The 113,879-nt window shown below is 72.5% G+C and carries 100 protein-coding genes, 5 tRNA genes, 3 pseudogenes and 1 riboswitch (2 of these 109 running past the window's edge); of the genes and pseudogenes, 32 read left to right on the top strand and 76 right to left on the bottom strand.

The features are described 5' to 3' along the window. Both ACIQVT_RS27045 and ACIQVT_RS27040 read right to left on the bottom strand, forming a co-directional pair. On the bottom strand, positions 1-31 hold the 5' end (the start) of the coding sequence (locus ACIQVT_RS27045) for a spermidine/putrescine ABC transporter substrate-binding protein (RefSeq protein ID WP_403759255.1). 1,217 nt of this gene lie to the left of the window's left edge; 31 of the gene's 1,248 nt are visible here — the first part of the coding sequence; the start codon lies at positions 29-31; its stop codon lies beyond the left edge, outside the window. Between the two features lie 52 nt (positions 32-83). After that, positions 84-1,637 (bottom strand): gamma-aminobutyraldehyde dehydrogenase, encoded by a 1,554-nt coding sequence (locus ACIQVT_RS27040; protein ID WP_403759252.1) that lies wholly within the window; start codon positions 1,635-1,637, stop codon positions 84-86. Positions 1,638-1,847: 210 nt separating this feature from the next. Between ACIQVT_RS27040 and ACIQVT_RS27035 the strand changes: the two genes are divergently transcribed. Then, positions 1,848-2,411, top strand: a complete 564-nt coding sequence (locus tag ACIQVT_RS27035; RefSeq protein WP_403759249.1) for an NADAR family protein — start codon at positions 1,848-1,850, stop codon at positions 2,409-2,411. A gap of 29 nt (positions 2,412-2,440) precedes the next feature. On the opposite strand, the gene ACIQVT_RS27030 is transcribed toward ACIQVT_RS27035, so the two are convergent. After that, complete coding sequence (locus ACIQVT_RS27030; protein WP_403759478.1) at positions 2,441-3,376, bottom strand: DUF4190 domain-containing protein; 936 nt, start codon at positions 3,374-3,376, stop codon at positions 2,441-2,443. Between the two features lie 18 nt (positions 3,377-3,394). On the opposite strand from ACIQVT_RS27030, the gene ACIQVT_RS27025 reads away from it, so the two are divergent. The 3 genes and pseudogenes from ACIQVT_RS27025 to ACIQVT_RS27015 all read left to right on the top strand — a co-directional run. Then, positions 3,395-4,627, top strand: a complete 1,233-nt coding sequence (locus tag ACIQVT_RS27025) for an adenosine deaminase (RefSeq protein ID WP_403759475.1) — start codon at positions 3,395-3,397, stop codon at positions 4,625-4,627. A 19-nt stretch (positions 4,628-4,646) separates the two neighbouring features. After that, on the top strand, positions 4,647-5,336 hold the full coding sequence (locus ACIQVT_RS27020) for a glycerophosphodiester phosphodiesterase (protein WP_403759246.1): 690 nt from the start codon (positions 4,647-4,649) through the stop codon (positions 5,334-5,336). Positions 5,337-5,433: 97 nt separating this feature from the next. Then, positions 5,434-6,258: pseudogene (locus tag ACIQVT_RS27015) on the top strand (serine hydrolase domain-containing protein); the annotation flags it as partial. 120 nt (positions 6,259-6,378) lie between these two features. On the opposite strand, the gene ACIQVT_RS27010 reads toward ACIQVT_RS27015, so the two are convergent. Next, complete coding sequence (locus tag ACIQVT_RS27010) at positions 6,379-7,572, bottom strand: PotD/PotF family extracellular solute-binding protein (RefSeq protein WP_403759243.1); 1,194 nt, start codon at positions 7,570-7,572, stop codon at positions 6,379-6,381. 251 nt (positions 7,573-7,823) lie between these two features. Further along, positions 7,824-9,260, bottom strand: coding sequence for a gamma-aminobutyraldehyde dehydrogenase (locus tag ACIQVT_RS27005; protein ID WP_403759240.1), 1,437 nt, complete (start codon positions 9,258-9,260; stop codon positions 7,824-7,826). A 169-nt stretch (positions 9,261-9,429) separates the two neighbouring features. On the opposite strand from ACIQVT_RS27005, the gene ACIQVT_RS27000 reads away from it, so the two are divergent. The 7 genes from ACIQVT_RS27000 to ACIQVT_RS26970 all read left to right on the top strand — a co-directional run bounded on the left by ACIQVT_RS27000 (position 9,430) and on the right by ACIQVT_RS26970 (position 16,202). Further along, the gene (locus ACIQVT_RS27000; protein WP_403759237.1) at positions 9,430-9,948 is read left to right on the top strand and encodes an Lrp/AsnC family transcriptional regulator; all 519 of its coding nucleotides are present in this window, start codon (positions 9,430-9,432) and stop codon (positions 9,946-9,948) included. A gap of 19 nt (positions 9,949-9,967) precedes the next feature. Continuing rightward, positions 9,968-11,332, top strand: a complete 1,365-nt coding sequence (locus tag ACIQVT_RS26995) for an aspartate aminotransferase family protein (RefSeq protein ID WP_403759234.1) — start codon at positions 9,968-9,970, stop codon at positions 11,330-11,332. 195 nt (positions 11,333-11,527) lie between these two features. Further along, positions 11,528-12,268 carry an ABC transporter ATP-binding protein gene (locus tag ACIQVT_RS26990; RefSeq protein ID WP_403759231.1) on the top strand — a complete coding sequence of 247 codons (741 nt, stop codon included), beginning with the start codon at positions 11,528-11,530 and terminating at the stop codon, positions 12,266-12,268. Beyond that, a complete protein-coding gene (locus tag ACIQVT_RS26985) occupies positions 12,250-13,638 on the top strand; it encodes a hypothetical protein (protein ID WP_403759228.1) in 1,389 nt (462 codons plus the stop codon). The genes ACIQVT_RS26990 and ACIQVT_RS26985 overlap by 19 nt, the downstream gene beginning before the upstream one ends. Positions 13,639-13,747: 109 nt before the next feature. Beyond that, a complete protein-coding gene (locus ACIQVT_RS26980) occupies positions 13,748-14,155 on the top strand; it encodes a VOC family protein (RefSeq protein ID WP_403759225.1) in 408 nt (135 codons plus the stop codon). Between the two features lie 37 nt (positions 14,156-14,192). Next, complete coding sequence (locus ACIQVT_RS26975; RefSeq protein WP_403759222.1) at positions 14,193-15,317, top strand: LOG family protein; 1,125 nt, start codon at positions 14,193-14,195, stop codon at positions 15,315-15,317. A gap of 165 nt (positions 15,318-15,482) precedes the next feature. After that, entirely contained in the window at positions 15,483-16,202 is a 720-nt protein-coding gene (locus ACIQVT_RS26970; protein ID WP_403759220.1) for an LAETG motif-containing sortase-dependent surface protein, read from the top strand. A gap of 141 nt (positions 16,203-16,343) precedes the next feature. Here ACIQVT_RS26970 and ACIQVT_RS26965 read toward each other — a convergent pair whose 3' ends face one another. The 11 genes from ACIQVT_RS26965 to rpsB form a co-directional block, all read right to left on the bottom strand. Continuing rightward, on the bottom strand, positions 16,344-17,363 hold the full coding sequence (locus tag ACIQVT_RS26965) for an ABC transporter ATP-binding protein (RefSeq protein WP_403759217.1): 1,020 nt from the start codon (positions 17,361-17,363) through the stop codon (positions 16,344-16,346). Further along, a complete protein-coding gene (locus ACIQVT_RS26960) occupies positions 17,363-18,964 on the bottom strand; it encodes an ABC transporter permease (protein ID WP_403759214.1) in 1,602 nt (533 codons plus the stop codon). The genes ACIQVT_RS26965 and ACIQVT_RS26960 overlap by 1 nt, the downstream gene beginning before the upstream one ends. Before the next feature lie 38 nt (positions 18,965-19,002). Continuing rightward, on the bottom strand, positions 19,003-20,085 hold the full coding sequence (locus ACIQVT_RS26955; protein ID WP_403759211.1) for a thiamine ABC transporter substrate binding subunit: 1,083 nt from the start codon (positions 20,083-20,085) through the stop codon (positions 19,003-19,005). 81 nt (positions 20,086-20,166) lie between these two features. After that, a riboswitch (TPP riboswitch) is annotated at positions 20,167-20,274 on the bottom strand. 23 nt (positions 20,275-20,297) lie between these two features. Further along, a complete protein-coding gene (gene rlmN, locus ACIQVT_RS26950) occupies positions 20,298-21,404 on the bottom strand; it encodes a 23S rRNA (adenine(2503)-C(2))-methyltransferase RlmN (protein WP_403759208.1) in 1,107 nt (368 codons plus the stop codon). An 81-nt stretch (positions 21,405-21,485) separates the two neighbouring features. Continuing rightward, positions 21,486-22,112: a hypothetical protein gene (locus ACIQVT_RS26945; protein WP_403759205.1), complete on the bottom strand. Its 627-nt coding sequence runs from the start codon at positions 22,110-22,112 to the stop codon at positions 21,486-21,488. A 269-nt stretch (positions 22,113-22,381) separates the two neighbouring features. Then, positions 22,382-23,620 carry a cytochrome P450 gene (locus ACIQVT_RS26940; protein ID WP_403759202.1) on the bottom strand — a complete coding sequence of 413 codons (1,239 nt, stop codon included), beginning with the start codon at positions 23,618-23,620 and terminating at the stop codon, positions 22,382-22,384. Positions 23,621-23,837: 217 nt separating this feature from the next. Then, on the bottom strand, positions 23,838-25,118 hold the full coding sequence (locus tag ACIQVT_RS26935) for a phosphatidate cytidylyltransferase (protein ID WP_403759199.1): 1,281 nt from the start codon (positions 25,116-25,118) through the stop codon (positions 23,838-23,840). Then, positions 25,118-25,675 carry a ribosome recycling factor gene (gene frr, locus ACIQVT_RS26930; RefSeq protein ID WP_403759196.1) on the bottom strand — a complete coding sequence of 186 codons (558 nt, stop codon included), beginning with the start codon at positions 25,673-25,675 and terminating at the stop codon, positions 25,118-25,120. Before frr ends, ACIQVT_RS26935 begins: the two co-directional genes overlap by 1 nt. Positions 25,676-25,858: 183 nt before the next feature. Continuing rightward, a complete protein-coding gene (gene pyrH / locus ACIQVT_RS26925) occupies positions 25,859-26,617 on the bottom strand; it encodes a UMP kinase (RefSeq protein WP_403759193.1) in 759 nt (252 codons plus the stop codon). Between the two features lie 228 nt (positions 26,618-26,845). Beyond that, the gene (tsf, locus tag ACIQVT_RS26920) at positions 26,846-27,682 is read right to left on the bottom strand and encodes a translation elongation factor Ts (RefSeq protein WP_403759189.1); all 837 of its coding nucleotides are present in this window, start codon (positions 27,680-27,682) and stop codon (positions 26,846-26,848) included. Positions 27,683-27,869: 187 nt separating this feature from the next. Then, positions 27,870-28,817, bottom strand: a complete 948-nt coding sequence (gene rpsB, locus ACIQVT_RS26915; protein ID WP_403759186.1) for a 30S ribosomal protein S2 — start codon at positions 28,815-28,817, stop codon at positions 27,870-27,872. 284 nt (positions 28,818-29,101) lie between these two features. On the opposite strand from rpsB, the gene ACIQVT_RS26910 reads away from it, so the two are divergent. Then, complete coding sequence (locus ACIQVT_RS26910; RefSeq protein WP_403759472.1) at positions 29,102-29,668, top strand: peptidoglycan DD-metalloendopeptidase family protein; 567 nt, start codon at positions 29,102-29,104, stop codon at positions 29,666-29,668. A gap of 909 nt (positions 29,669-30,577) precedes the next feature. Here ACIQVT_RS26910 and ACIQVT_RS26905 read toward each other — a convergent pair. The 5 genes and pseudogenes from ACIQVT_RS26905 to ACIQVT_RS26885 all read right to left on the bottom strand — a co-directional run. Continuing rightward, on the bottom strand, positions 30,578-31,135 hold the full coding sequence (locus ACIQVT_RS26905) for a TetR/AcrR family transcriptional regulator (protein ID WP_403759470.1): 558 nt from the start codon (positions 31,133-31,135) through the stop codon (positions 30,578-30,580). Between the two features lie 65 nt (positions 31,136-31,200). Then, on the bottom strand, positions 31,201-32,043 hold the full coding sequence (gene whiG / locus ACIQVT_RS26900) for an RNA polymerase sigma factor WhiG (RefSeq protein WP_403759183.1): 843 nt from the start codon (positions 32,041-32,043) through the stop codon (positions 31,201-31,203). Positions 32,044-32,354: 311 nt separating this feature from the next. Then, positions 32,355-33,515 (bottom strand): DNA-processing protein DprA, encoded by a 1,161-nt coding sequence (gene dprA, locus ACIQVT_RS26895; RefSeq protein ID WP_403759180.1) that lies wholly within the window; start codon positions 33,513-33,515, stop codon positions 32,355-32,357. Further along, a complete protein-coding gene (locus tag ACIQVT_RS26890; protein ID WP_403759177.1) occupies positions 33,512-35,137 on the bottom strand; it encodes a YifB family Mg chelatase-like AAA ATPase in 1,626 nt (541 codons plus the stop codon). Before ACIQVT_RS26890 ends, dprA begins: the two co-directional genes overlap by 4 nt. Next, positions 35,138-35,365 (bottom strand): annotated as a pseudogene (locus tag ACIQVT_RS26885) (YraN family protein); the annotation flags it as partial. 110 nt (positions 35,366-35,475) lie between these two features. On the opposite strand from ACIQVT_RS26885, the gene ACIQVT_RS26880 reads away from it, so the two are divergent. Then, positions 35,476-36,324: a hypothetical protein gene (locus ACIQVT_RS26880; protein WP_403759174.1), complete on the top strand. Its 849-nt coding sequence runs from the start codon at positions 35,476-35,478 to the stop codon at positions 36,322-36,324. On the opposite strand, the gene ACIQVT_RS26875 is transcribed toward ACIQVT_RS26880, so the two are convergent. From ACIQVT_RS26875 to ACIQVT_RS26800, 16 genes and pseudogenes are all read right to left on the bottom strand, one after another. Next, positions 36,311-38,608 (bottom strand): XRE family transcriptional regulator, encoded by a 2,298-nt coding sequence (locus ACIQVT_RS26875; RefSeq protein WP_403759171.1) that lies wholly within the window; start codon positions 38,606-38,608, stop codon positions 36,311-36,313. The genes ACIQVT_RS26880 and ACIQVT_RS26875 overlap by 14 nt on opposite strands. Then, positions 38,605-38,931 carry a helix-turn-helix domain-containing protein gene (locus ACIQVT_RS26870; RefSeq protein WP_389598114.1) on the bottom strand — a complete coding sequence of 109 codons (327 nt, stop codon included), beginning with the start codon at positions 38,929-38,931 and terminating at the stop codon, positions 38,605-38,607. The genes ACIQVT_RS26875 and ACIQVT_RS26870 overlap by 4 nt, the downstream gene beginning before the upstream one ends. Next, a complete protein-coding gene (locus tag ACIQVT_RS26865) occupies positions 38,928-39,956 on the bottom strand; it encodes a tyrosine-type recombinase/integrase (RefSeq protein WP_403759167.1) in 1,029 nt (342 codons plus the stop codon). The genes ACIQVT_RS26870 and ACIQVT_RS26865 overlap by 4 nt, the downstream gene beginning before the upstream one ends. 251 nt (positions 39,957-40,207) lie before the next feature. Then, positions 40,208-40,342, bottom strand: a pseudogene (locus ACIQVT_RS26860) (YraN family protein); the annotation flags it as partial. A gap of 126 nt (positions 40,343-40,468) precedes the next feature. Continuing rightward, entirely contained in the window at positions 40,469-40,777 is a 309-nt protein-coding gene (locus ACIQVT_RS26855) for a DUF2469 domain-containing protein (RefSeq protein WP_003965949.1), read from the bottom strand. 57 nt (positions 40,778-40,834) lie between these two features. Then, a complete protein-coding gene (locus tag ACIQVT_RS26850; RefSeq protein ID WP_403759164.1) occupies positions 40,835-41,362 on the bottom strand; it encodes an NUDIX hydrolase in 528 nt (175 codons plus the stop codon). Further along, complete coding sequence (lepB, locus tag ACIQVT_RS26845; RefSeq protein ID WP_403759161.1) at positions 41,355-42,137, bottom strand: signal peptidase I; 783 nt, start codon at positions 42,135-42,137, stop codon at positions 41,355-41,357. The genes ACIQVT_RS26850 and lepB (ACIQVT_RS26845) overlap by 8 nt, the downstream gene beginning before the upstream one ends. 56 nt (positions 42,138-42,193) lie before the next feature. Further along, positions 42,194-43,207 (bottom strand): signal peptidase I, encoded by a 1,014-nt coding sequence (gene lepB, locus ACIQVT_RS26840; RefSeq protein ID WP_403759158.1) that lies wholly within the window; start codon positions 43,205-43,207, stop codon positions 42,194-42,196. Then, complete coding sequence (gene lepB, locus ACIQVT_RS26835; RefSeq protein WP_403759155.1) at positions 43,095-44,189, bottom strand: signal peptidase I; 1,095 nt, start codon at positions 44,187-44,189, stop codon at positions 43,095-43,097. The genes lepB (ACIQVT_RS26840) and lepB (ACIQVT_RS26835) overlap by 113 nt, the downstream gene beginning before the upstream one ends. Beyond that, positions 44,182-44,877 carry a signal peptidase I gene (gene lepB, locus ACIQVT_RS26830; RefSeq protein ID WP_403759152.1) on the bottom strand — a complete coding sequence of 232 codons (696 nt, stop codon included), beginning with the start codon at positions 44,875-44,877 and terminating at the stop codon, positions 44,182-44,184. Before lepB (ACIQVT_RS26830) ends, lepB (ACIQVT_RS26835) begins: the two co-directional genes overlap by 8 nt. Positions 44,878-44,922: 45 nt before the next feature. After that, positions 44,923-45,273, bottom strand: a complete 351-nt coding sequence (gene rplS, locus ACIQVT_RS26825) for a 50S ribosomal protein L19 (RefSeq protein ID WP_121786682.1) — start codon at positions 45,271-45,273, stop codon at positions 44,923-44,925. A 133-nt stretch (positions 45,274-45,406) separates the two neighbouring features. Beyond that, positions 45,407-46,240 (bottom strand): tRNA (guanosine(37)-N1)-methyltransferase TrmD, encoded by an 834-nt coding sequence (gene trmD, locus ACIQVT_RS26820; RefSeq protein ID WP_403759148.1) that lies wholly within the window; start codon positions 46,238-46,240, stop codon positions 45,407-45,409. Continuing rightward, the gene (gene rimM, locus ACIQVT_RS26815) at positions 46,237-46,782 is read right to left on the bottom strand and encodes a ribosome maturation factor RimM (RefSeq protein ID WP_403759145.1); all 546 of its coding nucleotides are present in this window, start codon (positions 46,780-46,782) and stop codon (positions 46,237-46,239) included. Before rimM ends, trmD begins: the two co-directional genes overlap by 4 nt. Before the next feature lie 93 nt (positions 46,783-46,875). After that, entirely contained in the window at positions 46,876-47,115 is a 240-nt protein-coding gene (locus ACIQVT_RS26810) for an RNA-binding protein (protein WP_005479813.1), read from the bottom strand. Between the two features lie 5 nt (positions 47,116-47,120). After that, entirely contained in the window at positions 47,121-47,543 is a 423-nt protein-coding gene (gene rpsP / locus ACIQVT_RS26805) for a 30S ribosomal protein S16 (RefSeq protein ID WP_403759142.1), read from the bottom strand. 385 nt (positions 47,544-47,928) lie between these two features. Next, the gene (locus ACIQVT_RS26800) at positions 47,929-48,525 is read right to left on the bottom strand and encodes a hypothetical protein (RefSeq protein ID WP_356944679.1); all 597 of its coding nucleotides are present in this window, start codon (positions 48,523-48,525) and stop codon (positions 47,929-47,931) included. A gap of 524 nt (positions 48,526-49,049) precedes the next feature. Between ACIQVT_RS26800 and ACIQVT_RS26795 the strand changes: the two genes are divergently transcribed. Continuing rightward, positions 49,050-49,931: an SAM-dependent methyltransferase gene (locus ACIQVT_RS26795; RefSeq protein WP_403759138.1), complete on the top strand. Its 882-nt coding sequence runs from the start codon at positions 49,050-49,052 to the stop codon at positions 49,929-49,931. Between the two features lie 108 nt (positions 49,932-50,039). Here the strand turns inward: ACIQVT_RS26795 and ffh are convergent, their stop codons facing one another. The 5 genes from ffh to ACIQVT_RS26770 all read right to left on the bottom strand — a co-directional run bounded on the left by ffh (position 50,040) and on the right by ACIQVT_RS26770 (position 57,690). Further along, positions 50,040-51,593 carry a signal recognition particle protein gene (gene ffh / locus ACIQVT_RS26790; protein WP_403759135.1) on the bottom strand — a complete coding sequence of 518 codons (1,554 nt, stop codon included), beginning with the start codon at positions 51,591-51,593 and terminating at the stop codon, positions 50,040-50,042. Positions 51,594-51,678: 85 nt separating this feature from the next. Beyond that, positions 51,679-54,171, bottom strand: coding sequence for a [protein-PII] uridylyltransferase (locus ACIQVT_RS26785; RefSeq protein WP_403759132.1), 2,493 nt, complete (start codon positions 54,169-54,171; stop codon positions 51,679-51,681). Positions 54,172-54,211: 40 nt separating this feature from the next. Continuing rightward, positions 54,212-54,550, bottom strand: a complete 339-nt coding sequence (locus tag ACIQVT_RS26780; RefSeq protein WP_403759129.1) for a P-II family nitrogen regulator — start codon at positions 54,548-54,550, stop codon at positions 54,212-54,214. Continuing rightward, positions 54,547-55,881 (bottom strand): ammonium transporter, encoded by a 1,335-nt coding sequence (locus ACIQVT_RS26775; protein WP_403759126.1) that lies wholly within the window; start codon positions 55,879-55,881, stop codon positions 54,547-54,549. Before ACIQVT_RS26775 ends, ACIQVT_RS26780 begins: the two co-directional genes overlap by 4 nt. Positions 55,882-56,211: 330 nt before the next feature. Next, complete coding sequence (locus tag ACIQVT_RS26770; RefSeq protein ID WP_403759123.1) at positions 56,212-57,690, bottom strand: tetratricopeptide repeat protein; 1,479 nt, start codon at positions 57,688-57,690, stop codon at positions 56,212-56,214. Positions 57,691-58,146: 456 nt separating this feature from the next. Between ACIQVT_RS26770 and ACIQVT_RS26765 the strand changes: the two genes are divergently transcribed. Continuing rightward, positions 58,147-58,803: a bifunctional DNA primase/polymerase gene (locus ACIQVT_RS26765; RefSeq protein WP_403759120.1), complete on the top strand. Its 657-nt coding sequence runs from the start codon at positions 58,147-58,149 to the stop codon at positions 58,801-58,803. Between the two features lie 201 nt (positions 58,804-59,004). On the opposite strand, the gene ftsY is transcribed toward ACIQVT_RS26765, so the two are convergent. Next, positions 59,005-60,210, bottom strand: a complete 1,206-nt coding sequence (gene ftsY / locus ACIQVT_RS26760) for a signal recognition particle-docking protein FtsY (protein WP_403759117.1) — start codon at positions 60,208-60,210, stop codon at positions 59,005-59,007. Between the two features lie 170 nt (positions 60,211-60,380). Here ftsY and ACIQVT_RS26755 point away from each other — a divergent pair, with 170 nt between their 5' ends. Continuing rightward, positions 60,381-61,829, top strand: a complete 1,449-nt coding sequence (locus tag ACIQVT_RS26755; protein WP_403759114.1) for a cytosine permease — start codon at positions 60,381-60,383, stop codon at positions 61,827-61,829. Positions 61,830-62,694: 865 nt separating this feature from the next. Here ACIQVT_RS26755 and ACIQVT_RS26750 read toward each other — a convergent pair. The 4 genes from ACIQVT_RS26750 to ACIQVT_RS26735 form a co-directional block, all read right to left on the bottom strand. After that, entirely contained in the window at positions 62,695-64,113 is a 1,419-nt protein-coding gene (locus ACIQVT_RS26750; protein ID WP_403759111.1) for a sugar porter family MFS transporter, read from the bottom strand. 228 nt (positions 64,114-64,341) lie between these two features. After that, positions 64,342-67,974, bottom strand: coding sequence for a chromosome segregation protein SMC (gene smc / locus ACIQVT_RS26745; protein WP_403759108.1), 3,633 nt, complete (start codon positions 67,972-67,974; stop codon positions 64,342-64,344). Between the two features lie 255 nt (positions 67,975-68,229). Further along, positions 68,230-68,433 carry a hypothetical protein gene (locus tag ACIQVT_RS26740; RefSeq protein WP_031167290.1) on the bottom strand — a complete coding sequence of 68 codons (204 nt, stop codon included), beginning with the start codon at positions 68,431-68,433 and terminating at the stop codon, positions 68,230-68,232. 381 nt (positions 68,434-68,814) lie between these two features. Beyond that, positions 68,815-69,096, bottom strand: a complete 282-nt coding sequence (locus ACIQVT_RS26735; RefSeq protein WP_403759105.1) for an acylphosphatase — start codon at positions 69,094-69,096, stop codon at positions 68,815-68,817. A gap of 212 nt (positions 69,097-69,308) precedes the next feature. Here ACIQVT_RS26735 and ACIQVT_RS26730 point away from each other — a divergent pair, with 212 nt between their 5' ends. The 3 genes from ACIQVT_RS26730 (at position 69,309) to ACIQVT_RS26720 (ending at position 71,675) form a co-directional block, all read left to right on the top strand. Next, positions 69,309-70,532: a CAP domain-containing protein gene (locus tag ACIQVT_RS26730; RefSeq protein WP_403759102.1), complete on the top strand. Its 1,224-nt coding sequence runs from the start codon at positions 69,309-69,311 to the stop codon at positions 70,530-70,532. Positions 70,533-70,772: 240 nt separating this feature from the next. Then, positions 70,773-71,219 carry a hypothetical protein gene (locus ACIQVT_RS26725; RefSeq protein ID WP_403759099.1) on the top strand — a complete coding sequence of 149 codons (447 nt, stop codon included), beginning with the start codon at positions 70,773-70,775 and terminating at the stop codon, positions 71,217-71,219. Between the two features lie 42 nt (positions 71,220-71,261). Further along, positions 71,262-71,675 carry a winged helix-turn-helix transcriptional regulator gene (locus tag ACIQVT_RS26720; RefSeq protein WP_403759096.1) on the top strand — a complete coding sequence of 138 codons (414 nt, stop codon included), beginning with the start codon at positions 71,262-71,264 and terminating at the stop codon, positions 71,673-71,675. Between the two features lie 21 nt (positions 71,676-71,696). On the opposite strand, the gene mutM is transcribed toward ACIQVT_RS26720, so the two are convergent. From mutM to recG, 8 genes are all read right to left on the bottom strand, one after another. Further along, the gene (gene mutM, locus ACIQVT_RS26715; protein WP_403759093.1) at positions 71,697-72,569 is read right to left on the bottom strand and encodes a bifunctional DNA-formamidopyrimidine glycosylase/DNA-(apurinic or apyrimidinic site) lyase; all 873 of its coding nucleotides are present in this window, start codon (positions 72,567-72,569) and stop codon (positions 71,697-71,699) included. Positions 72,570-72,666: 97 nt separating this feature from the next. Then, positions 72,667-73,500 carry a ribonuclease III gene (gene rnc, locus ACIQVT_RS26710; RefSeq protein ID WP_403759090.1) on the bottom strand — a complete coding sequence of 278 codons (834 nt, stop codon included), beginning with the start codon at positions 73,498-73,500 and terminating at the stop codon, positions 72,667-72,669. A gap of 8 nt (positions 73,501-73,508) precedes the next feature. Then, a complete protein-coding gene (gene rpmF / locus ACIQVT_RS26705; RefSeq protein WP_003951102.1) occupies positions 73,509-73,682 on the bottom strand; it encodes a 50S ribosomal protein L32 in 174 nt (57 codons plus the stop codon). Between the two features lie 2 nt (positions 73,683-73,684). After that, on the bottom strand, positions 73,685-74,338 hold the full coding sequence (locus ACIQVT_RS26700) for a YceD family protein (protein ID WP_403759087.1): 654 nt from the start codon (positions 74,336-74,338) through the stop codon (positions 73,685-73,687). Positions 74,339-74,467: 129 nt separating this feature from the next. Further along, positions 74,468-75,589 (bottom strand): ATP synthase F0 subunit B, encoded by a 1,122-nt coding sequence (locus ACIQVT_RS26695; RefSeq protein ID WP_403759084.1) that lies wholly within the window; start codon positions 75,587-75,589, stop codon positions 74,468-74,470. 57 nt (positions 75,590-75,646) lie between these two features. Beyond that, positions 75,647-76,126, bottom strand: coding sequence for a pantetheine-phosphate adenylyltransferase (coaD, locus tag ACIQVT_RS26690; RefSeq protein ID WP_403759467.1), 480 nt, complete (start codon positions 76,124-76,126; stop codon positions 75,647-75,649). Between the two features lie 26 nt (positions 76,127-76,152). After that, a complete protein-coding gene (rsmD, locus tag ACIQVT_RS26685) occupies positions 76,153-76,740 on the bottom strand; it encodes a 16S rRNA (guanine(966)-N(2))-methyltransferase RsmD (protein WP_403759081.1) in 588 nt (195 codons plus the stop codon). 735 nt (positions 76,741-77,475) lie between these two features. Further along, positions 77,476-79,707, bottom strand: coding sequence for an ATP-dependent DNA helicase RecG (recG, locus tag ACIQVT_RS26680; RefSeq protein ID WP_403759078.1), 2,232 nt, complete (start codon positions 79,705-79,707; stop codon positions 77,476-77,478). 199 nt (positions 79,708-79,906) lie between these two features. On the opposite strand from recG, the gene ACIQVT_RS26675 reads away from it, so the two are divergent. Together ACIQVT_RS26675 and ACIQVT_RS26670 are read left to right on the top strand one after the other, a co-directional pair. Beyond that, positions 79,907-81,745: an HSP90 family protein gene (locus ACIQVT_RS26675; RefSeq protein WP_403759075.1), complete on the top strand. Its 1,839-nt coding sequence runs from the start codon at positions 79,907-79,909 to the stop codon at positions 81,743-81,745. Next, the gene (locus ACIQVT_RS26670; RefSeq protein ID WP_403759072.1) at positions 81,742-84,765 is read left to right on the top strand and encodes a tetratricopeptide repeat protein; all 3,024 of its coding nucleotides are present in this window, start codon (positions 81,742-81,744) and stop codon (positions 84,763-84,765) included. The genes ACIQVT_RS26675 and ACIQVT_RS26670 overlap by 4 nt, the downstream gene beginning before the upstream one ends. A gap of 1 nt (position 84,766) precedes the next feature. Here ACIQVT_RS26670 and ACIQVT_RS26665 read toward each other — a convergent pair whose 3' ends face one another. Beyond that, entirely contained in the window at positions 84,767-86,443 is a 1,677-nt protein-coding gene (locus tag ACIQVT_RS26665; protein ID WP_403759069.1) for a DAK2 domain-containing protein, read from the bottom strand. 257 nt (positions 86,444-86,700) lie between these two features. On the opposite strand from ACIQVT_RS26665, the gene rpmB reads away from it, so the two are divergent. Further along, on the top strand, positions 86,701-86,886 hold the full coding sequence (gene rpmB / locus ACIQVT_RS26660; protein WP_004924906.1) for a 50S ribosomal protein L28: 186 nt from the start codon (positions 86,701-86,703) through the stop codon (positions 86,884-86,886). Between the two features lie 132 nt (positions 86,887-87,018). Here the strand turns inward: rpmB and thiD are convergent, their stop codons facing one another. Then, on the bottom strand, positions 87,019-87,819 hold the full coding sequence (gene thiD, locus ACIQVT_RS26655) for a bifunctional hydroxymethylpyrimidine kinase/phosphomethylpyrimidine kinase (protein ID WP_403759066.1): 801 nt from the start codon (positions 87,817-87,819) through the stop codon (positions 87,019-87,021). Next, positions 87,816-88,781, bottom strand: coding sequence for a thiamine-phosphate kinase (locus tag ACIQVT_RS26650; protein WP_403759062.1), 966 nt, complete (start codon positions 88,779-88,781; stop codon positions 87,816-87,818). The genes thiD and ACIQVT_RS26650 overlap by 4 nt, the downstream gene beginning before the upstream one ends. Positions 88,782-89,051: 270 nt before the next feature. On the opposite strand from ACIQVT_RS26650, the gene ACIQVT_RS26645 reads away from it, so the two are divergent. Both ACIQVT_RS26645 and ACIQVT_RS26640 read left to right on the top strand, forming a co-directional pair. Next, complete coding sequence (locus ACIQVT_RS26645; protein WP_121786712.1) at positions 89,052-89,285, top strand: Lrp/AsnC family transcriptional regulator; 234 nt, start codon at positions 89,052-89,054, stop codon at positions 89,283-89,285. A 20-nt stretch (positions 89,286-89,305) separates the two neighbouring features. Next, positions 89,306-89,824, top strand: coding sequence for a DUF3515 domain-containing protein (locus ACIQVT_RS26640; RefSeq protein ID WP_403759058.1), 519 nt, complete (start codon positions 89,306-89,308; stop codon positions 89,822-89,824). A 10-nt stretch (positions 89,825-89,834) separates the two neighbouring features. On the opposite strand, the gene ACIQVT_RS26635 is transcribed toward ACIQVT_RS26640, so the two are convergent. The 3 genes from ACIQVT_RS26635 to ACIQVT_RS26625 form a co-directional block, all read right to left on the bottom strand. Next, positions 89,835-90,992, bottom strand: a complete 1,158-nt coding sequence (locus ACIQVT_RS26635; RefSeq protein ID WP_403759055.1) for a D-alanine--D-alanine ligase family protein — start codon at positions 90,990-90,992, stop codon at positions 89,835-89,837. A gap of 127 nt (positions 90,993-91,119) precedes the next feature. Further along, positions 91,120-92,130, bottom strand: coding sequence for an NAD(P)H-dependent glycerol-3-phosphate dehydrogenase (locus ACIQVT_RS26630; RefSeq protein ID WP_403759052.1), 1,011 nt, complete (start codon positions 92,128-92,130; stop codon positions 91,120-91,122). Beyond that, positions 92,127-92,957: a lysophospholipid acyltransferase family protein gene (locus ACIQVT_RS26625; protein WP_403759049.1), complete on the bottom strand. Its 831-nt coding sequence runs from the start codon at positions 92,955-92,957 to the stop codon at positions 92,127-92,129. Before ACIQVT_RS26625 ends, ACIQVT_RS26630 begins: the two co-directional genes overlap by 4 nt. A gap of 154 nt (positions 92,958-93,111) precedes the next feature. On the opposite strand from ACIQVT_RS26625, the gene cofC reads away from it, so the two are divergent. Both cofC and ACIQVT_RS26615 read left to right on the top strand, forming a co-directional pair. Beyond that, positions 93,112-93,750, top strand: coding sequence for a 2-phospho-L-lactate guanylyltransferase (gene cofC, locus ACIQVT_RS26620; protein ID WP_403759046.1), 639 nt, complete (start codon positions 93,112-93,114; stop codon positions 93,748-93,750). A gap of 65 nt (positions 93,751-93,815) precedes the next feature. Then, complete coding sequence (locus ACIQVT_RS26615) at positions 93,816-94,019, top strand: hypothetical protein (RefSeq protein ID WP_205614107.1); 204 nt, start codon at positions 93,816-93,818, stop codon at positions 94,017-94,019. 83 nt (positions 94,020-94,102) lie between these two features. Here the strand turns inward: ACIQVT_RS26615 and ACIQVT_RS26610 are convergent, their stop codons facing one another. From ACIQVT_RS26610 to leuC, 4 genes are all read right to left on the bottom strand, one after another. After that, positions 94,103-94,762, bottom strand: a complete 660-nt coding sequence (locus ACIQVT_RS26610; protein WP_403759043.1) for an HU family DNA-binding protein — start codon at positions 94,760-94,762, stop codon at positions 94,103-94,105. Positions 94,763-94,898: 136 nt separating this feature from the next. Continuing rightward, complete coding sequence (locus ACIQVT_RS26605; RefSeq protein WP_403759041.1) at positions 94,899-95,129, bottom strand: hypothetical protein; 231 nt, start codon at positions 95,127-95,129, stop codon at positions 94,899-94,901. A 274-nt stretch (positions 95,130-95,403) separates the two neighbouring features. After that, positions 95,404-95,997 carry a 3-isopropylmalate dehydratase small subunit gene (gene leuD / locus ACIQVT_RS26600; RefSeq protein ID WP_403759038.1) on the bottom strand — a complete coding sequence of 198 codons (594 nt, stop codon included), beginning with the start codon at positions 95,995-95,997 and terminating at the stop codon, positions 95,404-95,406. Between the two features lie 2 nt (positions 95,998-95,999). After that, on the bottom strand, positions 96,000-97,427 hold the full coding sequence (gene leuC / locus ACIQVT_RS26595) for a 3-isopropylmalate dehydratase large subunit (protein ID WP_403759035.1): 1,428 nt from the start codon (positions 97,425-97,427) through the stop codon (positions 96,000-96,002). Positions 97,428-97,633: 206 nt separating this feature from the next. Between leuC and ndgR the strand changes: the two genes are divergently transcribed. Further along, complete coding sequence (ndgR, locus tag ACIQVT_RS26590; RefSeq protein ID WP_121786721.1) at positions 97,634-98,350, top strand: IclR family transcriptional regulator NdgR; 717 nt, start codon at positions 97,634-97,636, stop codon at positions 98,348-98,350. A gap of 94 nt (positions 98,351-98,444) precedes the next feature. Here ndgR and ACIQVT_RS26585 read toward each other — a convergent pair whose 3' ends face one another. The 11 genes from ACIQVT_RS26585 to ACIQVT_RS26535 all read right to left on the bottom strand — a co-directional run bounded on the left by ACIQVT_RS26585 (position 98,445) and on the right by ACIQVT_RS26535 (position 105,383). Next, positions 98,445-98,795, bottom strand: coding sequence for an ANTAR domain-containing protein (locus ACIQVT_RS26585; RefSeq protein WP_403759031.1), 351 nt, complete (start codon positions 98,793-98,795; stop codon positions 98,445-98,447). Between the two features lie 261 nt (positions 98,796-99,056). Further along, a complete protein-coding gene (locus tag ACIQVT_RS26580) occupies positions 99,057-99,839 on the bottom strand; it encodes a GAF and ANTAR domain-containing protein (protein WP_403759028.1) in 783 nt (260 codons plus the stop codon). After that, the gene (locus tag ACIQVT_RS26575; protein WP_403759025.1) at positions 99,832-100,596 is read right to left on the bottom strand and encodes a GAF and ANTAR domain-containing protein; all 765 of its coding nucleotides are present in this window, start codon (positions 100,594-100,596) and stop codon (positions 99,832-99,834) included. Before ACIQVT_RS26575 ends, ACIQVT_RS26580 begins: the two co-directional genes overlap by 8 nt. Before the next feature lie 199 nt (positions 100,597-100,795). Continuing rightward, positions 100,796-100,868, bottom strand: a tRNA-Glu gene (locus tag ACIQVT_RS26570). A gap of 28 nt (positions 100,869-100,896) precedes the next feature. Then, positions 100,897-100,968: transfer RNA gene (locus ACIQVT_RS26565), tRNA-Gln, on the bottom strand. 20 nt (positions 100,969-100,988) lie between these two features. Continuing rightward, a tRNA-Glu gene (locus ACIQVT_RS26560) sits at positions 100,989-101,061 on the bottom strand. Positions 101,062-101,090: 29 nt separating this feature from the next. Beyond that, positions 101,091-101,163 (bottom strand) — tRNA-Glu (locus ACIQVT_RS26555). A 21-nt stretch (positions 101,164-101,184) separates the two neighbouring features. Continuing rightward, positions 101,185-101,256: transfer RNA gene (locus tag ACIQVT_RS26550), tRNA-Gln, on the bottom strand. 241 nt (positions 101,257-101,497) lie between these two features. Beyond that, entirely contained in the window at positions 101,498-102,979 is a 1,482-nt protein-coding gene (gltX, locus tag ACIQVT_RS26545) for a glutamate--tRNA ligase (protein WP_403759023.1), read from the bottom strand. Then, entirely contained in the window at positions 102,972-103,757 is a 786-nt protein-coding gene (locus tag ACIQVT_RS26540; RefSeq protein ID WP_403759020.1) for a fumarylacetoacetate hydrolase family protein, read from the bottom strand. The genes gltX and ACIQVT_RS26540 overlap by 8 nt, the downstream gene beginning before the upstream one ends. Before the next feature lie 1,431 nt (positions 103,758-105,188). Then, positions 105,189-105,383: a hypothetical protein gene (locus ACIQVT_RS26535; protein ID WP_403759017.1), complete on the bottom strand. Its 195-nt coding sequence runs from the start codon at positions 105,381-105,383 to the stop codon at positions 105,189-105,191. Positions 105,384-105,940: 557 nt separating this feature from the next. Here ACIQVT_RS26535 and ACIQVT_RS26530 point away from each other — a divergent pair. From ACIQVT_RS26530 to ACIQVT_RS26510, 5 genes are all read left to right on the top strand, one after another. Then, positions 105,941-109,693, top strand: coding sequence for a nitrate- and nitrite sensing domain-containing protein (locus ACIQVT_RS26530; RefSeq protein ID WP_403759014.1), 3,753 nt, complete (start codon positions 105,941-105,943; stop codon positions 109,691-109,693). Positions 109,694-109,702: 9 nt separating this feature from the next. Next, the gene (locus tag ACIQVT_RS26525) at positions 109,703-110,116 is read left to right on the top strand and encodes a roadblock/LC7 domain-containing protein (RefSeq protein ID WP_023546525.1); all 414 of its coding nucleotides are present in this window, start codon (positions 109,703-109,705) and stop codon (positions 110,114-110,116) included. A gap of 111 nt (positions 110,117-110,227) precedes the next feature. Beyond that, on the top strand, positions 110,228-110,626 hold the full coding sequence (locus ACIQVT_RS26520) for a DUF742 domain-containing protein (protein ID WP_019058642.1): 399 nt from the start codon (positions 110,228-110,230) through the stop codon (positions 110,624-110,626). Then, complete coding sequence (locus ACIQVT_RS26515; protein WP_362225364.1) at positions 110,607-111,182, top strand: ATP/GTP-binding protein; 576 nt, start codon at positions 110,607-110,609, stop codon at positions 111,180-111,182. Before ACIQVT_RS26520 ends, ACIQVT_RS26515 begins: the two co-directional genes overlap by 20 nt. 388 nt (positions 111,183-111,570) lie before the next feature. Then, positions 111,571-113,879 carry the 5' portion of a nitrate- and nitrite sensing domain-containing protein gene (locus ACIQVT_RS26510; RefSeq protein WP_403759009.1) on the top strand. 1,033 nt of this gene lie beyond the right edge of the window, so the window shows 2,309 of its 3,342 coding nt (coding positions 1-2,309); the start codon lies at positions 111,571-111,573; its stop codon lies off the right edge, out of view.

Here is a 113,879-nt window from a genome sequence, read left to right as displayed (position 1 = left end):
GGGTCAGGCGGTCCGGCTCGTACTGCTCCATGCGCGTGGTGCCCTTTCGGGAGGGATCGGCCCGGTCACTGGCCTCGTCGTCGCTAGCGGTCCCCGAAGATCGTGCGGTGCCAGTCCTTCCGCGCCACCGCCGTGTTGTCGAACATTACGTGCTTGACCTGCGTGTACTCCTCGAACGAGTACGTCGACATGTCCTTGCCGAAGCCGGAGGCCTTGTACCCTCCGTGCGGCATCTCGCTGATGATCGGGATGTGGTCGTTGATCCACACACAGCCCGCCCGGATCTCGCGGGTGGCACGGTTCGCGCGGTAGACGTCGCGGGTCCACGCGGAGGCGGCGAGGCCGTAGGGGGTGTCGTTGGCCAGCCGGACGCCCTCATCATCACCGTCGAACGGCAGGACGACCAGAACCGGGCCGAAGATCTCGGCCTGCACGGCCTCGCTGTCCTGCGGGGCGCCGGCGATCAGCGTGGGCCGGTAGTAGGCGCCCTTCGCGAGGTCTCCGCCGGGGGCCTCGCCGCCGGTCACCACGCTCGCGTAGGTACGCGCCCGGTCCACGAACGCGGCGACGCGGTCGCGGTGGACGTGCGAGATCAGCGGCCCTAGGTCGGTACCGGGCGCGAACGGGTCCCCGAGCCGCACGGTCTCCATCAGCGCGGCCGTCCGCTCGACGAACGCCTCGTACAGCGGGCGCTGGACGTAGGCGCGCGTGGCGGCCGTGCAGTCCTGGCCGGTGTTGATGAGCGCGCCGGCGACCGCGCCGTGCACGGCGGCCTCCAGGTCGGCGTCGTCGAAGACTACGAAGGGCGCCTTGCCGCCCAGCTCCAGGTGGAGCCGCTTGACGGTGGTGGTGGCGATCTCGGCGACCCGCTTGCCGACGGCGGTGGAGCCGGTGAAGGAGGTCATGGCCACGTCCGGGTGGCCGACCAGGTGCTCCCCGGCCTCCCGCCCGGTGCCGGTGACGATGTTGATCACTCCGTCCGGGATCCCCGCGTCGGTGGCCGCCCGGGCGAAGAGCAGTGAGGTCAGCGGGGTCAGCTCGGCGGGCTTCAGCACGACGGTGTTGCCCGCGGCGACCGCCGGGAGGATCTTCCACGCGGCCATCTGGAGCGGGTAGTTCCAGGGGGCGATCGACCCGACGACACCGATGGGCTCGCGCCGCACGTAGGAGGTGTGGTCGCCGGAGTACTCGCCGGCGGACTGCCCCTGGAGGTGCCGGGCGGCGCCCGCGAAGAACGCGGTGTTGTCGAGGGTGCCCGGCACGTCGAACTCGCGGGTGAGCTTGAGCGGCTTGCCGCACTGGAGGGACTCGGCACGGGCGAGGTCCTCGGCGCGGTCGGCGAGCACGGCGGCGAACCGGTGCAGGGCGTCCGAGCGCTCGCCCGGTGTCGCGGCGGCCCAGCCCGGGAAGGCGGCGCGCGCGGCGGCGACGGCCGCGTCGACGTCGTCGGCACCGGCCAGTTCGTACGTGTACACCCCCTCGCCGCTCGCGGGGTCGACCACGGTGTGGGTGTGTCCCGAGGTGCCCCGGGCGGGCCAGCCGGCGATGAACTGCGCGCCGGCCGCGAAGCGGTCCTGCGCGGGGAAACGCTCCTCCGTACAGGGCCCTTCCGGGGTGGCGTTGCCCGGATTGTGCATGTCGCTCTCCTCCGCCGTTCACCCCGTCCCGGATGGGTGGGTGGCGTGGCTCAAGCTCGAATTGAGTGCCGATCCTGACAGAGGGAGTGGTCGTCAACAAGTGATTCCGTTGTTGCCTTTTGGTTACGCGACGGAATCTGTCGACCAGGTGTCGAGTCGGAAGGGAAAAGGGCGGACGGAGTGTCAGTGGTGCGTGCCACACTCGCGTGCATGGGGAAGATCGACGGGCTGGAAGCCCTGATCAGAGAGGTCCGGGCAGGGTCCCGGATCAAGTACCTGCACTTCTGGGGGCACCGGCCGCGGCCCGACGGCCGGATAGGCGCCGGCTGTCTCAGCCAGTGGTGGCCGTCACCGTTCGTGGTCGACGGTGTGGAGTACGCGACGGCCGAGCACTGGATGATGGCCGGCAAGGCCCGGTTGTTCGGGGACGCGGAGGCGGAGCGGCGGGTGCTGGCCGCGGAGCATCCCGCCGAGGCGAAGAAGGCCGGCCGGCTGGTGCGGGGCTTCGACGACACGGCCTGGGAGCGGGAGCGCTTCCGGATCGTGGTCGAGGGCAGCCTGCACAAGTTCGCGGCCGACGGGAACCTGCTCCAGTACCTCCTCGGCACCGGCGACCGGGTCCTGGTGGAGGCCAGCCCCGTCGACCGGGTGTGGGGCATAGGCCTGGCGGCGGACGACGACGCGGCGGGCGACCCGGAGCGCTGGCGCGGACGGAACCTGCTCGGCTTCGCCCTCATGGAGGCCCGGGAGAGACTGGCGGGCGCCGGGGCCTGAGCGGGTCCGGGGCCGCCGGGGTGGGTCCGTCAGGTGTACGTCGCGAAGGCGAGCACCAGCACGCCCGCCGCCAGCACGAACCCGGCGGCACCGCAGATGATGCCGGCCAGGGCCACCCCCGGGTTGGTCGCCTCGCCGTGCCGGGCCTTGGACCTGCCCACCGCGCCGAAGATCACCGCGAGGACCCCGAGGATCAGGGCCACCGGCCACAACAGGAAGCCGGCCGCCGCGATGATGCCCAGCACCAGCGAGGCCGTCCCCATGCCGTTGCCCGGCTCCGGCTGCGTGCCGGGCCAGGGCTGACCGGCGCCGTACGGGGCGGACGGGTGGCCCGGGTAGCCGTACGCCGGCCCCGTCCCCGGGTAGCCGTACGCCGGCCCCGTCCCCGGGTAGCCGTACGGCACCTGTCCCGGCCCACCGGGCGCGATGGGCGGCGGCGGCACGTTCTCCACCGCCCCGGGCCGGGCGTCGGGAGACCCGTGCGGGGCGTAGGGGTACGGCTGCGGAGGGAAGGGCGCGGGCGCCGGCAGCGTGAAGGGGCCACCGTGCGGGGCGGGGGCCGGGGCGGGCGGCGCGAAGGGGTTCGGCTGGGGGGCCGGGGAGTTGGACCGCGGCGCGGCCGTGTCGCCCTGCGGGGCCGGGGCCGGCGGCGCGAACGGGTCGCCCTGGGGGGCGGCGTTCGGGGACAGCGGGGTGAGTGGGTTCGGCTCGGGCGTCGGGGGCGTCGGGGGCGTCGGTGCGGAGGGGGCATTCGTAGGGGCCGGGCTCGCCCACGGCGTGGGGGCGGGGGCCGAGGCCCGCGTCCGGCGGTCCTGGCCGGAAGCCCGTTCCGGGCCGGCGACGGGAGCGGGGAGAGGCGCTCCCTCCGTGTCCGGCGCCGCCTGCGCCGCGCCCTTGTCCAGGCTGACCCGGGGCTTCCCGGCGGACCGCTCCCCCGCCGCGGACCGCGGCACCTCGTCGGACATGGTGGAAGGGCCCCTTCGCTGGACGTCCCGTCATGCTACGGGCACACCGGGAGGCCGCCGCCCGGGGCCTACGATGATCCCGCGTCACCGATCAGCCGATCACCGCGCCCGGACCACGGACGACCAGCGTCGCCCGCGGGCGCCCGTTCCGGGGAGGACCCCTTGACCGACAGCTCCGTACCCGCCGCCGGCACCACCGTCGACACCACCGGCACCGCCGCCGGCGATCTGCACGCCTTCATCGCCGGCCTGCCCAAGGCCGAGCTGCATGTGCACCACGTCGGCTCCGCGTCCCCCCGGATCGTCGCGGAACTGGCCGCCCGCCACCCCGACTCGAAGGTCCCCACCGACCCCGAGGCCCTGGTCGACTACTTCACCTTCACCGACTTCGGGCACTTCATCGAGGTGTACCTGTCGGTCGTGGACCTCATCCGCACCCCGGAGGACGTCCGGCTGCTCACCTACGAGGTGGCCCGGGACCTGGCCCGGCAGCAGGTGCGGTACGCCGAGCTGACCATCACCCCGTTCTCCTCCGTCCGCCGGGGGATCGAGGAGCGGTCGTTCATGGCCGCGATCGAGGACGCCCGCAAGGCGGCGGAGGCGGAGTTCGGGACCGTACTGCGCTGGTGCTTCGACATACCCGGCGAGGCGGGACTCGAGGCGGCCGAGGAGACCACGCGGCTGGCCACCGACGACGGCGTCCGCCCGGAGGGCCTGGTGTCGTTCGGGCTCGGCGGACCCGAGATCGGCGTGCCCCGGCCGCAGTTCAAGCCGTACTTCGACCGGGCCATCGCCGCCGGGCTGCACTCCGTCCCGCACGCCGGTGAGACGACCGGCCCGCAGACGGTGTGGGACGCGCTGACCGAGCTGCGCGCCGAGCGGATCGGGCACGGCACCAGCTCCGCGCGCGATCCCCGGCTGCTCGCCCACCTCGCCGAGCACCGCATCCCGCTGGAGGTGTGCCCGACCTCGAACATCGCCACCCGCGCGGTCCGCACCCTGGAGGAGCACCCGTTGGCGGAGTTCGTGCGCGCCGGGGTGCTGGTCACGATCAACTCGGACGACCCGCCGATGTTCGGTACCGACCTGAACAACGAGTACGCGGTGGCCGCCCGCCTCCTCGGCCTGGACGAGCGTGGTCTCGCCGCGCTGGCGAAGAACGCCGTGGAGTCCTCGTTCCTGGACGCGGAGGGCAAGGCGCGCATCGTCGCGGAGATCGACACCTACACCGCGGGCAGGCTCGCCTCCTGACGCCCACCACAATGGGGCCATGCAGACCGTGACCGCCGTGGCCCACCGCGGCGACCCCTACCGTTTCCGCGAGAACACCACCGACTCGCTCCGTTCCGCGCTCGACCGGGGCGCGGACGCCGTCGAGATCGACGTACGGCTCACCCGGGACGGCGTGCCCGTGCTGCTGCACGACGACACGCTCCAGCGACTGTGGTCGGTGGAGCGGCCCCTGCGCTCGCTCTCCGCCGAGGAGGTGCGCGGTCTCACGGCGGGCGGTGTGCCGACGCTGGCGGAGGCGCTGGCCGCGACGGGCGAGGCCCGGGTGATGCTGGACCTGTGCGGGCGGCCCGACCGGCGGACGGCACAGCGGGTCGTGGACGTGGTCCGGGAGCACGGTGCCGGGGATCGCGTCCACTACTGCGCGGGCGCCGAGGCGATGCTCGCCGTCCGGGCCGCCGATCCGGCCGCCGAGATCGCCCTGACGTGGACGTCGCCGGCGCCGCCGCGGCCCACGCTGCTCGCGGCGGTGCGACCCCGGTGGCTCAACTACCGCTTCCCGCTGGTCGACCGGGAGCTGGCCGCCCGGGTCCACCGTGACGGCTACCTGCTGTCGGTGTGGACCCCGGACACCCGCCGCGCCATGCGCCGGCTGCTGGACCTGGGCGTCGACTCGATCACGACGAACCGGATCGACGTCCTGCACGCCCTGCGCTCCACCCTCCGGTGAGCCCGGTGACTCCGGCGGGACACGGGCTCCCGTAGGGGCGAACCCTGGCAACTCCCGGCAGGAAAGGGGAGGTTGCTCCGGGACGGGCGGGGGTCGCATGACCTCCTCGGTGACGATCCGTCCTCCGCTCCCGGCGCCGGAGGATGATCCCGCGTCCTCTTCCCGATCTCCCCAAGGAGTCCCGCATGCGCCGGAACAGCCACTCCCTCCTCCTGGCCGCCGGTCTCGTCGCCGCGCTGGCCGCCGGCCCGCTGTCCGTGCCGGCGTCCGCGGCCCCGGCGGCGCGGGCCTCCGCCCGCGCCTCGGCGAGGGCCCGGACACCGAGGCCCTCGCCGCCGCCGTCGCCGGGCTCCCCGACCAGGAGGCCACCGCCGCGCTGCTGCGCGTCGGCGGGGACGGGAGCTGGCGTGGGACGGCCGGCGTGCGGGACATCCGGACCGGGGCCCCGGCGCTGGAGAACGGGCGGTTCCGGGCCGGGTCGGTGACGAAGGTGGTCACCGCGTCGATCGTGCTCCAGCTGGCCGCGGAGGGCCGGATCGACCTGGACGGCACCGTGCAGCGGTACCTGCCGGGCCTGCTCACGGACGCGTTCGCGCCCATCACCGGGCGGCAGCTGCTCGACTACACCAGCGGTCTGCGTCCGGGAGCGTCCCTCGGCGACACCGTCGAGGACGGCTACCCGCACCGCTTCGAGACGCTGACGCCCCGGCAGGTGGTGGCGGCCTCCGTCGCGCAGGGCCCGGCACACGCCCCGGGCACCCGGCAGGAGTACGGCAACATCCACTACACGGTGCTCGGCATGCTCATCGAGAAGGTGACCGGGGACACGTACGCGCACCAGGCCGCGGTGCGGATCTTCCGGCCGCGCGCGCAGCGCGCCGTCGGTCCGGCGCAACTCGTGCACCAGGGGGAACGCGGTGGCCCCGCTCAGCACGAGGCACACGACGAAGAGGACCGACCAGACGCGGATGCCCGTGAGCAGGGCGGCTCTGTCGCTCATACCCGCAGCCCACGCCCGGACCGAACGCGTTCAAAACCGTTCCTACAGCCCCGCGATCCGGTTCCACCGCCGGGCGTACTCGGCGCGTTCCGTGGACGTGATGTCGCGGGCGACGGCGAGGCGGCGGCGCATGCCGGAGTCCGGGAAGATCAGCGGGTTGTCGGCCAGGGCGGCGGTGTCCTTGTCCTTGGAGTCGGCCAGCACGTCGCGGGCGGCCGGGACGGGGCAGACGTAGTTGACCCAGGCGGCGAGCCGCGCGGCGGGCTCCGGGGCGTAGTAGTAGTCGATCAGGCGCTCGGCGTTGGCCTTGTGGCGGGCCAGGTCGGGGATCATCAGGGAGTCCGACCACAGCTCGGCGCCCTCCTCGGGGACGACGAAGCGGATGCCGGGATTGTCGGCCTGAAGCTGGATGACGTCGCCGGAGTAGGCCTGGCAGGCGAGCACGTCGCCGCTGATCAGGTCCTTGGTGTAGTCGTTGCCGGTGAAGCGGCGGATCTGGCCCCGCCGGACCTGCCGCTCCACCTGGTCGCACATCCGGTGGAAGTCGTCCGCGGTCCACCGTGTGATGTCCACGCCGTCGCCCTGCATGAGCAGCGCGAACGCCTCGTCCAGGCCGGACAGGAGGGTGACGCGGCCCTTGAGGTCGTCCGCCCACAGGTCGGAGACGTGCCGGATCTCACGGCCGAGCCTGCGGTGGTCGTAGGCGATGCCGGTGATGCCCGACTGCCAGGGCACGGTGAAGCGGCGGCCCGGGTCGAAGGCGGGCGAGCGGAGCAGCGGGTCGAGGTTCCTCGCCACGTTGGGCTGGCGGGCGCGGTCCATCGCCTGGACCCAGCCCAGCCGGACGTAGCGGGCGCACATCCAGTCGCTGATGACGATCAGGTCGCGGCCGGTCGGCCGGTGGCTCATCAGCGCGGGGCTGATCTTGCCGAAGAACTCGTCGTTGTCGTTGATCTCCTCCACGTAGTCGACGGAGATCCCGGTGCGCCGCTCGAACGCCTCCAGCGTGGGCCGGCGGTTGCGGTCGGCGTCGTCGGTGTCGATGTAGAGGGGCCAGTTCGCCCAGGTCAGCTTCCGGTCGGACGCCGACCTGTCGGTCGCGGACCGGTCGCCGGGCCGGACATAGGCGGCGGGGACACCGCAGCCGGCCAGGGCACCGAACGCGGCGGTGCCGCCGAGGGCGGCGAGGAAGGAACGCCGGGTCGGCGCGGACGTACGGGAGGGAGTCTGGGGCACCCCGGAAGCATGCCGTCCCGGCCCGCGGCCGGACAATCGACGCTGCGTCGAGTGGGACGGCGCCGGGCCGACACCTTGTCGATCACGGACCGGCGCGACGGCCGGCCGGCCCGGTCCGGCCCTCGGCGCGCGGGGCACGGGACCGGGGAGCGCGCACGCGAGGGGCGCCGGTCCGGCGGGAACGACGCGGCGCGGCCCGCGGACGGGGAGGTGACCCGTCCGAGGCCGCGCCGCCGATGCCGTCCGGACCATCAGTCCAGCGAGGTCATCACGTGCTTGATGCGCGTGTAGTCCTCGAAGCCGTAGCCCGAGAGGTCCTTGCCGTAGCCGGACTTCTTGAAGCCGCCGTGCGGCATCTCCGCGACCAGCGGGATGTGCGTGTTGATCCACACGCAACCGAAGTCCAGCTTCTTCGACATGCGCATCGCGCGGCCGTGGTCCTTGGTCCACACCGAGGAGGCCAGGGCGTACTCGACGCCGTTGGCGTAATTGACGGCCTGCTCCTCGTCGGTGAAGGACTGGACGGTGATGACCGGGCCGAACACCTCGTTCTGCACGATCTCGTCGTCCTGCTTCAGGCCGGAGACGACGGTCGGGGCGAAGAAGTAGCCCTTGTCACCGACCCGCTCGCCGCCCGCCTCGACCTTGGCGTGCGCCGGGAGGCGGTCGATGAAGCCGGCGACCTGCTCCAGCTGGTTGGAGTTGTTGAGCGGGCCGAACAGGACGTCCTCGTCGTCGGGCTGCCCGGTCTTCGTCTCGGCCGCGGCCTTGGCGAGCGCGGCCACGAACTCGTCGTGGATGGACTCCTGCACGAGGACGCGCGTCGCGGCCGTACAGTCCTGGCCGGCGTTGAAGAAGCCCGCGACGGAGATGTCCTCGACGGCCTTGGGGATGTCGGTGTCCTCGAAGACCACGACCGGGGCCTTGCCGCCCAGCTCCAGGTGGACGCGCTTGACGTCCTTGGCGGCGGACTCGGCGACGGAGATGCCGGCGCGCACCGAGCCGGTGATGGAGGCCATCGCCGGGGTGTCGTGCTCGACCATCAGGCGGCCGGTGTCGCGGTCGCCGCAGATGACGTTGAAGACGCCCTTGGGCAGGATCGAGCCGACGATGTCGGCGATCAGGACGGTGGAGGCCGGGGTGGTGTCCGAGGGCTTCAGGACGACCGTGTTGCCCGCGGCGACAGCCGGGGCGAACTTCCACACGGCCATCATCATCGGGTAGTTCCAGGGGGCGACCTGCGCGCAGACGCCGACCGGCTCGCGGCGGACGATGGAGGTCATCCCCTCCATGTACTCGCCCGCAGAGCGGCCCTCCAGCATCCGCGCCGCGCCCGCGAAGAAGCGGATCTGGTCGACCATCGGCGGGATCTCCTCGGACCGGGTGAGCCCGACCGGCTTGCCGGTGTTCTCGACCTCGGCCGCGATCAGCTCCTCGGCGCGCTCCTCGAAGGCGTCGGCGATCTTCAGGAGGGCCTTCTGCCGCTCGGCGGGCGTGGTGTCGCGCCAGGCGGGGAAGGCGCGGGCGGCGGCCTCCATGGCGGCGTCCACGTCCGCCTGCCCCGACAGCGGCGCGGTCGCGTACGCCTCGCCCGTCGCGGGGTTGACCACCTCGGTGGTCCGTCCGTCGGCGGCGTCCCGGAACTCACCGTCGATGTAGTTGCGCAGACGACGCAGCTCGGTGCTCACTGCCGGCCTCCTGATCTGTTCTGACTGTCCAAACGCTGAGACACCCACCCTAGTCGCCGCACCCACGTTTTCAACACCCCCACCGGCGCCACTTCTGCGAAATCCGCAAGGTCACGTCTCTCAAACAACGAATTTCATCGGTGAGACCTTGCGAAACTGCCGATACGTCGTGCACAGTGAGGTCGTGGCCAGTCGAAGCGCAGACCAGAGGGACTCGTCCCGCGAGTCCAGGAACGGCACTCCCCAGCTGGATGCCGTCTCCCTCGCCATCATCCAGCAGCTCCAGGAGGACGGCCGCCGGCCGTACGCGGCGATCGGCAAGGCCGTGGGTCTGTCGGAGGCGGCCGTGCGCCAGCGCGTGCAGAAGCTGCTGGACCAGGGCGTGATGCAGATCGTCGCCGTCACGGACCCGCTCACCGTGGGCTTCCGCCGGCAGGCGATGGTCGGGATCAACGTCGAGGGCGATGTCGAGTCGATCGCGGACGCGCTGACCGGCATGTCGGAGGTCGAGTACGTGGTGATGACCGCGGGCTCGTTCGACATCCTCGCCGAGGTCGTCTGCGAGGACGACGACCACCTGCTGGGCGTCATCAACCAACGCATCCGGGCCCTGCCCGGCGTGCGCTCCACCGAGAGCTTCGTCTACCTCAAGCTGAAGAAGCAGACCTACATGTGGGGAACCCGATAACCGTGAGGACCCGATAACCGTGAGCAGCAAGGACCTCAGCCGCACCGCGTACGACCACCTGTGGATGCACTTCACCCGCATGTCCTCGTACGAGAACTCCCCCGTCCCCACCATCGTCCGGGGTGAGGGCACCTACATCTACGACGACAAGGGCAAGCGCTACCTCGACGGGCTCGCGGGTCTGTTCGTGGTCCAGGCCGGTCACGGCCGCACGGAACTCGCCGAGACCGCGTTCAAGCAGGCCCAGGAACTGGCCTTCTTCCCGGTGTGGTCCTACGCCCACCCGAAGGCCGTCGAGCTGGCCGAGCGGCTGGCCGACTACGCCCCGGGCGATCTGAACAAGGTCTTCTTCACCACCGGTGGCGGCGAGGCGGTCGAGACCGCCTGGAAGCTCGCCAAGCAGTACTTCAAGCTTCAGGGCAAGCCGACCAAGTACAAGGTCATCTCGCGCGCGGTCGCCTACCACGGCACCCCGCAGGGCGCCCTGTCCATCACCGGCCTGCCGGCCCTGAAGGCCCCCTTCGAGCCGCTGGTCCCGGGCGCCCACAAGGTCCCGAACACCAACATCTACCGCGCCCCGATCCACGGTGACGACCCCGAGGCCTTCGGCCGCTGGGCCGCCGACCAGATCGAGCAGGAGATCCTCTTCGAGGGCCCGGAGACCGTCGCCGCGGTGTTCCTGGAGCCGGTGCAGAACGCCGGCGGCTGCTTCCCGCCGCCGCCCGGGTACTTCCAGCGGGTCCGCGAGATCTGCGACCAGTACGACGTGCTGCTCGTCTCGGACGAGGTCATCTGCGCCTTCGGCCGGCTGGGCACGATGTTCGCCTGCGACAAGTTCGGCTACGTCCCGGACATGATCACCTGCGCCAAGGGCATGACCTCGGGCTACTCCCCGATCGGCGCCTGCATCGTCTCCGACCGGATCGCCGAGCCGTTCTACAAGGGTGACAACACCTTCCTGCACGGCTACACCTTCGGCGGCCACCCGGTGTCGGCCGCGGTGGGCTGCGCCAACCTCGACCTGTTCGAGCGCGAGGGGCTCAACCAGCACGTGCTGGACAACGAGGGCGCGTTCCTGTCGACCCTCCAGAAGCTGCACGACCTGCCGATCGTCGGCGATGTCCGCGGCAACGGCTTCTTCTACGGCATCGAGCTGGTGAAGGACAAGAACACCAAGGAGTCGTTCGACGACGAGGAGACCGAGCGCGTCCTGTACGGCTACCTCTCCAAGGCGCTGTTCGAGAACGGCCTGTACTGCCGGGCCGACGACCGCGGCGACCCGGTGGTCCAGCTCGCCCCGCCGCTCATCTCCGACCAGCGCACCTTCGACGAGATCGAGCAGATCCTGCGCGGGACGCTGAGCGAGGCGTGGACCAAGCTCTGATCCGCACCCGTCCGATCAGCTGATCACACCGGCCCCGGTGCCGCCCGTTCGAGTGAGAACGGCGGCCCGGGGCCGTGTGCCGTCCGCCCCCGCCCCGGTGAGCTGCCTAGCGTGCAGTGACCGATCGGCCCGGGCTTCGTTCGCCCACACGGGGGAGCAGGCACGGGATTACGGATCAGAACCGAGGTGACGCCCATGGAGTCCCCGCCGGACAACGACGTGCTCTGGGCACGCTCCCTGCACTTCACCCACCGTGACGGCTCGCCCGGTCTCGCCGGGGTGTCGCTCGGCGTACGGGTGGGAGAGATCCTCGCCGTCGGCGGCCCGCGCGGCAGCGGCAAGACCACCCTGCTGCGCTGTCTGTCCGGCCAGGTACCCGTGCGCACCGGCGAGGTCTGGTTCAACAGCGCCCCCGTGCACACCCTCGGCCCGGTGGCCCGGGAACGGCTGCGGCGGGAGCGCTTCGGTTGGATCGACCCGGAGCCGGTCCTCGTACCCGAGCTGAACGTGTGGGAGAACGCCGCGCTGCCGATGATGCTGCGCGGCACCGGCCGCCGCCGCGCCAAGGCCGCCGCGCTGGAGTGGTTGGAGCGGCTCGACATCGGTGACATGGCCCGCCGCCGCCCGCGCGAGCTGCGGCAGGCCGAACGCCAGCGCGTCGCCCTCGCCCGCGCGCTCGCCCCCGCCCCGACGGTCCTCTTCGCCGACGAGCCCACGGCCACCCTGCACCGCGCCGACCGCACCCACGTCCTGCGCACCCTGACCACCGCCGCCCGCTCGCACGGCATCACCGTCGTCCTCGCCACGCACGACGCCGACACCGCCGCCCTCGCCGACCGCTCGGTGACCCTGCTGGACGGGCGGCGCGTGCACACCGTGCACCTGCCGGAGGCCCCCGACGCGGAAGGCCGGGCGGCGTGCTCGCTCTCCGCCTGACCCGCGCCGCCCGCCCTGCCGTCCACCTGCGCCGCCTGCTGGTGGCCGCGGCCGCGGCGGGCACCGGTTTCCTGCTCCTCGCCTGCCTCGGGTACGCCCTCGGCCACCCGGACGCCTCGGGCCCCGCCGCGCTGCGCCTGACCTGGTGCGCGGCACCGCTCGCCGCCACGGTGTACTTCGCGGTCGCGGTCGCCCGCACCGACCCGGCGACCCGGCCGCGCCCCGGGCTGTCCGCCGTGGGCCTCGGCCCGGCCCGGCTGATGGCCGTCTCCGCCCTGTCGACGGCCCTGGCCTGCGCGCTGGGCTGCGCGCTCGCCCTGCTGTCCTTCCTGCGGCTGCGGGACGACCCGGCCGGTCTGCCGTTCGACGGCGCGGCGGCCGACTTCCTCGCCGTCGACCAGCCCCTGCCGGTGCCGGCGACCCTCACCCTGCTCGCCCTGGTCCCCGCCGCCGCCACCGCGACGGTGGCCCTGGTCCTGCGCCCCCGCGACCCCCGCCCGACGGCACCCGCCGGCCGCAGGCACGGCCGCTTCGGGGCGTTCGGCGGCGCGGCGGCCCGGGAGGGCTTCGGGGCGTACGGCAGGTTCGGCGCACGGTTCGGCCGGCGGCCGGCGGCCGGCGCCGGGGAGGGCGGGCAGCCCGGTCACGCGACCGGGTCCGGCACCGCTGCGGCGGCGCCCGGGGACGCCGGCCGCGATGAGACGGCACCGGGCCCGACGGCCGGCCCGGTGCTCCCCCCGCCGGACACCGGCCGCGGCGCCCCGGAGCCCGCCGCCCCCGGCGGAGCGCCCGTCGCCCCGGCCGGCCTGCCGTGGGGCGTGGCCCTGCTCGCCGCCGGCCTCGCCGCCCACGCCTACGCCGGCCGCGCGTCGGCCGGTCCCTCCCTCACGGTGCTCCCGGGCTGGGTGCTCACCGCGGCCGGCCTCGTCCTGGTCTCCCCCGGCCTCACCCATCTGTGCGGCCTGCTCCTCCAGGCCGTCCGGCCGGGGGCGCTGCGGCTGCTGGCGGGCCGGGTCCTCATGGCGGAGGCCGCGCGGATCGGCCGGCCGCTCGGCGTGGTCTGCGCGGTCGGCTCCGCCGGTTACGCCGTGACCGCCCTGTACGGCGGTGCCGGCACCGTGCCCTTCACCGGCCCGCTGACCACCCTCGGCGCGCTGGTCGTCGCCGGCTGCACGGTCGCCACCCTGTTCACCGCGGCCGTGGAGGCCCGCCAGCGCCGCGCGGACACCGTCGCCGCGCTGCTCCGCCTCGGCGCGCCCGCCGTGCTGCTGCGCGGTGCCGCCGCCCTGCGCACCCTCGCGCTGCTGGCGCTGTTCGGCCCGCTCACCCTGGCGGTCGCCGTCCTGTCGGCGCTGCCGGCGGCCCGCTGAGCCCTCCGGCGCGAAGACGTCCCCCGTCCGGCGATGAGTCCGGCGCCGGTCGCCGGTCTACCCACCGGAACACGACACAACCGCGCAGCCCCGACGGGAGAGGCCCCCCATGTACCAGCAGATGATCTTCGTGAACCTGCCCGTGACCGACCTCGACGCCTCCAAGAAGTTCTTCACCGCGCTCGGCTACACGCTCAACCCGCAGTTCACCGACGACAAGGCCGCCGCCGTGGTGATCAGCGACACCATCGTGGCGATGCTGCTGGCGAAGCCGTTCTACGCGACCTTCACCAAGAAGGAGATCGCCGACGCCAGGACCACCAGCGAGGTGCTGCTCTGTCTGAGCGCCGAGAGCCGTGAGCAGGTCGACGAGCTGGTCGCCCGGGCGGTCGCGGCCGGTGGCACGGCCGACGGCGAGGCCCAGGACCACGGTTCCATGTACGGCCGCGCCTTCGAGGACCTCGACGGCCACGCCTGGGAGGTCATGTGGATGGATCCGGCCGCGATCCAGGGCTGACCACCGGCCGGCCGAACGCCCGTGCCAGCATGGGCGGGTGCACCCGATACCCGCCCAGCCGCCCCGTGCCGCCCACGACCACGAGATCGAGTCCCTCGCCGAGTTCGACGAGGTGGTCGCCGAACACGGCACACTCGCCCGGTACCGCGTCCAAGCCGTGGACCTGACGGACCGCACGGACGCCCTGCTCCGCCTCGACAGCAGCGGCGCCGTCTTCCTCGGCTGCCCGATGGATCCCGAGGCCGCCGCCCGGGTCCGGGCGTCCGGCGCCCTGGTGTTCCCGCCGGTCCCCCAACTCCCCTTCGACCCGTACCGGGGCTTCGTCTACACCCCGGACGAGCTGTTCGACGCGCTGGCAGAAGGGTACGAGGCGACACCGGACGCGCTCGCGTACGCCTGGTTCCAGCGGACCAAGGCCGACGGTGACATCTTCTCCTCGATGCTGCGGGCCGTCCACGACGACGCCGTCTCCGACGCGCTGGACGAACTCCTCGTCGGCGCCCGGGTGGTGGGCGTCATGGGCGGTCACGCGATGGCCCGCGGCACGACCGCCTACGCGGGTGCCGCCCGGCTGGGCCGGGACCTGACCCGCGCCGGCTACACGGTCGCCACCGGCGGCGGGCCGGGCGCGATGGAGGCCGCAAACCTCGGCGCGTACGCCGCGCCCTTCGACGACGACATGCTGGACGACGCGCTCCGGCTGCTGGCCAAGGCGCCCTCGTTCCGGCCGTCGGTCACGGACTGGGCGCGGGCCGCCTTCGAGGTGCGCGACCGCTGGCCGGGGGGCGGGACGTCGGTGGGCATCCCCACCTGGTTCTACGGCCACGAGCCGCCGAACGCCTTCGCCGCGCACATCGCCAAGTACTTCGCCAACGCCACCCGCGAGGACGGCCTGCTGGCCCGCTCCACCGCCGGGGTGGTGTTCCTGCCGGGCGCGGCCGGGACGGTGCAGGAGATCTTCGACAACGCCACGCCCAACTACTACGAGTCGCGCGGGGAACCGACCCCGATGGTGCTCGTGGACCGGGCGCACTGGACGCGGGATCTGCCGACCTGGCCGTTGCTGGAGTCGTTGGCGCGGGGCCGGGCGATGGAGTCCCGTATCGCCCTCGTTGACCGGATCGAGCAGGCACCGGACGCCATCAAACGTCTGGGCGGTTAATAAGCGGGCAAAGTCAACGGCTGTTGGCCGTCCACGCGTTGACACCGCTCACGGGGCGCTTATAAACCTGTGAGCTCCTGGGGGTGCTGGGGCCTCGCCCCGTCGGTCGCCCCAACTCCCCCGCCACCCCCCGCGATTGCACTCTGTAAAGGACAAACGTTGTCCATGACTCGCCGTAGCGTACGCCGATCCGCGCGCGTTCTGGGTGTCGCCTCCGGGTCCGCGGCGCTGGTGCTGGGCCTGGCCGGTTCCGCACTCGCCTGCGACATCAAAGACTTCTCCGCCGAAGCCAGGTGCGACGGCGCGCAGGGCGTCATCGTCGTCACCGACTCGGACGCCTCCGCCACCGACGCCACCGTCGGTGTCTTCCTCGAGGGCGACGGCGGCGTCGAGACGAAGGTCGGCGAGCAGCCGGTCAAGGGCTCGAAGGAGGGCGCCCGGATATCGTTCTCCGAACAGTGGAAGCCGAACGCCACCTACCGCGTCCACGTCAAGGCCCGCAACGTCGACCGCGACATCAAGCCCGACCTGGTGACGCCGTCCACCGCCTGCCGGACCGAGAGCCGGCCGCCGAAGCAGACGGCCTCCGCGACGCCGAAGCCGATCCCCACGGTGTCGGCGACCGTGTCGGCGTCCGCCTCCGCCCCCGCGTCCGCCCCGCCCGGCTCGGCCACCCCGTCGCCGGCGCCGTCCCGATCCAGCTCCGCCCCGGCGGGCACGCCGGGCAACGCCCCGTCCCCGGCGGTCGGTGACTCCAACCTCGCCGAGACCGGTGCCGACTCCCACACCCCCCTGATCGTCGGTGTCGCGGCGGCCCTGGTGGTCGTCGGCGGCGGCGCGGTCTACGTCGGCACCCGCCGGCGCGGGGCGAAGCGCGGCGCCTGACACCGCCCGGCCCGCCCGCACCCCGGCCGTCCGCCGGCCCCGGTGCGGGCGGGCCGGGCGGCACGCCGTCGAGGGCGGGCCGGGGTGCGGGACGTCACCGGCCTCGGCCGGCTCACGCCCCGGCGCTCCCGCCCGACCGACTCAGCCGAGTACGACCGTCTCGGCCACGTCGAACTCCACCCCGACCGTGGCGCCCGGTTCCGGCGCGTCCCGCAGCGCGCAGGCCGCCTCCAGCCACGGGGCCCCCTCCGGCTGGAGGCGCACGGCCACATGGGTGCCCCGGAACGTGCGGGCGGTCACCGCGCACGGCAGACCCTGGTCGGCGGGGACCAGCCGGATCCCGGCGGGCCGGACCAGGACCGTGCGAGCGCCCTGCGCCGAGCCGTCGGGCACCGGCAGCTTCCCCCACGGGCTGTCCGCGACAGCGCCGGCGACGGTCACCCCGACCACGTTCTCGAAACCGAGGAAACGGGCCACGAACGCGTCGGCGGGCCGCTGCCACACCTCCAACGGCGTGCCCGACTGCGCGATCCGCCCGTCACGCATCACCACCACCCGGTCGGCCAGCGCGAACGCCTCCCCCTGGTCGTGGGTCACCGCGAGCACGGTCGTACCCAATCGCCCGAACAACTCCCGCAGTTCCACCACCAGCCGCTCCCGCAGCGAGCGGTCGAGCTGGCCCAGCGGCTCGTCCAGCATGAGCAGACGGGGCCGGGGCGCGAGGGCGCGGGCCAGCGCCACCCGCTGCTGCTCGCCGCCGGACAGGGCGGCCACGGCCCGCCGGGCGGCACCGGGCAGCCCGACCAGCTCCAGCAACTTCCCCACCTCGGCGTCCCGTTCGCCCTTGGCGACGCCGTGCATCCGCAGCCCGAACGCCACGTTCGCGCCCACGTCCCGCTGCGGGAAGAGCTGGTGGTCCTGGAACATGAGCCCCATCCCCCGCTTGTGCGCGGGGACCCGCGTCTGGTCGCGGCCGTCCAGCAGCACCCGTCCGGAGTCCAGGGGCTGGAGCCCCGCCACCGCCCGGAGCAGTGTCGACTTGCCGCTGCCGCTGGGCCCGAGCACACACACCACCTCGTGCTCGGCGACATCGAGGCCGACGGCGTCCAGCACGGCCCGCCCGCCGAGGCGCACGGTCGCGGCATCGAGGCTCAGCAGCATCAGAACTCCCCCGATCGGTCGGTGCGCAGGCGCTCCAGGACGAGCAGCGCGGCGGCGCACACCACCATGAGAATGGTCGAAAGGGCCATCGCCTGGCCGTAGTTGAGGTCTCCGGGCCGGCTCAGCAGGCGGGCCACCGCGACCGGGAGGGTGGGGTTGTCGGGCCGGGCGATGAACACGGTCGCACCGAACTCCCCGAGCGACACGGCGAACGCGAACCCGGCCGAGACCAGCAGGGCCCGCCGCACCAGCGGCAGGTCCACCTCCCGCCACACCCGCCACGGCGACGCCCCGAGCACGGCCGCCGCCTCCCGCAGCCGTCCGTCCACCGCGCGCAGCACGGGCAGCATGGTCCGTACGACGAAGGGGGCGCCCACCAGGGCCTGGGCGAGCGGCACCAGGATCCACGACTGGCGCAGGTCCAGCGGCGGCCGGTCCAGCGCGATCAGGAAACCGAAGCCGACGGTCACGGCGGAGACACCGAGCGGCAGCATCAGCAGCGCGTCGAAGCCCCGCACCAGCCGTCCCGCGTCCCGCCGGGCCAGCGCGGCGGCGGCGAGACCGCCGACCAGGACGGCGATGGCGGTGGCGGCGACCGCGTACTCCAGCGAGGTCCACACGGCGTGCAGCGGCGCCACCAGGAACGTACCGCCGTCGGCGTCGGTCAGCGCCCGGTAGTAGCCGAAACCGGGCGCGTCCAGGGAGCGGCGGACGAGCACGGCGAGCGGCAGCACCAGCAGCAGGGCGATCGTCAGGAGGACCCCGGTGAGCAGCGCCCACTGCCCGGCCCCGCGCGGCCGGCGGGCGGTCGCCTTCGGGTCGACCAGGCGCAGGGCGGTCTCCCGCCGCCGTACGGTCCGGGCGTGCACGGCGAGGATCGCGCCGACGGCGGCGAACTGGACGAGGGTGAGCACGGCGGCCGTGGACAGGTCGAAGACCTCGGAGGTCTGCCGGTAGATCTCCACCTCCAGGGTGGAGAAGGTGGGGCCGCCGAGGATCTGCACCACGCCGAACGAGGTGAAGGTGAACAGGAACACCATCAGCGCGGCGGCGGCCACGGCGGGCGCGAGCGCGGGCAGGGTGACCTGCCGCCACGCCCTCGCCGGTGAGGCGCCCAGCATCCGGGCGGTCTCCTCCTGGCGTGGGTCGAGCTGGGCCCAGAACCCGCCGACGGTACGGACGACGACCGCGTAGTTGAAGAAGACGTGGGCCAGCAGGATCGCCCACACCGTGGTGTCCAGCCGTACCCCCCACACCTGGTCGAGGAGCCCGTTGTGACCGAGCAGGGCGAGGAAGGCGCTGCCGGCGACCACGGTCGGGAGCACGAACGGGACGGTGACCACGGCCCGCAGCAGCTCCTTGCCCGGGAAACGCAGACGGGCGAAGACGTAGGCGGCGGGCAGCGCGAGCAGCAGGGTCAGCGCGGTGGAGGCCAGCGCCTGCCAGGTGGTGAACCACAGCACGTGGCGGATGTCGGGCTGGGTGACGACGTCCGCGATCCGGCCGAGCCGCCAGCCGCCGTCCGTCCTCAGGCCACGGGTGACGATCGCGACGACGGGCCAGGCGAAGAACGCGGCGAAGAACGCGACGGGCAGGGCCATCAGCCCGAACCGCGCCGCGTTCCCCCGCCGGGCCCGCGCTACCTCAGTACGAGTGACGTCCACGTCTTGACCCACTGGTCGCGGTGTGCGGCGATGCGGCCGGGAGCCATGGTCCGGGGGTCCTCGGCCTGCGGGCCGTACTTGCGGAAGTCCGGCGGCACCTGGGCGCCCTCGCGCACCGGGTAGACGAACATGTTCAGCGGCATGTCCTCCTGGAACTCCCTGCCGAGCAGGAAGTCGAGGAACGCCTTGCCGCCCTCGGGGTTGCGGGCGTGGTCCAGCAGGCCCGCGTACTCGGTCTGCCGGAAGCAGGTGCCGCTCGCCACGCCGGTCGGGGCGGTGGCGGGCCGCTTCTTGGCGTAGATCACCTCGGCGGGCGGCGACGACGCGTACGACACCACCAGCGGGCGGTCGCCACCGGCCTTCCTGCCCTGGGTGGAACCGGAGAACTCCTGGTCGTAGGCCTGCTCCCAGCCGTCGACGACCTTGACGCCGTTGGCCTTCAACTTCTTCCAGTAGCCCTGCCAGCCGTCGTCGCCGAACTGCGCGGCGCTGCCGAGGAGGAAGCCGAGGCCCGGCGAGGAGGTGGCCGCGTTCTCGGTGACGAGGAGGTTCTTGTACCGGGGGTCGGCCAGGTCGGCGAAGGACCGCGGCGGAGTCAGCCGGTGCGCGCTGAAGTAGGCCTTGTCGTAGTTGACGCAGATGTCGCCGGTGTCGATGGGCGTGACCCGGTGCCGGTCCTGGTCGACCCGGTACCGGGGCAGGACCGCGTCGGAGCCCTTGGGCCGGTACGGCTGGAACAGCCCGTTGTCCAGGGCGCGGGACAGCAGGGTGTTGTCGACGCCGAAGAGGACGTCGCCCTGCGGGTTGTCCTTGGTGAGGATCGCCTTGTTGACGGCCTGCCCGGCGTCGCCGTCCTCGAGGACCCTGACCCGGTACCCGGAGCGCTTCTCGAAGTCCTTCAGGACGTTCTTCGAGACGCTCCACGAGTCGTGGCTGACGAGGGTGACGGTCTTGGAGTCCGTGGACTTCGCGGTGTCCGACGACCCGCACCCGGTCAGCGCGGGCAGGGCGAGGAGGCCGAGCCCCGCCGCCACGGCCACGAGGGTCTTGTTGTGCACTGGATGTCCTCCTGGGGTGGGCCAGGAAGAGACGCGGCCCCGCCCGGACTCCCGCGGGGGAGGCCGGGCAGGGCACAACAGCTTGAGTGGTGACCGAACTTCCTACCCAGAATGACCTGGGCGAGGTTCAGAGGGTCTGCGGCCCGATTGCCGCACTCTCAGCGCTGTGGCGCTCCCCTGTCGGAATATGAAGATGTGTGTACGTGGTCAGATTACCGCTCGGTGGCCGCGAGCTGACCGCAGGCCCCGTCGATCTCCTGCCCACGGGTGTCCCGGACGGTCACCGGCACGCCGTGCGCGGCGATGGCCTCCACGAACGCCTTCTCGTCCTCCGGCCGGGAGGCCGTCCACTTGGAGCCCGGCGTCGGGTTGAGCGGGATGAGGTTGACGTGCACGGGCTTGCCCCGCAGCAGCCGGCCGAGCCGGTCACCGCGCCAGGCCTGGTCGTTGATGTCCCGGATCAGCGCGTACTCGATCGACAGCCGGCGGCCCGACCTCTCGGTGTACTCGAACCCGGCGTCCAACACCTCGCGCACCTTCCACCGCGTGTTCACGGGGACGAGGGTGTCGCGCAGCTCGTCGTCGGGGGCGTGCAGGGAGATCGCGAGCCGGCACTTGAAGCCCTCGTCGGAGAACCGGTGGATGGCCGGCACCAGCCCGACGGTGGAGACGGTGATCCCGCGCTGCGACAGGCCCAGCCCGTCCGGGGCGGGGTCGGTGAGCGCCCGGATCGCGCCGACGACCCGCTTGTAGTTGGCGAGCGGCTCGCCCATGCCCATGAAGACGATGTTGGACAGCCGCGCCGGTCCGCCCGGCACCTCCCCGTCCCGCAGCGCCCGCATCCCGTCCACGATCTGGTGCACGATCTCGGCGGTCGACAGGTTCCGGTCCAGGCCGGCCTGCCCGGTGGCGCAGAACGGGCAGTTCATCCCGCACCCGGCCTGCGAGCTGATGCACATGGTGACCCGGTCCGGGTACCGCATCAGCACGGACTCGACCAGCGTGCCGTCGAACAGCCGCCACAGCGTCTTGCGCGTGGTCCCCTGGTCGGTCGACAGGTGCCGGACGACCGTCATCAGCTCCGGCAGCAGCGCCTCGCGCAGCTTGTCGCGCGACCCGGCGGGGATGTCCGTCCACTGCTCGGGGTCGTGCGCGTACCGCGCGAAGTAGTGCTGCGCGAGCTGCTTGGCACGGAACGGCTTCTCACCGATCTCGGCCACCGCGTCCTTGCGCTCGGCGGGCGTGAGGTCGGCGAGATGCCGCGGCGGCTTCTTGGCTCCGCGCGGCGCGACAAAGGTGAGTTCTCCGGGTGCAGGCATAACACGTCCAGTGTCGCAGATCATCACCGGGACCCCGGGCGGAAGCGGGGGTGGGGGTGGTCACCCCCACGCCACTGACCGTCACTCCATCGGCACGGGAGCGACCGGAAGCTGTTCCTTGTAGGGCCAGGTGAAGGTGCGGTCGGGTTCCAGGTGGGCGTCCCCCCAGTGGATGGCATGGATGCCGTTCTCGGCGTCGGCCGTGAAGAACACACAGACCAGCCTGGTGGAAGCGCCCAGCTCCTCGAACGCCTCGTGCAGCCCCAGGTACTCCTCGGTCGCCAAGTCCTCACCGACGTCGAACAGGCCCTCCGGTGGCTGCGGGCCGTGCGCCCGAAGGAGCCGGTGTCGAGTGGGTGACGCGTTGGCGGGGAGCCGCGCTCGGTCGAGAGGCCTCGACCGGTCCGCGTACCGGAAAGGAAAGAGTGCGTGATCGTTGATCACCGCATACTCGTACCCGCGCAGGTCGCGCACGGCTTCCCCCAGCTCACGCGCGGTCTCCGCCAGGTTCTCGCGCACCAACCCCGCAAGGGCGACACCGTACGGGCTCCGCTTCTTCAGCCACGCGGAAAGGTGCGCGGCATGCGCCTTCCCGTGCGCCTCGGCCAGTTGCACCGGAACCGCAGCGGCGAGCGCGCCGGCATGCCGCCCGAACCGCTCGACGGCCCAGGCGGACGGCCCCACCGGATAACCACCCGACACCGACATGCAGTACTCCCCTCCCCCCAGGTACCGCCTCTCAATGTGTGACACGTACACGAAGGGCACACAAGGGGGCGATCTGGCCAGGTGAGTGCCGCGCACGCTCGTCGTCAGAACAGCCGGGATCGATCACCGGCCTCCGTGTCGGCACCTATTGACGTTGGTCAACATCGAGGGCTCTTCCACGGCCCGAGGGCGGCCCGGGAGTAGGCGGGCGGGTTCGCCGTCACGCCAGTCCCGGAACCGGCGAACTCACGTGTTTCCGACCTCGACCACTACCAGGTCACCGGTAGGGTTCTCGGGCCGCGGATCAGGCCCTGGCGCTGGAACTCGACCTCCTGCGGGGGTACGGCCAGCCGGATGCCGGGGAAGCGGGTGAGGACCGTGCCGATCATCACCTCGGCCTCCATGCGGGCCATGACGGCGGCCAGGCAGTGGTGCGGGCCGTGTCCGAAGGCGAGGTGGGCCCGGTTCTCGCGGTCGAAGTCCAGGGCGTCGGGGTCGGGGAAGACCTCGGGGTCGCGGTTGGCGACGACGTACGCGTTGTAGACGACCTCGCCGGCCCGGATCAGCTCGCCGCCGACGGTGACGTCCTCGACGGCGATCCGGGGGATGCCGACGCCGTTGCGGTGCGGGACGTAGCGGAACAGCTCGTCCACGGCCCGGGGCAGGAGCTCGGGCTCGCGGCGCAGGCGGTCCAGGTGCCCGGGGTGGGTGAGGAGCGCGTACATCATCGAGCCGCTGTTGTTGCGGACGGCGTGCCCGCCGCTGACCTGGACGGCGGTGGCCAGGGAGATCGCCTCGTCCTCGGTGATCTCGTCGGCCTCGACCGCCTGGGCCAGCACCCCGGCGAGGTCCTCGCGGGGCTCGGCACGCCGGCGCCGGATCAGCTCGGCGATGCGGGCGCGGTTGGCCCGGGCGACCTGGGCGGCGCGCTCCTTGGACTCGGCGCCCGCGGACAGCAGGGCCTCGCCCGTCTCCGCCCAGCGGTGCCAGTCCTTCTCGTCCACGCCGAGGAAGTCGCGGATCACGGCGATCGGGAAGGGGCCGTGCAGGTGCTCCATGAGGTCGGCCGGCGCACCGGCGTCCTCCATCGCGTCGAGCAGTTCGGTGGCCCGGAGCTCGGCGAGCGGACGCAGCCGCTGCATGCTCTTCCCGGTGAACGCGCGCGCGACGACCCGGCGCAGACGGTTGTGCCGGGGCGGGTCGATGTACTGGAGGCCCGCCGTCTGTGAGGCCACCGGCTCCGGGCGCATGCTGGTCACGTCGCGGCCGACGACCTGTTCCCGGGAGAAGCGCGGGTCCGAGGTGACGAAGCGGATGTCCTCGTACCGGGTGACCAGCCAGGCATGGCCCTCCCCGTACGGCAGCTTGATCCGGGTGACCGGTTCCTCGCGCAGCACCTCGTCCAGGAACGGGTCGGGGTCGAGTGCGGGCAGGTCGTCGACGGACCAGACCCGCACCTGCGGCGGGGACGGGGCGGAAGGCGGTACGGGGGCCGGGTCGAGGGGCATCGGACACACTCCCTGCTGCGTCGCCGGGCGACGGGAGACCGCCGCCCTCAGTGGGAGTCTGCCGCGCGCGGGGTCCACCCGCCGCTCGTACTGCGGCATCCGGGTGCGACCGTGCGCCCGGACCGGTCGGCTCCGGGAGCAGGGGGACACGCGGGGAGGACGGCGACGGGCCCCCGTCCGGTGCTCGGACGGGGGCCCGCTGCGTATGCCGTGCGGCTCAGCCGCCGCCGACGAAGACCACCATCAGCAGCCACACCACCGGGGCCGTGGGCAGCAAGGAGTCCAGCCGGTCCATGATGCCGCCGTGCCCGGGGAGCAGGGTGCCCATGTCCTTGATGCCGAGGTCCCGCTTGATCATGGACTCGCCGAGGTCGCCGAGCGTGGCGCTGGCCGCGACGGCGAGGCCCAGCAGCAGGCCCTGCCACCAGGCGCCGTCGTCGATCAGGAAGTGCATGCACAGCGCGCCCGCGACCATGGCGAACAGCACCGCGCCGAGCAGGCCCTCGCGGGTCTTGCCGGGGCTGATGCGCGGGGCGAGCCGGTTCTTGCCGAAGCGCCAGCCGACCGCGTACGCGCCGGTGTCGCTGACGACCGTCAACAGCAGGAAGGTCAGGACGCGCCAGGGGCCGTCGTCGGCGGTGAGCATCATCGCGACGAACGTGGCCAGGAACGGCACGTAGAACGCGGCGAAGACTCCGGCCGTGACGTCCTTGAGGTAGCCCTCGGGGGGTTCCGTCATGCGCCAGACCAGCACGGCCAGGGCGGTCAGGGCCATGGCGACCCACGCGCCCTCGGCGCCGCGCACGTACCCGGCGACGACCATCGCCGCGCCGCCCACCGCCAAGGGCACGAGCGGCGCCTTGATGCCCTTGCGCTCCTGGAGCCTGCTCGTCAGCTCCCACAGGCCGACGACGACGGCGACCGCTATCACGCCGATGAACACGGCCTTGACGATGAACAGCGAGGCGATGATCACCACACCGAGCCCGACACCGACCCCTATGGCCGCGCTCAGGTCACGGCCCGCGCTCTTCTTCTGCGGCGCCGGCGGCGGGGGCTGCGTGGCGTCGGGCATGGGCTCCGGGTTCTGGGTCTCGGCCGGGAGTCCCCCGCTCTGGAACGACTCGGACGGCAACGGCTCGGACGGGAACGGCTCGGTCCGACGGGGCTGGGTCTGGTACGGCTCGGTCTGATACGGCTCGGTCTGGAAGGTGTCGTCGCGGAACGTGCCGTTCTGGCGGGCCTCGCCCGGGAACGGCTCGCTCGGGAACAGCGGGCCGCCCGGCCGAGCGGCCCCCCGGTCGTCGCCCTGGCCCCCGCCGTACGCGGGTACACCGGGGACGATGGGCATGGGGCGGGTGTGCTGCGCCTCAGGCGCATCGTACGCGGGACCCGCCGGGACGGCCCCCGGAGCAGGCTGGGCGGGTCCGCCCTCGGCGGGACCCCAGTACCCGGCCTGCCCCGCCGACGGCGGCGCCCCCCAGGAAGAGTCGTTCATCAGACTTCGAGCAGCTCCGCTTCCTTGTGCTTGAGGAGCTCGTCCACCTGGGCGACGTACTTGGCCGTCAGGTCGTCGAGTTCCTTCTCCGCACGGCGGCCCTCGTCCTCACCGATCTCGCCGTCCTTGACGAACTTGTCGATGGCGTCCTTGGACTTGCGGCGCACGGAACGGATCGAGACCTTCGCGTCCTCGGCCTTGGCCTTGGCGACCTTGATGTAGTCGCGGCGCCGTTCCTCGGTCAGCTCCGGGAACACCACCCGGATGATGTTGCCGTCGTTGCTGGGGTTGACGCCCAGGTCCGAGTCGCGGATGGCCTGCTCGATGTTGCGCAGCGCGCTCTTGTCGAACGGCGTCACGACCGCCATGCGCGGCTCCGGGACGGAGAACGAGGCCAGCTGGTTGATCGGTGTCAGGGCCCCGTAGTAGTCGGCGACGATCTTGTTGAACATCGCCGGGTGCGCTCGGCCGGTGCGGATCGCGGCGAAGTCCTCCTTGGCGACCACGACGGCCTTCTCCATCTTCTCCTCGGCCTCGAGGAGGGTCTCTTCGATCACCACTTGCTCCTGCGTGTCTTGAGTAAGGCCCGGCTGCGGTTCCTCGTCGAGGCGGCGGCCGGCTGCGTCGCGTCTTCTTCCTGCACGGTTCACGACCGGCAGGACATTGTCCATCCCCCGGCCGGGGTGCGTCCCGTCCGTCCCCCGGACAGGTGGCACGCCCCGGGCGACGGGGTGTGCCGGTCAGTGCCGGTTGCTCTGCTCGCCCACCAGCGTGCCGATCTTCTCACCCTTGACGGCGCGGGCGATATTGCCCTCGACCAGAAGCTCGAAGACGAGGATCGGCAGCTTGTTGTCACGGCACAGCGTGATGGCGGTGGCGTCGGCGACCTTGAGGTCCCGGGTGATGACCTCGCCGTAGCCCAGGGCGTCGAACTTGACGGCGTCGGGGTTGGTCTTGGGGTCGGAGTCGTAGACCCCGTCCACACCGTTCTTGCCCATGAGCAGCGCCTCGGCGTCGATCTCCAGGGCGCGCTGGGCGGCGGTGGTGTCGGTGGAGAAGTACGGCATGCCCATGCCCGCGCCGAAGATGACCACGCGGCCCTTCTCCAGGTGGCGCACGGCGCGCAGCGGGATGTACGGCTCGGCGACCTGGCCCATCGTGATGGCGGTCTGCACGCGGGACTGGATGCCCTCCTTCTCCAGGAAGTCCTGGAGGGCGAGGCAGTTCATCACGGTGCCGAGCATGCCCATGTAGTCGGAGCGGGCCCGGTCCATGCCGCGCTGCTGGAGCTCGGCGCCGCGGAAGAAGTTGCCGCCGCCGATGACGACGGCGACCTGCGCCCCGTCCCGCACGACGGCGGCGATCTCGCGGGCGATCTTGTGCACCACGTCCGGGTCGACGCCCAGGCCCCCGCCGCCGGAGAAGGCCTCTCCGGACAGCTTCAGCAGAAACCGGCCGTGCACTTTGCCGTCGTCGCTCTTCTGGGCCTTGGTGGTCATGGGGGATCCCGCCTCTTTCACGTGGTGCGCATACGAAGAAGGCCATTGCCGATGGGGTTGCTTATCGCTCCCATGCGCGGCAATGGCCTCCTCGTCAGATCTGCTGCCGTCCGGCGCACACCTGGGTGTGGTGGTGTGCGCGGGCGGCTGCTGTCGACCCTATCGGGATTTCTCCGGGAATCTCCCCGGGGATCCCTCCGCGGGCCGGGCGTCGATCGCGGTCCGGACTCAGATGCCGACCTTGATGCGCGAGAAGCGCTTCAGGGTGACACCGGCCTCGTCCAGGACCTTCTGGACCGACTTCTTGTTGTCGAGCGCGTACGGCTGGCCGAGCAGCGTGGCGTCCTTGAAGAAGCCGTTCAGACGACCCTCGACGATCTTGGCGATCGCGGCCTCGGGCTTGCCCTCGGCGCGGGTGGTCTCCTCGGCGATGCGACGCTCGGACTCGACGACGTCGGCCGGGACCTCGTCCTTGGAGAGGTACCGCGGCGCGAAGGCGGCGATGTGCTGGGCGACGCCCTTGGCGACCTCGGCGTTCGGCTTGTCCAGCTCGACCAGGACACCGATCTGCGGCGGCAGGTCGGGCATGGTGCGGTGCATGTACGCGGTGACGTAGCCGTCGGTGAACTGCGCGAAGCGGTCCAGGACGATCTTCTCACCGAGGTTGGCGTTGGCCTCGTCCACGAACGCCTGCACGGTCTTGCCGGCCTCGATCTCGGAGGCGAGCAGGGCCTCGAGGTCGGCCGGGTTCGTCTTGGCGACGTGCTCGGCGATGGCGTTGGCCACGGCCTGGAACTTCTCGCCCTTGGCGACGAAGTCCGTCTCGCACTTCAGCTCGACCAGGACACCGGAGGAGTTGTCGCCGGCGATGATGGAGACCACGGCGCCGTTCTCGGCGGAGCGGCCCTCGCGCTTGGCGACGCCCTTCTGGCCCTTGATGCGGAGCGCCTCGACGGCCTTGTCGACGCTGCCCTCGGCCTCGTCCAGCGCCTTCTTGCAGTCCATCATGCCGGCGCCGGTGAGCTCACGGAGCTTCTTGACGTCGGCGGCGGTGTAGTTCGCCATGAGTCTGTGAGTCTTTCTCGAAGTCTGGAAGATCTTCAGATCCGCACGGTCCGCGGTCCACGTCCACGGGTGAGCGTGGGCCGCGTACGTCGCGCCGACCTACGGGTGAACAGCGGGGGCGGGCTTCATCGCGCCACAGGCGCTGCCGAAGCCGGCGCCCCCGCTGCCGAACGCTGACGGACCGGCGTCAGGCCTGCTCGCCCTCGGCGGCCTTCTCGCCCTCGGCCGGAGCCTCGGCCTCGGCGGCCGGAGCGGCCTCGGCGGACTCGGCGGCCTCCGCGGCCGGAGCCTCGTCCTCGGTCTCGGCGGCCGGGGCGGCCTCCGCGGACTCGGCGGCCTCCGCGGCCGGAGCCTCGTCCTTCTTCTCACCCTCGAGCAGGTCGCGCTCCCACTCGGCGAGCGGCTCGCCCGCGGCCTTCTCGCCCTTGTCACCGGTGGCGACGCCGGAACGGGAGATGAGGCCCTCGGCGACGGCGTCGGCGATCACACGGGTGAGCAGGGTGACGGAGCGGATCGCGTCGTCGTTGCCCGGGATCTTGTAGTCGACCTCGTCGGGGTCGCAGTTGGTGTCGAGGATCGCGACGACCGGGATGTTGAGCTTCCGGGCCTCACCGACGGCGATGTGCTCCTTCTTGGTGTCCACGATCCAGACGGCGCTGGGCACCTTCTGCATCTCGCGGATACCGCCGAGGGTCTTCTCCAGCTTGGCCTTCTCGCGCGAGAGGACCAGCAGCTCCTTCTTGGTCAGACCGGAGGCCGCGACGTCCTCGAAGTCGATCTGCTCGAGCTCCTTCAGGCGCTGGAGGCGCTTGTAGACGGTCGAGAAGTTGGTGAGCATGCCGCCCAGCCAGCGCTGGTTGACGTAGGGCATGCCGACGCGGGTCGCCTGCTCGGCGATGGCCTCCTGCGCCTGCTTCTTCGTGCCGACGAACATGACCGTGCCGCCGTGGGCGACGGTCTCCTTGACGAACTCGTAGGCGCGGTCGATGTACGACAGCGACTGGAGCAGGTCGATGATGTAGATGCCGTTGCGCTCGGTGAAGATGAAGCGCTTCATCTTCGGGTTCCAGCGACGGGTCTGGTGACCGAAGTGGACGCCGCTCTCCAGCAGCTCCCGCATCGTGACGACGGCCATGGCCGTTCTCCTTGGTGTTCTCGGTTGTGCCGCGTCCGCCGGACGGCGGTCGCGCCTGACGCCCGCGTTGCGCCGTGCCGCGAAGGACCGAGGGGCGCTTGGCACGAACCCTTGCGGGGTGCCGTGCCGGGGCGTGCGAAGTCGACCCGGTGACCCGGATCGCCATGAGAAGTGTACGGGACCGGCGGGGTACCGGGTGACGCCGCTGTCCACAACCGGGGAGTGGTCCACAGGGTCCGGCGGGGCCGCGGCGGACACGGGACCGTTCTCGCATGCGACGAGTGATGCGGTACGTGGTGCTGTGGCCGGTTCTGCTGTGCGCGTCGGTGTCGGTCGTGCTGTGCGCGCCGGCCCGGGCGGACGGCCCGCCGACTCCCCCGCCCCCACCACCGGCGCCGGTGCCGGTGGTGGGGCGCTTCTGGCCGGTGGGGGTGCGTCCGACGGTTCTGCGCGGCTGGAAACCACCGGTCACGGTGTACGGCGCCGGGCACCGGGGAGTGGATCTCGCCGCGCCGGCCGGTGCCCCGGTACGCGCGGTGGCCGCGGGGCGGGTGTCCTTCGCGGGCCGGGTGGCCGGGCAGGGCGTGGTGTCGGTGGAGCTGGCGGGAACGGATGTCCGGGTCACGTACGAGCCGGTTCACCCATCGGTGCGCAAGGGTGACGAGGTGGAGGCCGGCGGAGTGGTGGGGGTGGTCGAGCCGACGGGCTCGCACTGCGCAGGGACGACGTGCGTGCACTGGGGCGCGCTGAGCGGCGGCGACTACCTGGACCCGCTCGCCCTGCTGCCCCCATGGCTGCTGCGCCGAGCCCCGTCCAGACTCCTCCCGGTACTGAACGTCCCCCTGCCATGACCGCCACCACCGGGACCGGCCCGGCCGGACCTGGGGGCGGGGTGCGAGGTGGGGAGGGGGCGAGGTGCGCCGGGGCGTGATCGGCACCCCGAGCCCCGGCCGCACGCATGGGGGCGGTGGGGCGTGGTCGGCGCCTGCGGGCACCGGCGGCGCGGGCGCATGGGCGCGGTCCGGAGTGATCGGCACCTGCGCGGTGGGGAGTGATGGGCACCCGCCACCGGCCGCACAAGCTTGCGACCGCCCCGGCGACCCGGGACACGCGTCCCCGACCGCGCGAGTCCGACGGTGCGCGCATGGACGCGGCCCGGTGCGGTCGGCGTCTGCGAGCACCGGCCGCGCGGGCCTGCGGCGCCGGGGCAACGCGCGATACGCATCCGCGACCGCGCGAGGCACGGCGGCACGGGTACTCGGGCGCGGTGGGGTGTGATCGGCACCCGCGGGCACGAGCGGCGCGAGCCTGCGACCGCCCAGGCGACCCGGGACACGCATCCGCGACCGCGCGAGCCCCGAGGGCACGGGCACATGGGCGCGGTGCGGTGCGGTGCGATCGGCAGCCATGAGCACCTGCGGCACGGGCGCATGGGATGCGCGGCAGAGGCGCGGGACGGTGGGCCCCCGGGGGGACGCCCCCGGGGAGGCGATGGAGGCGACCGCGGCGAGCGATCAGCGCGCGTCGCTCAGGCGGTACGCGTGCCGTGAGGGGCGGACACTTGCCGGTCTCACCGCTCGGACGCTCGCACCGCTCACGGCCCCGGGCCGGCCCCAAGGATCCGGTCGCCCGCCACCGAGGCGGTGGGGTCGGCGCGAGCCGTGGAGGCGACACGCGCCGGCCGTGCGCGGCCGTGCAAGCCGGGGCGACCGGGGTCGACCCCGGTTGTGGAGGGCGTCCGGGCGGCCGGGGTCGTGGGGTCAGCCCTGGATGCCGCGCAGGGCCATGGTCACCGCGGCCTCCGTGACCACGGACGGCTCCTCGGCCGCGCCCAGCTCGATCCGCCGGACCGCCGCGTCCACGACTCCCTGTACGAGCATCGCCGCCAGCCGGGGCTGACCGTGCCCCAGCTCCCCCAGCGCCTCGACGATCATCGCGACCAGTCCCCCGTGGGCCGCGCGGATCTTCTCGCGGGCGCCGGCGTCCAGCTCGCTGGCGGAGATGGCCACGACCGCGCGGTGCCGCCGGTCCCCGACCAGGGCCAGCTGCTGCCGGACATAGGCCTCGACCTTGCCCTCGGGTGAACCGGCGCGCTCCATCGCCGCCTCGACCTCCGCCGCCCACACGGGGAAGTCGGCCTCGCACAGCTCCTCGACCACGGCCGCCCGGGACCGGAAGTACTCGTACACCGACGACCGCGCGAGCCCGGTGCGCTCGGCCAGCGCCGGGAAGGTCAGCGCCTCCGTCCCGCCCTCGGACAGCAGGGTCCGGGCCGCGTCCAGCAGGGCGGCTCGCTGCATCGACCGGTGCTCGGCCACGGAGGCCGCTCGAATCCTTGGCACGCCGACCACTTTACGGACGCGCCCGGGCGAACGGGAGCGACTCAGCGTCCGAAGCTCGCCAGCTTCGCCCGCAGCTGGAGCACCGACTTGGTGTGGATCTGGCTGACCCGGCTCTCGGTGACGCCCAGCACGTTGCCGATCTCGGCGAGGGTGAGCCCCTCGTAGTAGTACAGCGTGACCACGGTCTTCTCCCGCTCCGGCAGCGTGTTGATGGCCCGCGCGAGGAACCGCCGCAGCTCCCGGTCCTCGGCCACCTCCACCGGGTTGTCGGCGGCCGTGTCCTCCAGCGTGTCCATGAGGCTGAGCCGGTCCCCGCCCTCGCCGCCGACGTGCAGCAGTTCCTCCAGGGCGACGACGTTGGCCAGCGACAACTGGCTGAACACGGCGTGCAGGTCCTCGACCTCCATCCCCAGCTCGGTGGCGACCTCGCTCTCCGACGGCGTCCGCCGCAGCCGCGCCTCCAGGGTCGCGTAGGCGCGCTCGACGTTGCGCGCCTTCTGCCGGACCGAGCGAGGGATCCAGTCCAGCGCCCGCAGTTCGTCGATCATCGCGCCGCGGATCCTGGTGATCGCGTACGTCTCGAACTTGATCTCCCGGTCGATGTCGAACTTCTCGATCGCGTCGATCAGCCCGAAGACGCCGGAGGACACGAAGTCCGCCTGCTCCACGTTGGGCGGCAGGCCGACACTGACCCGCCCCGCGACGTATTTCACGAGCGGCGAGTAGTGCAGGATGAGCTGCTCCCGCAGCCGTTCGTCCCCCGTCGCCTTGTACGACCGCCACAGCTCGTCGAGCGTCGAGGGAGCGGGCGGCCGCACGTCGCCACCGTCGCGGGCGGCTGGGGGGATCGCCGCCCGGTCGGACCCGGAGGTGTGCTGGGGCATTCGTCGCCTTGTGCCGTTCTGCCGTGAAGTGCCGTGACTTGCTGCGAGGTGGGAGCGGTGGGCCGAAGTGGGCTGACTGGGTGAGGTGTCGGTCTGGTGCCGGTTGGCGCGGTCTGCGCCACCGATTTCGTGAGCGTAGCGTGACTGAGGAGTCGCGGTGTGCGAACAATGCGGCACCACCCGTGCGCGGGGCGCTCCCGCGGGGCGGGCGACCGCCGTCCGCGGCTCGCTGTGCGTGACCGGCGTCCGGGGCCAACTCCGGGAAACTCCAAGGGCGTCGGGGGTTCCCCCGGACGGCCGAACACGCTCGGTCAGCACGGGCGGTGACCGCTTCGGACGGAGGTCACCGCCTGGCGTGTCAACTTCCAGCCGTCGCCGTGTCGTTCGACGTATCCAAGTGCTCGGAGTTCGTACAGCCTCGCGATGGCCGCGTCCTGTGTCGTGCCGGCGCCGAGCGCGATCTCCCCGGCGGGGGCGGCGCGGTCGCCGGGCAGGGCGTCCAGCACGGTCCGGGCGGCCGGTTCCAGCAGGTCGCGCGGGAGGACCGGACCCCGCCGGGCCGGCGCCAGGTCACCCATGTCGCCCACCAGTTCCACGACGTCCCCGGCGTCGGTGACCAGGGCGGCCTCCTCGCGCAGCAGCTCGTGCACGCCGGCGGAGAGGGCGCTGGTGACGGGTCCCGGCACGCCCATGGTGAACCGGCCGAGGCGCTGTGCGGCCCGGGCGGTGGCCAGAGAGCCGCTGCGCCGGGCGGCCTCCACGACCACCGTGCCCCGGGTCAGGGCGGCGATCACCCGGTTGCGCAGGATGAACCGGCTCGGCGTGGGGTGGTCCCCGGGCGGCAACTCGCCGACGAGCAGACCCTGTTCCGCGATCCGGTCGAGCAGTGCGGTGTGGCCGCGCGGGTAGGGCCGGTCGACGCCCGAGGCCAGCACGGCGACCGTGGCGCCGCGGGCGGCGAGGGCCCCGCGGTGGGCGGCGCCGTCGACACCGTACGCGCCGCCGGACACCACCACCCAGCCCCGCTCGGCGAGGTCCGAGGCGAGGGCGGCCGCCACGTGGGTGCCGTACTCGGTGCACGCGCGGGCCCCCACCACGGCGACGGACCGCAGCGCCCACATCCGCAGGCTCGGCCGGCCCCGCACCCACAGCCCGACCGGCCGGGCATCCGCCAGATCGTCGAGCTGCCGCGGCCACTCGGTGTCCCCCGGGCACAGGAACCGCGCTCCCACGGCACGCGCCCGGTCGAGGTCCCGCGCCGGCTCGGCCCGCCCGGCCCGGGCGACCAGCCCGGCCCAGCGGGTGGTGCTCACCCCCGGCAGCGACCGGCCGTCGCACCGCAGCCGCCCCACCACCTCCCCGACCCCGAACTCGCGCACCCACCGCCCGCCGGTCTCGTCCCCCGGCTCCAGCACCCGTGCGAGGAAGACCCGCCCGAGGCGTTCGTCACCGGGGTCCGCCGCCGCGGTCATGTCAGGGCTCCGATCGCCATCGGCACGCCCCGGGGGACGCCGGTGCGCAGCTGGAGGGCCAGGGCCACGTCGGTCGCGTCCGGCCGGTCGTGCCCGGTGAGGTCGGCGACCGTCCAGGCGACGCGCAGGACCCGGTCGATGCCGCGGGCGGTGAGCCCGCCCCGTTCGAGGTGGCGTTCGGCCTCGTCCATCGCCCCGGTGACGGCCTGGTACCGGCTGCGCAGCTCCCGGCCGGGCACCTCGCTGTTGGTGCGCCACGGGAGGCCCGCGAAGCGGGCCGCGGCCCGTTCCCGGGCCTGCCGCACCCGGTGGGCCACGGTCGCCGTGGACTCGCCCCGGGCGCCGGGTTCGGTGAGCTGGGCCCGGGTGACGGGGTCGACCTCGACGCGCAGGTCCACCCGGTCCAGCAGCGGACCGGACAGCCGGGACTGGTAGCGGCGGATCAGCGACGGGGGGCACTCGCACAGCGAGTCGCGCACCGAGAACCGCCCGCAGGGGCAGGGATTGGCCGCCAGCACCATGAGGAATCTCGCCGGGAACCGGACCACGCCGGCGCTCCGCGCGATGACGACGTGCCCGGACTCCAACGGCTGGCGCAGCGCGTCCAGGGTCTGGCTGCGGAACTCGGGCGCCTCGTCGAGGAAGAGCACCCCCCGGTGGGCGAGGGAGACCGCTCCGGGGCGGGCGAAGCCCGGTCCGCCGCCGACGAGGGACTGCATCGTGGCCGAGTGGTGCGGCGCGCAGTAGGGCGCGACGTCGATGAGCGGTTTGCCCGGTGGCAGCAGTCCCGCGACCGAGTGGACCGCCGTCACCTCCAGCGATTCCTCCCGGGTGAGCCGGGGAAGGACGGCGGGCAGGCGTTCGGCGAGCATCGTCTTGCCGGCGCCGGGCGGCCCCTCCAGGAACAGGTGGTGGCCTCCGGCGGCGGAGACCTCCACGGCGGTGCGGGCGGAGATCTGTCCCACGACGTCGGCGAGGTCGTGGTCCTGGTCGTGCTGTGCGGCGCCGGTGCTGTGCATGCCGGTGGCGGCACCCGCGCCCGGCACCCGAAGTCCGGCGAGGAGCGGGTCGGGCCGGCCCTGCTCGTGCGGTACCTCGTCGGGGACGGGTTCGTCGGTCAGGACCGCGATGAGCTGGCGCAGGCTGCGCACGCCGAGCACGGACACCCCGGGGACCAGGGCGGCCTCGGCGGCGGCGCACTCGGGCACGACCACCTGCTCGTATCCGGCGTCGGCCGCCGCCAGGACGGCGGGCAGGATGCCCCGTACCGGCCGGACCCGGCCGTCCAGGCCCAGCTCCCCGATCATGACGATGTCGGCGAGCACCCGGGGGTCGATGCGCTCGGCGGCGCCGAGCACCGCGCAGGCGACGGCGAGGTCGAACCCGGAGCCGGCCTTGGGCACCGAGGCCGGACTGAGTCCGACGGTCAGCTTCTTCTGCGGCCATTCGCCGCCCGAGTTCACCACCGCGGCCCGGACCCGGTCCCGGCTCTCCGTCAGGCTCTTGTCCGGGAGGCCGACCAGGGTGAACGCGGCGACGCCGGGTTCGAGGTCGGCCTGGACCTCCACGACCACGCCCTCGACCCCGACCAGGGCGACCGAGCACGTACGGGCGAACGCCATTCAGGCCACCCCCCGCGCGTGCTCGACGGACGGGGCGCCCCGGCGGGGCAGCAGTACGCCGATCAGGTCGATGCGGACGCCGCCCGGTGGGGCTCCGCCGTGGGCCTGGATCCAGTGTTCGGCGAGCCGGCGCAGTCTGGCCGCCTTCTCGGGGGTGACGGCGGCCATCGGGTGCTCGTAGCCACCGCCCCTGCGGGTCTTCACCTCGCAGACGACCAGCGCGTCGCCGACTGGTGAAGAGGCAGTGTTCCGCCCCTGCGCTATTCCCCTCTCCGTGGCGGGCGGCCGGTTGTAGGTTGCTGCTCGCAACGAGACCCAGGACCTGCGAGGTAGCGCTGATGGTGGACAGCACCAGCTCGATGAACTCAACCGAGTACGAGCAGCTGACAAAGCTCCTTGTCGAGCGGATCGCTGAGCGGGCGCCGGTGACCACGACTCGGCTTGAGCACGATGTTGTTCTGCCTGGTCGCGCCTCAGCGCACCAGATCGACGTGCTGTGGGAGTTCACCGTCGAATCCGGGCATAGTCATCGGGTTGTCTTTGAATGCCGGCGCAAGAGTCGCTCGCTGGAGCAGAACGACGCACTCGCGTTCAAGGGCGTGGTGGAGGAGGTCGGCTATGGATCGATTCCGACGACTGGAGTCATGGTCCATGTGACTGGGTTCCAACGAGGCTCTCGGAAGATCGCCGAGACCTATGGCCTGATCATTCTGGAGATGCGTACTCCGACGGATAAGGACGTCGAAGGCCGACTGATGAAGATCCGCATCTCTGCAACGGGCCGTGTCACGGTGATCAAGGACTGGCATGTGGACGCCTTGGAGTTGCTTTCGGACGCTTTGAAGGCGCCGGTGTTGAACCATGCCGTTGAGATTGAAGAGCCGGGCGGACATCGGGTGAGCATGCTGAATCTTCTTCAGGAGAATGAGATCGCTCCCATGCACGAGCCGCTCACGCCGTTGCATCGCGTGACGCGCCAGTTCGATCCGCCTGCCGTCTTGCTGGTTAGTGGTCAGCCGGCGGCGAGGGTGCGCGCTGTCTCCGCAACCGTCGGAGAAGAGCTCGCCGACCCGTTCGATCTCACTGTTGGGGGCCGGGAACGGCTCGCCTGGATGATGAAAGACGTGTTGGGTGGGGAGCGTGCCTGGTTCACCGCCGACGGGAAGATGCACCTCACTGAGTCGTAGGTCCGACGTCCGCGTGGGCTTCGAGATAGTCCGCCCAGTCGTTCTGGGCGTACTGAGACCAGGCGTAGGCGGTTTTGGGGTGGATGCCGAAGAGATCGCTGACCACGATCGGTGGCAGGTCGGTGATCGCCTCCATCATGGCCGTGTTGCGGGCACTGATCCCGAGGAGGCCGTGCTGCCTCATGTAGTGGTGCAGGGCATCGGCGCTTCGGGGGCGGCTCGGTGGCCTGCCCGGGAAGAGGAAGCGAGGTGCCCCGTTGTTCGGCTGCTGGAGGACCGAGGAGTGGTTGGGGCGGGCGATCTGTCGTTCGATGAGGACGGCAAGCCGCGGCGGGAGAAGGACCGGGTGTTTCCTGAGCGTGAGGTAGGCGTCGTCGCCGTCCCGCTGGAAACGGTCGGTCGTGAGTTCGACGATGCGTGTCTTGGGTAGTGCATAGAGGCTGGTCAAGGCACCGATGATGCGAGCTTCCAGGGGGAGGCTGTCGTCGTTGAGGCAGCGTCGAAGTTGCTCGTTGAGGTCGTCGCTGTGCATGAACCGGACGGGCAGCCCGTACTTCGTCGCGGCAATAGTGACCCTGCCAGTCAGGCGGCGGGCGACAGCCCAGCGGATGAACGCCGCGAGTTCTCTGCGCTGGGAGGGGTGAGTGGTCAACCAGAGGTCGAGGTCTTCCTGGCCGAGTTCGGAGAGCGTGAGCGAGTTGCCGTCGAGCCAGGTCATGAACTTGATCGCGGCCTGGATGCTTCGCCGGTCCATTCTGGCGGAGCCGGGGGTGTAGCGGCCTTTGTCCGCCCGACGCCGGGCGGTGCGAAGGACGGCCCATTCAGCGAAGGGCCGGACTGCGCGGGCATGGTGCGGCGGCAGGTCCGCGAGTGCCTTCCTGACCCAGAGCTGCAGACGTACGAGGTGCTCTGTTCGTTTGGGCAGGATGTTCGCCGCGACCAGGAGCTCGCGGATATAGAGGGTTCGCCAGTCCTGGGGCAGTTCGTCGAGAAGCTCGTGATTGATCTCCTGCGGCTTCGCGGCGAGGCCCGCCAGCAGGCCGGCTGCTTCGCTGCGGCCTATCCAGATCAGGACGGACTTGGGGTGGGCGGCGGAGAGCTGTTCCGCGAGCGGCTGGAGCTGCGGGTGGACTGCACCGTCCTTGTCGCTGAGGAGATCACGGACTCGGTGCTTGGCAACACATTGGGCGCAAGCGTCGTCGGCGTAAATGGCGCCGGGGCCGCCGCATCGGGGGCAGGTGTAGTCGATGTCGCTGCCCGAGCAGGGACCACAGATGTCCTTCCCGTCGTCGGCTCGTCCGATGAGCGAGCGGAGGGTTCTGCACTGGCCGCACTCTGCTGGGTGGTGCCTTCGGCGTTGGTAACACGTGTCACAGACCGGGCCGAGAGGCCAGTTGGCCTTCACCGGTCGGACCTCGCCGCAATCGGCGCAGGGCAGCCATGGGCTTTGCCGGCAGGAGGTGCAGTGGAACTCTCCGTCCCTGCGGGTGAATGCGTGCTGGACCTGACCGCATTGGACACAGGTTCGCTTGGGGCCGCGGTGGCAATCGCCGCAGATCAGGGACTCGCCATCACGCTTGCGGCTGATCGGCTTGATCTGCTGGCAGACCTCGCAGAGGCGAGGAGGAGAGTCGTAGCAGCGCTTGCAGACCGGTCCTTCTTCGGTGATCGCGTTCGCTGGTCGCATCTCCCCGCAGTGGATGCATTCGTGTTCGGGCTTGTTGGGGTTGCAGTCGGAGCAGAGGAAGGTGCCGTCCTCACGGCGGATGCTGGGCTGGCGGTTATGCCCGCAGGTCGCGCAGTCTTTCCGGAACAACGGGTCCCTGCGATAGCAGTGGCGACAGATGGGACCTTCCTCGCGTTGGGTGACGATGTGGCCGTTCTGGCCGCAGCGGGCGCAAGGCCGAAGCTCGGTCCGTGCGACGCACCAGTCACAGCATCGGCCTTCCGGAGTGAGTCGGGTCAGGCGGAGGCCGGTGCGGTGGCAGCGTGGGCAGGCCAGCTGGGTGACTGCGTCGCCGTGCCCGGTGGCTTCAAGGTGCTGGAGGAGCCGGACGACCTGGATAGGGCAGTGGGGTGAGGGCTCGGTGAGCGCGTTCGGGTGCTCGGTGAAGTACTCGTCCAGGGCCCGCGCAGGGGCGGAAGCCCACGCCTTGGCCTTCTCCAGGGCGGTCTGGGCCTCCTCAGCCGTCAGTGATGGTCCAGCCACCCGCTGGAGGGAGGCGATCAGGCGTGCGCGGGCCTGCTCGAGCTCGCGCTGTCTGCGTATCGCGTATGGCTTCACGACTGCCCTGGTCTGCGGATCACGGTCCGACGGGGCTTGAGCTCCAGCGGACCTGCGTCCCCGTCGGCGGTCTTGCGGAGCTGGACGTTGACGATCTCGGGCTTAATGAGGTCGTTGGGGGTGCACTGCAGGATGTCGCAGAGTGCGACGAGAGTGTCCATGCTCATGCGCTGGGGCGGCTGGGTCACCAGCCGGTAGACCTGTTCGCGTGACAGGGTGATGCCGCGTTCGGCCAGCAGCGGGACCAGGTCGGAAGTCTGGAACATCTGGCGCTCGGCCATCAGCTGGCGGAGCTGCCACTGGTAGCCCATCTTCTTGATCACGAGATCACGTCCCAGTCGTCGCCCAGTCGGTTCTTCATCGATGCTGCCAGGAGCGTGTTCCGGTACTCGTTGGAGACCCCCATGTAGATCGCCGTGGTTGACGCATGGGAGTGACCGACCTGTTCCTGGACGAACCGTGCGGGATAGCCGAACTCCGTCAGGTGGGTGATGTAGCTGTGGCGGAGGCAGTGCAGGTCGAGGTCCTCGTCGAGGCCAGCGTCCTCGCGAGCCGCCACGAAGGCGTCGTTGATGGACCGCGGCGACAGCCGGCCGACCCGTTCGGTGATCCAGAGCGCCGGGTGGCGTCCGGGTGAGAAGTGCGGCCGGATCTCGGTGACCCACTCGTCCAGGACGTCGACCGCCCAGTCCATTTCCGGGACCATCAGCACGGTGCGTCGCTTGGGCGGTGCCCCCTTCGACGACTTGCCGAAACGGACCATCATGCTGCCGTAGCCGCGGAAAGCCGGAGCCTTGGGGTTGCGGCGGAGGTCAATCAGGTCAACCTTGGACGACTCCGTCCGGCGGGTGCCGAAGGCGTAGATGGTCTTGAGGACCGCGGCGTCCCGTAGGGCCGTCAGGGCACCCTTGCGGCCCTGCGCCTTGATCTTTCCCGGTCGGGCGTCCGCGGCATCGAAGAGGGCCTGGATCTCGTCGTAGTCCAGCGGACGCCGGCGCGGGTCGCCCTCGTACTCGACCGTGTGGAGGACCGAGTTCCCCTCGTGGAAGATCTGCTGCGGGACCTCGCCGAACCTCTCCGCGCAGGCGTCCAGCCAGCCGTAGCGGGCGTCGAGCAGATACTCCAGGAACAGCTCGATCGTCACCTCGTAGGTGCGGGCCGTCGACATCTGAATGGGGTTCGCCCCGCTTCGCAGGTGGGCGATGAACGCCTCACCCTCGGCGGGCGTCCACTGCCAGGGGTACTGGCCCGTGAACTCCTCCAGCCGCTCGATCAGGCGTATTCGCGGGTCGATCGTCGACGCCTTCAGGAACCGGGCCGACTGCTGCCGGGCCCAGCCCTCCTTCATGGCGTCGAAGACTGATGGGGCGGGGTCGAGATGTATGACGTTGCGGGCCAGTACGAGACGTGCCGATCCAGGGGCCTGAGTAACCACGATCCCTGTTGTATCAGATGCATCATTGTTGAGTCTGCCTTCTAAGGTGCAGGTCAGTGGTCGAAGGGCATCCACCCGTCGACGCGACAGCATGCTCGCGACCTGCAGGAACGACCATGCCGACGCCGCGACGAGTGTTGCATCGGATGCAATTCATCCTGTTTGTCCCGTGCCACGATGTCGATCTCGCCGGACCGTCCGCAGCGCCAGTTGCGCGCCACGATCGTCATGCCGGTCTCGGCGAGCCTCCGGGCGGCCAGGTCCTCGCCGTACTTGCCGATCGCTTCCGTCGCGTTCATGTCGGCACCACCTCCGGTGCCGACAGTCGCGCGTCCCGCCACCCGGTGTGGATCTTGGTGGATGGATCGGCGGTTGTGGAGAACTCCGTCACCCGGAGGGGCGGCGGGCGGGGAAACCCCAGGTCATCAGCCGCCCGGGAGTTCCAGGTCGCTCTTGTTCAGCTCTTCGATGTTCACGTCCTTGAAGGTCAGGACGCGGACCTGCTTGACGAAGCGCGCCGGTCGGTACATGTCCCAGACCCAGGCGTCGGCCATGCTCACCTCGAAGAACACCTCACCCTGGACCGAGTGCACCTGCATCTCGTAGTCGTTGGTGAGATAGAAGCGTCGTTCGGTCTCGATCACGTATTTGAACAGACCGACGACATCTCGGTACTCCCGGTAGAGCTTCAGCTCCATCTCGGTCTCGTACTTCTCGAGGTCCTCGGCGCTCATGGCATGTTCCCCTTCAGCCGTGCGATCCCACCCATTGTGCGCCAGTCCGGCATTCCCTCAGACGATTTCCGTGTCGAGGGTCACGGGGCTGGCCGGGGGACCTTCGACGAGCAGCGTGCGCAGCAGCTCGGCGAGTCTGGTCGGATACACCGTCTCATGTGTCCGGGTCAGTTCCCGGCACGTCCACCAGCGCGCTCCCGCGACCGTGCGCCGTTCCAGCTCGGTCAGCCCGGTGGCCGCGACGTCCGTCCGGGCGGTCCGGGCCAGGTAGTACCACTCGTCCTGGTCCCAGCGGCGGCCCGCGAACGGGAACGAGCAGCGGCGCCGCCAGAGCACCGGCCCGAGGTCGACGTCGGTGATGCCGGTCTCCTCGGCGAGTTCCCGCAGCGCGGCCTCCTCGCGTGTCTCGGTGCCCTCCACGCCGCCGCCGGGCGTGAACCACCAGTCGTCGGCGGAGTCGTCCGGCTCGTGGCCGTGCAGGAGCAGGACGCGCTCCCGCGGGTCGAGCAGCACCACCCGGGCGACCTTGCGCAGCGGGCGCCCGCCGCCGTCCGGGGTCTGCGCCGGCCGGGCGGGTTCAGGCACCGTTGGTCCCCCGCCGGGCGGGGCGGGGCCGGGAGCGGCCCAGCAGGCCCGCCACCGGGCCGTAGGCGCCGCCGCCGAGGATCAGCACGGCGCCGGCCACGATCATCAGGCCGATGGGGCGCAGCGGGCCGGGCCGGGAGAGGGGGCCGAGCGCCTCGAAGCCGGTGGGACGCGCGAGCGTGCCCCGCCAGGGCCAGACCACGGCGTCCACGCGGGCGGAGACGGCGTCGCGGGAGACGGTGCCCCGGGCCGTGTCCGTGAGGTGGGCGGTGGAGTCCAGGGAGCCCTGGCGTTCGTCGCCGAGGAGGAACAGCCGGCCCTCGGGCACGGTCACCTCGGGGATCTCCTTGATCTCGGCCAGGCTGCCCGCGGGCAGGTAGGGCTCGTCGATCCGCTTGCCGTTGACCGTCAGCTTGCCGTCGGTGCAGCAGGAGACCTTGTCGCCGCCGACGGCGACGACGCGCTTGACCACCTTGGCGTTGTCGACCCAGCTCTTGTCCTCGAAGACGACCACGTCGCCGCGGCGTACCTCGTCGCCGTCGACGCGCTGGGCCAGGACCCGGTCCCCGGCGTCGATGGTGGGGGTCATGGAACTGGTGGGCACGGTGTAGGGCCGGTAGACCACCGCGCCCCAGGCGAAGCCCCCGAGGAACAGGACCACGCCCAGCGCCACGGCCAGTCCGGACAGCCGCTGTCCGACCCTGCCGCCGCCGGCCCGTGCCGTGCCGGTGCCGCCGCGCTGCGGGGCCGTACGCGTCATGCTCTCGCCACCCATGGACCCGCACCCTACCCGGCGGTACCGGGCGGGGGCAGCCCCCGCCCGGTACGTGATCAGCGCTGCCCGGAGGAGTCCCTCAGCACGGCGCCGGTCTCCGGCCGGTGCGCGCGCCGGCGCCGCCACACGGCCACCGGCAGCACCGCGGCGACGGCCGCGCCCTGCGGCGCCACCGTCAGGGAGGCGGCGGCGGAGGACTGCTCGCCCAGGCCGGGCTGGTGGAAGGTGTCCGGGACGGGCAGGGTGCCCCAGCGGTTGATCGGCCAGGCCTTGACGATGGCGCGACCGACGGCCTTGTCCACGGGGACCATGCCGTGGTTCTTGTCGGACTGGTTGTAGCGCGAGTCGCGGGAGTTCTGGCGGTGGTCGCCCATCACCCAGATGTAACCCTTGGGGACCTTGACCTTGAACTGGCCGCCGAGGTCGTCCACGCTGCACGGGGTGTTGCCGGGGTAGACGTAGGGCTCGTTCAGCGCCTTGCCGTTGACCTTCAGCGGGCCGCTGCCCTTGCACTCGACGGTGTCGCCACCGACCCCGATCACCCGCTTGATCAGGTCCTTCTCCTCCGCCGACGGCATCAGGCCGACCCAGCTGAGGACCTTCTGCACCGGGTTGGGGTTCGGCGTCGGCTCGCCCGCCAGCCAGTTGTCCGGGTCGTGGAAGACGACGACCTCGCCGCGCTCGGGCTCGGAGCCGAACCACGGGGTGAGCTTGTCGACGAGGACGCGGTCGCCCTGCTGGAGGGTGTTCTGCATCGAGTCCGAAGGGATCGAGAACGCCTGGACCAGGAAGGTCTTGATCAGCAGCGCCAGGACCAGCGCGATGCCGATGAGGAGCGGGAGTTCCTTCCAGAACGAGCGCGGCTTCGCCGGCCGGCGGCCCGTCCCGTCCGTGCCCGCGTCCCCGGCGCCGCCGGGCCGCTCGCCCTCCGGGGGGCCCTCGCCGTCGGCCGACGCCTCATTCCCGGAGGTCATGGCGCCGTCCCGGCCGGGCGCGTCCGGTTCTCCGGGACGCCCGCGGTTCTCCTCGCCGTCGTGTCCCGACCGTGCGCCAACCGCCACATCCCCCACGCCAACTCCTCACTCTCTGCCGCCGCCTGCCCCGCATACGCCGCAGGCCCACCACTCCCATAACGAGCGGGAGTTCCGCAGGGGTCGGGAGCCGGGTCGTTCCGTTGGGATTCTCCTGGGCAACCCTATGCGACGGCCGGTGAGCGGCGGTCGTTCCAGGCCCCGAGTCGGTGACGCTTGCGAAGGTTTTAGGTTCCTCCAGGCGCGTCCAGTGGCCGAACGGCCATCCGATCACCATGGCCCGGCCGACCACGGAGTCCTCGGAGACCGTCCCGCCGTAGGGAGTGTTCTGGTGGAAGCGCGAGTCCGCGGAGTTGCCGCGGTGGTCGCCCATCACCCACAGCCGGCCCTTGGGGACGGTGATGTCGAAGGGCGTGGCGGAGGGCGCGTCCCCCGGGTACACGTAGTCGGACTCGGTGAGGGGGACGCCGTTGACGGTGACGCGGCCCTGCGCGTCGCAGCACTTGACGTGGTCGCCGCCGACGCCGATGACCCGCTTGATCAGGTCCTTCTCGTTGTCGGAGGGCAGCAGGCCGATGAAGGTGAGGCCTTCCTTGACCTGCTTGACGACGACGGGGTCGTTCTTCTTCGTCGTCTGCTCGTCCTGGAGCCAGCCGCCCGGGTCGTGGAAGACGACGACGTCGCCGCGCGCGGGTTCGGAGCCGAACCACGGGGTGAACTTGTCGACCAGGACGCGGTCGCCGATCCGGATGGTCTCCTCCATGGAGCCGGAGGGGATCACGAACGCCTGGACCAGGAAGGTCTTCAGGACCAGCGCTATGAGCACGGCCACGCCGACCAGCAGGGGGATCTCCCGGACGGCGGAGCGCCTGCGTTTGCGCTTGACCTTGCGCTGGAGTTTGCGCCGTTCCGCGCGCGAGCGGCCGCCGCCGCCGGACGCGGAGGTGCGGCGGGCGCCGGTGGGCAGCAGGTCGTCGGCGGGCGTGCCGGGCACGCCGCGCGGTTTGCCGCGGTTACCCATGGGCGCCTGCCGCGGCGGACACCCGCGCGTAGGCGGACGGCCGGGTCAGGTGCGTCCAGTGGCGGTAGGGCCACACGATCCAGTCGGCCCGGCCGATGACGTCGCCCACGGGGATCATGCCGCCGCCGGGCGAGCCGAGGTGGTCGCGGGAGTCGCTGGAGTCGCCGCGGTGGTCGCCGAGGAGGAACAGGCGCCCGGCGGGCACGGCGACGTCGAAGGGTACGGCGGAGGGCGCGTCCCCGGGATAGAGGAACGCCTTCTCGTCGACCGGCCGGCCGTTCACCTGGAGCCTTCCCTTCTGGTCGCAGCAGACCACGTGGTCCCCGCCCACCCCGACGACGCGTTTGACGTAATCGGCGTCGCCGAAGTACCCGGTGCCGTCGAACACGACCACGTCACCGCGGCGCGGCTGGGCACCGAAACGGTACGCCAACTTGTTTACGAGAACGCGGTCCCCGATCCTCAACCCCTGCTCCATGGATCCGCTCGGGATCTGGAACGGCTGTATCACGAAGGCGTTGAGGAGCAGCAGGAACGCCAGGCAGACGAAGAGGCCGAGGGTCGTCCGGCCGCCCGGGACCCGGTCGACGAGGTGTGCCGCCAACGCGGAACGCGACCGGCCCTCCCGGCCCGGGGGTTCCGGGCGGGAGGGGCGGTCGCGTTCCGTCGGCTGAGCTTCGGTGTCCATCGGGGCCAGATGCTATCCGGCCCGGCTGTGACGCCGGGGAGGCGCTCAGTTGTCGCGCTTCTCCTTGATCTTCGCGGCCTTGCCGCGCAGCTCACGGAGGTAGTACAGCTTGGCGCGGCGCACGTCACCACGGGTGACCAGCTCGATCTTCTCGACGATCGGGGTGTGCACCGGGAAGGTGCGCTCGACGCCGACGGAGAACGAGACCTTGCGGACCGTGAAGGTCTCGCGGACGCCGGAGCCCTGGCGACGGATCACCACGCCCTTGAACTGCTGCACACGGGAGCGGTTGCCCTCGATGACGCGGACGTGCACGTTGACGGTGTCACCCGGGCGGAAGGCCGGGATGTCGGTGCGCAGCGACGCGCCGTCGACGGTGTCGAGCAGGTGAGACATTTCGTCTGCTTTCTTCGCTGATGCCACAGGTCATCAACGGGAGATAGGGGTACAGGAGGTCTGCCGTGCGGTCGGGCGGGCGTCGTGTCCCCCTGTGGCAGGGGCGCGGGCCGGACGGACGCACAACAGCGGCCTATTCTTCCATGCCGTCCACCCGGCGCCAAAATCGGCCGTACGGCTCACCCTCCGGGTCGGGTTCCCAGCCGAGGACGGAGAGCGTCTCGCGGTCCTTCTTGTCGAAGGCCGCGGGCTCGCAGCGCTCGATCAGGTCCGGCCGGTTCGCCGTCGTCCGCCGCAGGGCCTCGTCGCGGCGCCAGCGGGCGATCCTGCCGTGGTGGCCGCTGAGCAGCACCTCGGGGATGTCCCGGTCGCGCCAGACGGGCGGCTTGGTGTAGACGGGGCCTTCGAGGAGGCTCGCCATCGCGCCGGGCGCGAAGGAGTCGTCGCGGTGGGACTCGGCGTTGCCGAGGACGCCGGGCAGCAGCCGGGCCACGGCCTCGGTGATGACGAGGACGGCGGCCTCGCCGCCGGCGAGCACGTAGTCGCCGATGGAGACCTCGTGGACCGGCATGCGGGTCGCGTACTCGTCGATCACCCGCCGGTCGATGCCCTCGTAGCGGGCCGGGGTGAAGACCAGCCAGGGCCGCTCGGACAGCTCGACGGCCAGTTCCTGGGTGAAGGGCCGGCCGCTGGGGGTGGGCACGATGAGCGCGGGGGACCCGGCGCCGCTCTCGTAGCCGTCGGCGAGGACCGTGTCCAGGGCGTCGCCCCAGGGGTCGGTCTTCATCACCATGCCCGGTCCGCCGCCGTAGGGGGTGTCGTCGACCGTGTTGTGCCGGTCGTACGTCCAGGCGCGCAGGTCGTGCACGTGGACGCCGAGCTGCCCGCGCGCGCGTGCCTTGCCGACGAGGGAGACGTTCAGCGGTTCGAGGTACTCGGGGAAGATCGTGACGACGTCGAGCCTCATGCCTCTTCTTCCCGGGCGGAGGCGATCTCGGCGCGGTCGTCGATCAGGCCGGGCGGAGGGGTGATGACGGCCTTCTGCTCCACCAGGTCGATGTCGGTGACGATCTCCTCGACGAAGGGGATCATCACCTCGCTGCCGTCCGGGCGCTCCACGATGAACAGGTCCTGGGAGGGCAGGTGCGAGACCTCGGTGATCCGGCCGACCTCGGTGCCGTCCTCGGTGACCACGTCGAGGTCGATCAGCTGGTGGTCGTAGTACTCGTCCTCGCCCTCGGGGAGTTCCTCGGGGTCGATCTCGGCGATCAGCAGGGTGTTGCGCAGTGCCTCGGCGGCGTTCCGGTCGGTGACGCCCTCGAAGCGCAGCAGCAGGCGTCCGCTGTGGACGCGCCCGGTGGCGATGGTGAGCGGCCCGGCGGAGGCCGGGTCGGTGGCCAGGACGGCGCCCGGGCCGAGCCGCAGTTCGGGCTCGTCGGTACGTACCTCGACGGTGACCTCGCCCCGGATGCCGTGGGCGCGGCCGATCCGTCCGACTACCAGCTGCACGTGTCCCATTCTCCTGTCATCTTCTGCCTCACACGACTGCGGGCCGGGGAGGGCCCAGTGGCCCTCCCCGGCCCGAGCCGGTGCGATGATGCGTCAGCGGACGTGGTCCACGTCGACGAGGTCGACGCGGACACCGCGACCGCCGATGGCGCCCACGACGGTGCGCAGGGCGCGCGCGGTACGGCCGTTGCGGCCGATCACCTTGCCGAGGTCGTCCGGGTGGACCCGAACCTCGAGCACACGACCGCGGCGCAGATCACGCGAGGCGACCTGCACATCGTCGGGGTTGTCGACGATGCCCTTCACGAGGTGCTCAAGCGCCTCTTCGAGCATGCTGCTCAGGCCTCGGTCGGCTCGGAGGACTCGGCAGCCGCCTCGTCCTTCTTCTCGGCCTTCTTCTTCTGGGTGATGGCCTCACCCTTGCCCTCGTCGTCGCCGCCGAGAGCCTCGAACGTCGGACGCGCGGCCTTGGGCTCCGCGACGAGGAGCGGCGCGGGAGCCGGCTCGCCCTTGAACTTCTGCCAGTCGCCGGTCTTCTTCAGGATGGCGAGGACGGGCTCGGTCGGCTGGGCGCCGACACCGAGCCAGTACGCCACGCGGTCGGCGTCCACCTCGATGACCGACGGGTTGTAGGTCGGGTGGTACTTGCCGATCTCCTCGATGGCCCGGCCGTCACGGCGGGTACGGGAGTCGGCGACGACGATGCGGTAGTGAGGCGAACGGATCTTGCCCAGACGCTTCAGCTTGATCTTGACTGCCACGGGAGTGGGTTCTCCTGGATTTGACGTGAGTTGGGCACGGCAGGACGCCGCGTGGGGTTGCGGTACCCGAGTGCCCGACGGACGCGTCAGCCGGAGGAGAGAGGGGTCCTGTGCGGCTGTCGAGTACAGCTAGCCATTGTGCCACACCCGGCGGGTCGCCCTCGGCCGAGGGTGCGTGAGCCGGTCCGGGCAGCACGCGGCGGCACCCGGCGTGGACGTGACCGCACGGCAGGTGCGTGGCGGGGCGGCGTGCGGGTGGAGTCGCCGTCCGCCCGCACCGCCCGGTGGTCCCCCCGGCCTGCGGGGCCGGGGGGAGGCACGACGTGTCCGCGGGGCGCGAGCCCTGGTCCGGCATCCACGAGATGCCGGTGACCGCGGCCGGTGGCTAGGCCGCTCCCACGACCTCCGGGATGCGGAACGGCTTGCCGCAGCCGCCGCAGACGATGGGGGCCTGGGCCAGGACCGAGGGGACGACCCGGACGTTGCGGCCGCAGTCGCACACCGCCTTGACCCGGACGCCGCCGCCGGAGGAGCCGTGGCGGGCGGCCGGGCCGCGGAAGGTGCGGGAGGTGTCGGCCGAGGTGGCCACCGTGTGGGCCTTCAGCGCGCGCTGGAGGCGCTCGATGGTCGGGCGGTACCGCCGCTTCGCCTCGGGGTTGAGCGTGACCAGGGAGAAACCGCTGCTCGGGTGCGGCTCCTCGGGGTGGTCCAGGCCCAGCTCCTCGGCGATCGCGAGGAAACGGCGGTTGTGGTAGCGGCCGGCCCGGGAGGTGTCGCGGACCCCCCGGGCGGCGGCGATGCCGTGGACTGCCTCATGGAGCAGCCGTTCGAAGGAGAGGGCGTGTCCGCACGCGGACGACGACTCTCCGATCAGGGATTCAGGCGCGGCGAGATCCGGCAGCTCGGGGTGGTACCGCTGAATGTCGGCCCACGCCTGCGCCAGCTCCGCGGCGAGAACAGGTGGTGTCTGTGTCGTGCTCACGTAATGACAACGAGCGGGGGTACCGCTGTGTTCCTATTCCGGGGCATCCCAAATAATTTGCACGTACCCGTCAGTTGCCGCTGATGCGTGGAGACGAGGGCGGGTGCGCTGATCTGCGGAGAAGCCACGCAGCTCCTACCAAGCTGGTGCGTAGTCCGCGGTACGCCCGGACCCGTACGGCCTGGCGCGACGCCGGACGGCGGATGCGCAAGGGGTGTTTCGGCCGCTTCCGACGCCCCGCCCCACCTCGGTCAGCGTCCACGGCGCTCGTGACGTTACCCCGTGCCTCCCGGCGCCCCGGCACCGGCCCGTCCCCGGGGCCGGGGACCGCGGGACCGGCCGCGTTGCCGGGAGATGAATTCTCGCCACTCCCGCGTCACGGCACCAAGCCGGGGTCCTCGACCCCTGGACGGCACAGCGAGCCGGGAGTTACCTGGCATAGGTGGGAAGGGCGCGCGCACGGCACACGGGGGCCATGCGACCGGGCGCGGCGGCGAACTGTCGGCGGATTGGGGCGCTTACCTATGACACCTACGCTCGTGCGGCAGCACGTGTCCCGCGCGGTCCCCGCACCGCGTGTGGACCGGAGCGCACGCGCGCGTGACTGGTGCGAGATCCAGGAGCGGATGCTCGTACCCCTGTACGAAACCGTGTACGACCGACTCGACGTGGGCCCCGCCACCCGGCTGCTGGGCCTGCGCTGCGGGGCCGGACTGGCCCTGCTGATGGCGGCCTCCCGGGGGGCCGCGGTCACCGGCGCAGACGCCGGGGCCCCCGAACGGCTGGCCCTGGCGCGCGAGCGCCTGCTGCCGGCCCTCCCGCCCGGCAGACGGGGCGGCCCGTCCGGGACGCGCGCCGGAGCGGACGCGCGCCTGTTCGACGGTCCGCCCGGGGACGCGGCCGGCGCCGGGAGCGCCGGGTACACCGTCGTGACCGTCCTGGAGCCGATCGGCGGCCTCCCGGGCGACGCCGAGGGGCTCGACGACCTGCTCGCCGCGGCAGTGCCGCTGGCCGGGCGCGGGGCCGCGGTGGTGCTGGCCGGCTGGGGTCCGCCGGAGCGCTGCGCCACCGCCTCGGTGCTGCGGGCGGCCGCGGGTCCGGCCGGTCCGCCGCCCGGCACGGGCCGCTGGCGGCCGGCGCGGCGGGACGACCTGGAGGAGGTGGCCCAGCGGTCGGGGCTGCGGCCGGACGGCTCGGGCCGGGTCGCCTGCCCGTTCGGGTACGCCGACCTGGACAGCGCGGTGCGCGGACTGCTCTCCACCGGCCTGTTCGACACGGCGGTCGCGGCGACCGACGCCAGGCAGGTGGACAAGGAGCTGACGGAGGCCCTGCACCCCTACCGCCGCCCCGACGGCACCGTGTGGATGCCGAACGTCTTCCGCTACCTCGTGGCCCGCGTGCCCTGACCGGGCGCGGTCCTCGCCGGGGGGCCGGGAACGCCGCAGGGGCGCCCCTGCCGAGCGGGGCGCCCCTGGCGGCGTTACGCGCGGACCCGGTCGGCCCGACGGGGCCGGTCAGCCCATGAACTTCTTGAACTCGTCCGGCAGCTCGAAGTCCTGGGGGGCCTGCTGGCCGGGCAGTCCGAGCGCGCCGCCGTTCTGCGCGGCGGCCTCGCGGCGCTGGGCGGCCTCCAGCTCCTGCTGCTTGCGCTTCATCGGGTTGCCGGAGCGCTGCTTGCCCTTGGTCTTCTTCTGCTGCTTCTTCTGCCGGCCGGGGCCACCGCCCATGCCCGGGATCCCCGGCATGCCCGGCATGCCGCCGCCCTGGGCCATCCGGGACATCATCTTGCGGGCCTCGAAGAACCGCTCGACCAGGTTCTTCACCGCGCTGACCTCGACGCCCGAGCCCTTGGCGATACGGGCACGGCGGGAGCCGTTGATGATCGTCGGCTCCTGGCGCTCGGCCGGGGTCATCGACTTGATGATCGCGGCGGTGCGGTCGACGTCCCGCTCGTCCAGGTTGTTGATCTGGTCCTTGATCTGGCCCATGCCGGGGAGCATGCCGAGCAGCTTGCTGATGCTGCCCATCTTCCTGACCTGCTCCATCTGGGACAGGAAGTCGTCCAGGGTGAAGTCCTGGCCCTTCCTGGACGCCAGCTTCGAGGCCATCTTCTGGGCCTCTTCCTGGCTGAACGTCTTCTCCGCCTGCTCGATCAGAGTGAGCAGGTCACCCATGTCGAGGATGCGGGAGGCCATCCGGTCCGGGTGGAACGCGTCGAACTCGTCGAGCTTCTCGCCGTTCGACGCGAACATGATCGGCTTGCCGGTGATCTGCCGGATCGACAGCGCCGCGCCACCGCGGGCGTCGCCGTCGAGCTTGGAGAGGACCACGCCGTCGAAGCCGACGCCGTCGCGGAAGGCCTCGGCGGTGTTGACGGCGTCCTGGCCGATCATCGCGTCGACCACGAACAGGATCTCGTCCGGGGAGACCGCGTCCCGGATGTCCGCGGCCTGCCGCATCATGTCGGCGTCGATGCCGAGCCGGCCGGCGGTGTCGACGATCACGATGTCGTGGACCTTGGCCTTGGCGAACTCGATCGAGTCCTTGGCGACCTTGACCGGGTCACCGACGCCGTTGCCCGGCTCGGGGGCGTACACCGCGACGCCGGCGCGCTCGGCGACGACACTCAGCTGGTTGACGGCGTTGGGGCGCTGGAGGTCGCAGGCGACGAGCAGCGGGGAGTGGCCCTGCTCCTTCAGCCAGCGGCCGAGCTTGCCCGCGAGGGTCGTCTTGCCGGCGCCCTGGAGGCCGGCCAGCATGATGACGGTGGGCGGCTGCTTGGCGAAGCGCAGCCGGCGGGTCTCGCCACCGAGGATGGTGACCAGTTCGTCGTTGACGATCTTGAGGACCTGCTGGGCGGGGTTGAGCGCCCGGGAGACCTCGGCGCCGAGCGCGCGCTCCTTGACGTTCTTGATGAACGACCGCACGACGGGCAGGGCGACGTCCGCCTCGAGGAGCGCGATACGGATCTCACGTGCCGTGGCGTCGATGTCCGCCTCGGAGAGCCGTCCCTTGCCGCGCAGGTTCTTGAAAGTCGCTGACAGGCGATCGGAGAGAGTGTCGAACACGGCGCTCGCGGTCCTCGGGGTCGGTGACGGTCTTGAAGGGAATCGCCCTCCAGGGTATCCCGGCGCCGGGGGCACCGGGGCGGGGTCACCCGCGCAGCGTCTCCTCCAGCGCCCCGGCCGTGGACGCGGCGTCCTCCGCGGGCAGCGGCGCGCCCGTGCCCGTGGTGACGTAGAACGCGTCCACCGCGTTGGCGCCGAGGGTGCTCACGTGCATGCTGCGCACCCGGACGGCCGCCTTCTCCAGGGCCATGCCGATGCGGTACAGCAGGCCAGGCGCGTCCTGGGCGCGGACCTCGATGACCGTGGCGTGGCGGGAGGCGGCCGGGGCCACGGTCACGCGGGGCGGCGGGGCGGTCCAGCCGCGGCGGCGGGGGTAGGCGGCGTCGCGTTCGGCGAGGCGGCCGGCGATGTCCAGGGTGCCGTCGAGGGCACGGACCAGGTCGGCACGGAGGCGGGCCGCCTGCGGCAGGGAGCCGTACTCGGCGGCGACCCGCCAGTTGAGGAGGAGGACCGAGCCGTCGTCGTCCACGTCGTCGGGCAGGCGCAGGGCCCGCAGCTCGGCCGTGCGCACGGTGAGGCGGTGCACGGCGAGGACGCCGGCCACCGCGGGCAGCACATGCGGCTGGTCGGGTACGGCGACGACCAGTTCGACGCCCAGGGGTTCCGGGTCGCCGGCCGGTTCCCCGTCGGGGACGGGTTCGGTCTGGGCGCGCAGGGCGAGGACCGGGCCGCCGGTGCGGAAGGCCTCGATGGCGAGGCGTTCGTGCTCGGCGGTGGGCGCGGCCGGCTCGGGCTCGTCTGGGGCGTCCCCGGCGAGGACGGCCGCGACCCGGCGGACGAGGTCGGCGACGAGGGAGCCGCGCCAGGAGGACCAGGCGGCCGGGCCGGTCGCGAGGGCGTCGGCCTCGGTGAGGGCGTGCAGCAGCTCCAGGGTGCTCTGGCTGCCGACCGCCTCGGCGACCGAGCGGACCGTGGCCGGGTCGTCCAGATCGCGGCGGGTGGCCGTCTCGACCAGGGTGAGGTGGTGCCGGACGAGCGTGGACAGCGCGGTGACGTCCGCGCGGTCGAAGCCGATCCGGGTGGCGACGTCCCGGGCGATGATCTCGCCGGCCACCGAGTGGTCCCCGGGCCAGCCCTTGCCGATGTCGTGCAGCAGGGCGGCGACGAGGAGCAGGTCGGGGCGGCTGACGCGGCGGGTCAGCTCGGAGGCGCGGACGGCGGTCTCGATCAGGTGCCGGTCGACGGTCCAGACGTGCACGGCGTTGCGCTGGGGGCGGCAGCGGACCCGTTCCCAGTCGGGCAGCAGGCGGGTGATCAGGCCGTCGGCCTCCAGCGCCTCCCAGACGTCGACCGTCGGGCGGCCGGAGCCGAGCAGCGTGACCAGCTGCTCGCGGGCCTCGGCGGGCCAGGGCTCGGGCAGCGGGCGGGCGGTGGCGGCCATGCGCCGTACGGCGTGCGGGGAGAGCGGGAGGCCGGCCTGGGCGGCGGCGGCCGCGGCGCGCAGCGGGAGCACGGGGTCGCGTTCGGGGCGTGCGGCGCGGGCGAGCACCACCTCCCCGTCCTGTTCGACGACGCCCTCGGCGAGCGGGGAGCGCTCGGTGACGGGCTTGCCGGCGTCGCCGGTCACCGCGCGGCGGAGGAGGTCGCCGCGGTCCTTCGCCAGTTTCCGCAGCCGCGGCCGGACGGCGCGGGCGCGCAGTACGCGCCCCACCTCCCGCCAGGTGACGTCACTGGCGTAGGCGATCACGCGGGCCGCCTCGTAGACCTGTCGCAGCAGGGCGTCGGCGTCCAGCAGCCCGAGGGCGGCGGCCACCTGGTCCTGCTCCTGGAGGGCGAGCCGGTCGGTGGCGCGGCCCGTGGACAGGTGCAGGGCGTCGCGGACGTCGAGGAGGCGACGGCGGGCGTCGGCGAGACCCTCGCGCGGGGCGTCGGCCAGCCAGGACGCGGCGACGGCGCGCAGGGCGGTGGCGTCGCGCAGGCCGCCGCGGGCCTCCTTGAGGTCGGGTTCCAGCAGGTAGCGCAGCTCGCCCTGGCGTTCGGCGCGCTCGGCGCACAGCTCCCGCAGTTCGGGGAGGCGCTTGGGGGCCTGGTTGCGCCATTCGGTGAGGACGGCGGTGCGCAGGCCGGCGGTGAGGCCGAGGTCGCCGGCGAGGTGGCGGGCGTCCAGCAGGCCGAGGTGGACCTTCAGGTCCTCGCCGGCCGTCCTGCGGGCCTCGGCCGGGGTGCGCACCGAGTGGTCCAGGGCGATGCCGAGGTCCCACACCGGGTACCAGAGCCGGTCGGCGAGGGCGGCGACCGCGCCGGGGTCGGAGCCGTCGTGCAGCAGCACCAGGTCGAGGTCGCTGCGCGGGGAGAGCTCCCCGCGGCCGTAGCCGCCGACGGCGACGAGCGACACGCCGCCGAGGCCGCCGGCCGCCGCGCCGAAGAGCCCGGCGAGCCAGTCGTCGGTCAGTTCGGCGAGGGCGGCACGGCGCGGCGGCCCGGGCCGCGCCCCCTCACCGAGGAGGCGCAGCCGGGCCGCCGCGTAGCCGCTGGGTCCCGGGTCTTCCGTCCCGTCCCGCACATCCGTACCCGTCACCCGGCGACTCCGTTCTTCCGTCGTGTGGGACGCGTCCGCGTCAGAGGGCGTCCGGTCCGCGCTCGCCCGTGCGGACCCTCACGGCCGTCTCGACCGGCAGCGACCACACCTTGCCGTCACCGATCTTGCCCGTACGGGCCGCCTTGACGACGACCTCGATGAGCTCCTCGGCGTCGTCGTCCTCGACGAGGACCTCGATGCGGACCTTGGGGACGAGGTCGACGGTGTACTCGGCACCGCGGTACACCTCGGTGTGGCCCCGCTGCCGACCGTAGCCGCTGGCCTCGGTGACCGTCAGTCCGTGGACGCCGAATGCCTGGAGGGCTTCCTTGATCTCGTCGAGCCGGTGGGGCTTGACGACGGCCGTGATGAGCTTCATGCGTCCACCTTCCTGGTGTGTGCGGGGGCCGGGGCGGGGGCGGCGGCGGTGACCCCGCCGCCGGCGCCGCTGAAGTCGTACGCGGTCTCGGCGTGCTCGGCCTGGTCGATGCCGGAGACCTCCTGGTCCTCGGTGACCCGCATGCCGAGGGTCCGGTCGAGGAGGAAGGCGAGGACGGCGGAGACGATCAGGGAGTAGGCGAGGACCGCGAAGACACCGGCGCACTGCTTCCACAGCTGGGTGAACGTGTGGTCGCCGTAGAGGACGCCGGTGGCGGCGGACTGGCCCTTGCCGGTGGCGAAGAAGCCGATGAGGAGCGAGCCGATGATGCCGCCGACCATGTGGACGCCGACCACGTCGAGGGAGTCGTCGAAGCCGAACCGGTACTTCAGGCCGACGGCCGCGGCGCAGGCGACACCGGCTATGGCGCCGACGGCGATCGCGCCGAGCGGGGAGACCGCGCCGCCGGAGGGGGTGATGGCGACCAGGCCGGCGACCGCGCCGGAGGCCGCGCCGAGCGTGGTGAAGGCGCCGTGGCGGATCTTCTCGTAGGCGAGCCAGGCCAGCATGGCGGCGGCGGTGGCGACCTGCGTGTTGACGAACATCAGCGCGCCGACGCCGTCGTCGTTGCCGAGCCAGGAGCCCGCGTTGAAGCCGAACCAGCCGAACCAGAGCAGGCCCGCGCCGAGCATGACCAGCGGGAGGCTGTGGGGACGCATCGGGTCCCGCTTGAAGCCGACGCGCCTGCCGATGACGAGGATGACGCCGAGGGCCGCCGCGCCGGCGTTGATGTGGACCGCCGTACCGCCCGCGAAGTCGATGACGCCCAGCTTGTAGGCCCAGCCGTCGGCGCCCCAGACCCAGTGGGCGACCGGCACGTAGACGATGGTGACCCACAGGGTGATGAAGAGCGCCCAGGCGGAGAACTTGACGCGGTCGGCGAGGGCGCCGCTGATCAGGGCCGGTGTGATGATCGCGAACATCAGCTGGAACACCATGAAGACGTAGACCGGGATGGTGTAGCCGTCCCAGAGTTCCGTCAGCCCGATGTGGCTGAGGCCGAACCAGTCGGTGTTCCAGCCGATCAGCTTGCTGCCCGTGCCGAAGGCGAGGGAGAAGCCGTACAGCACCCAGAGGATGGTGACGATCCCGAGGCTGATGAAGCTCATCATCAACATGTTCAGGGTGCTCTTGACGCGGACCATGCCTCCGTAGAAGAAGGCCAGGCCCGGCGTCATGAGCATCACCAGGGCGGAGCAGATGAGCATGAAGCCGGTGTTGGCGGACGACAGTCTGGGTGCGTCCGCCGCAAGCATGATGGCTGGTGCCATCGGCGTCTCCTCGTCGGTTGGTACGGCCCCGTGCGGGCGGTGCCTGTGCGGTCCGGTCGGTTGAGGGGGTGGCCGGTTATGCGCCCTGAGACTGGCGCAGCGCGGTTTCGGTGGGAGCCCCTCGTTGTTTCGCCCGGGTGACGAAGACGACGTGTGTGTTACGCGTCGGTGAAGCGCGCGGTGCGCGCCGGCGGCGGCGTTGTCGTGGCGCGACCTCCTCCGGGAGGAGGAGAGCCGGCCGCGGTCGGCCTCTCGATGACCTGGCATGGGGGAGCCGAGTCGGGCAGTTCGGGAGGACCGGCCGCGGCCGGGGCCTGTGTGCTCTCCGGGTCAGACCGCCTCGGCGTTCTCGGGGAGCGTGACGGCGAGCTTGTCGGCGAGGTCGACCACGGCGGCGAGCCCGCCGTAGTCGCGCACGGCCGTGTCGACCGTCTTTCGGATACGAGTGTTCACACGCTCGGAGCGGACCTTGCGGGCGATGTCCATGGCCTGTGCCGCGTAGGCCGTGCTCTCCTCGGGCTCGCCCTGGAGCAGGTGCACGGTGGCCACGCCGATGAGGTTGAGCGCGTAGGACCGCTGGTGCTCGGAGTCCTCGGAGAACAGCTCCACGGCACGCCGCATGAGCGGTTCGGCCAGCGAGGCGTAGGTGGGGCTGCGGCCGGCGACGTAGGCGAGGTCGCGGTAGGAGTGGGAGTTCTCGGCGTACAGCTCGGCCTCGGAGAAGAAGCGGATCCAGTCGGGGTCCGGCTGGTCCCAGTCGCCGGCCTCGGTGAAGGTGTCCTCGGCCATGCGCACCGCCCGCTTGGTCCGGCCGGGCTGGCCCATGTTGGCGTAGGCGCGGGCCTCCATCGCATACAGCATGGACTGGGTGCGCGGGCTCGCGCAGTCGCGGCTGCCGTACTGCGCGAGGTGGATCAGCTCCAGCGCGTCCTCGGGCCGGCCGAGGTGGATCATCTGGCGGCTCATGCTGGAGAGGATGTACGAGCCGAGGGGCTTGTCCCCGGCCTCCTTGGCGGCGTGCAGCGCGAGGACGAAGTACTTCTGCGCGGTGGGCTGGAGGCCGACGTCGTACGACATCCAGCCGGCCAGTTCGGCCAGTTCGGCGGCGACCTTGAACAACGTGCGGGTGGTGGCCTCGGGCTGGGGTTCCTGAAGCAGGTCGGTGACCTCGTGCAGCTGCCCGACGACCGCCTTGCGGCGCAGGCCCCCGCCGCACTGGGCGTCCCACTGGCGGAACATGCGCGTGGTGGACTCCAGCAGCTCCAGCTCGGGCCGGGAGAGCCGCCCCGGCCGGCGCGGGTCGGGGGCGGGCCTCGGTCCGGACGGGTCCGCGGCGCCCGGGACCGGCACGAGCCAGCGCTGCATGGGTTCGATGAGGGAGGGGCCCGCGGACAGGGCGAGGGAGGTGCCGAGGAAGCCGCGCCGGGCGAGCATCAGGTCGCTGCGGGAGAACTCGCTGAGCAGGGCGACCGCCTGCGGTCCCGTCCAGGGCAGGTCGACCCCGGAGGCGGCGGGTGAGGGACGGGCGGCGCGCAGGCCGAGGTCCTCGATGGAGACCACGCAGCCGAAGCGTTCGGAGAACAGCTCCGAGAGGATGCGCGGGATCGGTTCGCGCGGGTTCTCCCCGTCCAGCCAGCGCCGTACGCGCGAGGTGTCGGTGGAGATGTGATTGGCGCCCAACTGGCGTGCCCGGCGGTTCACTTGGCGGGCCAGCTCGCCCTTGGACCAGCCGCTGCGCACGAACCACGAACCGAGCAGCTCGTTGGGGCGCTTGTCAGCGTTGGTCCCGCTACCGCCGTTGCCGCCCACTGGAACGCCCCCATCCCTGAGACCACTTGCCGCCGAGTGCGCCAAGCCCTATCAGAATGCCGGTCGGGACGGTCTCCCGTCCGGCATCTCTCACTCCTCGAACGAGCTGACGACTTGCCTCCGGCATACCCACGGCTACGTGCGCCCCAGGGCTCGCACACTCACAGTAATCCCCCGATCACGCACCCAGCCACGGGAATCCCGGAAACGCCACCATTCGCCACCCCTTCGTATGAACTCACGGTCGGCCGCGCGCGATTGACTTGGCGGAGGAGAAAAGGGAGCGGGCGAAGTGATGCACGTGGGGGCGCGTGGCCCGCGATGTGCCACCCGGTGCGCTTCGAAGCGCCGCCCTGGCTCCGGAGCGCAGGACACGGTCGGAGCCGTAACGTTACGTTCCGCTTCCGTCTCGTTCCGTGGCGTGACCATCGGCGCGCAGGACCCGTTGGAGGGGGCATGGGCTTCACGATCGGCGGCATCCGCGAGATCCGTTCCGGCACGCGTCGGCGCGGTCGCTCCGCGGAGTGCACCACCGTCGCCGAGTTCACCGGCCTGTGGGGCTGGGACGTGGTGCCGGGCGCGCGGGCCGCGGCGGGCGCCTGCTCCTGCGGACGGCCCGACTGCCCGGCGCCGGGCGCGCATCCGCTGGACTTCGCGCCGCCCGTACCGGCCGGGGCCACTCTGGACGAGGTCGGCAAGGTCTGGGCCGACGTCCCGGGCGCGTCGGTGATGCTGCCGGTGGGCCGGGCGTTCGACGTCCTGGAGGTCTCCGAGGCGGCCGGCCGCCGTGCCCTGGTCCGCCTGGAGCGCATGGGCCTCCCGCTCGGCCCGGTCACCGCCACCCCCGACGGCCGCGCCCACTTCTTCGTGGCCCCCGGCTCCGCCGCGGACCTCCCCCGGCTGCTGTACCGGATGGGCTGGGACGACCCCGCCACGCTCGACCTGCACGGCCTCGGCCCGGGCGCGTACATCACCGCGCCGCCGTCCGACCGGGGCGGCCTGGGCCCGGTGCGCTGGCTGCGCCCACCCGCGCTGGACGCGGCGAGCCGGCCGCCGGCGGCACGGCTGCTGCTGGGCGTGCTGGCGTACGTGGCGCACCGCTCCCGGGCCTGACCCGGCGGACGCGCCGCGCCGGAGCCGGCCGGTGCGCGGTTCCGGGCTTCGGCCGGTGGGCGGTTCCGGGCCCGGTGGGCGAGCGGTTCCGGGCCCCGGCCGGTGGGCGCACAAGACGAAGCGCCCGTCCCCGACTGCACCTCGGGGGCGGGCGCTTCTCCGGTCCGGCGCGGCGGGGGTCACCTCCCCCGCCGCGCTGCGCTACTCGCCGATCAGCGCGTCCACGAACGCCTCCGGCTCGAACGGCGCGAGATCGTCCGCGCCCTCACCGAGCCCGATCAGCTTGACCGGCACCCCCAGCTCGCGCTGGACCGCGACGACGATGCCGCCCTTGGCCGTGCCGTCCAGCTTGGTCAGCACGATGCCGGTGATGTTGACGACCTCGGCGAACACGCGGGCCTGCACCAGGCCGTTCTGCCCGGTGGTGGCGTCAAGGACGAGCAGTACCTCGTCCAGCGGGGCGTGCTTCTCCACCACCCGCTTGACCTTGCCCAGTTCGTCCATGAGACCGGTCTTGGTGTGCAGGCGGCCGGCGGTGTCGATGAGGACGACGTCAACCCCCATCTCCTTGCCCTCCTTGACCGCGTCGAAGGCCACGGAGGCGGGGTCGCCGGCCTCGGGGCCGCGCACGGTGTGGGCGCCGACGCGCTCGCCCCAGGTCTGGAGCTGGTCGGCGGCGGCGGCCCGGAAGGTGTCGGCGGCGCCGAGGACGACGGTGCGGCCGTCGGCGACCAGGACCCGGGCGAGCTTGCCGGTGGTGGTGGTCTTGCCGGTGCCGTTGACCCCGACGACCATCACGATGCCCGGCCTGCGGCCCTCGGGTTCGGTCCTGACCGTGCGGTCGACGTCGGTGCCGACCAGGTGGAGCAGTTCCTCGCGCAGCAGGGCGCGCAGCTCCACGGGGGTGCGCGTGCCGAGCACCCGCACGCGTTCGCGCAGCCGCTCGACCAGTTCCTGGGTGGGCTGCACGCCGACGTCGGCGGTGAGCAGCGTGTCCTCGATCTCCTCCCAGGTGTCCTCGTCGAGGTGCTCACGGGAGAGCAGCGTGAGCAGGCCCTTGCCGAGGGCGTTCTGCGAGCGGGACAGGCGGGCGCGCAGCCGGATCAGCCGGCCTGCGGTGGGCTCCGGGATCTCGATCCCGACAGGAGCCTCGACTACGGGGGGTTCCTCGACGGCGACCGGCGCGGGGCCGCCCGGGAGATCCACCTCCTCGATGGTCCGGCGCGGTTCGTCGCGCGGCGTCTCGGCCTCGTCGCCGACGTGCGGCTCGGCCGGTGGCGCGGTGATGTCGGGCGTCTTCGGGGGCGGCGGGGGCAGCGGCTTGTGGCGCCGGCTGCCCACGATCAGCCCGCCGAGCGCGCCGAGCACGACCACGGCGATGACTACAGCAAGGATGACGGTTTCCATAACCCGACCAGTATCGGCCATGGGCTTCCCGGGAGCCTCGTTTGTGGCTTCCTCCGAGAGACAAACGCCACTTACCGCAAGGACTCGGATCAAAGTACGATGGTGGCACCGCTGTCCACGCGCGTAGAGTCCCCTCGTCCCCCTGTCCCCCCATGTCTGGCACCTCTTCCATGAGCAAAACCGTCGAGACCGAAGGCGCTCTCGAGACCCGCGGCATCGAGCAGGTCCCCGACCACGAGCGCACGGCGAAGACCCGCGAGCTGTTCCCCACCTGGGTCGGCGCCAACATCAGCGTGCTGCTGCTGACCATGGGCGCCAGCCTGGTCGTGGCCTACCACCTGAACATCTGGCAGGCGCTCGTCGTCGCCGTGGCCGCGCCGCTCGTGTCGTACGGACTCGTCGGGCTGATCGGCATCGCGGGCAAGCGGGGCGGCGCGCCCGGCATGGCACTGTCGCGCGCGGTCTTCGGACAGCGCGGCAACCTGCTGCCCGGTTCGCTGATCTGGGTCGCGCGCTGGGGCTGGGAGACGATCAACGCGGTGACCGGCGCCTACGCGATGCTCACCATCCTGGACATCCTGTTCGGCATCAGGGCCAACAGCGTGCTCGACATGGTGATGCTGCTGGGGTTCGTCGTCGCCACGTTCGTGATCTCCGGGCTCGGCATCAACGCCGTGCAGAAGTGCAACAAGTACGCGACCTACCTCTTCGGCGTCTTCTCCGTGCTGGTCCTCGGCTACCTCGTGGCGAACACCGACTGGTCGAAGGTGATGCACCACGGTGCCGGCTCCACGGCCTCCGTGATCACCGGCGTGGGCATGATCGCGGCCGGCGGCGTCAGCTGGATCCCGTCCGCCCCGGACTTCACCCGCTACCTGCCCCGTACGGCGTCCTCGAAGGCGATCGTCGGCACGGCGGTGGGCGGCGCCGGTGTCGTCGTCCTGCCCATGGTCCTGATGGGCGCGGTGATGGCCGTGTCCACGCCCGACCTGGCCTCGGCGACCGACCCGGTCTCCTTCCTCGGCGAGATCCTGCCGACGTGGATCGCGGTGCCGTACCTGGTCATCGCGCTGATCGGCATGCTGCTCATCAACTCGATGTCGATGTACTCGGCGGGCTTCACCGCGCAGACCCTCGGCTTCAAGGTGCCGCGCCACTGGGCCGTCTCGGTCAACGCCGTGATCTCGCTGATCTTCGGCGGCGTGCTGATGCTGGTGGCGACGAGCTTCATGGGCTCCTTCATCGCCTTCCTGTCCCTGCTCGCGGTCGCCTTCTCCGCCTGGGTCGGCGTCTTCGGCGCGGACATGCTGCGCCGCACGGAGTACGACGGCGCGGCCATGGCCGACACCACGCGCACCAGCGCCTACTGGTACCGGGGCGGCTTCTCCCCCGCGGCCGTGGCCGCCTGGGCCGTCGGTCTGCTGTCCGGGCTCATGTTCACCACGTCCGACTGGTTCACCGGCCCGCTCGCGAGGAACAACGTGGTCGGCGAGTACGGCCTCGGCTGGGTCGCGACGATCGTCATCTCCGGTGTGCTGTACCTGGTGCTGCCGAAGCCGGCGGTCGAGCGCCCGGCGGAAGCCGCGCCCGCGCCGGCCGCCGAGGCCGTCACCGTCTGACCGTCACGGCCCACTGTCCCCCTCCACCGAGCATCACCGGAGGGGGACTTCCGCATGCGCCCGCTACGGCACGTGCCGCCGCGTATGCGCTGCCGCGCCGAGACTGGCGTACTGCCGTCAGGGCGCCCGGGCGCGGAACGGAGTCCGGCGGGACTCGGCCGCCACCCCGCCGCGCGCCGGTGCTGACCGGCTGCCGCCAGACACCGCGACCTGCTCCAGCGCGGGTCGGACGATGCACCGCCGGGATGAGGGGGCGAGGGCCTGAGGGGACTTCGCCCCCACTCCGCCGACCCGCGCACCGCGCTGCCGCGCCGATACCGGCCGACTGTCGTCGGGGTGCCCCGAATTCGGTTCGGTCCGGGTCAGGGCAGCGCGCCCAGAGAGACGGACGGACGACGGGGTGCCTCGCTGGGCGCGGAAGGGTGTCCTGCCCCCGCTCCGCGACTGGCTGCGCCCGCGCACCGTGCCGCCCCGCCGGTGCCGGCCGACTGCCAGGGCGTCCTCCACTCTGGCTCGGGGGCAGCGCGCCCAAAGAAAGGGGTGGCGGGGGTGCCACGCCGGGCGCAACGGGGTCCCGGGGCACCTGCGCCGCGCTGCCACCTGCCGCGCCGATGCCGGCCGTCGCCGTCGAGGCGCGCCCGCGCTCTCCGGCCGGGTCGGTGCCTGACGGGACTCCGCCTCGCACTCCGCCGCTCCGCGCACCGTGCCGCCCCGCCGCTGTCGTCCGGGAACCCCCAACCCGGCTTCCGCCCGGGTCGGACGACGCACCGCCGCCCCCGGTCCGGGCGGTGGCCGGGCCGGGGGCGGCGGACGGTACGGGGAGAGGGGCAGCGGGGACTTGGCCCTCCTCCCCGAGTGCGGGGGCTCAGCCCATCTCCTCCAGCGTCTTGCCCTTCGTCTCCTTGACGAACTTGAGGACGAACGGGATCGAGAGCGCGGCGAAGATCGTGTAGATCACGTACGTGCCGGAGAGGTTCCAGTCGGCCAGGGACGGGAAGCTCGCGGTGATGGCCCAGTTGGCGATCCACTGCGCGGCGGCGGCCACGCCGAGCGCGGCGGCGCGGATCCGGTTCGGGAACATCTCGCCGAGGAAGACCCAGACGACCACGCCCCAGGACAGGGCGAAGAAGAGGACGAACACGTGGGCGGCGATCAGGGCGACCCAGCCCTGGGTGGTGGGGAGCTTGCCGCCGACGAGGTCGTAGGAGAACGCCCAGGCCTCCAGCCCGAGGCCCACGACCATGCCGACCGAGCCGATGAGGGCCAGCGGCTTGCGGCCGACGCGGTCGACGAAGATCATCGCGATCACGGTGCCGACGATGTTGATGATCGACGTCGTGAACGAGTAGAGGAACGAGTCCGTCGGGTCGACGCCGACCGACTGCCACAGCGTCGAGGAGTAGTAGAACGCGACGTTGATGCCGACGAACTGCTGGAAGACCGACAGGCCGATACCGATCCAGACGATCGGCTTGAAGAAGAAGCCGCCACCGAGCAGGTCCTTGAACGTGGACTTGTGCTCGCTCTTCATCGCGTGCTCGATCTCGGCGACGCGGGCGTTCAGGTCGATGTCCTTGCCCTCGACCTCGGCGAGGATCTGGCGGGCGCGCTCACGCTTGCCGACGGAGAGCAGGAAGCGGGGGGACTCGGGGATCGCGAAGGACAGCAGGCCGTACAGGACGGCCGGGACGACCATCACACCGAGCATGACCTGCCAGGCCTCCAGGCCCATCAGCTTGCCGCGCTGGTTGCCGCCGGCGGCGTTCAGCAGGCCCCAGTTGACCAGCTGGGAGATGGCGATGCCGATGACGATCGCGGCCTGCTGGAAGGAGCCGAGCCGGCCGCGGTAGGCGGGCGGGGCGACCTCGGCGATGTAGGCCGGGCCGATGACGGAGGCCATGCCGATGGCGAAGCCGCCGACGATGCGCCAGAAGGCGAGGTCCCACAGCGCGAAGGGCAGCGCGGAGCCGACGGCGCTGATGGTGAAGAGGACGGCGGCGATCTGCATGCACCGGATGCGGCCGATCCGGTCGGCTATGCGGCCGGCGGTGGCGGCGCCGATGGCGCAGCCGATCAGGGCGATGGCGATGACCTGGGCGAGGGCCGCCGAACCGACGTCGTAGCGGCTGCGGATCGCCTCGACGGCACCGTTGATGACGGAGCTGTCGTAACCGAACAGGAAACCGCCCATGGCGGCGGCCGCCGCGATGAAGATGACATGCCCGAGATGATCGGGGTGAGCCGTCCTGGCTCCTGACTGAGGTGCCTGCGCTGTGCTGGTCACGGAAAACTCCTCGGGCCGCGGCAACGCTGCCGGGGTGGGGTCGATCCCTTCCAGGTATCCAGTGGGGCACAACTTCACACCACTCACACCTGAAGGTAAAAGCATCGCTGGAGAGACTATGCCTTCAACTTTCGAAGTCAATAGTCGGAAGTGTGTGAGCTTTGAGATACAACTAGGCGCTCCGTGTTCAAGAAGTGAACTCTGCGTCAGTTGATCTTGAAAAAGGGGTCACCGAAGGCGCTGGGAAATGACCTTCGACACACCGTCGCCCTGCATGGAGACGCCGTAGAGGGCGTCGGCCACCTCCATCGTGCGCTTCTGGTGCGTGATCACGATGAGCTGCGAGGCCTCCCGGAGCTCCCGCATGATGCCGATCAGCCGCTGGAGGTTGGTGTCGTCCAACGCGGCCTCGACCTCGTCCATGACGTAGAACGGGCTCGGCCGGGCCTTGAAGATCGACACCAGCAGCGCGACCGCGGTCAGCGACCGTTCACCTCCCGACAGCAGGGAGAGCCGCTTGACCTTCTTGCCCGGCGGACGCGCCTCGACGTCCACACCCGTGGTGAGCATGTTGCCGGGGTCGGTCAGCAGCAGGCGGCCCTCGCCGCCGGGGAACAGCCGCCCGAAGACGCCCTCGAACTCGCGCGCCGTGTCCCGGAAGGCCTCGGTGAAGACCTGTTCGACGCGCTCGTCGACCTCCTTCACCACCTGGAGGAGATCGGTGCGGGTCTTCTTGAGGTCCTCCAGCTGCTCGCTGAGGAACTGGTGCCGCTCCTCCAGCGCCGCGAACTCCTCGAGCGCCAGCGGATTGACCTTGCCCAGTTGCTGGTACGCCCGCTCGGCCGCCCGCAGCCGCTTCTCCTGCTCGGCGCGCACGAACGGGCGCGGCTGGTTGCGGGGGTGCGCGGGGTCGTCCGGCAGCACCTCGCCGTCGGCGGGCAGCGAGGGCGGCACGAGCTGGTCCGGCCCGTACTCGGCCACCAGCCCCTCCGGCTCCACGCCCAGTTCCTCCAGCGCCCTGGACTCCAGCTGCTCGATGCGCAGCCGCTTCTCGGCTCCGAGCACCTCGCCCCGGTGGACGGAGTCCGTCAGCTTGTCCAGTTCGGCCTTCAGTTCGCGTCCGGCGGTCCGGGCGGCGGTCAGCTCCTGCTCACGCAGGGTCCGGGCGGCCTCCGCCGCGGTCCGCTCCTCCTCGGCGCGGGCCAGCGACACCTCGACGTGCGCCAGCAGCTGGCGGGCCCCGGAGGCGACCGCTGCGGCGACGGCCGCCTCGTGCCGCAGCCGGGCCCGGTGCCGTTCGGCTCGCGCGCGTGCCTCGCGTTCGGCGCGGGCCGCGCGGTCCAGCGAGTCGGCCCGTCCGGCGAGGCCCTTGACCCGCTCCTCGTGCGTGCGGACCTGGAGCCGGGCCTCCATCTCGGTCTGCCGCGCGTTGGCACCGTCGGCGGCGAGCCGGTCCCGCACGGCGGTGTCGGGCTCCTCCTCCACCGGCATCTCCTCGGCCACCGCCAACCGTTCGGCCAGCTCCTCGGCCTCCCCCGCGGCCTTCTCCGCCGCCTCCTGCGCGCGGGCGGCGGCGGCCGCGGACCGCTCCGCCTCCCCGGCGGCGCCGCGGGCCTGCCCGGCGAGGCGGCCCAGTTGCTGGGCGATCCCCGACTTCTCCCGGTCGGCGGCCCGGCGCCGCTCCCCCAGCTCCTCCACGAGGGCCGCGGCCGCCGTACGCCGTTCGGCCGCGGCCCGCTGTTCCTCGGCCAGCCCGGCGCAGCGCACCGCCAGTTCCGCCAGCTCGGCGGCGGCCTCGTCCACGGAGGCCCGCACCTCCAGCAGACTGGGCGCGCCGGCCGAACCGCCGTGCGCGAAGTACGCCCCGAGCAGGTCGCCCTCGGCGGTGACGGCGGTCAGCTCCGGACGGGCGCGGACGAGGGTCTCGGCGTCCGCCAGACCGTCCACGACCACGATCCTCCGCAGCAGCCGGCGTACGGCGGGCATGAGGTCCTCGGGGCCACGGACCAGGTCGGCGGCGTGCAGCAGCCCCCCGGAGCGCGCGCCGTGCCGGGCCGCGCCCGCGCCGACGGCGGTCGTGCCGGGCGTGGGCGGGGCGGCGGGGTCCGCCGCGGTGGCGGGCGGCGCCGGGGGCTGCTCCGGGGGGCCGGCCAGCAGGAGGGCCGCGCGGCCGCCGTCCTGCTTGCGCAGCAGGCGCAGCGCCTCGGCCGCCGCCGCCGGGGTCGTGACGGCGACCGCGTCCGCCGCTGCGCCGAACGCGGCGGCGACGGCCGCCTCGTGGCCGGGCGTCACCGTCAGCAGGTCCGCCGCCGGGCCCAGCACCCCGGTCAGCCGGTCCCGTTCCTCGAGCAGGGCGCCGGTGCCGTCTTTGCGCCGGAGGCCGAGCGCCAGCGCCTCGTGACGGGCCTGGGTGGCGGCACGCCGGCGTTCGGCCGCGGTGACCGCCTCGCGGGCGGCACCGAGGACGGTCTCCGCCTCGGCGAGCTGCCGCCTGGCCGTCTCGTGGCGCTCGGCGAGATCCGCGTCGCCGGCGTCGAGGCCGTCGACCTCGGCCTTCAGCGCCTCGTACTCCTCCTGCGCCCGGAGGGCGCGTTCGCGGGCCTCGTCGCGGGCCGTCGCCAGCCGGTCGATCTCGGCCTGTGCGGAGGCGGCGCGCGAGCGGGCGGCGTTGACCTGACCGGACAGCCGGGCCAGGCCCTCGCGGCGGTCGGCGATGGCTCGGGCGGCGTCCTTCAGCCGGCGTTCCTCCGCGGCCAGCTCGCGTTCCAGGCCGGCGCGGTGGGCGACCGTGTCGTCCAGTGCCCGCTGCGCCGCCTCCAGGGCCGCTTCCAGTTCGGCCTCCTGCTCGCGGACGCGGGCGGCCTCGCGTTCCAGGTCCTCGGGGTCACGGCCACGCCGTTCCTCGGGGGGCGCGGAGGTGGCGCTGTGCACGCGGGCGTCGGCCAGGGAGATGGTGCCGCGGACCCGCTCGGCCAGCTGGGACAGCTCGTACCAGGTCTGCTGGGCGCGCTGGAGGCGCGGGGTGAGGCGCCGTACCTCCTCCTCCAGGTGCGCCTCGCGGTGCAGGGCCTTCTTCAGTTCCTGCTCGGCGCTCCCCTTGCGGTCCCGCAGGGCCGCCTCGTCGGCGATCTCGGCCCGCAGGGCCTCGCGCAGGCGCACGAGGTCGTCGGCGAGCAGCCGCAGCCGCGCGTCGCGCAGGTCGGCCTGGATGACGGCGGCCCTGCGCGCGACCGCGGCCTGGCGGCCGAGGGGCTTGAGCTGGCGGCGCAGTTCGTCCGTCAGGTCCTGCACGCGTGCGAGGTTGGCCCGCATCGCGTCCAGTTTGCGCAGCGCCTTCTCCTTGCGCTTGCGGTGTTTGAGGACACCGGCCGCCTCCTCGATGAAGGCGCGGCGGCCCGCCGGATCGGCGTGCAGGACGGAGTCGAGCTGGCCCTGGCCGACGATGACGTGCATCTCGCGGCCGATGCCGGAGTCGGAGAGGAGTTCCTGGACGTCCAGGAGGCGGCAGGTGTCGCCGTTGATCTGGTACTCGCTGCCGCCGTTGCGGAACATGATCCGCGTGATGGTGACCTCGGCGTACTCGATGGGCAGGGCGCCGTCGGAGTTGTCGATGGTCAGGGACACCTCGGCGCGGCCGAGCGGCGGGCGCCCGGTGGTGCCGGCGAAGATGACGTCCTCCATCTTGCCGCCGCGCAGCGATTTGGCGCCCTGCTCGCCCATGACCCAGCTGAGCGCGTCCACGACGTTGGACTTGCCCGAGCCGTTCGGGCCGACGACGCACGTGATCCCGGGTTCGAACCGGAGCGTGGTGGCGGAGGCGAACGACTTGAACCCGCGGAGGGTCAGGGCCTTGAGGTGCACGCCGCTGGACTCTACCCGGCGCCGGTATCTCACTCCACGGACACTCGCAACCCCACGGTTTCGCCATTGAACGGGCCGGGCACACCAGACGTTAAGGGGGTGAAAGGATGCGCGGGGGAAAGAAAGAAGGGACGCCGGAGCGTCCCTTGCAGTTCTGACGGCCGGGTCACAGCCGTCCGATCGACGCGTGCGCCGATCTCATGGTTGATACGGGCAGCCGTTCGCTGCTACCGCTGTCGTGGAGCGATGCAGCTGTCAGGTGAGCGCAGGCTCCGCCTGGTGTGCGTCGATGCTCTCCATGATCCTGTCCTGAGAGGCGGCAGCCGACAGCGCTTCGTTCTCGGCCTGGATCCGTACCAGCTCGGACTCCAGGTCCTGGACGCGCTGCTGCAACCGTCGCATCTCGGCGAGGAGTCGAGGGTCGGAGCCGCCGACGTAACCGAGAAGCGCCTTTGCCATGATGGATGGTCCTCCACACTGAGTGACCGACCGATGCGGTGTGGGTCGTGAGGGATTCGCACCCGCGGTGCTTGGCACATCCGAGTGTTGCCCTGGTGTTGCTCCATGCCAAACAGCTAAGGTGCGCGGGGCTTTCAGCGTCTCACCAAAAAGTTTGACGGTCAACACGATCACGCCCCGTATTGGCGGGCGAACCGGGGCGCGCGACCGGGGAACCGGTGACGCTGCGACTCCTCCGGGCCCTCGGGACGTGGCGGCCAGCAGTACCTGCGGAGCCTGCCACGCCGATCCGTTCTTGGCAACCACCAGGCGGTTTTCGCTTTCGGCGGGCACCCGGAAGGGCCTGCCGGGCCCGCGTCCACCGGTCGTCGCGGAGTGGGCTCAGCGGATCGCGAACCCCGAGTAACCGCCGCGCGGTGTGTCCCAGATCTCGGTGACGCCGTCCACGCGCCCGGGCGTGTCGTTCCCCTGGAGCCAGTCCAGCAGTCCCTCGCAGCGCTCCCGGGCACCCTCCGCCACCACCTGGACCCGGCCGTCGGCCAGATTGAGAGCAAAACCACTCAGGCCGCCGATCTCCAGCGCCCTTGCCCGCGTGAACCAGCGGAAACCCACACCTTGCACGTGTCCACGGACCCAGGCGACCAGTCGTACGTCCTCACTCATGGCTGCAACCTAACCGGCCGGAGTCGTCGGGGACACGCCGTCCCCAGGCGGCATGGGGTACCGTCCGGACCCAATGAAACGCATATGAAACTCACTCGTTCGAGTGAGTCAGGTCGGCCAGGGGGAGTCGCTCGCCGCGGAGCCCGCGACCGGTAGCGGTGCGCGCCGGGCGGGCGCCGGTCGACCGCGAGCACGAGGAAGAGGGCAAGGACATGGGACGCCACCGACGCTCAGCCGCCGGCCGCGCCGCCACGGGCCGCGCCACGGGGGCGGCCGGCACCAGGCCGTCCGGTTCCGGTGACGCCGGCGCCCGGTACCCGGCCGCGGGGGAACGTCCCCGCGGGATCGCCCCCTACCTGAACCCGGAGGCCTACGCCGAGACCACCGCCCGGGCCCAGGCCTACCTGTTCTCGACGGACGACGCCCCCGCACCCACCGCGCCCGAGCACCGGCCGGCCTCGGCCGCGCCCGGCTCCTCCTCCGGCCACCCCGGCGACGGTCCCGCCCTGTCCGCCGGCGGGTCCCACGGCCGGCGCGGCAGGAAGGCCCCCCGGCCGGTACGCACGGGCCTGCTCGGAGTGTCGGCGGCGGTCGCCCTCGGCACGGTCGCGGTGGCCACCGGTGTCGTGCCCGGCCTGGAGCACTACCAGCTCGGCGGCGGCACGCACACCACCGGCGGGGAACGGGTGCAGGCCGTGGCCACGCCGAGCAACACGGCGAGCGAGCAGGGCGGCACCTCGGGCACCGCCGAGAACCGGGACGGCGGCAGCGCGGCCGGGGGCACCGGTCCCTCCCGGTCGCCGGCTCCGTCCGCCTCCGCCTCGCCCTCGAAGCCCACCGCGCCGGCCTCGAAGCCGTCCGCCTCCGCCTCCGATCCCGCCGCGCCCGCCTCGCGGCACGCGGCCCCCCGCACGCCCGCCCCCTCCAGGACGGCCGCCGGGAAGCCGGCCCCGCACACCACGCCCAGGGCGACGCCGTCCACGCCGGCCGAGCCCGGCGGCACTCCGTCGCGTACGGCCACACCGGTGCCGGCCTCCCCGCCGGTGACGGTGTCGGCGGAGACCGCCGCCGCGGCCGAGGTGCTGAAGCTGGTCAACGACGAGCGCGCGAAGGCCGGTCGCAGCCCGCTGGCGGCGAACTCCGCGCTGTCCTCGCTGGCCGAGGGGTTCAGTGACGACATGGCCGCGCGCGGCTTCTTCGACCACACCGACCCGGACGGCCGCACGCCGTGGGACCGGGCCGCGCGGGCCGGGATAACCGACCTCGGCGGCGAGAACATAGCCCGCGGCCAGGCCGACGCGGCGGCCGTGGTCCAGGCGTGGATGGACAGCCCCGGCCACCGCGCCAACATACTGAACCCCGACTTCAAGACCCTCGGCGTCGGTGTGCACCTCGGCCCGGGCGGCCCGTGGTGGACGCAGGACTTCGGCTTCTGAGCCAATCGTAGGTCAGCGCCGTATGAGGTCTCCTGGGTCGTCTCAGGGCCGTCGGCGGTGGCCGAGTCGCCCCAGGACCGACGCGCAGAAGTGCCGTAGCGCGTGCATGCCGTCCCGTCCGGGAGGCAGGCATGACGGGCATGAGGTCGGAGCACCTCGTGGCTGGGACGGTCGCATGCGCGGCGTGCATGATGGCGCGGTGCAAACAGCCGGCGATCAAGCGCGGACGGCGGGGGAACCGTGGCATACCGACTCAGCTTCTTCTGTCGCTCCGGAGAAGAGAGGGGCGACCAGGCGCTCGATCGCCTGCTCGACCACCTGCTGGAGAGCGGCGACGGTCTGTGGGGCGAGGCGTTGGGGCCGTTCGGGGACTCGGTGGCCGCGTTCAGGCTCGGCACTGGCAGCAGTGGCGGCCTCGGCCCGGTCGCGGACCTGTTGACGTTGGAAGTACATGTTGGCGTGGCCGAGATCGCGGAGTCCGTGATCGCCGCATCGCCCGATGACGAATGGGGCATCTGGGGATGCGACCTGCTTGCCACCGTCACCCTCAGCGGGGACAACCCGGACCGGGCTCTGCTGCACCGCATATGGACCGCTGTGGTGAGCCTGTGGAGAGCGGTTCCGTGGGACGAATCCTCCGGTTTCGAGATCACTGCCAGCGCACCCCCGGGGCTAACCAGCGGTTAGCGCAACCTGTTGGTGGTCGCTGTGCTCGCGTACGCTGGTGGGATGAGCGGTACGAGCGCCACCACGAAGGACGCCGCCCGGGACGACGAGGACCTCGCCTACGACGTCTTCGCCAGGGCCTGCCCGTCGCGCGGCACGCTGGAGCACGTCACCGGCCGCTGGGGCGGGCTGACGCTCGGCGCGCTGTACGAGGGTTCGCTGCGCTTCAACGAGCTGCGCCGCCGCGTCGACGGGGTCAGCGAGAAGATGCTGTCCCAGACGCTGCACGCGCTGGAGCGCGACGGGCTGGTGCACCGCGAGGCCCAGCCGACCAACCCGCCCCGCGTGGACTACGAACTGACCCCCCTGGGCCGCCGGGTCACCGAGCGGCTGCTCGCGCTCATCCACTGCGTGGAGGGCGCGATGGACGACGTGCTGGCGGCGCGGTCGGCGTACGACGGCCGGCGGCAGGTGTAAGTCGCGGGACGGCCGGGGCCGTCAGCCCGGGCCGGGCGCGTCGGGGCGGGGCGGCCGCTGGCAGACCGGGCAAAAGTAGCTGGAGCGGTTCATCCAGGGGCGGCGGCGGATGGGGGTGCCGCAGCGGCGGCACGGCTCGCCCTCGCGGCCGTACGCGTCCAGGGAGCGGTCGAAGTAGCCGGACTCGCCGTTGACGTTGACGTACAGGCTGTCGAAGCTGGTGCCGCCGACCGCGAGGGCCGCGTTCATCACGTCCCTGACGTGGCCGAGCAGTCCGGCGGTGGCCGGGCGGGTGAGGCGGGCCGTCGGGCGCTCGTAGTGGATGCGGGAGCGCCACAGCGCCTCGTCCGCGTAGATGTTGCCCACGCCGCTGATCAGCGACTGGTCCAGCAGGGCCCGTTTGACGGTGGTCCGCTTGCGGCGCAGCGCCTGGTGGAAGGCCTCGTCGTCGAAGAGCGGGTCCAGGGGGTCGCGGGCGATGTGCGCGATGACGTCGGGCAGGCCGTCGGGCGTGTTGTCGTGCAGCGACAGGCCGCCGAAGGTCCGCTGGTCGACGAAGCGGAGTTCGGTGCCGAGGGAGTCGGCGAACCGGACACGGACCCGCAGGTGCTTCTCGTCGGGCGCCGTGTGCGGCTGGACCAGCAGCTGGCCGCTCATGCCCAGGTGGGCGAGGACCGACTGGTGCGTCTCCTCCAGCGGCAGCCACAGATACTTGCCGCGCCGGCGCGGGACGCCGATGTGGTGGCCCTTGAGCCGGTGCGCGAAGTCGTCGGAACCGGCCAGGTGCCGGCGGACGGCTCGCGGGTGGAGCACCTCGGCCTCGGCGACGGTGCGGTGGGCGACCCAGCGTTCCAGGCCACGCCGGACGACCTCTACTTCGGGCAGCTCGGGCACGGGGCTCCTCGGGCGGATCTGCCGGCGGCGGCGTGCCGCCGGGACGGACCGAGCGCCCGCCCCGTGCAGACGGGACGGGCGCTCGGGTGGTGCTCTGTCAGGCGGTGGCGGACGACGTGTCGCCGTCCTTCACAGCATCCGCGACGGCCTGTTCGGCCGCCTTGGCGCGCTCGTCCGCGGCGGCCCGGATGGACCGCCAGGCGGACTCGGCGGCCTGCTGCTCCGCCTCCTTCTTGCTGCGGCCGGTGCCGGTGCCGTACGAGACGCCTCCGACGCGGGCAGCAGCAGTGAAGACCTTCTCGTGATCGGGGCCGGTCTCCGTGACCAGGTACTCGGGCACGCCGAGTCCCTCGATCGCGGTCAGCTCCTGTAGGGACGTCTTCCAGTCCAGGCCCGCGCCCAGATTGGAGGACTTCTCGATCAGCGGGTCGAAGAGCCGGTGCACCAGCTCGGACGCCGCGTCGAGTCCCTGATCGAGGTAGACCGCGCCGATCACCGCTTCCAGGGTGTCGGCGAGGATGGACGCCTTGTCCCGGCCGCCCGTGCCCTCTTCACCACGGCCGAGCCGGATGAAGGCGCCCAGGTCGAGGCCGCGCCCCACCTCCGCCAGCGCACGAGAGTTGACCACCGCGGCCCGCAACTTGGCCAGCTGGCCTTCGGGCAGGTCGGGGTGGATGCGGTACAGCGTGTCCGTGACGACGAGGCCGAGCACGGAGTCCCCGAGGAACTCCAGCCGCTCGTTCGTCGGCAGACCGCCGTTCTCGTACGCATAGGAACGGTGGGTCAGCGCGCGCACCAGAAGGGCGGACTCGAGCCGGTAGCCGAGCCGCCCTTCCAGAAGCGCGTGGGACGAGGCCTGATTGTCCACTTTCTTCTTGGCGGAAGCGTCCGCCTTGACGTCCTTCTTCGGACTGGACACAGTGCCTCTCACCAGCCCGCTCAGACTTCGAGGACCTGGCGCTTGTTGTAGGTGCCGCAAGACGGGCACGCGATGTGCTGCTGCTTGGGCTCGTGGCAGCGCTCGCACGCAACCAGGGTGGGGACCGCAGCCTTCCACTGCGACCGGCGGTGGCGCGTGTTGCTGCGCGACATCTTCCGCTTCGGAACAGCCACGGCTACTTCTCCTGCTTCTCGTCGACGCGCGCTGATCGAGTCGCGTCGCCGCTCATCTCGTCCTTCTCGCCGTCCGTCGTCGAACCGGCGAGTCCCTGCAATGCCGCCCAACGGATGTCGACGGCGTCATGGTGGTGGTCCGGGTCGTCCGCGAGCCGTACTCCGCACTGGGAGCACAGGCCGGGGCAGTCGTCCTGGCACACCGGCTGCATCGGCAGTGCGAGCACCACCGCATCGCGCAGCACGGTTTCGAGGTCGATCAGACCGTCCTCGACGTAGAGCCTGTCCTCGTCGTCCTCGGCGTCGTCGCCCGGTTCCGCGATCACGCGGCCCCGGTCGTCGGCGTCAGGGTACGAGAACATCTCCTGGAAGTCCGCTTCGAGCTCCAGCTCGACCGGCTCCAGACACCTTACGCACTCCCCCTCGGCGGTCGCACGGGCGGTGCCTGTGACGAGCACACCGTCCATGACGGACTCGAGGCGGAGTTCGAGTTCCACCGGGGCGCCCTGCGGCACTCCGATGACCCCCTGGATGCCGAGATCCCTGGGGGCGTCGACCTCGCGGGTGAGGCGCTTGAGCGCACCAGGACGCCGACCCAGCTCGTGCGTGTCGATCACGAGGGGGTTGCGGTGGTCGAGGCGTGCGTGAGGAGCCATTCCTGCTTTCGATCTGTGAACTCGGAGGGACACCGCCCGTTGGTGTCGCGGGCAGCGCTGATCGCGGACATACACGCGACCGAAGAGCCAGGATACTGGACCTTTCGCTCAGGGCCCAATCCGGGCCGGTCACATACCCCGGCCCTGCTCGTACGCCCGCAGCTGCTCGGCGCTGATCATGCCGGTGTCGAAGAGGCTCGTCTCGTCCAGCGCGTAGTCCTGCTGGGGCTGTTGCTGGTGCGGCTGCTGCTGATGCTGCTCTTGTTGCTGGTGCTGCTGGTGTTGCTGCTGCGGGTCGTAGGCGGCCTGCTGGGGGTCGTACCCCTGGTAGGCGTACGGGTCGGCCTGCTGGTAGCCGTAGGGGTCGGGCTGCGGCGCGTACTCCGGCTGCCGCGGGAACCCGGCGTACGGGTCCTGCTGCGGCTCGGCGGGGGCCGCCGCCGCGGGCGCGTAGCCGGACGAGGCGGGGTAGGCGGGCTGCTGCTCGTACGACGGCTCGGGCTGCCGCTGGGCCGCGCGGTCGCGGTCGCTGTCCGCGAGGGCCGCGAGGTCGGCGAGGTAGTCCGCGTCGCTGGAGTGCTGGAAGGTCGTGGTGTCGTCCGCGAGGGCGCCGAGATCGTCGGTGGCGATCCGGCCGTGCAGTTTCTGCCGGCCGCGGCCGACGGCCTCCAGGGTCTTGGCGAGGACCGCCTCGAAGGCGCCCAGCTTGACGTCGACGTAGGCGTCGGCGTCCTGGCGCAGTCTCTGCGGGTCCTGGCTGCGCTCGGGGGCGTCCTCGTCCTCGTAGCCGTTCTCGTCCAGGCCGGGCCCGGTGCCGAGCAGTTTCTCGCGGCCCCGGCCGACCGAGCCGAGGGTCTTGGTGAGGACGACCTCGAAGTTGGCGAGCTTGGAGTCGACGTAGTCGTCGGCCTCGGCGCGGATCTCCTCGGCCTCCTGGCGGGCCTCGGCGAGGATCCGGTCGGCCTCGGCCTGGGACCGGCGGGCGATCTCGGTGTCGGAGATCAGCGAACCCCGCTCGGCGTGCGCGTCGCCGATGATGCGCTCGGCCTCCAGCCGGGCCTGCTCGACCAGCTGCTCGCGGTCGCCGATCAGTTCCCGCGCCTGCGCGAGGGAGCCGGGCAGCGCCTGGCGGACCTCTTCGAGCAGCGCGAGCAGTTCGGCGCGGTTGACCACGCAGGACGCCGACATGGGCATGCCCCGGGCGCCGGAGACCGTGGAGACGATCTCGTCGAGCTTCTTCTGCACGTCCACCTGTGCTCGCCACTTCCTGGAACCGGGTTGGAGACGGACGGGACGACTGTAGTCCTATCAGCCCTTGGCGAGGCGCTCGTTCAGCGCCGACAGGACCGGGGCCGGCACCAGGTGGGAGACGTCGCCGCCCCAGGCCGCGACCTCCTTCACCAGGGAGGAGGAGAGGAAGCTGTAGGTCGGGTTGGTGGGCACGAACAGCGTTTCGACGCCGGTGAGGCCGATGTTCATCTGGGCCATCTGGAGTTCGTAGTCGAAGTCGCTGACGGCGCGCAGGCCCTTGACGATGGCGGGGATGTCGCGCTCCTTGCAGAAGTCGACGAGGAGGCCGTGGAACGCCTCCACGCGGACGTTGGCGTACTCGGAGGTGACCTCGCGGATCAGCTCGATCCGCTCCTCGATCTCGAACAGGCCCTTCTTCGACTTGTTGATCATCACCGCGACGTAGACCTCGTCATAGAGACGGGAGGCTCGGGCGATGATGTCGAGATGTCCGTTGGTGATCGGGTCGAACGACCCGGGACAGACGGCGCGGCGCACTTGTGATCCCTCGCTCTCCGGTCCGGTCATCGTGCGTCTTCGCACGTAGAGGCGGCGCGACCGTACCAAAACGTTCCCTCGCCGTAGCGACGGGACCGGAGCGCCTCGAAGCCGTCCGGCCAGTGGAATTCACCGCCTCTGGTGCTGCGCTCCACGGTGACGAGCGCTTCGGCGGCGAGCCAGCCCTCCGAGCGGAGTGTGAGGAGGATCTCCCGAAGATCGTCGTCCGTGACGGCGTACGGGGGGTCCAGGAAGACCAGGTCGTACGGCGCGGCCGGGGGCGAGGTGCGGACGACCTGTTCGGCCTTGCCGGCGCGCACCTCGGCGCCGGGGAGCCCGAGGGTGCGCACGTTCTCCCGGACGGTTCTGGCGGCGCGGGCGTCCGCCTCGACCAGCAGGGCGTGGCCCGCGCCGCGGGAGAGGGCCTCCAGGCCCACGGCGCCCGAGCCGGCATAGAGGTCGAGGACACGCTCCCCGTCCAGCGGGCCGCCGAGCAGGGACTGCCAGGTGGAGAAGAGGCCCTCGCGCGCGCGGTCCGAGGTCGGCCGGGTTCCGGTGCCGGGCGGTACCGAGAGGCGACGGCCGCCGGCCGCGCCGGCGATCACGCGGGTCATGTGGGGTGTCCTTCTTGGTCGGCGGCGTTCGGGATCAGTCTCGCAGGCCACGCGAACGACCGCGGGGCGGTACGCCCAGGCGTCCGTCGTTCCCGAGCTGCCGGGTCGGGGCGCGAGTTCCGGTGCCGGGCGCCACACGGCGGGGCCACGGCGGGCTGCGGCGAGCGACGGGGCGGTGCGGACGGGCTGCCGGGCGCCACCTGCGCCGTCGCGGGGCGACGCGCCTGAGGTCTGCCGGTCCTGAACCGGCCGGGTCAGGGCGCGAGTCCGGTGCCGGGCGCCGCACCGTGGACGGGGCGCCAGCGGAGCCCCGGTGCCACCTGCGTTGTCGCGGGTCGGCGCGCCCGGGGTCCGTCGTTCAGGAGCCGACCGGGTCAGGGCCCACGTCCCGGTGCAGGACGTCGTACGGCGAGCGACGACAAAACGGCCAGGAGCGGCACCGAGCGCCTTGCGCACCGCCGCCGGGTCGACGCCCTGGGGTCCGTAGTCCCGAGCCCGCCGGGTCGGGGCTCGGGTCCCGGCTGACGTCATACGACGGGCGGGGCCCCACGGCGAGGCGCGGCACCGGGCGCCGTCCGCGCCGCCGCCCGACGGCGCCCCTGGGGTCCGCCGTTCCCGAACCGGCCGGGTCGGGACCCGGGTCCCGGTGCCGGACGGCGTACGGGGGCGCCACGGCGAGGCGCGGAAGCGGGCCCGCGAGCCCGGCCCCGCCCGGACTGGCCCGGTGAGGAGAACTCAGCCCTTCTCCAGGTACTGCTCGCGTTCCTCGTCCAGGAGGGCGTCCAGGGCTGTGCGGAGGCCGGGGAGGCGTTCCAGGCCTGGGTCGGTGGCCACCAGGGCCGTGGCCTCCTGGCGGGCCTCGGCGATGACCTCCTCGTCCTCGATGACCGCGAGGACCCGCAGGCTGGAGCGGGCGCCGGACTGGGCCTGGCCGAGGACGTCGCCCTCACGGCGCTGTTCGAGGTCGATGCGGGACAGCTCGAAGCCGTCGAGGGTGGCGGCGACCGCGTCCAGCCGGCGGCGGGCGTCGGCGGCCTCGGGCATCTCGGTGACCAGGAGGCACAGGCCGGGTGCGGAGCCGCGGCCGACCCGGCCGCGCAGCTGGTGGAGCTGGGAGACGCCGAAGCGGTCGGCGTCCATGATGACCATCGCCGTGGCGTTGGGGACGTTGACGCCGACCTCGATGACGGTGGTGGCCACCAGGACGTTCGTCTCGCCGGCGGCGAAGCGGCGCATCACGGCGTCCTTGTCGTCCGGGTGCATGCGGCCGTGGAGGACCTCCACGGTGAGGCCCTGGAGGGGCCCGCGGGCCAGGTCGGCGGCCACCTCCAGGACGGCGAGCGGCGGACGCCTGTCGGCCTCGTCGCCGGCGGGTTTCTTCGCGCCGCCCTTCCCGGCTCCCGCCTCCTCGTCGTCGCCGATGCGGGGGCAGACGACGTACGCCTGGTGGCCGCCGGCCACCTCCTCGCGGACCCGTTCCCAGGCGCGGGCCAGGAAGTGGGGCTTGTCGGCGGCGGGGACGACATGGGTGGCGATCGGGGAGCGGCCGGCCGGGAGCTGGTCCAGGACGGAGGTCTCCAGGTCGCCGAAGACGGTCATGGCGACCGTGCGCGGGATGGGGGTGGCCGTCATGACCAGCAGGTGCGGGGGCTGCTTGCCCTTGCCGCGCAGGGCGTCGCGCTGCTCCACGCCGAAGCGGTGCTGTTCGTCCACCACGACCAGGCCCAGGTCGTGGAACTGGACGCGGTCCTCGATCAGGGCGTGGGTGCCGATGACGATGCCGGCCTCGCCGGTGGCGAGGTCGAGCAGGGCGCGGCGGCGGGCCGCGGTGCCCATGGAGCCGGTGAGCAGGACGACCTTGGTGGCGTGGTCGGCGCCGCCCAGCATGCCGCCCTCGGCGAGTTCGCCCATCATCTCGGTGATGGAGCGGTGGTGCTGCTGGGCGAGGACCTCGGTGGGGGCGAGCAGCGCCGCCTGGCCGCCGGAGTCGACCACGGCGAGCATGGCGCGCAGGGCGACCATCGTCTTGCCGCTGCCCACCTCGCCCTGGAGCAGGCGGTGCATCGGGTGGTCGGTGGCGAGGTCGGCGAAGATCTCCTGGGAGACCTTCAGCTGGCCCTCGGTGAGGGTGAAGGGCAGGCGGTCGTCGAAGGCGGCGAGGATGCCGTCCGGGGCGGGCACGCGGGGCACGGCGGCGAGCTGGCTGTCGGCGTGGCGGCGGCGGGCCAGGGCGACCTGGAGGACGAAGGCCTCGTCCCATTTCAGGCGGGCGCGGGCGTCGGCGACGTCGGCCCTGGTGTGCGGGCGGTGGATCTTGAGCAGGGCCTCGGGGAGGGGCAGCAGGCCACGGCCGGCGCGCAGGGTGTCCGGGAGCGGGTCGAGGGCCTCCCCGGCGCTGGGCAGGACCGTCTGCACCGCCTTGCCGATCTTCCAGGACTCCAGCTTGGCGGTGGCCGGGTAGAGGGGGATGAGGGCGCCGGCCCAGGTCTCGACCGCCTCCTCCCCGTCCTCGCCGTCGCCGCGGAGCAGTTCGTAGGCCGGATGGGCGAGCTGGAGGCGCCGGTTGAAGACGGAGACCTTGCCGGCGAACAGCGCGCGGGTGCCCGGCAGCAGCTCCTTGTGCGGCTTGTGGACGCCGTTGCCGAAGAAGACCAGCTGGAGCCGGCCGCTGCCGTCGGTGATCGTGACCTCGAGGCGCTGGCCCTTGCCGCGGGGGGCCTTTGCGGAGGCGAAGGTGTGCAGGCGGGCGTCGGCGACCTGGGCGACCACCGTGACGTGCTCGTCCATGGGGAGGTCGGCGAGGTGGGTGAGCTGGCCCCGCTCCTCGTACCTGCGCGGGTAGTGGTGGAGCAGGTCGCCGACGGTGTGCAGGCCGAGGTGCTCGGCCATCACCTTCGCGGTGGCGGGGCCGAGCACTGACTTGAGGGGCTGCTTCAGTGGTTCTTCCAGTGCGGGCACGGGATCCATTGCACACCACGCCACCGACAACGCCGCGGACGCCGTCCCCGCGATCATCTCCGACACGTCGCCACTTGTCCGGGAAAGCCCTGGTCAGTGGGCTGTTTCGGCTCTAGGATGGCGCGCTCCGGCCATCCTTCGCGGTCACCGCCCCCTCCGGGACCGCCCGACCCCGCGCCGCACGCACTCCCCCTGCGACGCAGTGACGATGGACTCCCACACCTCGCAGCCCTCCCCGGCATCCCAGTCGCCCCGTCCGCCCCACACCTTCCAGGTCGACCTGCGCGGTCTGGTGGACCTGCTCTCCCGTCATCTGTACTCCGGTCCCAAGGTCTACCTGCGCGAGCTGCTCCAGAACGCCGTGGACGCCGTCACCGCCCGGCGGGCCCTGGAACCGGACGCCCCGGCGCGGATCCGGCTGTACGCGGCGGACGGCGCGCTGCGGGTGGAGGACAGCGGCGTCGGGCTCACCGAGTCGGACGTGCACAGCCTGTTGGCGACGATCGGCCGCAGTTCCAAGCGGGCCGAGGGCCTCCAGGAGGCCCGGGCGGAGTTCCTCGGCCAGTTCGGCATCGGTCTGCTGGCCTGCTTCCTGGTGGCCGCCCGGATCCGGGTGGTCAGCCGCAGCGCCCGCACGCCCGGGGCGCCGCCGGTGGAGTGGACGGCGAGCGAGGACGGCTCGTACACCGTGCGCACCCTGCCCGGCGCCGAGCGGCCGGAGCCGGGCACGACCGTGTACCTGACGGCGCGGGCCGGGGCCGCCGAGTGGCTGGCGCCCGAGCGGGTGCGTGCCCTGGCCCGGGACTTCGGCGCGCTGCTCCCCTACGACGTGCGGGTCGGCGACGAGCCGGTCACGGAGCGGCCCGCGCCCTGGGACCGCGGCTACCGGAGTCCCGCCGCGCGCGGGGCGGCGCTGGCCCGGCACTGCCGCGACCTCTTCGGTTTCACCCCGCTGGACTCGATCGAACTGGACCTGCCGGCGGCCGGGGTGCGCGGGGTGGCGTACGTGCTGCCGTCGGCGGTCGGTCCGGCCCAGCGGGCGACGCACCGGGTGCATCTGAAGGGCATGCTGCTCACCGAGCGGGCCGAACAGCTGCTGCCGGACTGGGCGTTCTTCGTGCGCTGCGTGCTGGACACCGACAGCCTGCGGCCCACCGCCTCCCGCGAGTCGCTGTACGAGGACGAGACCCTGGCCGCCGTGCGGGAGGCGCTCGGCGAGCGGATCAGGTCCTGGCTGACCGCGCTGGCCGCCGGTGACCCGGAGCGGCTGGCGGCGTTCCTGGCCGTGCACCACCTGGGGGTGAAGGCCCTGGCCCGGCACGACCGGGACGTGCTGCGCACGATGCTGCCGTGGCTGCCGTTCGAGACGACCGACGGGCAGCTGTCCCTGGCGGAGTTCGCGCGACGGCACCCGGTGGTGCACGTCACACGGACGGTGGAGGAGTTCCGGCAGGTCGCGGCGATCGCGTCGGCGCAGGGCGTCGGGGTCGTCAACGGCGGCTACACGTACGACGGCGAGCTGGTCCGGGCGCTGCCGTCGGTGTTGCCGGGGGCGGTGGTCGCCGAGCTGGACGCGGAGACGGTGACCGCGCACCTGGACACGGTGGAGCCGGGCGAGGAGCTGGCGCTGTCCGGGTTCCTGGCCGCCGCGCGGGCCGCGCTGGACCCGCTGGGCTGTGACGTCGTCCTGCGCTCGTTCCACCCGCTGTCCGTGCCCGCGCTGCACCTGGACGACCGGGACAGCCGGCACGAGCGGGCCCGCGAGGCGGCCGAGGACGGGGCGGACGAGCTGTGGGCGGGCATCCTGGGCTCGCTGCGCGGCGGCGCCCCGCGCGCGCGTCTGGTGCTCAACCACCTCAATCCGCTGGTGCGGCGGATCGGCGCGCTCGGGAACCCGGAGCTGATGGGCACCGCGACGGAGTCGCTGTACGGGCAGGCGCTGCTGATGGCGCGGCGTCCGCTGCGGCCGGCGGACTCGGCGCTGCTCAACCGGGCGTTCATGGGGCTGCTCGCGTGGGCGACCCGGGGTGAGGGGGACGGACGATGAGCGGTGTCACGGATCTGGACGGGCTGCGCCGGGCGCTGGCGGAGAACGCCGGGGAGCCGGAGGGCCCGGCCCGCAACGCGCGCGCGGAGCAGTTGCTCGCCGAGGCCGAGCGGCTGGACGTGCCGCTCGCCGTGATCGAGGCGCTCGGGCACCTGCTGCGGGTCTACCGGTACAGCTCCGAGACGGACCGGATGTTCGTCCCGTTCGCGCGGCTGCTGCGCATGTGGGACGAGCGGCCCGGGGACTTCGACGAGGAGGAGACGGACGCGCTGCACTGGTTCTTCAAGTGGATGTCGGCGGGCATGCTGGACCAGCCGCACGTCCCGCTCGCCGCGGTCGAGAAGTGGCTCGGCGAGATGGAGCACCGCTACCGGCTCGCCGGGCACTCCGAACGGGCGGTGCGCAGCGCCGAGTTCCGCGTGGCCGCGCATGTCGGGGACCTCGCGCGCGCGGAGCGGGCGTACGCCGCGTGGCTGGCCGCCGACCGGGACCGGATGGCCGACTGCCACGCCTGCGAGCTGCGCGCGCAGGGCGACTGGCAGGCGCTGTGCGGCCGGGACGGGCGGGCGCTGGAGCTGTGGCGGCCGGTGCTGGACGGTGAGCTGGCCTGCGCCCACGAGCCGCACGGGGTGCTCGCCGCCTCGCTGGCCCCGCTGCTGCGGCTCGGCCGCGTGGAGGAGGCTCGCGCGCACCACCTGCGCGGCTTCCGGCTGGTGCGGTCCATGGAGAGCATGCGCGGCGCGTACGCCGACCACGTGGAGTTCTGCGCGCTGACCGGCAACGAGGCCCGCGGGCTCGAGCTGCTGGCCGAACGGCCGGCGTACTTCACCGACACCGGGCATCCGCGCAGCCGGCTGGAGTTCCTGGCCGTGGTGGCGTTGCTGATGGACCGGCTGACCGTGCTGGGCCTCGGCGGGCGGCGGGTGCCGGGGCCGGCGGGGCGGACCTGGACCGCGCGGGAACTGGCCGGGCACGCGCGCGCGGAGGCGGTGGAGCTGGCCGGCCGGTTCGACCGGCGCAACGGCACCTCGTCCGTCGGTGACCGCATCCGGGCGCGGATGGACCGGTGTCCGCTGGTGGAGCGGCTGCCGCTGGGCGTCCGGGCGGCACGGACCGCGACGGCGCCGGTGGCCGCCCCCGTCCCGCCCGCCGGCGAGGAGCCGCGGGAGGCCGCGCCGGGCACCGCGGAGGGGGCCCCGGAGGGGGCCGCCGGGCCCGGGTTGCCCGCCCTGCTCGCCGAGGCGCGGCGGTTGTCGGACACCCTGCGGCCGCACGCCCTGGAGGCGTGGGCGGCGGTGGCGCGGGCCGCGCCGGACGGCGCGGCGCTGGACGCGCGGGGCCGCGCGGAGCTGGCCGACCACGAGGCGATGGGCCTGGGCGCCGAGGGCATCGCCCTGTTCGAGCGGGCGGCGCGGCTGTACGCCGAGGCGGGCGACCCCGGCGAGGCGCTGGCGGCCCGCGCGCGCGGGGCGTACGTGCGGGCGCTGGCCGGCGAGGTGGACGCGGCGCTGGCCATGGTCACCGGCCTGTACGACGAGGTGCTCGCGCTCTACGCCGACGAGGGCACCGGTGTGCGGCAGACCGCGTCGGTGGTGACGAGCCGGGCCCGCGTCCTGCTGCGACGGGTGCACGAGGACGCGGCCGCGAACGGCGCGGCGCCCGGCGGGGACGTCGTCGCGGAGGCCGAGGCGGCCGCGCGGGAGGTGCTGGCGCTCGTCGAGGGGCACGGCGGTGACGACGTGCGGCCGGCGGCGCGGGCCGCCGAGGCGCGGGGGATGCTGGCCGAACTGGCGGGCCTGCGCGGGGACGAGGCGCGGGCGGCGGAGCTGTTCCGGCGGGCCGCCGCCGCGTACGTGGCCGCCGGGCTGCCCTGGTTCGCGGTGGAGTACGAGGCGCAGGTCGCCGCGCTGGCCCACCGGGCCGGTGACCCGGCCGCGGCCGAACGGGCGCTGCGGGCGGCCCTGGAGCACGGCGGGCCGTACCTGGAGCCGGTCGGCCGGGCGCAGCTGCACCTCCAGCTCGCCGAGGTGCTCGGCGGCCGGGACGCGGCCGGTGAGGCGGCCCGGCACGCGCTGGAGGCCGCGCACTGGGCCGACGAGGCCGGCGAGGGCGCCACGCTGGGCGTCTGGGCGCGCCAGCAGCTGGGCGGCTTCCTGCTGCGCGAGGCCCGGTACGCGGAGGCCGCCGAGGTGCTGGAGTCGGCGCTGGCCGACCTGAGCGCCGGGACGCACGGCGACGGGGCGGTCGTCCAGACCCGGTGGTGGCTCGGGGACTGCCTGGGCGAGCTGGGCGAGCACCGAGCCGCGGCGGAGCACCGACTGAAGGCCGCCGACATCGCCCGGCACTGGCCGGAGCAGCAGGATCACGCCACCCTCGCCCACCTCGCCGCCGAGTCGCTGGACCAGGCCGGTCTGGTGGACGAGGCGGACCGGGCCTATGTGCGCGCGGGCGACCTGTGGCGGGCGCTCGGCAACGCCGCGTTCCTGGCCCGCTCGCTGCGGGCCCGCGCCTGGCTGGCCGCGCGCGGCGGGTCCGGCGCGCGGGACGCCCGCGCGCTGATGGCGCGGGCGGTGCGGGAGTGCGAGACGGCGCTGGCGGCGGCGGACCCGGTGGCCCGGGCGGAGCTGACGGAGGAACTGGGCGGGACGCACCGGCAGTTCGCGGAGCTGCTGGCGGGCTCGGCGTCCGCGGAGGCCGAGGATCCGGCGATCCGGGCCGCTTTCGAGGAGGCGCTGGAGCAGATGACCCGGGCCGCGGCGGTGTTCGCCGCGCTCGGCCCGGCCGGGCTGCACGACCGTACGGGTGCCGAACTGGGCGCCGGGTGGCTGGAGGCGGACCTCGGGCGGCCGGCCCGGGCGGTGGCACGCGCGCGTGCCGTGCTCACGGCCTACGCGGGCGCCGACGACGGCGACGAGACCGTCCGGGCGCGGCGGGCGGAGGCGACGCAGATGCTGGACGCGGCCCGCGACGAGGAGGACGGGCAGGGGGACGGGGAGCGGGCGGGCGCGCCGGCCGGCTGAGTCACTCCACGCCGATGAGCAGCAACGCGCCCTGTCGGCCGCCCCGGTACACCACCGTGTCCACGGCCAGGTAGGACTCCCGTACCCGGGCCTCCAGGTGGGCGGCGACGGACTCGGCCGCCTCGTCGCCCACGACCAGGGTGACCAGTTCGCCGCCGGCCTGGAGCATGCGGTCCAGGACGGTCCCGGCGGTGGCGGTGACGTCCGCGCCGATCACCGCCACGTCGCCGTCGATCAGGCCCAGCACGTCGCCGGCCTGGCAGATCCCGGCCGTGGTCCACGACCGGTGTTCGGCGACGACGACCTCGGCGTACCGGGTGGCGCCCGCCGCGGAGGTCATCTGGACGACGTCCTCGTCGAAGCGGCGCTCGGGCTCGTGCACCGCCAGCGCGGCGATGCCCTGGACCGCCGAGCGGGTCGGGATCAGGGCCACCCGGACGCCCTCGGCGCGGGCCTGCTCGGCCGCCGCGGCGGCCGTGTGGCGCAGCTCGGCGTCGTTGGGCAGCAGCACCACCTCGCGCGCGTGGGCCCGCCGTACCGCCTGCACCAGCTCACCGCTGGCGGGCGGTTCCCCGGGGCGGGCGAGGACGGTGGTCGCGCCGGCCTCCGCGTACAGCCCGGCCAGCCCCTCCCCCGGCACGACGGCCACGACGGCCCGCTGGGCGGGCTCGCGCGCCGGACGGCCGCCGCCGGTGTGCACGTCACCGGCGCCGAAGTGGGTGATCCGGATGCGGTAGGGCCGGCCGGCCTCCACCCCGGCCTCCACCGCGGCGCCCGCGTCGTCCACGTGCACGTGGACGTTCCACAGCCCGTCGCCGCCGACCACGACGAGGGAGTCCCCGAGGGCGTCCAGGCGTGCGCGCAGCCGGGCCACGGCCGCGTCACCGGCCTCCAGCAGATAGATCACCTCGAACGCGGGCCCGGACCCCGGTCCGCCGGTCTCCGCCGCGTCGGCGCACGTCCCGGCCCCGGCCTGCGCGCGCGCGTGGACGGCGGCCCCGGGCTGTTCCGGCATCTCGCGCACCGGCTCCCCGGTGCACGCCTCCACCAGCGCTCCCAGCACCGCCACCAGGCCCCGCCCGCCCGCGTCGACCACGCCGGCCCGGGCCAGCGCGGCCAGCTGGCCGGGGGTGGCCGCCAGGGCCGCCCGCGCGCCCTCGTAGGCGGCGCGCGCGACGTTCCCGCAGTCGCCCTCGGCGCCCTCCGCGGCGTCGGCGGCGGCCGAGGCGACCGTCAGCACCGTGCCCTCCACGGGGTGCGCCACGGCCTGCCGGGCGGAGTCGGCGGCGCGGCGCAGGGCGAGCCGCAGCTCCGTGCCGTCGCCGCGGGGGGTGTCACCGTCACCGGCGAGGACCTGGGCCATGCCCCGCAGCAGCTGGGCGAGGATCGTCCCGGAGTTGCCGCGGGCCCCGATGAGGGCCCCGTGGGCCATCGCGCGGACGGCGTCGGGCAGTGAGGGCCGGCCGGTGCCGGTCGCGTACCCGGCGAACACGGCCTCCACGGCCGTCGCCGCCGACTCCAGCGTCAGGTACAGGTTGGTGCCGGTGTCGCCGTCGGCCACCGGGTAGACGTTGATCGCGTCGATCTCCTCGCGGGCCCGTCCGAGCGCGCGCAGCGCCAGACCGCACCAGGTGCGCACCGCGGGAGCATCGAGGAACGTCTGCGGCACCTGCGCCACCTGCGCCTCCCTGAGCTGGCTGGACGTGGACGCAGCGTAGACCCCGGGGCGGCGGCCCCCGGCGGGAGGCCGGGAGCGGGGGGCCGAGCTGTCATGGTAGTTTCGCTGTACGGACGCAGTCGTTGTATGCTGCTCCGGTTGCCCGATCCGATCGGGCCATTCCCCCTGGCACCGCCACTCAGATCACAGGTCGTACGATCTCGATCCCGGCATGCCGGGATCAACCGTAAGTGCATCTGAAGTCTTTGGAGTGACCCGTGGCTGCCAACTGCGACGTCTGCGGCAAGGGCCCGGGCTTCGGCAACAACATCTCGCATTCTCACCGCCGTACGCCCCGTCGCTGGAACCCGAACATCCAGCGTGTGCGTACCGTGGTCGGCGGGACGCCGAAGCGCGTGAACGCTTGCACCTCGTGCATCAAGGCCGGCAAGGTCTCGCGCTGACGCTACAGCTGAGCGCGCGGCCACTGCCTGGTTCGTGCACTGAGCCGGTCCACCCTCGGGTGGGCCGGCTTTTTGCCGTGTCCGCCGTGTCGGCGGTCGGTGGCGGCCGGGAAGGGCGACACTCGGCCGTTCTCAGGGCGTGTCCCGCTCCAGGGCCCATCCGTGGTCCACGGGTCCGATCCCGGCGCCGAGGGAGAACCCGGCGGCGATCGCCCCGGTGACGTACTCCTTGGCCGCCGTGACCGCCTCCGGCACGGACCTCCCCCTCGCCAGGCCGCACGCGATCGCCGAGGCGAGGGTGCAGCCGGTGCCGTGGGTGTGCCGGTTGTCGTGGCGCGGTGCCCGCAGCAGGTGTTCGGCGCGGCCGTCGGTCAGCAGGTCCACCGCCTCGTCCGGGTCGGTCAGGTGCCCGCCCTTGACCAGCACCCACCGCGGCCCGAACTCCAGGACGGCCGCCGCGGCCCGCCGCAGGTCCGCCTCCGAGCCGACCCGCACCCCGGTGAGCTGCGCCACCTCGTCCAGGTTGGGGGTGGCCACGGTCGCCGCCGGCAGCAGCCGCGTCCGTACGGCGTCCAGGGCGGAGGCGGCCAGCAGCGGGTCGCCGTGCTTGGAGACACCGACCGGGTCGACCACGGCCGGCGCGTCCGTGCCGGCGATCAGCGCGGCCACCTCCTCGACCAGCGCGGCCGAGGAGAGCATGCCGGTCTTGACGGCCTGGACGCCGATGTCGTCCACGACGGCGCGGTACTGGGCCCGCACCGCCTCCACGGGCAGCTCCCAGACGCCCTGGACGCCCAGGGAGTTCTGCGCGGTCACCGCGGTGAGCACGCTCATCCCGTGCGTGCCGAGCGCCAGCATCGTCTTCAGGTCGGCCTGGACGCCCGCGCCCCCGCCGGAGTCCGACCCCGCCACCGTCAGCACCCGGGGGATCACGGCTCGATGTCCCCGAAGTGGTCCCAGCCGCCCTTGCTGGTCCAGGGCGCGCCGTCGACGGTCACCTGGGGCAGCGCGGACGGGTTGAGGACCTCGCCGATGACCTTCCAGCGGGCCGGGAGCTTGGTGTCCGCCGGGAAGGTCGCCACGATCGCGTGGTCCTCCCCTCCGCTCAGCACCCACTGGAGCGGGTCGACACCGACGGCCTGCCCGATGTCGTTCATCTGGGTCGGGATGTCGATGGCTCCGGACCGGATGTCGATGCGGACCTTGCTGGCCTCGGCGATGTGCCCGAGGTCGGCGATCAGGCCGTCGCTGACGTCGCACATCGCGGTGGCGCCGAGCGCGGCGGCGGCCGGGCCCGCGTGGTACGGCGGCTCGGGGCGGCGGTGGGCCTCCACGAAGGCGCGCGGGGAGCGGAAGCCGCGGGCGAGCACGGCGTAGCCGGCCGCGGACCAGCCCAGCCAGCCCGTGACGGCCACGAGGTCGCCGGGCTGGGCGCCGCCGCGTGTGACCGGCTCGTGGTTGCGCAGGTCGCCGAGGGCGGTGATCGCCACGGTGATCGTGTCGCCGCGCACCACGTCCCCGCCGACCACGGCGGCGCCGGCGACCTGGCACTCGTCGCGCAGGCCGTCCATCAGCTCGCTGGGCCAGGTGACCGGCAGTTCGGCCGGGACGACCAGGCCGAGGAGGAGCGCGGTCGGCACGGCGCCCATCGCGGCGATGTCCGCGAGGTTCTGCGCGGCGGCCTTGCGGCCGACGTCGTAGGCCGTGGACCAGTCGCGGCGGAAGTGCCGTCCCTCCAGCAGGATGTCGGTGCTCGCCACGACCCGGCGGTCCGGTGCGGCGACCACCGCGGCGTCGTCGCCGGGGCCGACCCGGACCGCCGGAGTGGTGGTGAGACGGGAGGTGAGCTCCCTGATGAGCCCGAACTCCCCGAGCTCACCAACAGTGCCCTTCATGTCCCTTGCTCCCCTTCTCTCCCTTGCCGTGCCCGGTCGCGCGTCATCAGTGTCCCCGATACGGTCGAGGTGACCGCCGTCGCGGTCGGCACGGCCGCCCGGGACGGCCGTGGTGACCGTCGAGGCCGGTCCGGGTGACCGTCAACGTCCGTCGCGCCCGCACCCCGGCGCGCAAGCCCGGTGCCCGCGGGTCTCCCCGCGGGGAGCTGCGACGCGATACCGTGGCGTTCCTTTTCCCCACATGATCCTCGTGGCCGCCCTGGAGGTTCCGTGGTACAGGCGTACATCCTGATCCAGACGGAGGTCGGCAAGGCGTCGACCGTCGCCGAGACGATCAGCAAGATCCCCGGAGTGATCCAGGCCGAGGACGTGACGGGACCGTACGACGTGATCGTGCGTGCCCGGTCCGAGACGGTCGACGACCTCGGCCGCATGGTGGTCGCCAAGATCCAGCAGGTGGACGGCATCACGCGCACCCTGACCTGTCCGGTCGTGCATCTGTAGCCCCCGTCTACCCTTGGCCGGTGGACATCTACCGGCACCGGCCCCTCGCCCTGCTCGCGCCCACCCTGCTGCTCGCGGCCGCGGCCTGTTCACCGGCCGGCCACGGCACCACGGTCGCGGTTCCCACCCCCGACGCGAAGACCGCCCCCGTGTGCCGGAACCTGGACCGGGTGCTGCCGCGGAAGGTCGACGGGCTGACCCGGCACGACCCCGAGCCCCGGTCCGTCTACACGGCGGGCTGGGGCCCGGCGATCATACTGCGCTGCGGCATCGTCCGGCCGCCGAAGATGGTCGATCCGAAGGTGGCACTGGGCCAGGACCCCGACGCGATGGGCGGCGGGGTCAACGGCGTCGACTGGCTGATGGAGAAGGAGAGCGACGGCTCCTGGCGGTTCACCACGTCCGAGCGCCGGGCGTACGTGCAGGTGACGCTACCGAAGAAGCTGTCCGGGCCCGACGACAGCGCGCAGGTCCTGATGGATCTGGCGCCGGCCGTGAAGAAGGCGGTCCCGGAGGGGCTCGCCTCCATGCGGCACTGAGCGTCCCCGGTCAGCGCAGGCCGGTCGGGCGGCGCAGCGCGGCCTCCACGAGCCGGTCGATCAGCTCGGCGTAGCCGACGCCGGTGGCCTCCCACATCTTCGGGTACATCGAGATGGGCGTGAATCCGGGCATGGTGTTGATCTCGTTGATCACGAACTCGCCGTCCTCGGTGAGGAAGAAGTCCGCGCGCACCAGGCCCTCGCAGGAGGCCGCCTCGAAGGCCTCGACGGCGAGCCGGCGCACCTCGGCGGTCTGCTCCTCGGTGAGCGGGGCCGGGACGACGCCGGGCGTGGAGTCGATGTACTTGGCCTCGAAGTCGTAGTAGGCGTGCGCGTCCGGCGGCGGGATCTCGGCCGGGACGGAGGCGCGCGGGCCGTCCTCGAACTCCAGGACGCCGCACTCGATCTCGCGCCCGCGCAACGCGGCCTCGATCAGGATCTTCGGGTCGTGCGCCTGCGCCTCGGCGATGGCCTCGTCCAGGCCGGAGAGGTCGTCGACCTTGGTGATGCCGATGGACGAGCCCGCGCGCGCGGGCTTCACGAACAGCGGCCAGCCGTGCTCACCGGCGAAGTCGACGATCCTGCGGCGGGCGGCGGACTCGTCGCGCGCCCACTCGCGGGGCCGGATCACCAGGTACGGGCCCACCGCGAGCCCGAAGGAGGTGAACACCCGCTTCATGTACTCCTTGTCCTGGCCGACGGCCGAGGCGAGCACGCCCGCTCCGACGTAGGGCACGCCGGACAGCTCCAGCAGTCCCTGGAGGGTGCCGTCCTCGCCGTAGGGGCCGTGGAGCACCGGGAAGACGACGTCGACCTCGCCGAGCGCCTTGGGCACGGAGCCCGGCTCGCTGTAGACGACCTCGCGGTTGGCCGGGTCGACGGGGAGCACCACGCCGCCCTCGTGCGACTCCGCCAGCTCGTCCACGGTGGGGGTGCGGCGGTCGGTGATGGCCATCCGCTCCGGCTCGTCGGCCGTCAGGGCCCAACGGCCGTCCGCGGTGATGCCGATCGGCAGGACGTCGTACTTCGTCCGGTCGATGGCCCTGAGGACGGCGCCGGCGGTCACGACGGAGATTCCGTGTTCGGAACTGCGCCCGCCGAACACGACCGCCACGCGCGGCTTGCGCGACGGCTGCTCAGGGCTCTGGGGAAGGTTCTCGGTGCTCATATCGGGTTGAGAGTACCCGGAGGCGGGGGCCACGTCAGCGCACGCCTCCGGACCGTCGCTCAGCGTCGCACGGACGGTCGCGCAGCGTCGCGCGGCCGGCTCCACGGGGGCCGTGCGGCGGGCGGGTTCAGCGCCGTTCGGGCTTGGCGCTGCGGGCCATCAGCTCCTTGAGGGCGACGACCGGCGGCTTGCCCTCGTGCACGATGCTGACGACCGTCTCGGTGATGGGCATGTCGACGTCGTGCCGGTGGGCCAGATCGAGCACGGACTCGCAGGACTTGACGCCCTCGGCGGTCTGCCGGGTGACCGCGATGGTCTCCTGGAGCGTCATGCCCTTGCCGAGGTTGGTGCCGAAGGTGTGGTTGCGGGAGAGCGGCGAGGAGCAGGTGGCCACCAGGTCGCCCAGGCCCGCGAGTCCGGAGAAGGTCAGCGGGTCGGCGCCCATGGCGAGGCCGAGCCGGGTGGTCTCGGCGAGGCCGCGCGTGATGAGCGAGCCCTTGGCGTTGTCGCCGAGTCCCATGCCGTCGGCGATGCCGACCGCGAGCCCGATGACGTTCTTGACGGCGCCGGCGAGTTCGCAGCCGACCACGTCGGTGTTGGTGTACGGCCGGAAGTACGGGGTGTGGCAGGCGGCCTGGAGGCGTCGGGCGACCTGCTCGTCGGTGCAGGCCACGACGGCCAGGGCGGGCATCCGGGCGGCGATCTCGCGGGCCAGGTTGGGGCCGGTGACGACCGCGATCCGGTCGGCGCCGACCTTGGTGACGTCCTCGACGACCTCGCTCATCCGCATGGTGGAGCCGAGTTCGACGCCCTTCATCAGGGAGACGAGGACGGTGTCCGGCGCGAGCAGCGGGGTCCACTCGGCGAGGTTGGCGCGCAGGGTCTGGGAGGGGACGGCGAGGACGGTGAAGTCCGCGTCCCCGAGGGCCCGGGCCGCGTCGGCGGTGGCGCGCAGGTTCTTCGGGAGTTCGACGCCCGGCAGGTAGTCGGGGTTGGTCCGCGTGGAGTTGACCGCGTCGGCCAGCTCGGGGCGGCGGGCCCACAGGGTCACGTCGCAGCCGGCGTCGGCGAGGACCATGCCGAAGGCGGTCCCCCACGATCCGGTGCCCATGACGGCCGCCCGCACTGGCTCGCTCATGTGCTCCGCCCTTCCGCTCGCTCGCCCTGCGTCTGTGCCTGCGCCCGCTCCTGCGTCCGCTCCTGGGCGCGTTCCTGTGCCCGGGCCCGGGCCTGCGCCTGGGTGCGGCGGCGCTGCTCGATCCGCTCACGGCGCGGGTCGTACGGCGTCTCGGGCGCCTTCTCGCCGCGGATCAGCTCCAGCTGGCGGGTGATGGCCGTCATGATGACCTCGGTGGCCTCCTTCAGCACGTCCGGGGTCATCTCCCGGTCGTAGAAGCGGGACAGGTCGACCGCCGGGCCCGCCAGCACGTGGTGGGTCTTGCGCGGGAAGAGGTTCGGCTTCCTGGCGTACGGCGGGAGCAGTTCGTTGGCGCCCCACTGGGCGACCGGGATGACCGGACACCTGGTCTGGAGGGCGACGCGGGCGGCTCCGGTCTTGCCGGTCATGGGCCAGCCGTCCGGGTCGCGGGTGAGGGTGCCCTCGGGGTAGAAGGCGACGCACTCGCCGCGTTCGACGGCGTCGATCGCGGCCCGGAAGGCGCTGAGCGCGTCGGTGCTCTCGCGGTAGACGGGGATCTGCCCGGTGCCGCGCATGGCGGCGCCGACGAACCCCTTCCGGAAAAGGCCGCTCTTCGCCAGGAATCGCGGAACCCGCCCGGTGTTGTACTGATAGTGCGCGTACGCGAAGGGGTCCACGTGTGAATTGTGGTTCACCACGGTGATAAAGCCGCCCTCGGCCGGAATGTGCTCCATTCCACGCCAGTCCCGCTTGATCAGAACCACCAGCGGCGGTTTGCAAAGCACCGCGGCGAAGCGGTACCAGAAGCCGATTCTGCGGCGGGGCACAAGGACACCTTCCTCTAGAGCTGCCATCCCGGCGGGGGCCGCACAAGTGTGGCCCCGGGCCGCCGGTCTGTCGAGAACACCGTACGCCCCGACACGCGGGCGGCCCGAGGGCCCCGGGTGACAATGAGCGCGACAAGTAAGGGACGGTACGCCGGTGCAGTGGACCTTGGTCATCCCCCTGAAGCCCCTCGCGCGGGCCAAGAGCAGGCTCGCGGACATCGCCGACGACGGCGTCCGTCCGGGCCTGGCCCTGGCGTTCGCGCAGGACACGGTGGCCGCGGCGCTGGCCTGCCCGGCGGTCGCGGATGTGGCGGTCGTCACGGACGACCCGCGGGCCGGCCGGGAGCTCGCGGCGCTGGGCGCGCGGATCGTGCCGGACGCGCCGGGCGAGGGCCTGAACGCCGCTCTGGCGCACGGCGCGGCCGTCGTACGGGAATGGTTCCCCCGCTCCGCCGTGGCGGCCCTGAATGCCGATCTGCCCGCCTTGCGGACGGTGGAACTGTCCCGAGTACTGGAGTCGGCCGCGCAATTCCCGCGCGCTTTTCTCTCGGACGCGGCGGGACTGGGCACGACACTGCTGTCGGCCGCGCCGGGCCGGGAATTGCGGCCGGCGTTCGGGGTCGATTCCCGTTCCCGGCACCGGGCCTCGGGCGCGGCGGAACTCCTGCTGGCCGGAGTCGATTCGGTGCGGCAGGACGTGGACACCGGCGCGGATCTGCGCGCGGCGCTGGCGCTGGGCGTGGGCCGTTACACGGCGGCGGTCTCGGCGGGCCTGCTGATCCCGGAGTGCTGACGCCTTTCCCCGGCCCGCGGGCGGCGGCCCGGCGGCGGGCGGTGGCAGGCATTACGCTGGCCGTCATGCAGGCGACCGCGTACACGTACGACCCCGGCACCCGCAGCGGACAGGTGCTGCTCGACGACGGCACGCCGGTGCCCTTCGACGCGGCGGCGTTCGACCGGGGCGGCCTGCGGCTGCTGCGGCCCGGCCAGCGGGTGCGGGTCGAGACCGAGGGCGAGGGCGACGCCGCCCGGATCACCCTCGTCACCCTTCACACGCTGTAACCGACCCGGCACACGCCGCGGGCCGGACTCCCCGGAGGAGTCCGGCCCGGCGCGTGTTGCCCTGGCGGCCTCGCGATGCCGCCCTACGGCGTCGCCTTGCGGGCGGTGGCCTTCTTCGCGGTGGTCTTGCGGGCCGTCGACTTCTTGGCCGGGGCCTTCTTGGCGGTGACCTTCTTCGCCGGAGCGCTCTTCGCCGTGGCCTTCTTGGCGGTGGTCTTCGAGGCGGTGGTCTTGGCGGTCGCCGTCGTCTTCTTGGCGGGTGCCTGCTTCGCCGGGGCCTTCTTGGCGGCGGCCGTGGTCTTCTTCGCCCCCGTCGTCTTCTTGGCGCCCGTGGTCTTCTTCGCCGCACCGGCGGTCTTCTTGGCGGCGGCCTTCTTGCCGACGGCCTTGGCGATGGTGGGCGGCGGGCCGGAGAGGCTGCCCTTGGGCGCCTTCTTGACCGCCACCTCGCCGCCGCGGGGAAGCTTCTTCGAGCCGCTCACCAGGTCCTTGAAGCCCTGACCGGCGCGGAAGCGCGGCACGGAGGTCTTCTTGACCCGAACCCGCTCGCCGGTCTGCGGGTTGCGGGCGTAGCGGGCGGGGCGGTCCACCTTCTCGAAGGAGCCGAAGCCGGTGACCGAGACCCGCTCGCCCGCGACGACCGCGCGGACGATGGCGTCCAGGACATGATCGACGGCGTCGGCGGCCTGCTGTCGGCCGCCCAACTTGTCGGCAATCGCTTCTACGAGCTGCGCCTTGTTCACGTCTTCCCCTTCGGAGACCTCGCCAGAACGAAAGTGTTCAAGCTTTTTCGCACGTTAGGCAGATATATACCGCAAATCAAACACGAAACGGGCTTATCACCCTTGTGCCGCAACGGACTCGGCCGTCTCGGACGGTTCAGCGGTCCTCTCCGGGGATGCGACCCGCGTCGAGGTCCGCCGTGAACCGATCGAGCCGCCTTGCCGCGTCGGCGAGATCGTGCTTGGCCGCGGCCGTAATGACCAGCAGCTTCCGGGTCAGCGCCATCCGTACGCCCTCCGGGACTTGCAGTGCGCGCACCTTCGAGTGCGCTTCTTTGAGTTGGTCCGCGACCGCCGCATAGAGCTGGAGTTGGCCGTCGTGTTCCATGCACAGATTGTGCCATCTGGGGCGAGTTGTCGCCTGCGCAGGGGGCAACTCCCGCCTCAAATGGCCTTCCAGGCACTTGCGGAAGGCATGAACACGGCACTCACCTACCCGATCAACAGCCGCCGTAACATGGGAAGTTGGGCGGACCAGGGGGAACGCGCGGGGCCGTTCGGGTGCGGACATGGCTGTACCCCCGATCGTGGCGATCGGGGGTACAGGCGGGGTGCTGGAGTGGCCGAAACCCGACCCGCCCGGCGGTCCGGGCGGCGCCGGATCAGACCGGGAGGGTCCGCGGCTTGTGGGCGGGGCGGCCGGTCTCGTAGGCGGCGATGTCAGGCTCGTCCCGGAGCGTGATCGAGATGTCGTCCAGGCCGTTCAGCAGCCGCCAGCGGGAGTTCTCGTCCAGCTCGAAGGGGGCGGTGACGCCGGGGGCGCGCACCTCGCGCGCCTCCAGGTCCACGGTGATCTCCACCGTGGGGTCGGCCTCGGTCAGCTCCGAGAGGGTGTCCACGGTCTTCTGGTCCAGGACCACCGTGAGCAGGCCGTTCTTCAGCGAGTTGCCCCGGAAGATGTCGGCGAAGCGGGAGGAGATCACGGCCTTGAAGCCGTAGTTCTGGAGCGCCCAGACGGCGTGCTCGCGGGAGGAGCCGGTGCCGAAGTCGGGGCCGGCGACCAGGACCGTGGCGCCCCGCCGCTCGGGACGGTTGAGGATGAAGTCCGGGTCCTTGCGCCAGGCCTCGAACAGCCCGTCCTCGAAGCCGTCCCGAGTGACCTTCTTGAGCCAGTGGGCGGGGATGATCTGGTCGGTGTCGACGTTGCTGCGGCGCAGCGGCACGGCCCGGCCGGTGTGGGTGGTGAAGGCTTCCATGGTTATCGGACTCCAGCGGGCGTACGGTCGTCGGTCAGGTCGGCCGGGGAGCCGAGGTGGCCCAGCACGGCGGTGGCCGCCGCGACCTGCGGCGACACCAGGTGGGTGCGGCCGCCCTTGCCCTGGCGGCCCTCGAAGTTGCGGTTGGAGGTGGAGGCGGAGCGCTCGCCCGGGGCCAGCTGGTCGGGGTTCATGCCGAGGCACATCGAGCAGCCCGCGTGCCGCCACTCGGCGCCGGCCTCCTTGAAGACCACGTCCAGCCCCTCGGAGACGGCCTGGAGGCCCACCCGCGCGGAGCCGGGCACGACCAGCATCCGTACGCCGTCGGCGACTTTGCGGTCCCGCAGGATGTCCGCGGCGGCGCGCAGATCCTCGATGCGGCCGTTGGTGCAGGAACCTACGAAGACGGTGTCCACGGTGATGGTCCGCAGCGGCTGTCCGGCCGCCAACCCCATGTACTCCAGGGCCTTTTCGGCGGCGAGGCGCTCCGAGGCGTCTTCGTACGAGGCCGGGTCGGGGACGTCCGCCGAAAGCGGTGCGCCCTGGCCGGGGTTGGTGCCCCAGGTGACGAACGGCGACAGCTCGTCGGCGCGGATGACCACCTCGGCGTCGAAGACCGCGTCGTCGTCGGTGCGCAGGGTCCTCCAGTAGGCGACGGCCTCGTCCCAGTCGGCGCCCTCGGGGGCGTCCGGGCGGCCCTGGAGGTAGGCGAAGGTCGTCTCGTCGGGGGCGATCATGCCCGCGCGGGCGCCGGCCTCGATCGACATGTTGCAGATGGTCATCCGGGCCTCCATCGAGAGCTTCTCGATGGCGGAGCCGCGGTACTCCAGGATGTAGCCCTGGCCGCCGCCGGTGCCGATCCGGGCGATGATCGCCAGGATCAGGTCCTTGGCGGTGACGCCGTCGGGCAGTTCGCCGTCGACGGTGATGGCCATGGTCTTCGGGCGGGCCAGCGGCAGCGTCTGGGTGGCCAGCACGTGCTCGACCTGGGAGGTGCCGATGCCGAACGCCAGCGCGCCGAAGGCGCCGTGCGTGGAGGTGTGCGAGTCGCCGCAGACCACGGTGGTGCCGGGCTGGGTCAGGCCCAGCTGCGGGCCGACCACGTGGACGACGCCCTGCTCGACGTCGCCGAGCGGGTGCAGGCGCACCCCGAACTCGGCGCAGTTCTTGCGCAACGTCTCCAGCTGGGCGCGGGAGACCGGGTCCGCGATGGGCTTGTCGATGTCGAGGGTCGGGGTGTTGTGGTCCTCGGTCGCGATGGTGAGGTCGAGGCGGCGGACCCGGCGGCCGTTCTTGCGGAGCCCGTCGAAGGCCTGCGGGCTGGTCACCTCGTGCAGCAGGTGCAGATCGATGTAGAGGAGGTCGGGCTCGCCCTCGGCGCGCCGGACGACGTGGTCGTCCCAGACCTTCTCCGCGAGTGTCCTACCCATCGCTTTCCCTCCGGCCGGCAAACGTCCACCGGCCCAACTAGAGATCTTGAGGAGCGGCGACTGCCCTGTCCGGGCCCCTGAAAGTCGTGATTCCGGGCGTGCACCGCCGGGCCCGTTGGTCCGCGGGCCGCTGTCTGGTTCCAGGGTGGCGCGTTCCACGGAAAATTGAACTTGCGTTTCACAGAGTGAGACGTGAGTATCGTTGCATGGACAACAGTAGCGGCGTCGGCGTTCTGGACAAGGCGGCCCTCGTCCTGAGCGCTCTGGAGTCCGGTCCGGCCACCCTCGCGGGTCTGGTCGGGGCCACCGGACTGGCACGACCCACGGCCCACCGCCTGGCCGTGGCCCTGGAACACCACCGCATGGTGGCACGCGACATGCAGGGCCGGTTCATCCTCGGCCCGCGCCTCGCGGAACTCGCGGCGGCGGCGGGCGAGGACCGCCTGCTGGCGACGGCGGGTCCCGTGCTCACCCACCTCCGCGACGTCACCGGCGAGAGCGCCCAGCTCTACCGCCGCCAGGGCGAGATGCGGATCTGCGTGGCGGCGGCGGAGCGCCTGTCCGGACTGCGGGACACCGTCCCGGTCGGCTCCACGCTCACGATGAAGGCCGGTTCCTCGGCGCAGATCCTGATGGCCTGGGAGGAGCCCGAGCGCCTGCACCGCGGTCTCCAGGGCGCCCGCTTCACGGCGACGGCCCTGTCGGGGGTGCGGCGGCGCGGCTGGGCGCAGTCGATCGGTGAGCGTGAGCCGGGCGTCGCGTCCGTCTCCGCGCCGGTGCGCGGACCCTCCAACCGGGTCGTGGCGGCCGTGTCCGTCTCCGGCCCCATCGAGCGCCTGACGCGCCACCCGGGCCGGATGCACGCCCAGGCCGTCATCGACGCGGCCGGCCGCCTCTCCGAGGCCCTGCGCCGCACGGGCTGAGGGCGGGCCGGTCCCCTCCGGCCGGGGAAGGGCGGCCCCGACGCCGCGGCGGCCCTTCCCCGACCGGAGCGGACGACCGGCGTGCCCCGGGGTGTCAGCCGGACTCCGCGCGCGCCTTCGCCAGGGCGTCGTCCAGGGAGCGCCGCACGTCGTCGGGGAGCGGCTCACCGCTCACCCAGTCGATGACGAGGCCGGCGACCGCGCGCAGCTTCCTGTTGGTGTGCTGCGAGACGTTCTTGAGGACGTCGAAGCCCTGCCGGGGGTGCAGTCCCCCGACGGCGATGACCACGCCGATCGCCTGGTCGACCACGGCGTGCGAGGTGATGGTCTTTTGTAGCTGGAGCTTCTCCCGCTCCAGGTCGGTGATCCTGGCCCCGGGGTCGACGGGCTCCGGCGTCAGCCGCGTCCCGACCTGCTCAGGTCGGGCGTCGTGCCGGAAATCCATCGCGATCACATCCCGGGGCGCTTCCCCCCGCCGGCCGTCACCGGCGGGGGGGTGACGATGACAACTCCACTTCTACCCGCGAACGACGCTCGTCCGCATCCGTCGCGCGGGTACCTCGGCCGCTGTCCGCCCCCTGGGCCCCGGCGCGGAGTAGCGTGGGGAGTACGCGGAGGTCGGTTCCCGGGAGCCCATCAGCGCGAGGATCCCCTGGTTCGGCCACGAGCCGGGGGAACCGCTTGTCCGGGCCCCGGCACACGATGGTCACTGCCCGGCGGTCTCCTCGAGGACGGCGGTGAGTTCCAGGGTGCGGCCGACCAGCGCCTGGGCGGTGGCGGCGAGGCTGACGCCACGGCTGTCGGCGTAGGCGGTGAGCAGGCGTCCCGCCTCGTGCACGGGCAGGCCGTGGTACGCGGCGACCATGCCCTTGGCGATCTCCAGCGCCGACTTGGCGGCGATGGCCATCTGCACGCGCGTGACGAGGTCGTCGGCGCGCGGTTCGGTGGGCCAGTGCATCAGCGCCAGCGCGGCGGAGTCCGCGAGCGCCTGGGCGAGATCGGCGTCGCCGTCCGGGAGGTCCCCGGTGCGGGCGTTCAACAGGGTGAGCGCGCCCAGGGTGCGGTCGCGCAGCCGCACCGGCACGGTGTGCAGGGAGCCGTACCCGGACTCGGACATGGCGGCGATCAGTTCGGGCCAGCGGTCGCGTTCGGAGGCGATGTCGGGGACGCCGCGGGCCCTGCCGGTGCGGTAGCAGTCCATGCAGGGGCCCTTGCCGGTCTGCATCTGCATCAGCTCGATGAACGCGGCCTCGTCCTCGGTGGCGGCCATCGTCCTCAGCGCACCCCGGGCGTCGGCGATCATCACCGCCGCCGCGTCCACGTCGAGCAGTTCCCGGCAGCTGTGCACCAGCCGGTGGAACAGGCTGAGGGGATCGAAGCCCGGCGCATAGGTGTCCGCAAGGTCGACGAACGCCGTCGCCAGCTTCCGCTCGCGGTTCATGCTCGCCTCCCTGGCGCTGTCGTGCTGGGTGTTCACGTGTTCACTCATGGCCCATGTCCATCGTGCCGTCGATGACGGCCCGCGCCGTGTCGAGGGAGGTGCTGCCCCGGGCGAACGCCCGCGCGCGCAGCCTCAGCAGGGCCTCCTCCGCGCTCACTCCCAACCGCACCATGATCATGCCGGTGGCCTGGTGGATCTCCTCCCGGTCCGACTCGGCCCCCTGAAGCCACAGTACGGCCCCGCCGGTCTCCGCGGAGGCGTGGTCGAGGGTGGTGACGGCGAGGGTGAGGGCGTCGGCGACCAGCAGCGCGGTGCGCACCTCGCCGACGTCGAGCGGTCCCGCGGCCGTCCGGTACAGGTCGAGGGTGCCCAGCGTGCCCCCCGCACCCGGCAGCGGTACCGAGAAGACGGCCCTCGCGCCCGCCCTCACCGCCTGCGCGCAGAAGAGCGGCCAGCGGCGGGTGTCCGGGGGGCGGGTCAGGTCGTCGGCGAACACGGGCGCCCGCAGCCGGGCGGCCTCCGTGCACGGTCCCTCGCCGAGCGTGTACTGGAACTCGGCGAGCTGAGCGGCCACGCCGTCGCTGGCGAAGAGTACGACGCCCACGCCGGCGCCCTGCCCGAGCACCGACAGCGACAGTCCCGAGAGGTCGGGCAGGAAGGCCACGCAGGTCCGCGAGAGGGCGTCCGACACGGAGGCGGGAGGGACGTCCCGGACCGCGTCGATCAGCTCCTGGGCGATCTTGGCCCGCAGAGCGTGCGCGTCCCGTTCCGCGTCCTCGCCGTCGCCCTGTGGCGCACCCGACATCACCCTCACCTCCCCGCGCGCGGCCGGCCTTCGGCCGGCACGTCCGCTCCTGCCGCGTCAGCGGGCTCGTCTCGCCCGCTCCGGCGTGACCGTCGCGTGCCGTCGCGCCCGGAGCCCTCATCACGATCGTAGCCGCGTGGGGGCGTGGAGACAGAAACGGCGAAGGCCCCCCACCGAAGTGGAGGGCCTTCCCTCTAGGTACCCCCGACCGGATTCGAACCGGCGCTACCGCCTTGAGAGGGCGGCGTGCTAGGCCGCTACACAACGGGGGCCTGGATCTCGCGTTTCCGCAGATCCGAGCTGGTCTACCTGGACTCGAACCAAGACTAACTGAACCAGAATCAGTCGTGCTGCCAATTACACCATAGACCAATGATGGTTTAGACCAGTCGTACCCCCGACCGGATTCGAACCGGCGCTACCGCCTTGAGAGGGCGGCGTGCTAGGCCGCTACACAACGGGGGCCCTAGCGATCCCGACATCGTCGAGATCAGTACCCCCGACCGGATTCGAACCGGCGCTACTGCCTTGAGAGGGCAGCGTGCTAGGCCGCTACACAACGGGGGCTTTGCAGATGAGCTCTGCGAGCTGGCCTACCTGGACTCGAACCAAGACTAACTGAACCAGAATCAGTCGTGCTGCCAATTACACCATAGGCCACTGGAACTCAAGCCCCTGCGGGGTTCTCGTTCTAGCGTGCTCCGTGGGGGTCCGGCCTTCCGGCCCGTTCCCCTCGGCGCAGGAAGAACATTACCTGAAGGTGGACGGGGCTCCAAAACGGGTTCCGCGCGGGGCAGCGCCGGGAGTTCGGCGGGGGCCGGGGGGCGGTCGCGCGACGGCCGCACACGGCTCAGGGGCGGCACCGGGGACCCCGGTGCCGCCCCTGACGTGGTCCGGCCGGTTACGCGAGCTTCGCCAGCGCCGCGTCGACGCGGGCCAGCGTCCGCTCCTTGCCCAGGATCTCCAGGGACTCGAAGAGCGGCAGGCCGACGGTGCGGCCGGTGACGGCCACCCGGACCGGCGCCTGGGCCTTGCCGAGCTTGAGTCCGTGGGCCTCACCGGCGGCCAGCACGGCCTCCTTCAGGGACTCCGCGGAGGTCCAGTCGGCCGACTCCAGCTTCTCGCGGGCCGTGCGCAGGAGCGCGTCCGAGCCCTCCTTCATCGCCTTGGCCCACGACGCCTCGTCGAAGACCGGCTCGGGCAGGAAGAGGAAGTCGACGTTGGCGGTGATCTCGGAGAGCACCTTCAGCCGGCTCTGCGCGTGCGGCGCGATCGCCTGCCACTTGGCCTCGTCGAAGTCCTCCGGCGCCCACGGGGCGAACGGCGCCCGCAGCCACGGGCGGCAGCGCTCGGTGAACTCCTTCACGTCCAGCATGCGGATGTGGTCGCCGTTGACCGACTCGCACTTCTTGAGGTCGAAGCGCGCCGGGTTGGGGTTCACGTCGGCGATGTCGAACGCGGCGACCATCTCGTCGATCGTGAAGATGTCCCTGTCCGCGGAGAGCGACCAGCCCAGCAGCGAAAGGTAGTTGAGCAGGCCCTCGGGCAGGAAGCCCTGCTCGCGGTAGAGGTTCAGGGACGCCTGCGGGTCGCGCTTGGAGAGCTTCTTGTTGCCCTCGCCCATCACGTACGGCAGGTGGCCGAAGGCCGGGGTCCCCTTGGCCACGCCCAGCTCCGTCAGCGCCCGGTACAGGGCGATCTGGCGCGGGGTGGAGGAGAGCAGGTCCTCGCCGCGCAGGACGTGGGTGATCTCCATCAGGGCGTCGTCGACCGGGTTGACCAGCGTGTACAGCGGGGCGCCGTTCGCGCGGACGATGCCGTAGTCCGGCACGTTCTCCGGGGTGAAGGTCAGCTCGCCGCGGACCAGGTCGGTGAAGGTGATCGTCTCGTCGGGCATCCGGAAGCGGACGATCGGGGTGCGGCCCTGGGCCCGGTACTCCTCGACCTGCCCGGCGCTCAGGTCGCGGCAGTGGCCGTCGTAGCCGGAGGGCCGGCCGGCGGCGCGGGCGGCCTCGCGGCGGGTGTCCAGCTCCTCCTGGGAGCAGTAGCAGTGGTAGGCGTGGCCGGCGTCCAGCAGCCTGGCGGCGACGTCCCGGTAGATGTCCATGCGCTGCGACTGGCGGTACGGCGCGTGGGGGCCGCCGGTCTCGGGGCCCTCGTCCCAGTCGAAGCCGAGCCAGCGCATCGCCTCGAGCAGCTGCTCGTAGGACTCCTCCGAGTCGCGGGCCGCGTCGGTGTCCTCGATGCGGAAGACCAGGGTGCCCTGGTGGTGCCGCGCGAACGCCCAGTTGAACAGGGCGGTGCGGATCAGCCCCACGTGGGGGTTACCGGTGGGCGAGGGACAGAAACGGACGCGTACGGGGGAGCCGGGTGCGCTAGCCACGCTTGACAACCTTGTTGGTGAGAGTGCCGATGCCTTCGATGGTGACGGCGACCTCGTCGCCGACGTGGAGGGGGCCGACCCCCGCCGGGGTGCCGGTGAGGATGACGTCGCCGGGGAGCAGCGTCATCGCCTCCGAGATGTTGACGACGAGGTCCTCGATGGAGTGGAGCATCTCGCTCGTGCGGCCGAGCTGGCGCTGTTCGCCGCCGACCGTGAGCTGGATCGTCAGGTCGTTCGCCCGCTCCAGGTCGATGTCCGTCTCCACCCAGGGGCCGAGCGGGCAGGAGGTGTCGAAGCCCTTGGCGCGGGCCCACTGCTTCTCCCGGCGCTGGACGTCACGGGCGGTGACGTCGTTGGCGCAGGTGTAGCCGAAGATCACGTCCTTGACGCGCTCGCGCGGCACCTCGCGGCACATGCGGCCGATGACGACGGCCAGCTCGGCCTCGTGGTGGAGCTCCTCGGTGAACGACGGGTACTGGATGTCATCGCCGGAGCCGATCACCGAGGTGGAGGGCTTGAGGAAGGCGAACGGCGCCTCGGGCACCTCGTTGCCCAGCTCGCGCGCGTGGTCGGCGTAGTTGCGGCCGAACGCCACGACCTTGTTGGGGAGCACCGGCGGCAGCAGCCTGACCTTGCTCAGCGGCACCTTCGTCCCGGACAGTTCGTGGTCCGCGAACGGGATGCCCTTGATGATGTCGAGGACGAGTTCGTCCTGCTTGTCGCCCTCGACCGCGCCGAAGGCGACGTTCCCGTCGATGGAGAACCTGGCGATGCGCACGGGATCCTTGCGCCCCTCACTGAGAACCGGCGGACTGACGCCCCAGGTTAACCGGTCACAGGGCCGCGCGTTCGGCCGGTACGACGGCCGTCCGGGGGTTCCGCGGCGGTGGGGGCGGCGGTCTGGGGCGCCGCCCCGGCGCCGCCGCCGGCCGGACGCGGGTCGCGGGGCCGCCGGGGACGGGACGGCGCGGCCGGGGGGAATCGTCGGGAACGCCCGGGAGCCCGGGAACGGGAGGGTCGCGGGTCGCGGGATCGTCATGCGACCCGCTTCCGGCGCTCAGGGCGGCGCGCCGGGGTGCCGCTCCGCGCGGCCGGACGCGGGCCGCGGGCCCACCCGGGAACGGGCGCGGCCGGGCGGAACGTCATGCGATCCGCCCAGCGCCGGAAGCGGCGCGCCGGAGTGCCGCCACCAGGGCGCCGCCGCCGGCCGGGTGCGGGTCTCCGGGCCACCCGGGAGTCCGGGAACGGGAGGGGCGCGGGTCGCGCGTCGCGGGGATCGTCATGCGATCTGTCCGGCGGCGCGGAGCAGCGCGCCACGGTGCCGCCACGGGACGGGCGCGGATCGCGGGACCGCCAGGGAGCCCGGGATCGAGCCGGGCGTGGTGGCGGAACGGGGCGGGCGCGGCCGGGCGGAACGTCATGCGATCCGTCCGGCGCCGGAAGCGGCGCGCCGGAGTGACGGCGCGGGCCGCACGCGGGTCGCCGGAACGCCCGGGAGACCAGGAACGGGGGCACGGGTCGCGGAGATCGCCATGCGATCCATCCGGCGGTGGGGAGCCGGCGCGCCGGGGTGCCGCCACGGGACGGGCGCGGGTCACGGGGTTGCCCGGGGCCCCGAGACGGGGACGGGCACGGGTCACGGGGCCGCCCGGGAGCCGGGAAGGGGACGGGCACGGCCGGGAGGATCGACGTCCGGTGCGGCCGACGGCGGGAGCGGCGCGACGGGGTGCCGCCACGGGACGGGCACGGGTCACGGGGCCGCCCGGGAGCCGGGAACGGGACGGGCACGGCCGGGGGGATCGTTGTTCGGTCCGTCCGGCGGCGGGGAGCAGCGCGACGGGGTGTCGGCGCGGGTCGGGCGCGGGTCGCGGGACCGCCCAGGGCCCGGGAAGGGGACGAGCACCGCCGGGCGGAACGTCATGCGATCCGTCCAGCCACGCGGAGCGGCGCGCCGAGACGCCACCGCGGGGCGGGCGCGCGGGTCGTGGGGCCGCCCGGGAGTCCGGGAACGGGACCGGCGCGGGTCACGGGAACGGTCGCGGGGCGCAAGGAACGTCATGCGATCCGTTCAGCCGCTCGGAGCGGGGCGCTGGGGTGCCCGGGACGCCGCCGCGAGACGGGCGCGGGTCACGGGAACGCCCGGGAGTCCGGGAACGGGACCGGCGCGGGTCGCGGGGGCGCCCGGGGCCCGCGCCCGGGGAGTGTGGGGTCAGGCGTCGGTGGGGGCTCCTGCGCCGGCCGGGACCTCCATGAGGACCGTGCGGCGGGGGTTGGCCGTCTGGGCGGGGAGGTCGACCGTGTGCTCCGGCAGCTCGGGCACGGCCAGGTCGCCGGCGTCCTCGAGGTGCGCGAGGGTCGTGCGCCGCGGGTTGGCAATCGGGCGGAACATCATCGTCGTCTTCACCGTTGTCGTCCTGTGCCTCTGGTCGGAGTGGCCGCTCTTGTAAAGCGTCAGGCTAAACATCCGTTTCCCCGCCGAAGGTGCCGTCCGCGCACGACATGCCTGTGAGTTTGCTCACGAACACACGTGCAAAGCGGTCAATTCCGGCCGCCAACCCGGTTGTGAAAAACGGACATTGACCCCCTGAAGCCACCATTCCGCTCCTGATCATGGCGACTGGGACACCTCGCACCCAGCGGCAACTCACAGCGGTACGCCCGGTTTGCACCGAGATCGGTCCCACGGCTGGTAACCCACCCCTCACGCCCCGTCACGTAGGTCACAGCTCGGCCCACTGCCCTTGTTGGAGATCCTGCACTGTGCTGGAATTCCACGGACCGCCGCGGGATCGAGCCGGTGCAGGGGGCGCTACGCAGCGCCGAGCGGCGGCGGGACAAGGGGGGAACCAGCGCCGGTCACTCAAGACCACCCGGGGGGCGTATTCAGGGCGCTCTCCACGACGCCGACACCGTGTCCCTCCGTCCAGCGGAGGGGCGCCTGGTCCAGAGGTTGCGACGCTAGTGCAGGGACGTTTCAAGAGGGATGGCAGCGCTTCGGCGGAGCCGGAGTCGCACGACGGGACTGGCCCCAAGAAGGGCAGCTCCTCGCCCCAGCACGCCCACAGCCAGGGTCCGGGCCCGTCCGGCGACGGCGGCGGGCGCCCCGGCGCGCCGACCCCGTCGGGCGCCACCACGGCGACGTCCGCGGGCAGCGCCGCACCGAAGGCGAAGTCCGCGCCGCTCCCGACCGCCGGTTCGCGCCTGGCCCTGCGCAACTGGCGCATCTCCACGCGTCTGGTGTCGCTGCTCGCGCTCCCCGTGGTCGCGGCGACCTCGCTGGGCGCGCTGCGCATCGACCAGAACATGAACGACATCCAGCAGCTCGACAACATGAAGCTGCTGACGGACATGACCAAGCAGGCGACCGAGCTGGCCGCCGCGCTCCAGGACGAGCGCGACCAGTCCGCCGGCCCCCTGTCGCACGGCGGCCTGAAGAAGAACGACTACCAGGTCAAGGCCTACCAGCAGAAGACCAACCGGGCCCGCGACAACTTCCTGGACGCCTCCGAGCAGATCGACGCGGCCAGCAAGGACGGCAACCTCCAGGGCGTGCGCGACGCGCTCGTCGGTCTCGCCAACCAGCTGGACGACCTGGCCAAGATCCGCGACAAGGCGTACGTCTCCAAGGACAACGCCACCCAGACGGTCGAGTCCTACCATCGGCTCATCACCCAGCTGATCGGCCTCTCCCAGGACATGGCCGAGGCGTCCAGCAACCCGGAGATGATCTCGCGTACCCGCGCCCTGGCGGCGTTCTCCACCGCCAAGGAGTACGCGTCCGTGCAGCGCGCGATGATCGCCGCCGCGCTGCCCGCGACCACCGCCACCAAGGGCGACCTCTCCGAGAACGACCGCCTCTACGGCCAGTCGGCCTACGAGAGCGAGGGCTCCGAGCTGGCGATCTTCCGGAAGATCTACGCCAACCAGGACGCCGAGTCGCTCCTCCAGCCGATCGACGACGGCAACGCGACGATCAAGACGGCCGACACCTACGCCAAGCGCTCCTTCGAGTCCCCGGACGGTCTCCAGCAGCTGCCGGCGCGTTCCTACCGCGACTGGGTGGACGCCAGCTCGACCAAGCTCGAGCAGATGAAGAAGATCGAGCACACGCTGCTCGAGGAGATGGAGCAGAAGGCCCGCGAGCTGAAGAGCGCCACCCAGCGTGACGCCATCATCTCCGGTGCCCTGATCCTCCTCGTGCTCGGCGTGTCGCTGGTCGGCGCGTTCGTCGTCGCCCGGTCCATGATCCGGTCGCTGCGCCGGCTCCAGGAGACCGCGACGCGGGTCGCCCAGGACCGGCTGCCCGAGCTGGTCAAGCAGCTCTCGGAGTCGGACCCGCAGGATGTCGACACCTCCGTGGAGTCGGTCGGTGTGCACTCCCGGGACGAGATCGGCCAGGTGGCCGCGGCCTTCGACGACGTGCACCGCGAGGCGGTCCGTCTCGCCGCCGAGCAGGCCCTGCTGCGGGGCAACGTCAACGCGATGTTCACCAACCTCTCGCGCCGCTCCCAGGGTCTGATCCAGCGTCAGCTCTCGCTCATCTCCGAGCTGGAGTCCCGCGAGGCCGACCCGGACCAGCTGTCCTCGCTGTTCAAGCTGGACCACCTCGCCACCCGTATGCGCCGTAACGGTGAGAACCTCCTCGTCCTCGCGGGTGAGGAGCCCGGCCGCCGCTGGACGCGTCCGGTGCCGCTGGTCGACGTGTTGCGCGCCGCCGCGTCCGAGGTGGAGCAGTACGAGCGCATCGAGCTGGCCTCCGTGCCGACCACCGAGGTGGCCGGCCGCGTGGTCAACGACCTCGTGCACCTGCTCGCCGAGCTGCTGGAGAACGCCACGTCGTTCTCCTCCCCGCAGACCAAGGTCAAGGTCACCGGTCACGCGCTGCCCGACGGGCGGGTGCTGATCGAGATCCACGACACCGGTATCGGCCTCTCCCCCGAGGACCTCGCGGCGATCAACGAGCGGCTGGCCTCGCCGCCCACCGTGGACGTCTCCGTCTCGCGCCGCATGGGTCTGTTCGTGGTCGGCCGGCTGTCCCAGCGGCACGGCATCCGCATCCAGCTGCGCCCCTCCGACTCCGGTGGCACGACCGCGCTGGTCATGCTCCCCGTGGACGTCGCCCAGGGCGGCAAGAAGCCGGCCACCGGCAAGCCCGGCGCGCCGCCCGTGTCCTCCGGCGGTCCGGCCGCCGCGCAGGCGGCCGCCGGCGCGGCCGCGGCCCGGCGGGCGAACGGCAACAACGGCGGTGCCCCCGGTGGTGGCGGTCTGCTCGGTGCCGGTCCCGGCCCGCGCGGCCAGGTCGGTTCCGGTCAGGGTCCCCGGGCCGCGCTGCCCGGCGCGGGCCAGGGCGGCCGTCCCGGTGGGCCGGGCGGAGCGCGCGGTCCGCAGGGCGGCGCCGGTGCCCCGCAGCAGGGCCGGCAGGCCCCGCGGCCCGGGTCGGCCTTCGAGCAGGGCACGCCTCCCGGCGGTTCAGGTGCGGGTGCCTTCGGCGGTCGGACGCCGGGTGCCCCGCAGGGCCTCCAGGCCGCGAACCCGGGCGGTCCGCGGCAGGACGCCTTCGGCGGCCGCGGCGGGCAGCGGCCCGCCGGCGCCGACCAGGGCCGCCAGCCCCAACTGCCGCCGCGCGGCGGTCCGCGGGCGGAGCTGCCCGGCGGTGCCCCGCAGTCACGCGACTCCGACCGGGGCGTCTCCCAGGCCCCGCTGTCGCGGGCCGCGATGGACACCCCGCGCGGCCACGACGAGCAGGACCCGACGCAGACGGCCCCGATGCCGCGCGTGGACGACCAGCGGTCTCCGTCCGGCACGGGTGAGTACCCGCGCCCGGAGCTGCCCGACGCCCCCGGCTCGGCCGCGCACACGGGCCAGTTCCCCCGTCCGGACGCCGCCCGGCAGCAGAACGGCTTCGGCGGCCCCGGCGCCCCGCAGGGCACCGACCCGTTCGTCCGCTCCGACGTGTTCGGCACGTCGGCGGCGCCCGCGCGGCAGGACGACGGGGGCGACCGGCACACGGGCCGGTTCCCGGCACCGCAGACCCCGCAGGCCCCCCAGGCACCGCAGGGCTACGACGGCGGGTTCGACGGCGGCTCCACCGGGCAGCACGCCCTCCCGGGCCACCAGAACCCCGCGCACACCGGGCAGTTCGAGCGGCCCCAGGCGGCCGGCCGGGACGAGTTCGGCGCCCCGCGCCCGCCCGCCCCGCAGCAGCGTCCGGTCCGCCAGGAGCCGCAGCAGCAGCGTCCGGTCCGCCAGGAGCCGGAGGCACTGCCGCCGGCCAGCGGTCCGGGTGACGGCCGTACCCCGCTGTACGACACGCTGGAGACCAACTGGTTCCACGGCACCCAGCAGCAGGAGAACGCGCCCGCGCCGCAGCAGCCGCAGGCACCCGCCCCGGCCCCCCAGCAGCGGCCCGCCTCGAACACCGGTTCCTGGCGCACCTCGCCGAACGACGAACTCGTCCGGCAGGCCGAGCGTGTACGGCAGCCCGCCGCGGGTGGAATCACCACCTCCGGCCTGCCGCGCCGCGTTCCCCGGGCGAACCTCGTCCCGGGGACCGCACAGCAGCAACAGCACCAAGCCGGTCCGCAGGTCTCGCGTGCGCCTGACGACGTACGCGGACGGCTGACCAATCTTCGTCGGGGCATCGCTCAGGGCCGTCAGGCCGGCAGCGGCCAGACCGGCAGCTTCCCGAGCCCCACTCACCAGCAGGAGCGTTAGTTGAGTCCGATGAGCCAGGCGGCACAGAACCTGAACTGGTTGATCACCAACTTCGTGGACAACACCCCTGGGGTGTCCCACACAGTGGTGGTCTCCGCCGACGGCCTTCTGCTGGCGATGTCCGAAGGGTTCCCGCGGGACCGCGCGGACCAGCTGGCCGCCGTCGCGTCCGGGCTGACCTCGTTGACGGCCGGGGCGTCCCGGATCTTCGAGGGCGGCACCGTGGCACAGACGGTCGTCGAGATGGAACGCGGGTTCCTCTTCCTGATGTCCGTCTCGGACGGGTCGTCCCTCGCGGTACTGGCCCACCCCGAGTGCGACATCGGCCTCGTCGGCTACGAGATGGCACTGCTCGTCGACCGCGCGGGTGCGGTACTCACCCCGGACCTGCGCGCCGAACTCCAGGGCAGTCTGCTTCACTGACCGCCCCCGGCACCACCCACCTCACGAAAACACCGTCCGGCCGCCACAATCCCCCCACCGGCCCCGTCAGACGGCTTGACTGACCGACTTGCTGTCCCGCCCGGAGGATTCATGACCCCGCCCACCGCCTCTCATGATCCGTACGCCGAGCCGTACGGGGACGAGGGCGACCAGCCGCTGGTTCGGCCGTACGCGATGACCGGCGGCCGGACCCGGCCGCGGTATCAGCTGGCCATCGAGGCGCTGATCAGCACCACGGCCGATCCGGCAGCGCTCATGGGACTGCTCCCTGAGCACCAGCGCATCTGCCACCTGTGCCGCGAGGTCAAGTCGGTCGCGGAGGTCTCCGCGCTGCTGGCCATGCCGCTCGGAGTGGCCCGGATCCTGGTCGCCGACCTCGCCGAGGCCGGCCTGGTCGCCATCCACCAGCCTGGTGGCGACGAGAACAACGGCGGCGCTCCGGACGTGACGCTGCTCGAAAGGGTGCTCAGTGGACTTCGCAAGCTCTGACGCGGGTCGGGCCACCACCTCCGCGAAGATCGTGGTGGCGGGCGGCTTCGGCGTGGGCAAGACCACGTTCGTCGGCGCCGTCTCGGAGATCAACCCGCTGCGCACAGAGGCCGTCATGACGTCCGCTTCCGCGGGCATCGACGACCTGACCCACACCGGGGACAAGACCACCACGACGGTGGCCATGGACTTCGGCCGTATCACCCTGGACCAGGACCTGATCCTGTACCTGTTCGGCACGCCCGGACAGGACCGGTTCTGGTTCATGTGGGACGACCTGGTCCGCGGCGCGATCGGCGCCATCGTCCTCGTGGACACCCGGCGCCTCGCCGACTGCTTCCCCGCGGTCGACTACTTCGAGAACAGCGGCCTGCCGTTCGTCATCGCCCTCAACGGCTTCGACGGCAGCCAGCCCTACTCGCCGGACGAGGTGCGCGAGGCCCTCCAGATCGGCCCCGACACCCCGATCATCACGACCGACGCCCGCCACCGCGCGGACGCCAAGTCGGCGCTGATCACGCTGGTCGAGCACGCGCTGATGGCGCGCCTGCGGTAGCACTCGGACGCGACGGGCGACAGGGCAGTTGTCGTGAAGGTTCCGGAGCCGGCTGTGGCCTTAGACACGGTCGGCTCCGGCGTTCATAACAGTTCGGCAGAGGAATCGTCCGGTCCCGCCACGCGACGCGGTCGCACGGTGCCGCTGTGCGCACGAACGCCCCGCCTTTTGGCGGGGCTCGCTCTTTATGACCGTTTTATCTCGCGTTTACAACTGCACCACCCCCGGCTTTGCACTGTTTGGATGAGCACAGGTCCACGTGCTGGAATGCCTGAACTGCCCAATGGTCAAAGACGTACTGAGTGCGTACTGAGTGGTCGTTGACGAACCGGGCTCTGAGAGACTGCGGCACGACGAAGGTGCCGACCGCCGGAAGGTTGTTGGTCGAGTGAGGCGAAGCAAGAACGGTCCCGAGCCGTCGGCACGGGGCAACTTCACCCCGCCGCCGCGCGCTGCGGCGCCCACCCCCGCGCCCGGAGCGGAGCCGGCGGCCACTCCCGTGTCCAGCGGCGGCCGTCTCTCCCCGCGCAACTGGCGGGTACCCACCCGTCTGAACGCGATTCTGCTCATACCCGTGATGGTCGGCCTCGTGATGGGCGGCTTCCAGGTGAAGAGCTCGATCGACACCTGGCAGCAGGCCCGCGACGCCGAGAACACCGCCCGTCTGGTCCGCGCGGCCCTCGGTTACGCCGACGCCCTGGAGAACGAGCGCGACGTCACCGCCGCCCCGCTGCTCCAGGGCAAGAAGGACGCCGCCGGCAAGCAGACGATCGACACGGCCCGCAAGGCCACCGACCAGGCGGCCGGTGTCTTCACCGAGGCGACCGGGAGCATGCCGCAGACGTCGGGTCTGGTGCGCCGGCTGAAGCTGTTCCGCGAGGTCGAGCCCAAGCTGGCGACGTTGCGCCAGGCCGCGTACACCTCCAAGACCCACGGCGTGGAGACGGAGGAGGGGTACGTCACCATCGCGCACCCCTTGATGGAGTTCGCCAACGAACTCGGTCTGGGCACCGGCAACATCACGTCCTACGGCCGGACCGTCTACGCGATGTCGCTGACCAAGGCCGCCCTGTCGCTGGAGCGGTCGATCGGCACCCACCTGCTGGTCAACCCGGGTCCGGACGCGCCGAACCTGGCGACGCAGCGGGTCTCCCTGTCCTCGTACGCCTACCTGGAGCGCATCGCCCGGGAGGAGTACATCGGTGGTGGCACCGAGGCCGACGCGCAGCGGCTGACCGACGCCGAGACGAAGATCAAGTCGGACGCCGCCGCCCTGGCCGAGGAGGCCAAGGGGCGCAATCCGAGGTACGTCGCCCCGCCGTCGGACCCGTCGAAGTTCGTGGGTGCGCTCGCCACGATGAAGGACACCAGTGTGGCCACCCGTCAGGGGCTGGCCCAGAGCGGTATCACCGCCGAGAACTGGTGGGCGCTCAACACGCTGAAGTACAAGGCCTACCGGCAGATCGAGTCGGACATGGCCGACCGGGCCGTGAACGAGGCGTCGGGCATCGCCGACGACGCCAAGACCTCGGCGTTCATCACGGGTGCCGTGGTGGTCATCGCCCTGCTGGCCGCGTTCCTCCTGGCCGGCCTGGTGGCCCGCCAGATGAGCCGGGCGATGCGCCAGCTGCGCAACGCCGCCTTCGGGATCGCCGAGCAGCGGCTGCCGATGCTGGTCGACCAGCTCTCGCGCACCGATCCCGGCCGGGTCGACACCCGGGTGACGCCGATCCCCATCACCACCAAGGACGAGATCGGCGAGGTCGCCCGCGCCTTCGACCAGGTGCACCGCGAGGCGGTGCGCCTCGCCTCGGAGCAGGCGTTGCTGCGGGGCAACATCAACGCGATCTTCACCAACCTGTCGCGCCGCAACCAGTCGTTGATCGAGGGCCAGTTGACCCTGATCACCGATCTGGAGAACAACGAGGCCGACCCCGACCAGCTGGAGAACCTGTTCCGGCTGGACCACCTGGCGACCCGTATGCGCCGCAACGGCGAGAACCTGCTGGTCCTCGCCGGCGAGGAGCCGGGCCGCCGCTGGGACCAGCCGGTCCCGCTGGTCGACGTGCTGCGCGCCGCCTCCTCCGAGGTGGAGCAGTACGAGCGCGTCGAGCTGTCGGGCGTGCCGGAGGCCGAGATCCACGGCCGCGCGGTGACCGACCTCGTGCACCTGCTGGCCGAGCTGCTGGAGAACGCCACCACGTTCTCCTCCCCGCAGACCAAGGTCCGGGTCACGGCGACCCGGCTGCCCGACGGCCGCGTCATGATCGAGATCCACGACAAGGGCATCGGTCTGACGGCCGAGGACTTCGCGGACATCAACCACAAGCTGGCCAACCCGCCGACCGTGGACGCCGCGATCTCCCAGCGCATGGGCCTGTTCGTGGTCGGCCGGCTGTCCGACCGGCACGGCATCCGGGTCCAGCTGCGTCCCTCCGGCGAGCAGGCCGGCACGACGTCGCTGGTCATGCTTCCGGACGCGATCACGCACGGCGGTGGTGGCGAGGCCCCGCTGGACCGCGAGGAGTTCACCGTCTCGCAGATCATCCCGGAGCAGCAGTTCCGGGGTGAGAGCTTCGCCCCGCAGCAGCACCAGCAGCAGCCGCCGCTGCGGACCGCGGCCGAACTCGGCTTCGACGACAGCCGGTACACCGAGGTCCCCGACGACCCGCGCGACCTGGACCCGGTCGGCCGTTC

The sequence above is a fragment of the Streptomyces sp. NPDC100445 genome, from assembly GCF_044759735.1.
In the GTDB taxonomy this organism is placed as follows: domain Bacteria; phylum Actinomycetota; class Actinomycetes; order Streptomycetales; family Streptomycetaceae; genus Streptomyces.
Note: the sequence above shows the minus strand (reverse complement) of the source record. Positions and strands in the feature narration are given on the sequence as shown.

Bases quoted from the DNA above. Each gene is read 5' to 3' on its own strand.
- ACIQVT_RS26940 (WP_403759202.1), bottom strand. From the start codon at position 23,620: ATGCCCCTCGACCCGGCCCCCGTACCGCCTTCCGCCCCGTCCCCGCCG.
- ACIQVT_RS26910 (WP_403759472.1), top strand. From the start codon at position 29,102: ATGCGGTACGTGGTGCTGTGGCCGGTTCTGCTGTGCGCGTCGGTGTCG.
- ACIQVT_RS26965 (WP_403759217.1), bottom strand. From the start codon at position 17,363: ATGCTGCTGAGCCTCGATGCCGCGACCGTGCGCCTCGGCGGGCGGGCC.
- ACIQVT_RS26580 (WP_403759028.1), bottom strand. From the start codon at position 99,839: ATGAGTGAACACGTGAACACCCAGCACGACAGCGCCAGGGAGGCGAGC.
- ACIQVT_RS26630 (WP_403759052.1), bottom strand. From the start codon at position 92,130: ATGAGCGAGCCAGTGCGGGCGGCCGTCATGGGCACCGGATCGTGGGGG.
- ACIQVT_RS26525 (WP_023546525.1), top strand. From the start codon at position 109,703: ATGAGCCAGGCGGCACAGAACCTGAACTGGTTGATCACCAACTTCGTG.
- ACIQVT_RS26890 (WP_403759177.1), bottom strand. From the start codon at position 35,137: ATGGCGTTCGCCCGTACGTGCTCGGTCGCCCTGGTCGGGGTCGAGGGC.
- ftsY (WP_403759117.1), bottom strand. From the start codon at position 60,210: ATGGAAACCGTCATCCTTGCTGTAGTCATCGCCGTGGTCGTGCTCGGC.
- ACIQVT_RS27020 (WP_403759246.1), top strand. From the start codon at position 4,647: ATGCAGACCGTGACCGCCGTGGCCCACCGCGGCGACCCCTACCGTTTC.
- ACIQVT_RS26730 (WP_403759102.1), top strand. From the start codon at position 69,309: ATGGGACGCCACCGACGCTCAGCCGCCGGCCGCGCCGCCACGGGCCGC.
- trmD (WP_403759148.1), bottom strand. From the start codon at position 46,240: ATGAGGCTCGACGTCGTCACGATCTTCCCCGAGTACCTCGAACCGCTG.
- ACIQVT_RS27030 (WP_403759478.1), bottom strand. From the start codon at position 3,376: ATGTCCGACGAGGTGCCGCGGTCCGCGGCGGGGGAGCGGTCCGCCGGG.
- dprA (WP_403759180.1), bottom strand. From the start codon at position 33,515: ATGACCGCGGCGGCGGACCCCGGTGACGAACGCCTCGGGCGGGTCTTC.
- ACIQVT_RS26585 (WP_403759031.1), bottom strand. From the start codon at position 98,795: ATGGATTTCCGGCACGACGCCCGACCTGAGCAGGTCGGGACGCGGCTG.
- ACIQVT_RS26990 (WP_403759231.1), top strand. From the start codon at position 11,528: ATGGAGTCCCCGCCGGACAACGACGTGCTCTGGGCACGCTCCCTGCAC.
- ACIQVT_RS26635 (WP_403759055.1), bottom strand. From the start codon at position 90,992: ATGAGCACCGAGAACCTTCCCCAGAGCCCTGAGCAGCCGTCGCGCAAG.
- rlmN (WP_403759208.1), bottom strand. From the start codon at position 21,404: ATGCCTGCACCCGGAGAACTCACCTTTGTCGCGCCGCGCGGAGCCAAG.
- ACIQVT_RS26945 (WP_403759205.1), bottom strand. From the start codon at position 22,112: ATGTCGGTGTCGGGTGGTTATCCGGTGGGGCCGTCCGCCTGGGCCGTC.
- ACIQVT_RS26735 (WP_403759105.1), bottom strand. From the start codon at position 69,096: ATGAGTGAGGACGTACGACTGGTCGCCTGGGTCCGTGGACACGTGCAA.
- ACIQVT_RS27035 (WP_403759249.1), top strand. From the start codon at position 1,848: ATGGGGAAGATCGACGGGCTGGAAGCCCTGATCAGAGAGGTCCGGGCA.
- rpsB (WP_403759186.1), bottom strand. From the start codon at position 28,817: ATGGCCGTCGTCACGATGCGGGAGCTGCTGGAGAGCGGCGTCCACTTC.
- ACIQVT_RS26700 (WP_403759087.1), bottom strand. From the start codon at position 74,338: ATGGCTCCTCACGCACGCCTCGACCACCGCAACCCCCTCGTGATCGAC.
- ACIQVT_RS26960 (WP_403759214.1), bottom strand. From the start codon at position 18,964: ATGGCCCTGCCCGTCGCGTTCTTCGCCGCGTTCTTCGCCTGGCCCGTC.
- ACIQVT_RS26780 (WP_403759129.1), bottom strand. From the start codon at position 54,550: ATGAAGCTCATCACGGCCGTCGTCAAGCCCCACCGGCTCGACGAGATC.
- rplS (WP_121786682.1), bottom strand. From the start codon at position 45,273: ATGTCTCACCTGCTCGACACCGTCGACGGCGCGTCGCTGCGCACCGAC.
- ACIQVT_RS26865 (WP_403759167.1), bottom strand. From the start codon at position 39,956: ATGAAGGAGGGCTGGGCCCGGCAGCAGTCGGCCCGGTTCCTGAAGGCG.
- ACIQVT_RS26740 (WP_031167290.1), bottom strand. From the start codon at position 68,433: ATGGCAAAGGCGCTTCTCGGTTACGTCGGCGGCTCCGACCCTCGACTC.
- ACIQVT_RS26520 (WP_019058642.1), top strand. From the start codon at position 110,228: ATGACCCCGCCCACCGCCTCTCATGATCCGTACGCCGAGCCGTACGGG.
- ACIQVT_RS26755 (WP_403759114.1), top strand. From the start codon at position 60,381: ATGAGCAAAACCGTCGAGACCGAAGGCGCTCTCGAGACCCGCGGCATC.
- lepB (WP_403759155.1), bottom strand. From the start codon at position 44,189: ATGGGTAACCGCGGCAAACCGCGCGGCGTGCCCGGCACGCCCGCCGAC.
- ACIQVT_RS26935 (WP_403759199.1), bottom strand. From the start codon at position 25,118: ATGAACGACTCTTCCTGGGGGGCGCCGCCGTCGGCGGGGCAGGCCGGG.
- recG (WP_403759078.1), bottom strand. From the start codon at position 79,707: ATGGATCCCGTGCCCGCACTGGAAGAACCACTGAAGCAGCCCCTCAAG.
- ACIQVT_RS26575 (WP_403759025.1), bottom strand. From the start codon at position 100,596: ATGTCGGGTGCGCCACAGGGCGACGGCGAGGACGCGGAACGGGACGCG.
- leuC (WP_403759035.1), bottom strand. From the start codon at position 97,427: ATGGGTAGGACACTCGCGGAGAAGGTCTGGGACGACCACGTCGTCCGG.
- tsf (WP_403759189.1), bottom strand. From the start codon at position 27,682: ATGGCGAACTACACCGCCGCCGACGTCAAGAAGCTCCGTGAGCTCACC.
- ACIQVT_RS26855 (WP_003965949.1), bottom strand. From the start codon at position 40,777: ATGAGCGCCGAGGACCTCGAGAAGTACGAGACCGAGATGGAGCTGAAG.
- ACIQVT_RS26980 (WP_403759225.1), top strand. From the start codon at position 13,748: ATGTACCAGCAGATGATCTTCGTGAACCTGCCCGTGACCGACCTCGAC.
- ACIQVT_RS26795 (WP_403759138.1), top strand. From the start codon at position 49,050: ATGACACCTACGCTCGTGCGGCAGCACGTGTCCCGCGCGGTCCCCGCA.
- rsmD (WP_403759081.1), bottom strand. From the start codon at position 76,740: ATGACCCGCGTGATCGCCGGCGCGGCCGGCGGCCGTCGCCTCTCGGTA.
- ACIQVT_RS26615 (WP_205614107.1), top strand. From the start codon at position 93,816: ATGCAGGCGACCGCGTACACGTACGACCCCGGCACCCGCAGCGGACAG.
- ACIQVT_RS26810 (WP_005479813.1), bottom strand. From the start codon at position 47,115: ATGCTCGAAGAGGCGCTTGAGCACCTCGTGAAGGGCATCGTCGACAAC.
- ACIQVT_RS26765 (WP_403759120.1), top strand. From the start codon at position 58,147: ATGGGCTTCACGATCGGCGGCATCCGCGAGATCCGTTCCGGCACGCGT.
- ACIQVT_RS26650 (WP_403759062.1), bottom strand. From the start codon at position 88,781: ATGAAGGGCACTGTTGGTGAGCTCGGGGAGTTCGGGCTCATCAGGGAG.
- ACIQVT_RS26670 (WP_403759072.1), top strand. From the start codon at position 81,742: ATGAGCGGTGTCACGGATCTGGACGGGCTGCGCCGGGCGCTGGCGGAG.
- ACIQVT_RS26880 (WP_403759174.1), top strand. From the start codon at position 35,476: ATGGTGGACAGCACCAGCTCGATGAACTCAACCGAGTACGAGCAGCTG.
- whiG (WP_403759183.1), bottom strand. From the start codon at position 32,043: ATGCCCCAGCACACCTCCGGGTCCGACCGGGCGGCGATCCCCCCAGCC.
- ndgR (WP_121786721.1), top strand. From the start codon at position 97,634: ATGGACAACAGTAGCGGCGTCGGCGTTCTGGACAAGGCGGCCCTCGTC.
- lepB (WP_403759161.1), bottom strand. From the start codon at position 42,137: ATGGGTGGCGAGAGCATGACGCGTACGGCCCCGCAGCGCGGCGGCACC.
- lepB (WP_403759152.1), bottom strand. From the start codon at position 44,877: ATGGACACCGAAGCTCAGCCGACGGAACGCGACCGCCCCTCCCGCCCG.
- ACIQVT_RS26675 (WP_403759075.1), top strand. From the start codon at position 79,907: ATGGACTCCCACACCTCGCAGCCCTCCCCGGCATCCCAGTCGCCCCGT.
- ACIQVT_RS26970 (WP_403759220.1), top strand. From the start codon at position 15,483: ATGACTCGCCGTAGCGTACGCCGATCCGCGCGCGTTCTGGGTGTCGCC.
- ACIQVT_RS26605 (WP_403759041.1), bottom strand. From the start codon at position 95,129: ATGGAACACGACGGCCAACTCCAGCTCTATGCGGCGGTCGCGGACCAA.
- pyrH (WP_403759193.1), bottom strand. From the start codon at position 26,617: ATGACCACCAAGGCCCAGAAGAGCGACGACGGCAAAGTGCACGGCCGG.
- ACIQVT_RS27040 (WP_403759252.1), bottom strand. From the start codon at position 1,637: ATGCACAATCCGGGCAACGCCACCCCGGAAGGGCCCTGTACGGAGGAG.
- ACIQVT_RS26775 (WP_403759126.1), bottom strand. From the start codon at position 55,881: ATGGCACCAGCCATCATGCTTGCGGCGGACGCACCCAGACTGTCGTCC.
- ACIQVT_RS26720 (WP_403759096.1), top strand. From the start codon at position 71,262: ATGAGCGGTACGAGCGCCACCACGAAGGACGCCGCCCGGGACGACGAG.
- leuD (WP_403759038.1), bottom strand. From the start codon at position 95,997: ATGGAAGCCTTCACCACCCACACCGGCCGGGCCGTGCCGCTGCGCCGC.